Below are 114,287 nucleotides of genomic sequence, written 5' to 3' on the forward strand. Positions count from 1 at the left end.
TCCCGCCGAACTTGCTGCGCCACAGGTAGTAGGAGGCCTCGCTGAAGCCATGGCGCCGGCACAGGTCCTTGATCGCCACGCCGCTTTCGGCTTCGTGCAGAAAGCCGATGACCTGCTCGTCAGTAAAACGCTTCTTCACGTCCAATCTCCTTCGGGGTAGGGAATTGGACTCCAAACTGAGGCGCTACTCAAAATCGGGGGGACGTCGTACTGGCACCCACGGATGGGTGCCAGTACTCGCAAATTAACTCACGCCAGATCGAAACGATCCAGCTGCATCACCTTGGTCCAGGCCGCGACGAAGTCGTGGACGAACTTCTCCTGTGCGTCGGCGCTTGCATAGACCTCGGCAACGGCGCGCAGGATCGAGTTGGAGCCGAACACCAGGTCCACACGCGTGCCGGTCCACTTCTGTTCGCCGGTGCTGCGGTCGCGGCCTTCGTAAAGATCCTTCGCTTCGGAAGTGGCCTTCCACTCGGTGCGCATGTCGAGCAGGTTGGCGAAGAAGTCGTTGCTCAGCACGCCGGGGCGGGTGGTGAACACGCCATGCGTGGAGTCGCCGACATTGGCGCCGAGCACGCGCAGGCCGCCGACCAGTACGGTCAGCTCCGGTGCGGTCAAGGTCAGCAGCTGCGCTTTGTCGATCAACAAGGCTTCCGCTGGCACGGCGTAGCGGCGCTTGGCGAAGTTGCGGAAGCCGTCGGCCACCGGTTCGAGCACGGCGAAGGAGTCGACATCGGTCTGTTCCTGCGAGGCATCGGTGCGGCCTGGCGCGAACGGCACGGTCACGCTGTGGCCGGCGGCGTGTGCAGCCTGTTCGACCGCGGCATTGCCGGCCAGCACGATCAGGTCGGCGAGCGAGACCTTCTTGCCGCCGGATTGGCTGCCGTTGAAATCGGCCTGGATGCGTTCCAACGCGGCCAGCACCTTGGCGAGCTGCTCGGGCTGGTTGGCCTGCCAATCCTTTTGCGGTGCCAGGCGGATGCGTGCCCCATTGGCACCGCCGCGCTTGTCCGAGCCACGGAAGGTGGACGCCGAGGCCCATGCAGTGGACACCAATTGCGCCACGCTCAGGCCAGAGGCGAGGATGGCCTGCTTGAGTGCGGCTGCGTCCTGCGCATCGATCAGAGCGTGGTCGACGGCCGGCACTGGGTCCTGCCACAACAGTTCTTCGCTCGGCACATCCGCGCCCAGATAACGTGAGCGCGGGCCCATGTCGCGGTGAGTGAGCTTGAACCAGGCGCGGGCGAAGGCATCGGCGAACTGGTCGGGGTGTTGGTGGAAGCGACGCGAGATCGCCTCGTAGGCGGGATCGAAACGCAGCGCCAGATCGGTGGTCAGCATGGTCGGGCGATGCTTCTTCGACGCGTCGTGCGCATCGGGAATGATGGCGTCGGCGTTCTTGGCCACCCACTGGTGCGCGCCGGCCGGGCTCTTGCTCAGCTCCCACTCGAACTTGAACAGGTGGTCGAAGAAGTCGTTGCTCCACTGCGCGGGCGTGGTGGTCCAGGTGACTTCCAGACCGCTGGTGATGGTGTCGGCGCCCTTGCCGCTGCCGTAGCGGTTGTGCCAGCCCAGGCCCTGGCTTTCCAGCTCGCCGGCTTCCGGTTCGGCGCCGACGTTGTCGGCCGGGCCGGCGCCGTGGGTCTTGCCGAAGGTGTGGCCGCCGGCGATCAGCGCCACGGTCTCTTCGTCGTTCATCGCCATGCGCGCGAAGGTGTCACGGATGTCGCGCGCGGCCGCGATCGGGTCCGGCTTGCCGTCCGGGCCTTCCGGATTGACGTAGATCAGGCCCATCTGCACGGCGGCCAGCGGGTTTTCCAGATCGCGGGTGTGCGGCACTTCGCTGTCGTCGTCCTTCACCAGCACGCCATGCGCTTCGTCCACACCGGGCGAGCCGTGCGCGTAGCGATCGTCGCCGCCCAACCACTTGGTTTCGCGGCCCCAGTACAGGTCCTGATCCGGTTCCCAGGTGTCTTCGCGGCCGCCGGCAAAGCCGAAGGTCTTGAAGCCCATGCTTTCCAGTGCGACGTTGCCGGTGAGGATCATCAGGTCGGCCCAGGAAATCGCCTGGCCGTATTTCTGCTTGATCGGCCACAGCAGGCGGCGCGCCTTGTCCAGGCTGACGTTGTCCGGCCAGCTGTTGAGCGGCGCGAAACGCTGCTGGCCGCGACCGCCACCGCCACGCCCGTCGCCGATGCGGTAGGTGCCGGCGCTATGCCAGGCCATGCGCACGAACAGCGGGCCGTAATGCCCGAAGTCGGCCGGCCACCAGTCCTGCGAGTCGGTCATCAGCGCACGCAGTTCCTGCTTGAGTGCTGCCAGATCGATGCGCTTGAACGCTTCGGCGTAGTTGAAGGTTTGGCCCAGCGGGTTGGACTTGCTCGAATGCTGGCTGAGCAGGTCCACGCGCAGCTGCTTGGGCCACCAATCGCGGTTGGTGGTGCCGGTGCCGACGACGGCGTGGTTGAAGGGGCACTTTGCTTCGGTGGTCATGGCGGTTACCTGTGTGCGTGTGCACTTGGGGAGTGGCGCGCCGAGGCGGCTGGCGCATGCGGGCGAAGAGAGCGCTGGACGAATGGATCGAGATCAGCGGCGATGTGGGAAGACGGGAAGGGCAGCGATCGGGCGGGTTGGCGCATCTGGCGGGCTCTTCTAGTCCATCTGGTCACCATAAAACGTCGCCTCGATTTGCGGAATTAGAATGATATTACTGCTTCGATAGTTTCTAGCTATGGATCTGCCTGCTTGGCGCGGCGCATTCGCAGCATCGACGTTGCATATTGCAGCACGTCGATTTGGTTCGATCCACTGCATGCCTTCACGAATCCGCACACCGGCGACGATCTGCAGCAAGGAATGGGCCTCTCCCTTCAGGGCGGCTGCGTGATGGAGCATGGCGCCGGTTCGGTGGGAAAGCTGTCTGGCGCGTCGCAAAGGCGGGGATAGAACGAGTGCGGCCGAGACGACACGGTTCCTCGCATCGCGCTCACGTCAAATTGTTATAATGTAACAATTGTGTCCGGCAACTGCCGGCCGCCCCTGCCCTTGCTGCGAAAGGAACCACCGATGACCACCGATGCCGCCGTTGCCGACTTCCAACCCGCCGTTGCCGCACGCACTGCCGCCTTTTGCCTGACCGAGGCCGGAAAGGTGCTGCTGCGTTGGGCGGAAACCGTGGGCAGACGCGATATCGATGCATTGCTCGCGCTCTACGCGGACGACGCCATCCTGGTCCCGACGCTGTCCGACGATATCCGCGGTCGTTACGAGGACCGCCGCGCCTATTTCGAATCCTTCCTGGCCGTCGATGGCTTGAGCTGTGGCATTACCGTGCAGAAGAAGCGGGTCAGCGCCAGATTGGGCACGGTGGTGATCGGCGGCCTGTATACCTTCGTGTTCGAACGCAATGGCGTGTCCGAACCGGTCAATGCCCGCTTTCTGTTTACCTTCGAGGAGATCGATGGCCAGTGGCTGATCACCGGTCACCACTCGTCGCGTGCGTCCGAAGGCGTCTAGTCAGTTCCCTTGCTGTCCCCGACGATCGTTCGGGGCAGTGGATGACCGCCGCTGTGCACACAAACGCAGCCTTTTGCAGGCCAGCACGATGCCGGTGATGCTCAGGCACCAGCCGATTGCCAGCAACGTGAGTTGCAACGCCAGGCGCAAGCGTGGATAGGCGACCAGTCCGGGTACCCGGGTGGTGTGCAGCGCGAAGTACAGCCATGCATACGCCTTGCGGCTTGCGTCCAGTTGCAGCAGCGGTCGGCCGGTCTGCGAATCGAAGTACAGCGCGGCGCCCTGCGGCGAGGCCAGTGCCACACGCACGGCATCGTCAGCAATGGCATCGGCCTCCCGATAGAGCGTCTCGTTGGGCCGTGGCTGCCCGCCGCCTGGATCGGCCGTCAGCGGCCATGTTTGGGCCGCTGCGGCAACAATCGCCGCGCGCCGTGCCTGCGACGACAGGCGGTACGTGGCCGCCGGGGCAGAGGCGAGTCCCAGGGTGGCGTTGTCGCCGGCTCCACCACGGCCGCTTGCCCATGCATGCCCGCCGACGACGCTGAAAGCGATCTCGCCGCTGCCGTCCAGCGGTTGCAGTGCGTCAAGCGCGACGCCGGCCAGTGCGTGTTGCAACGAGTCGGCCGCATAGCGCCTCACTGCTTGCGGTGACGGTTGACCGCGCGAGAACAGCCTGCCGTGGTCCATCGACAGCCAGCCGCTGAAGATCCACACCAGCACGATCGCCGCACCGCCCAGGCCGAGGCCGTGGTGCCAGCGCAGCACGCCACCGAAGGCCGACCAGCCCGCGCGCCGCCGCATCCGGATCTGCCAGGTCCGGTACAGGCCGAGCAGCGTGCCGGACGCCGCGCCGATCAGTGCGGCCAATGCCACCCACCAGACCGTGCGATCCCAGGCACCGAAGTCGTGGCGCAGCACGGTGAAATACAGCCAGTGCGGAATGGCGCCCAGCCAGTTCCAGCGACGTTCGCTGGCGCGGGTACGCTGCATTACCTCGCCGCTGCGTGCGGACACGTACAGCTCGGTGCCTGCGGCATCGTCCAGTTCTGCGCGGTAGAACGGACGCCAGGCATCGAAATGCTGGTGCACGCTCCATTGATCCACTTGCAGCGGGCCGACCAGCCGGCGGACCCGCGCATGGGCGAAGCGCGCGGCCACGGTGCGTGCCTGCGCGCTGTCCAGCATGCCGAGCAGGGCGCCGCTGCGCGCATCGATGCTGCGCACCAGTGTGGCCTGATCGATTACATAGCGCGGCCGTCCGGCGACCGAGATCAAGCGCATGCCGTCGCCACCGCCTCCGATGGCCAGGGCCGTGGCCGGCGCGATATGCACCCGGGCCAGCGCCAATGGGTCGCTGCCGGCGCGACGGGCGCTATCGGGCAGGGCGGGGAACGGCACGAACAGCATCACGATGCCGCTGCTGAACCACACCGCAAACGCCAGGCACAGTGCGACGCCGAACCAACGGTGCAGCCATGCCAGCCACGCCCACAGGCGCCGGCTAGAACGTGCCACGCAGGCTGAGCGCGTAACTGCGCGGCTGGCCCAGCATCACCTGCTGCGGATAGGAGATGTCGGCCCACTGCACGTAGCGCTTGTCGAACAGATTGTCCGCTCGCAGGCTCAGCGCCAGCGCTGGCGTCAGCCGGTAGGTGGCGTAAACATCGGTCAGTACGTAGCGCTCCAACTGCAATGTATTGGCGTTATCGCCATAGCGTGTGCCCACGCCATGCAGGCCCAGCCCGAGTTCCAGCGGCAACGCGCCGACCGCGTCCAGATGGGTCCACAGGTTGAACACGGTGCGTGGGACATTGGGCGGACGATTGCCGGAGACGTCGGTGCCGGTACTGCTGTCGATGAAGTCGCGGTAGCGGGCATCGGTATAGGCAACGTTGGCGTCCACTGCCCATTGCTCAGTGAGTTTGGCCGACGCCGAAAGCTCCACGCCGCGCGAGGTCTGGCTGCCGATGTTGCTGAGCACGTCCTGGGCGGTCAGGCTCAGGATGTTGTCGCGGCGAATGTCGTACAGCGCCAGGGTGGCGCTGGCGCGTTGATCGCTGCGCGCGGCCTTGACGCCGGCTTCGTATTGGCGCGAGGTGCTGAGTCCGAAATCTTCGCCGGCATTGACCAGCAGGATATTGGAACCGGGCGGATCGCTGCCGGTGGTGTAGGAGAGGTAGGGGGTCAACGCCGGGGTCAGCGCGTACACCAGCCCGACGCGGGCATTGTTGGGGCGGTAGCGCCGCGAAAAGCTGGTGGCGGCCTGGAATTGACCGTCGGCGGTGAAGTTGCGACGGTCCAGATCCAGCGATTCCCAACGTCCGCCCAGCACCAGTTTCAGCTGGGCGTCCAGGTCCAGCGCGTCCTCCACGAACAGCGCGGTGTTGGTCCAGCGGGTCGGACTGCGCCGCGGCTGGCGCTCGCCGAAGAGACCGCTCGGCCGCAGCGTATCGGCATCGACGCTGTCGCCATCGGGAAAGCCGCGCTCGCGGACGAAGTGCATGCGGTTGTAGTCCAGCCCGACCACCAGGCGATTGGCGTGACCGCCCACCGGCTGGTCGATGGTCGCGCTGGTCTGGTTGCCCCACAGGTGTTGGCGATGGAAGACGAAGAAGCGGTCGCGGTCGATCCGCCCGCTGCTGGCGTTGTAGGCATAGTTTTCCGCGTTGATCCAACGGCGCGAGGCGTCGAAGGCATAGAGCAGGCTGCGTACGCGGATGGCCTGGCTCGGCGACCATTCCAGCCAGGCCTGCGGCCAGAGTTGGCGCGAGGCGATGTCGGCATCCACGACGTTGTAGTTGTTGCGGCGCAGGGCTGCGTCCACGACCCGGCCGTCGGCGCTGCGCAGCGCATCGTGCAGCGGTGCGCGCGCAGCATCGGCGGGCAGCAATGGCGTTCCGAAATAGGTGCTGGGATGGTCGTTGGCGTAATCCACCGACAGCTGCGCGCGCAGCGTGGCGCTGGGCCGCCAAAGCAGTGCGGCGCTGAGATCGAGCGTGTCCGAGCCGGCGGCGTGCACGAAGCCGTCCGAGGACACCCGGCTGATATCGGCGCGATAGGCCAATGTATCGTCGAGCCGGCCGCCGCCGCCAAGGCCGGCCTCGCGGCCACCGAAGCGCGAGATGCCGGCGAGCAGATCGTAGCGGGGCGTATCGAAGACCGGTTGCTTGTCGATCACGTTGACCGCACCACCGATCGCGCCCTGGCCGTAGATCACCGACGCCGGCCCCTTGAGCACTTCCACGCTTTGCAGGTTGAAACTGTTCTGCGGGCGCGTGGTCATGCTCGATGGTCCCAGGTACAGGCCGTTGTGCAGCATCGTGATCTGGCCGCCGCTGAAGCCACGCATCGACAGGCTGGACAGGTTGCCGGGCGAACCGCCGCTGGTGATGCCGGGCAGGGTGGTCACGGCCTGTTCGACGCTTTGCAGTCCGCGCGCCTGCATCGCCTCGGCATCGATCGCGTCGAGTGTGGCCGGCGTCTGCGCAGGCGAAAGGCCGAGTCGCCCGGCCGTGGGCAAAAACGGCATGGCTGGAGCATCGGCCTGCACCGTGATCGCATCCAGCGTACGCGCAGTGGTATCCGGCCCCTGTGCCGCGATGGCAGTGCAGGGCGGCAGGGCGATTGCAACGGCGAAGCAGACAATCCAGGCGGCGGGCAGCGCCGAGGCGTGTGCGCGGCGGGAACGGGGCGTCATAGGGGAGCTAGGCATGGGAGCGAGGGGATGAGTGGGCCAGGCGATTGCGCGGCGCCAAGGCGGAGCGAGCGGGAAGGCGTGCCATGGCACCGTGGATCTGCAGATGGCGCTCATGGCGGCAGCAAGGGCATCCACAGCACCGAGCCGTCGGCGTGTACAGCCAGCAGCCAGTACGGCTGCGGGAGGACCGCCAGCAGCGCCAGCGCGGTGCCGCCGGCATGGCGGAGCACATGCCATTGCTGCGGTGTGGTCGCCTCGCCGATCAGTACGCTGCCGTCGCTCTTGCCGGCGAGCACCGTGGGCCGGCCTGGGAGCGTGCACAAGGCGCTCACCAGGGCCTGGCCGTCGTCCTGGAACAGCGCCAGGGGCGTGCGCTGCAGCGGCCCGTGCTTGCCGTCGAAGGGCCACAGCAAGGCGGCGGTTGCGCTGCCGCTGGCCAACCATGGTGCTGGCTCGACCCAACTCCACTGCCTGACCTTGCCGGGGTAGCCGGCGATATGCAGCTGCATCCGATCTGCGACGCGCCACCCATGCACGGCCTGCTCCTGCATGCTGCTCAGCACGTACCTGTCGTCCGGCGACCAGATCACTCCGAGGTGGCTGCCACGGCACGGCAACGACGATGCGCTCCAGCCGGTGGCATTGCGCGTCCACAGCGTGAGCCCACCGTAATGGGCGACCGCCAGGCGTCGGCCGCTGCGATCGAAGGCCATGCCGCCTACCGTGGAGGGATGCTCCAGCACCTGAGTGTCGCCGGCGGCGTCCCACAGATGCACGCGGCGACCGACCGCGCACGCATGCCCGCCATCGGCGCTGGTGCCGACATGCTCGACCCACTGGCCGGGAAAACGCGCCAGCACCTGCATGCCGGCGGCATCCGTGCGTGCGAACACGCCATCGTCGCCACCGCTCAGCAGGCCACCCGCGTCGTCTGCGGCCAAGGCCAGGATCGCGCCGTCGTGCACCTGCACGCAGTCCGGTGCCTGCTGCCTGGCGAAGCTGCGGATGCAGCCGTCACCCCAGGCCGTCGCCAGGCGTCCACCGCTGACGGCAACGGCAACCGGGACCGCGGAGATGCGCAGGGACAGACCGGACGCCGATGTCCGTGGTGCCTGATCGGCGACCTGCGGTTGCAGCGGCGCGCTCATGCCGCCACGCAGGCGCTGAATCCTTCGCGCAGGCGCATGCGTTCCAGGTCACGGCCGATGAACACGAGCCTGGACACGCGCGCTTGTCCCGGCGGCCAGGCATCGAGAAAGTCGCCATCGGTCAGCATGTGCACACCCTGGATGACGTAGCGGCGCGGCTCGCCGGCCAGATCCAGGATGCCCTTGGAGCGCAGGATATCGGTGCCGTGGTCGCGCAGCAGGGCACCGAACCATTGCTGGAAACGCATCGGGTCCAGCGGTTGCTGTAGTTGCAGCGAAACCGAGCCGATGTCGTCTTCGTGCGCGTGGGTCTTCGCTTCGTCGAGAAAATCCGGTTCGATCTCCAGTACGCGTTCGAGGGTGAACGCGGCCAGCCCGAGCACCTCGTCCAGCGGGACGTCGCAGCGCTGGCTGCGCACGATGCGCGCATAGGGATTGATGCCGCGGATGCGCGCCTCGACCGTCTCCAGTTGCGCGGGCTGGACCAGATCGATCTTGTTGAGCAATACGACATCGGCGAAGGCGATCTGCTCGGCGGTCTCGTGCGCCTCGTCCAGGTGGGTGGCGAGATTGACCGCATCGACGACCGTCACGATTGCGTCCAGTCGGGTCCTGGCAGCGACGTCCGGGTCGACGTAGAAGGTCTGCGCCACCGGCGCGGGATCGGCCATGCCGGTGGTTTCGATCAGGATCGCATCGAAGTCGCGGCGCTTCATCAATCCATCGAGAATGCGGATCAGGTCGCCGCGCACGGTGCAGCAGATGCAACCGTTGTTCATTTCGAAGATTTCTTCGTCGGCATTGACCACCAGATCGTTGTCGATGCCGGTCTCGCCGAATTCGTTGATGATGACCGCGTAGCGGTGGCCGTGCGGCTCGGTGAGGATGCGGTTCAACAACGTGGTCTTGCCGGCGCCGAGGAAGCCGGTCAGCACGGTGACGGGAATCTGCGGGGCAGTCATGGCGAACTCCTGGAAGGATCGAGCGCTTGCAGTAGCGCAGTGAGGTTGTGATGCATCAAGTCCAGATAGGTGCTCGCCGGCCCGCCCGGATGCGATAGCGCATCCGAATACAAGGTGCCGCCGATACGGATGCCGGTTTCGCGCGCGATCTGCTGCAAGAGCCGTGGATCGGTGATGTCTTCGACGAACAAGGCCGCCGCGCCGTCGCGCCGAATCTGCGTGATCAATCGAGCCACGTCGTGGGCGGACGCCTCGGCCTCGGTGGACACGCCCTGCGGTGCCTCGAAACGCAGTCCGTAGGTGGCAGCGAAATAGCCGAAGGCATCGTGCGAGGTGACGATGGTGCGCCGCTGCGGCGGCAGCGCCGCGATGCTGCGCAGGATCTGCGCATGCAGTGCACGCAGGCGCAGCTGGTAGGCGGCAGCATTGGCGCGGTAAATCCGGGCGCCGCCGGGGTCGGCCCTGGACAGTGCGTCGGCGATGTTGGTCACGTAGCGCTCCACGTTGGGCACGCTCTGCCAGGCGTGCGGGTCGAGCGCGGAATGCGCATGACCGGCGTGCGCGCCCCTGGTGTCGAGCCGGCGCGGCGTCACGCCGTCGCTGGCCACCACAATGGTGCCGTGGTAACCGGAGGCGTGGACCAGCCGGTCCAGCCACCCTTCGAAGCCGAGCCCGTTGACGAAGACCAGGTCGCTGGTTCCCAGCGCGCGCGCATCGGCCGGGGTGGGCTGGTAGACATGTGCATCGCCTTCCGGGCCGACCAGCGTGGTCAGCGCGACGCGTGGGCCGCCGACCTGACGGACCAGGTCGCCCAGGATCGAAAAGCTGGCCACCACGCGCAGCGGTTGCGCGCCATGCGGCTGCGCGGTCGGTTCCCCGCGATTGGACAACGCGACGATTGCCGCCAGTACCAGCAGCACGCCGATGCCGAGCAAGGCATGCAGGCGCCGGCTCATGGCGCGCCTCCCGCGACAGCACGGCGCCCGCGCGGTCGCGCATTGGCGGCCAGACTGTCCTCCGGGCCGAGTAACAAGGACAGCAAATACAAGGTGCCTGCGGCCAGGATGATGGTGGGACCGGAGGGCAGGTCGAAGCGGTACGACAGCAGCAACCCGACCACCGAGGCCAGCAGTGCCACCGCCAGGGCGATCAACAGCATCGGCGCCAGACGCCGGGCCCAGAAGCGCGCGGTGGCTGCGGGCAGGATCATGATGCCGACCGCCATCAAGGTGCCCAGCGCCTGGAAGCCGGCCACCAGATTCAGCACCACCAGTGCCAGGAACAGCAGATGCGTGAGCAGACTGCTGCGGCCCACGGTGCGCAGGAACTGCGGGTCCACGCATTCGAGCACCAGCGGGCGATACAGCATGGCCAGCACGATCAAGGTGAGCGTGGCGATCGTGCACAGCAGGACCAGCGCAGGGTCGTCCAGCGCCAGCACGCTGCCGAACAGCACGTGCATCAAGTCCACGTTGGAGCCCTTGAGCGAGACCAGCAGCACGCCCAGCGCCAGCGAGATCAGATAGAACGCTGCCAGCGAGGCGTCCTCCTGCAGCCGCGTGGCCCGTGACACCGCACCGGTCAGCACCGCTACCAGCAGGCCGGCCACGATACCGCCCAGCGTCATCGCGCCCAGCGACAACCCGGACACCACGAAGCCCACCGCCGCGCCGGGCAGAATCGCATGCGCCATTGCATCGCCGATCAGGCTCATGCGACGCGCGATCAGGAACACGCCGATCGGGGTGGCGCCGAGCGCGATGGCCGTGCATCCCAGCAGCGCGCGCTGCATGAACACATAGTCCAGGAACGGTTGCCAGGGCAGGCTCACAGCGCGGTCCTGTGTGGCTGCAACGGCGCTGGCGGTGCCCAGCACCCGGTCAAGGCGTCGGCGGCGCTACGCGCCTGCTCCAGGGTGTGTGCGCTCAGCGCGGTGGCGGTGGGGCCGTGCGCGATCTGGCGACCGGCGATCAACAAGGTCTCGGGAAAATGCCGCCGCACCATCTCCAGGTCGTGCAGCACCGCCAGCACGGTGCGCCCCTCGTGGTGCCAGCGATGCACCACTGCCAGCAGGTCGGCGGTGGTGTGGTTGTCGATCGCGGTGAACGGCTCGTCCAGCAGGATCAGCTCCGCGTCCTGCAGCAACAGTCGCGCGAACAGGGCGCGTTGCAGCTGACCGCCGGACAAGGTGCCGATCGGGCGGCTGCCAAGCGCGCCCAGACCCAGGACCGACAACGCCTGGTCCAGTTGCGCGGCGTCGGCCACTGTCAGTCCGCGCAGGGCGCCGATGCGTTGCCATAAGCCCATCGCGACGAAGCCGCGCACATCGATCGGGAACTGCGTATCCACTGCGGTGCGTTGTGGCAGCCAGGACATGCGACCGGCTGCGCGTTCGATGCGCCCGGCCAGCGGAGCCAGTTCCCCGGCGATGGCGCGCAGCAACGTCGTCTTGCCGGCGCCGTTGGGCCCGACCAGCGCCGTCAGGCTGCCGCGCGCGATGCGCGTGTTCAGGGCCTGCAGGGTGACCTGAGAGCCGTAGCCGAGACTGAGCGCGTGCAGGGCCAGCATCTCAGCAGGTCACCCAGGCATAGCCCAGCCACAACAACGCCGCGGCCAGCAGCGCACAGCCCAGCCGCGTGGCCGCGCCGACCAGCAGCGGATCGGCGCAAGGCTTCATCGGCACGGGAAGAGCATGGCGGTTGCGTTGCACTGGAGCGAACGGAGCGGTTCGAAGACGGCGGAAATGGATGGGACAGGCATATGTAACGATATAACATAACTATCAACGCGTGTGGACGAACGCTGCCGACCGTTGGGTGTACCAAGGTCGGGCACCGCGAGCGTGCGGTGTTGCTGGTTGCTGTCTGGTGGTGCGCAGCGTGGGCTAGAGCAATGCCTTGAGGCGGTACAGCGCTTCCAGTGCCTGCTTGGGTGTGAGCTCGTCCGGGTCCAGCGCCTGCAGCGCTTCCTGCGCGGCGGAGGAAGGCGCGGTGAACAGGCCGAACTGCTGCGGCGCATCCAGTGCGGTCGGCGCCATCTGTGCGACATGGCTTTCGCCGCCGCGTTGTTCCAGTTCGGCCAGACGGTGGCGCGCCTGCGTTACGGCAGCCTTGGGCAAGCCGGCGAGCGCGGCGACCTGCAGGCCGAAGCTGCGATTGGCCGGGCCGTCCTTGACCGCGTGCATGAACACCAGGCGCTCGCCGTGTTCGACCGCATCCAGGTGCACGTTCGCAATGCCGCTGCTACCGCCGGCATGCGATTCGTCGGCCAGGGCGGTGAGCTCGAAATAATGCGTGGCGAACAGCGTGTAGCAGCGATTGGTATGCGCCAGATGGCGTGCGACCGCATCGGCCAGCGCCAGGCCGTCGTAAGTGGAGGTGCCACGGCCGATCTCGTCCATCAGCACCAGCGAGTGTGGTGTGGCGTGATGCAGGATGTAGCTGGTTTCGGCCATCTCCACCATGAAGGTGGATTGCCCGCGCGCCAGGTCGTCGCCGGCGCCGATGCGAGTGAGGATGCGGTCGATCGGCCCGATCACCGCGCGGCTGGCCGGCACGTAGCTGCCGATATGCGCCAGCAACACGATCAACGCGTTCTGGCGCATGTAGGTCGATTTACCGCCCATGTTCGGGCCGGTGATGACCAGCATGCGGCGGTCGGCGTGCAACTCCAGATCGTTGGGTTCGAATGGCTGGTCGCGCACCGCTTCCACCACCGGGTGGCGGCCGCGTTCGATGCGCAGGCACGCCGCGCTGTCCAGTTCCGGCTGCGACCAGTCCAGCACCTGCGCGCGTTCTGCGAAGGCGGCCAGCACGTCGAGTTCGCTCAATGCACTGGCGCAGCGCTTGAGGCCTTCCAGCTCGCCGCCGAGTGCGTCGAGCAGGCCTTCGTACAACAGTTTTTCGCGCGACAACGAGCGTTCGCGCGCCGACAGCACCTTGTCCTCGAAGCTCTTGAGTTCTTCGGTGATGTAGCGCTCGGCGTTGGTCAGCGTCTGCCGGCGACTGTAGTGCAGTGGCGCTTTCTCGGCCTGGCCCTTGCTGATCTCGATGTAATAGCCATGCACACGGTTGTAGCCGACCTTGAGCGTGGCGATGCCGCTGCTGGCACGTTCGCGTTGTTCCAGGTCGATCAGGAATTGATCGGCGTTGGTGGACAGGCGGCGCAACTCGTCCAGATCGGCGTCGTAACCGGTGGCGATGACGCCACCGTCGCTGAGTTTGAGCGGCGGTTGTTCGGCCACAGCGCTGAGCAACAGATGCGCGGTAGCATCGTGTTCGCCGAGTTCGGCATGCAGCGTCTGCAGGCGCGGCGAATCCAGTGGCGCGAGGAGTGTGCGCACTTTCGGCAACAACGCCAGACCGTCGCGCAAGGTGGAAAAATCGCGTGGGCGCGCCGAGCGCAGCGCCACGCGGGTGAGGATGCGTTCCAGATCGCCGAGCGCGCGGAAGGCCTCGCGCACATCGACGTCGGCGCCGCTGTCGATCAGGCTGCCGACCGCATGGTGACGTTGCACCAGCACCTCGCGCAGCCGCAGCGGGCGGTGCAGCCAGCGCCGCAGCAGGCGTCCGCCCATCGGCGTCACCGTGCTGTCCAGCACTCCGAGCAAGGTGTTGCGGGTGTCGCCGTCGACCCGCGTGTCCAGCTCCAGATGGCGGCGCGTGGCCGCGTTCATCGAGATCGCCTCGCTGGCCACTTCCATCGCGATGGAGGTCAGATGCGGCAGGCGCTGTTTCTGGGTTTCTTCGACATAGCCGAGCAGCGCGCCGGCCGCCGCAGTGGCGCAGGGCTTGTCGTCGATGCCGAAGCCGGACAGGTCATGCAACTTGAAGAACGCCAGCAGTTGACGCCGGCCGCTGTCGGCATCGAACAACCACGGTGGCCGCCGCCGCATGCCGACGCGGCTGCGCAGGAACTCCGGCCAGTTGTCTTCGTCGGGCACCAATAACTCGGCCGGTTCCAGGCGCGCGATTTCCGCTTCCAGCGCGTCCACGCTGTCCACTTCATTGACCAGAAAACGTCCGCCGGCCAGATCGGCCCAGGCCAGGCCGTAGCCTTGCTTGCTGCGCGAGATCGCCATCAACAAGGTGTCGCGGCGTTCGTCCAGCAGCGCCTCGTCGGTGACCGTCCCCGGGGTGACGATGCGCACCACCTTGCGCTCGACCAGTCCCTTGGCCAACGCCGGGTCGCCGATCTGCTCGCAGATCGCCACCGACTCGCCCAGCGCCACCAGCCGCGCCAGGTAGCCTTCGTAGGCGTGCACCGGCACGCCGGCCATCGGAATCGGCGCACCACCGGAACTGCCGCGCTGGGTCAGCGTGATATCGAGCAGCCGCGCGGCCTTGCGCGCATCGTCGTAGAACAGCTCGTAGAAGTCGCCCATGCGGAAGAACAGCAGCAGGTCGGGGTAGTCCGACTTGGCGGCGAAGAATTGCTTCATCAGCGGGGTGTGCTCGACAGCCCCACCGGAGTTCTTGGTTTTTTCTTTTGGATCAGTGCTTTGCAAGAAATGTTCTTCCGGGATGTGGCGGTCAATCATGGGCGGTAGCGTCGAGAGCGGTGATTTTTGTTGCGACGACCCTCGAAACGGGATGAATCAATGTCGCCATGAAACGGGCGAGTGGCTGACATGACGGAACCACGAGCCGCCCCACGTTGGCGCGGGCTCCAAGTTTAAGCCCACCCACCGAAAAATCCCTGAGCTATGGGTCGAGCTGCTGCCGGTCATGGGGCCCGGCGGGCGATTGACGATCGTGCCAAGCCCTCTGGGCGAAGCGAAATCCCTACCGAATGCTGTCCTGCGATCAGCAGGCGCTCACTGGGAGGGGGCTTGATGTGGGAAAGCCGAGCATGACCGACGCAGTGATTTGGCGTGGCAGCAAGGTGTGCGTCGCTTCTCGCGGGGCAACGAAGGCTCAGTGACCTCACGGGCATCGCCCTGGTGGACCTGTGTGCGGTGCCTTGCCCAACCGTCTATTGCTTCGGCGTTAGGACTCTTCGACTTTGGAAAAGCTAAGATCGAAACTTGTGCAGAGTCGGAGGCGCTAATGATCGATCGTCGTAGTTTTCTTGCCACGGGTGTGGTAGCCGCTGCCGCCAGCTTCACTGCATCGGCAGCTCGGATCACACCTGCGCCGCGCGCCAGCGGGCCGGCACCGTGGGGCGCGGTGCCCAGCGCGCGACAACTGCGCTGGCATCGGTGGGAGCAATATGCGTTCGTGCATTTTGCGATGAACACCTTCACCGACAAGGAATGGGGCTACGGCGACGAGGATCCGCGCAAATTCGATCCCAGTGATTTTTCAGCCGATCAAATTGTTGCTGCTGCCAAGGCCGGCAATCTGAAAGGGCTTATTTTCACCGCCAAGCACCACGATGGGTTCTGTCTCTGGCCGACGCGCTTGACCGAGCATTGCATTCGCAACTCGCCCTACAAGAACGGCAAGGGCGACATCGTCGGGGAAATGGCCGCGGCGTGTCGACGCGCCGGCCTGGCGTTCGGCATCTACCTCTCGCCCTGGGATCGCAACCATGCCGAGTACGGTCGCCCCGGCTATCTCGACTATTTCCGCAAGCAGATCGTCGAACTCTGCACGGGCTACGGCGACCTGTTCGAGTTCTGGTTCGACGGCGCCAATGGCGGCGACGGCTACTACGGTGGAGCGCGCGAATCGCGCAAGATCGATGCGCCCGCGTACTACAACTGGCCACGGATGATCGAGCTGGTGCATCAGCATCAGCCGATGGCCTGCACCTTCGACCCGCTTGGCGCCGATATCCGCTGGGGCGGCAACGAGGACGGTATCGCCGGCGATCCCTCCTGGCCGACCATGCCCAATGCGCCGTATACCCAGGAAAACGGCAATTCCGGCGTGCGCGGGGCGGCGCTGTGGTGGCCGGCCGAAACCAACACCTCGATCCGCCCGGGCTGGTTCTACCATGCCGATGAAGACGGCAAGGTGCGTAGCCCGGAGAACCTGGTGCGCTATTTCGACACCTCGGTCGCGCGCGGCACCAACATGAACCTCAATCTTCCGCCCGACCGACGCGGCCGCATCCCCGACCACGACGTGGCGGTGCTGACGAGTTTTGGCGATGCGATCCGCGCCAGCTTCGCCATCGATCTGGCCAAGGGTGCCAAGGCCAGCGCCAGCGCGTCGCGTGGGCCTGGGTTCGAGCCGGCGCGCGTGCTCGACCGCCAGCCGGACAGCTACTGGTCCTCGCCGGACGATGTCACCACGCCGACGCTGACGCTGGAGCTGTCGGCGGCGCACAGTTTCGATTTGATCCGGCTGCGCGAATACCTGCCGCTGGGCGTGCGCGTCACCCGCTTCGCGGTCGAAGCCGAGGTCGATGGGCAATGGCGGCGGCTGGCCGAAGCGCAGTGCATCGGTGCACAGCGCATCGTGCGGCTGGATCGCCCGGTCGCCGCACGCCGGGTGCGCCTGGTCGTGCTTGAGGCGCCGGTGTGCCCGGCGATCAGCGAATTCGCGCTGTTCCGCGCCGTTGCGCCAGTGCCGGTCGCGCGGCCGACGGCGAACGCGCCGGATGTGTTGTCCTCCGCCGGCTGGCGCATCGTCGAGGCCAGCGCGCCAGGGGCGGACAAGTTGCTCGACGACGATGCCAGCACGGTCTGGATCACGCCCGCGCCCACCCCCGGCCACCCCGCGCAGGCGACCATCGACCTCGGCGCGCTGCGTCAGGTTGCCGGTTTCAGCCTGACGCCTTCGCGCACGGTGATGAACGGTGCGGCGCCACCGAAGGGTTATCGCGCCGAAACCAGCGAAGATGGCCAGCGCTGGCAGCCGGCTGGTGCCGGCGAGTTGTCCAATATCGCCTATGCGCTCTCGACCCAGCGGCTGAATTTCCCCGAGGTCCGCCAGATCCGCTACCTGCGGCTGTCGTTCGCGGAAACGGCGGTGCCCGCCGAGCGGCTGGCGATTGCCGGTATCGGTGCATTCTCGCGCTTGCGATGAACTTGCGATCCCACGCGGCCATGCGCCGCGTGGGGGCATCTTGGGTGACGGAGTGTCGCGGGCTTGAGACGCGTCAAGCGAAGCGACACAGGCAGAGTTCGCTGCATTCACATCACGTGGCGAAGCTGAGTCTTGAACCGTTTGCACACCGCCGTTCCGGATCACGCGCTATGGTGTGCGGCGCATCATGCAGGCGACCTGGTTGGGTATGGAACAGAAACAGCACGAGTGGATGCAGTCCGTGACCGAGGCGCTTAGCGATCTGCTGGCCGCACGCGTGGCCCAGGCCACGTTATTGGAGGCGATGCTGGTTTCGCATCCAGATCCGGTCACGCTCAGAAAGGCGTGGGATGAGCTGTCGTCCCAGCGCATCGCCTTTGTGGCCCAGAAGAAAGCGCTGGCCGACGACCCGCGCCCGATGGACGCCTACACATTGGAGCAATTCCAGGCGTGGGAAGAAAAACTCAATCGCTATTTTCCGCGCGATTCGGCTGCGGGGCATACAGAGATGTAGGGTTGCCGAACGGGCGAGCGCAAGCGCTGGCCTGGTCGGCAATGCCGAGCCTGTGCTGGCCACGGTTCAAGCCCTGCCCGCGATCTTCGGGTGGGATGATCTACTCGGTGATGCAAGGGCGTTAGCACAATGCCGACCGATGGCCTTCGACTGGCGTTTGGCAGCACGACAGCACGACAGTGCCGAGGCCAGTGCTGGCCCCGGCAATGCCGTCGTTCCATCGCATCGCGCAGCGACTACCGCTTCCTCAAGCAACCGACGCGCGCGATGTGGTGGCGTCTGCGTGCAGGCGCAGCGTGGACGAGGTCAGTCCAGGCGCGGTCGCCTGCAGCACGATGTCGCCGCTGCTGCGCGTGGTCTGCAACAGCGCCGCACACAGGCCGTTGAATGCCTTGCGCTGTGGTGCTTTGTCGTCCTCGTGACTGCTGGGGTCGCCGTTGCCGACGCCGATCAGCCGCGCAGGGCCGCGCAGCGCGAACTGCACCTGATTGTCTGCAGTTGGTACCAGACGGCCTTGCGCGTCGACGATTTCCACCTTCACCACTGCCACATCCTCCGCATCGGCGCGCATCTTGTTGCGGTCGCAGCTGAGGCGGATCACGGCCGGCTTGCCTGTGGTTTCACGGCGTTCGCTGAGCAGCAGCTTGCCGCCGCGATAACCGCGTGCTTCGATCACCCCGGGTGCGTAGGCCACGCGCCATTCCACATGGCCGTAGGCCGGCACCTGTTGCAGGCCCTGGCTGACGCCGTTGACCAGCAGTTCCACCGCGTCGAGATTGGTATGGCACCAGACGGCGACGCGGCCCTTGTCATCGGGCTGCAGCAGGCCGTCCCAGTTCCAGTGCGGGAACAGATGCAGCACCGGTTCGCTGGTCCATTGCGCGCGGTAGTACCAGTAGTTGTCCTTGGGAAAGCCGCAGCTGTCGAGCACGCCGAACTGCGAAGCGACATTCGGCCAGCGGTTATAGGGCGTGGGTTCGCCGCGGTAATCGAAGCCGGTCCAGATAAAGCCGCCTGCGATGTACGGGCGCTGCGCGACATAGCTCCACCAGGCTTCGGCGGTGCTCGCCCACCACGGGTGGTCCAGGTCGTAGGCGCGGGTATAGCCGCGTGCATCGTCGCGCTGGTAGTTGCCGCGCACCGACACGGTGCTGCCGGTTTCGCTGCCGTAGATGGGGATGTCGGGATATTGCGCGTGGAAGCCATCCATCTGGCTGGTGCGGTAGTTGAAACCGACCACATCGACCACTTGGCCGACGCCATCGCCAAAGCCCTTGTCCATGGCGAAGGTGGTTGGGCGGGTGGGGTCGAGTTGGCGCACGCGTTGCTGCATGCGGCTGACGATGCGCGCGCCGCGCTCGGTGACCTGCTGCGGTTCCTCGTTGCCGAGCGACCACAGGATCACGCTGGGATGATTGCGCCCACGGCGGACCATGGTTTCCAGTTCGCCCATCGCTTCGGGGTCTGTAGACATGCGCCGGGTTTCTTCGATCACCAACATGCCAAGGCGATCGCATAAGGCCAGCAATGCGGGCGTGGCCGGATTGTGCGAGCTGCGATACGCGTTGCAACCCATCGACTTGAGCTGGCGCAGACGCCACTCGTGCAAGGCGTCCGGAATGGCGGCGCCGACGCCGGCATGGTCCTGGTGGTTGTTGGTGCCGTGCAGCTTGAGCGGCGTGCCGTTCAACAGGAAGCCGCGCTGCGCATCAAAGGCGATGCTGCGCACGCCAAACGGGGTGGCGACCGCATCGGTTGCCTTGCCGTCGCTGTGCACGCTGGTGGTGAGGGTGTAGAGCTGCGGGGTGTCGATCGACCACAGCGCGGCCTGGCCGAGCGGCAGGGTCTGTTCGACGAGGTGTACCTGGCCGGGTGCAACCGTGACGACGGCGCTGGCCGCTTGTGCGACCACGCGTCCATCCGGTGCGGTGACGTGCGCCTGCACGGTGCACTGGCGCGGGGCGGTGCCGTCGTTACGCACTTCGGTGGACAGCTGCGCGGTTGCGTTTTCGCCTTGCACGGTGCTGCGCACGAACACGCCATCCTGCGGCAGATGCAGCGTGTCGGTTTTTTGCAGCCACAGATGCCGATAGATGCCGGCGCCTTCGTAGAACCAGCCTTCGCCCAATGTGGCATCCACGCGCACGGCGATGAGGTTGGGCTTGCCGTAGTCGAGCACTTCGCTGAGGTCGACCTCGAACCCGCAATAGCCGCTGGCGTTGCGCCCGACGATGTGGCCGTTGCAGAACACGATGCAATCGCGGAAGACGCCGTCGAACACCAGGCCGATGCGCTTGCCCAGATCGCTTGCGGGAATCTGCAGCGTGCGGCGATACCAGCCCACGCTGTTCTCCGGAAAGCTCGGTCCCAGCGGTTTGTAGCCGTGCGAAGCGGCGGGGTCTTCTTCGGTGATGGTGGCCGAGGTGGGTTCCTGGCGGAAGGGCAGGGTGACGGCCCAGTCGTGCGGAAGATCGACCTGCTGCCAGCTGCTGTCGTCGAACACCAGTTGCGCGGCGGTGGCGGTGTCCTTGCCAGCCTTGGCGAAGGTGCGCTGGAAGGTGCCGAAGGCGAAGTCGCGCGACGGGTCGCTGGCGTGGCCGAGATGGAAGCGCCAGCCAAAGTCGAACAGCAACCGTTCGCGTGGGGCCAAGGCAGCATCGCCCAGCGTGGCGAGTGGCGTGGCGTTCTTGCCTGCAGCCGGTGCCGCAGCGGCGATGGCAGGCAGCAACGCACCGGCCGTACCGACCGGAAGTGCGGCGCTCACGCCACTGGCGAGCATGCCGCGCAGCAGCTCGCGGCGATTGATGCCGGTCATGGCTGCGTCCTCTTGCGGGTGCCCGCAGCGTTGCCTTGCGTGCCTACGGCAGGTTTGCCTGCATCGGCCTGATGCGGCGCAGGCACGCCGGTGTATGGGTGACGCATGAAGTCGATCGCCGGCAGCACCTCATTGGCGTGCTTGAAGTCGAAGAAGCTGGCGTTTTCCCATGACGAGCCGGTGCCCCAGCGCGTCTTGCAGCTGCTGCTGGTCCATGCCGGCTCCCAGTACACGACGCCGGCGCCGCCGGTGTCGATGACCAGCTGGGTGAGATCGATCATGTACTTGGACTGGCCCTGCGGCGTGGCCGGGTAGCCGGCAATCAGCGAGTCTTCGCCGAGCAGGTTGTGTGAGCTGTCGCCGGCCTCCAGCGTCCACGGGTAGGCGGTTTCCACCACCACCACGTCTGCATCGTAGCGGCCGCGCAGGCGCTTGATGGTCTTGCCCAGCTGCGCCATCGATTGGGTCGACCACTTGCGGTAATAGCTGATGCCGATCAGGTCGAAGTCGGTGACGCCGGCCTTGGTGGCGGCGGCGAACCACGGTTCCACATTTTCCGGCTGGGCGATGTGCAGCATGACGCGCGGCTTGATGGTGGAGCGTGCGCTGATATCGCGCACCGCCTTGATGCCGGCATTGAACAGCTTGGCATTGCGTTGCCAGTCGATGGGGCGTTTCTTGTCCCAGGGAATGCTGTCCATCAGATCGGAATTGCTTTCGTTGCCCACCTGCACCAGCTCTGGCATCAGGCCGGCACGGTCGAGCGCGCTGAGCGTGTCGTAGGTGAAGCCGTAGAGCGTGCGCGCCAGTTCGTCGGTGTCGGTGATGCTGGCCCAGGCCTTGGGAATCAGCTGTTTTTCGCCATCGGCCCAATCGTCGGAATAGTGCAGGTCCAGCAGCACCTGCATGCCTTGCGCCCGCGCACGCGCGATGGTCTTCTTGACGTCGGACAGGTCGCTATAGCGCGTCCAGCGGGCGTCGTTCCACAATCGCACGCGCACCAGATTGGCACCGTGCGCGTGGAAGAGTTCGAACGGATCGGTGACCACGCCGTTCTCGCGGTATTGCACACCGCACTCTTCCATCTCGTTGACGTAGGACAGGTCCGCACCGAGATACAACGTGGCGGGGGCCGGGGCGGCGTGTGCGAAGGTGGAGATGGCCAGCGCAAGCAGCGCGGGCGTCCAGAGACGGCGTGTGGAGCGCATGCAATTCCTCGACAGATGAGACGTGGAGCGGGTGACAGCCTGGTGGTGGCGCTGTCGTGCGGCGGATGTGCGCAATCGAAACGTCGATGCAGGATTCGATTGCGCATGCCCACCGCACCTGTGGAGCGGTCGTGCAGCAGCGGTGTCAGCCGCCGTTAGAACTTGTACGTGGCCTCCAGCGAGTAACGGCGGCCGAACACCTGATAGCCGCCATCGTCCTGGTTGGCCAGACGGTTGGGCTTGTTGTCGGTGTAGGCACGCAGTGGTTCGTTGGTGAGGTTCCCCGCCTGGAAGCGGAAGCCGAGCTGCTTGCTGTACTGCCAGTTCAAGCTCAGGTCCACCGTGCCTTCGCTCTGCAACCGTGCCAGACGCGCCGCATTCCAGCCGTACACCACCGTGTAGGGGCTGTGGTACTTGTAGCCCACACGTGCTTCGAAGGTGCCATTGCTGTACCACAGGTCGAAGGTGCCGGTCTTGCGCGCCAGGCCGCTCAGCGGCAGCGGGTTGTCTTCCGGCGAGAATTCCTTGAGGTTGGAATCCACCAGCGAATAGTTCGAATAGACACCGAAGTTTTCCATGTGCGGGATGAAATAGAACGGCGTCTGGAAGGTGAGCTCCACCCCGTTGATATACCCGCCGCCGCCGTTGAACGGTGCGCTGACCAGATAATCCAGACCGTTGATGACTTCGCGATCGGTGCGGTAGCCGATGCTGGAATCGACTTCCTTGCGATACACCGCCAGCGCGGCCAGCGCTTCCTTGTGGAAATACCACTCGTAGGACAGATCGACCTGGGTGGCCTTGAACGGATCCAGTTGCGGGTTGCCGCCGCTGCCGGTGAGCTGGCCGACGGTGACATTGGGGTCGTCCAGGCGACGGCCAGTGCGCAACTCGTCCAGCGGTGGCCGCGCAATGACCTTGGCCACCGCAAGGCGCAGGATGCGTTGCTCGTCGATCAGGAAATTGAGGGTGGCACTGGGCAATACGTCGGTGTATTCCTTGCTGGCGCTGCTCGCCTGCACGGTGCCGCCGACCGAATCGAAGCCATCGCTGGTGGTCTTGGTGTTGACCAGGCGCACGCCGACGTTGCCGGTGACATCGGTGCCGAACAGCTGCGAGCTGAACACCGCCTTGGCGAAGGCTTCGCGCACGTCTTCCTTGACGTTCCAGTGGTCGAGCAGTTGCTCGTTGAGCGTGGCCGGGTCGAAACCGCCGAAGCCGATGTCGGCGATGGCATCCATGTTGCCGCCGGTCAGCGTGGGCACGTTCAAGTCCGGCATGCTGACCGGGTAGATCAGATCCTGATACGCCGAGATCGGCTGGTCGTAGCCGGATTGATTGCTGACGAAGTGGCGGTTCTGTTTTTCGCGGCGTGCCGCGCGTGCGCCGAATTCGAGCGAGGTGAAGGCTGCCGCATCGATCGAGCGGCTGGCGTTGAGCGCCAGCGCAGCGATCTTGTCGCGCAGCGCCTGCGGCTCGGTCTGGCCGGCAATGCCCCATTCGGGCGTGTCCGAACTGGTGCTGATGGTGGGGGTAACGCTGCGGCGGAAATCGAACGAGACGGTGTCCGGGTTGCTGCCGAAGCGCACCGCCTGCCAGGTGTTGTCGCGCTTGGCCTGCGAGAACGACAGGTCGCTGGCCAGCGTCCACACATCGCCGCTCCACTTGGCGTTCAAGCCGCCAGCGGTGAGCGTCTTGACCTCGTTGTAGTGGCTGATGACGTGATCGACCTGCAGATTCGAATTGGCCAGCGTGCCAGCCACCACATCGCCATCGACGATGGTGTAGGACGAGCCCGGCGTGGTGTACGGATTGGCGCCGGTCGAAAAGCTGCTGTAGGCCAGGCCATTGAACCAGTTCTGCAACTGGTCTTCGTCGATCTCGATACGCGAATACAGGCCGTCGAACTTCAACTCGAAGTTGCCCGAGCGCCATTGCACCGTGCCCATCGCACCGGTACGGGTCTGCTCGGTCAGCTTGAGCTGGTCGGCCGCGCCGAACGGGGTCGGGTCCACGCTGCCGTCGCCATCCACATCGCGCGAGGTGGTGGCGTCGGTATAGCCCCAGCTGCCGATCGATGAGTTTGAGTTCTTCTGCTTCTGGTAGGTGGCACCCAGTGCTACCGCCAGGTTGTCGTTGATCTTGTGTACCCAGCTGGCGCCGAAGCGGCTGCCCCACGGGCTGTAGCCGTCCACGTCCTTAGCGTGGTCGTAGAACACCGGGCCGGCGGTGCCGACGAAGCCGGGTCCGGTGTAGTCCAGCGGGCTGATGGTGGAGATGTCCACGGTCGCGGCAAGACCGCCGGCCACCAGGTCCGCCGACTGGGTCTTGTAGACCTTGACGGTGGAGACGATCTCGGTGGGAAACACTTCCCAGCGCACCGCGCGATTGGGCTCGGAGGAGGCGATTTCGCGCCCGTTGACGGTGCCCATGGTCATGCGCGGGCCAAGCCCACGCACGGTGGCCAGGCTTTCGTTGCCACGGTCGCGGGTGCCGTTGACACCGGGCAGGCGCACCAGCGCCTCGGCCACGGTGACGTTGGGCATCTGGCCCATGTTGTCTGCAGAGATCACTTCCATGACGTGATCGGACATCTGCTTGGCCTGCACGGCCTGATTCAGGCTGGCGCGCTGGCCGATCACGGTGATGTTGTCGAGCGTGACCGGTGGCGGCGCGGCGGTGGTGCTGGCGTCGCCGGCCCGCGGTGCGGCAGGTGCAGGCGCGGTGTCCTGTGCGTGCGCACTGAACGCGCTGGCCAGCACGCAGGCGATGGTGATGCAGAGCACGTCGCGGACAGGCAGGCGCAGGCGCCGGCTGGCCGGGCGGCCGGTGTGGTGAACGGGCATCGTTTGATCCCTCCCAGGACAAAAGTTACCGAATGGAGTGGTGGCCGTTGCGACGGCCGTCCGGCGCAGGCGCGGATCAGGCGCGTCTGCGCAGGGGTGGCGAGTGATGCGGTCTTGCGTTATTCAAGCGTCCGTATGCCTTTGCATGACGCTGCGACGATCGGCGATCGGCGATCGGCGATCGCGTTGGCGTCCCCCTGTCTTGCATGTGTCTGCTTAGGGTAGAAGCGCAAGCCATTCCATTCCAATGAAGCATTTTGCGTGAGCTATCTCGCGTTGGAATGCTGCAATGCAGCGTCAATCAGTGTCGCGACGGTTGCCGGGTTGTTGTCTGCCTGAAGCGAAAGATTGCCCTGCGCCGCATCCCGTGCCGCTCTTGCGGCTAGCGCGCGCTGACGGGCAAACGTGGCAGTGCAGGAAACGCGCGCTGCACGCAATCGCTGCGTTCGCAGGTCAGGCAGCCCGGGCCGATCGGCACGGCATCATCCACCGCGTTCAAGTCCCAGCCGCGCGCGTACACCAGTTGATCGGCGTGGCGCAGGTCGCAGCCCAGCGCCAGTGCAAAGGTTTTGCGCGGGCGGCCGTAGCCCGGCGCGCCGTTGCTGACCTGGCGGGCCAGCCAGAAATAGCGGCGCCCATCGGGCATGCGCGCGATTTGGGTCAGGATGCGGTCGGGCTGATTGAAGGCTTCGTACACGATCCACAGCGGGCAGGCGCCGCCGACATGCGAAAAGTGGAAGTCGGTGGCCGAGTGGCGTTTGGATACGTTGCCGGCGCGATCCACGCGCATGAAGAAGATCGGCAGCCCGGCTGCGCCGCGCCGTTGCAGGGTGCTGAGCCGGTGGCAGACCGCTTCGAAGCCCACCCCGAAGCGGTCGGCCAGCCATTCGATGTCGTAGCGCGAGGCCTGCGCGCTGTGCAGAAACGCGCCGTACGGCATCACCAGCGCGCCAGCGAAATAATTCGACAGACCAATGCGCGACAACGCGATGCGCTCGGCATCTTCGAATCCGGCATCGGCGATGCGCGCCTCCAGCAATGGCGCGCATTCCAGCAACGCCAGCTGCGCGGCCATCTGGAACGCCTGCTGGCCGGGGCGCAGGTGGGCAGGCAACCACAGCACGCGCGCCTGCGCATCCACGTTGCGTTTGTCGCTATGCAGCTCCGGCGCGTCCTGCACCAGCAGGCCGTGGCGATCGGCCAGGCGCTGGCGCAGCCGCAGCGCAAGGGTGTCCGGGGTCAAGCCGAGTTCGGCGTACAGCGCTTCGGCGCGCTCATCCAGTTCCGGCAAATAGTTGTGTGCGCGGTTGAAGTAGTCGCGCACCTGTTCGCCCGGCGACAGCGAGGGCATGGCCGCATGGTCGGCGCCGATCTGCAGCTCCAGTACGGCGTTGCGTTCGCGCAGACGCAGGTGGGCGCGGTGCAGATCCAGCAGCGCCTGGGCTACCTGCGGCAGGTTGCCGGTGAGCGCGCGCAGCTCGGCCGCCGACAGGTTGTGGCCCAGGCTGCGCAACGATTCGTCCAGCGGTTCCACCAATGCGGCCGGATCGTCCAGATCGAGCAGGCCGTCCAGATCGCCGAGGGTGGCCTTGAGCCGTTGCTGGATCGCCAGGGTCAACGGGCGCTGGTTGCGCTCGATCTGGTTGAGGTAGCTCGGCGACAGCCCGAGCCGGCGCGCCAACTCGGCCTGGGTCAAGCCGTGGCGCAGCCGTAGCCGCTGCAGGCGCAGGCCGAGTTGGTGGCGGAGCGACGGAGTGGACTGGGGCATTTGCAAGATTCGCAAGATTCTGCCGCCAGCTTAGCGCGATTAAGCAGTTGAAGGCTGGGAATGCCGGCCGGCGATGCAAACAATGCGAAGCATCTGCATCGACCTTCTGTGAGCGAGTCTGCAATGCCTGAATCCGTCCCCCGCGTTTCCCTGTTGATCGACGGTCAGTTCGTGACCTCCGCCAGTACGCACTGGCAGGACGTGGTCAACCCGGCCGATCAGTCCGTGCTGGCACAGGTGCCGTTCGCCACCACCAACGAGGTGGACGCGGCCGTGGCTGCGGCCAGCCAGGCCTTCGTGAGCTGGCGCAAGACGCCGATCGGCACCCGTGCGCGCGTCTTCCTCAAGTACCAGCAGCTGATCCGCGAACACATGCCCGAGCTGGCCGCGCTGCTCAGCGCCGAACAGGGCAAGACCCTGGCCGATGCCGAAGGCGATGTGTTTCGCGGGCTGGAAGTGGTGGAACACGCCGCCGCGATCGGTAATCTGCAACTGGGCGAGCTGGCCAACAACGTCGCCAACGGTGTGGATACCTACAGCCTGCTGCAGCCGCTGGGCGTGTGCGCGGGCATCACCCCGTTCAACTTCCCGGCGATGATTCCGCTGTGGATGTTTCCGATGGCGATCGCCACCGGCAACACCTTCGTGCTCAAGCCCTCCGAGCAGGATCCGATGGTGACCATGCGGCTGGTGGAACTGGCCCTGGAAGCCGGCATTCCCAAGGGAGTGCTCAACGTGGTGCACGGCGGCGAGGACGTGGTCAACGCGTTGTGCGACCACCCGGAGATCAAGGCGCTGTCGTTCGTGGGGTCGACCAAGGTCGGCACGCACGTCTATCAGCGCGCCAGCCTGGCCGGAAAACGCGTGCAATGCATGATGGGCGCCAAGAATCATGCGGTGGTGTTGCCCGACGCCAATCAGGAGCAGACCCTCAACGCGATGGTCGGCGCGGCGTTCGGCGCCGCCGGCCAGCGCTGCATGGCCGCATCCACGCTGGTGTTGGTGGGCGCGGCGCGGCAGTGGATTCCGCAGCTGGTGGCCAAAGCCAAGACATTGAAACTGGGTGCCGGCAACGTGGCGGGCACCGACGTTGGGCCGCTGATTTCCTGCGCGGCGCGCGAGCGCGTGGAGGCGCTGATCGCCTCCGGCGTGGAGCAGGGCGCCACGCTGGAACTGGATGGCCGCACCCCGAGCGTGCCGGGCTTCGAGCAGGGCAACTTTGTCGGCCCGACGATCTTTTCCGGTGTCCGTCCCGGCATGCGCATCTACGACGAAGAAATCTTCGGACCGGTGCTGGTGATTCTTGAGGCGGCCACGCTGGACGAGGCCATCGCTCTGGTCAACGCCAACCCCAATGGCAACGGCACCGCGTTGTTCACCCAATCCGGTGCCGCGGCGCGGCGTTTCCAGGAAGACATCGATGTGGGCCAGGTCGGCATCAACGTGCCGATCCCGGTGCCGGTGCCGCTGTTTTCGTTCACCGGCTCGCGCGCCTCCAAGCTCGGCGACCTGGGCCCGTACGGCAAGCAGGTGGTGATGTTCTACACCCAGACCAAGACCGTGACCGCGCGCTGGTTCGATGACGAGACGCTGGGGCACGGCGTCAACACCACCATCTCTCTCAAGTGACCCGATCGCCATGAATGCAGCCATCCAGTTACACGCCAATACGGCCGATTTGAATGACGAGCAGGAGGCGTTTCGTGCTGCCGCACGCGACTTTGCCGACAAGGAACTTGCACCGCACGCCGCGCGCTGGGATGCGGAAGGCCACTTCCCGCGCGAAGCGATCGCCAAAGGCGCGGAGCTGGGCTTTTGCGGGCTGTATACCGATGAAGGCGTGGGCGGGCTGGGCATGCGTCGGCTCGATGCGGCGGTGGTGTTCGAAGAACTCGCCACGGTCGATCCGTCCACGTCGGCCTTCATCAGCATCCACAACATGGCCACCTGGTTGATCGCCAGTTATGGCAATGACACCGTGCGTGCGCAGTGGGGCGAGGCGATGACCAGCGGCGCCAAGCTGGGCTCGTATTGCCTGACCGAGCCGGGAGCCGGTTCGGACGCGGCGTCGCTCAAGACCCGCGCGCAGCGCGACGGCGACAGCTATGTGCTCAACGGCACCAAGGCGTTTATTTCCGGTGCCGGCGCAACCGATGTGCTGGTGGTGATGGCACGCACCGGCGAAGAGGGCGCACGCGGGATCAGTGCGTTCGCAGTGCCGGCCGACGCGCCCGGCATCAGCTACGGGCGCAAGGAAGAAAAGATGGGCTGGAACAGCCAGCCCACACGCGGGGTGACCTTCGAGAACGTACGCATCCCCGCGAGCAATCTGCTTGGCAAGGAGGGCGAAGGTTTCAAGATGGCGATGAAGGCGCTGGATGGCGGCCGCATCAATATCGCGGCATGCTCGCTAGGCGCGGCGCAAGGTGCATTGGACGCCGCCCGTCGCTATATGGGCGAGCGCCGTCAATTCGGTAAGAAGCTTGCCGAATTCCAGGCACTGCAGTTCAAGCTCGCCGACATGGCCACGCAACTGGTGGCCGCGCGGCAGATGGTGCATACCGCTGCGCGCAAGCTCGATGCCGGCAGCCACGACGCCACCGTGTGGTGTGCGATGGCCAAGCGCTTTGCGACCGATGCCGGCTTTGCGATCTGCGATGAAGCGCTGCAGATCCACGGTGGCTATGGCTATATCCGCGAGTACCCGATCGAACGCCTGCTGCGCGACAGCCGTGTGCATCGCATCCTGGAAGGCACCAACGAAGTGATGCGCATGATCATTGCGCGTCACCTGCTCAACGGCGAGGAGGAACTGCGATGAGCGATTGGGAAGGGCGCGCGCATACCGGCCTGCAGGTCGAGCGCGATGGGCATGTGGCCATCGTCACCTTGAGCAACCCGCCGGCCAATACCTGGACGGTGCAGAGTCTGGCCGCCTTGCGCGACCTGGTGCATGCATTGGATGCCGATCGCAGCGTGTATGCGCTGGTGATCACCGGCGAAGGCGAAAAGTTCTTCAGCGCCGGCGCCGACCTCAAGCAGTTTGCCGACGGCGACAAGGCCGCCGCACGCGAGGCAGCGCGTCGCTTCGGCGAAGCGTTCGAGGCGTTGAGCGCGTTTCGTGGCGTGTCGATCGCTGCGATCAACGGCTATGCCATGGGCGGCGGCCTGGAATGCGCGCTGGCCTGCGACCTGCGCATTGCCGAACAGCAGGCGAACCTGGCGCTGCCGGAAGCCAGCGTCGGTTTGCTGCCGTGCGCGGGTGGCACCCAGAATCTGCCGCGCCTGGTCGGCGAGGGCTGGGCCAAGCGCATGATCCTGCTGGGCGAGCGTGTCGATGCCGCCACCGCGCACCGGATCGGCCTGGTGGAAGAGGTGGTGGGCAAGGGCGAGTCGCGCGCGCTGGCAGTTGCATGGGCGCAGCGTGCCGGCAAGCAGAGCCCGGTGAGCGTGGCGGCCTGCAAACGCCTGGTGCAATCGACCCGGAACGGCACCCACGCTGCGGCGCTGATTGCCGAGCGCGAAGCCTTCGTCGACCTGTTCGAGCAGGCCGATCAGGCCGAAGGTGTTGCTGCGTTCCTGGAAAAGCGTGCGCCGCAATGGAGCGATCGCTGATGGTGGACGAAAGCGCAATCGCAGCCGAAGAAGCGCCGGTCTTGTTCGAGCGACGTGAGTGCGCCGACGGACATCGGATCGGCATCGCGACCTTGAATGCGCCAAAAGCGCTCAATGGATTGTCGTTGCAGATGACGCGTCTGCTGGATGCGCAGTTGCGTGCCTGGGCCGACGACGCGCAGATTGCCTGCGTGGTGCTGCGTGGCGCCGGTGACAAGGCGTTCTGTGCCGGCGGCGACCTGCATGGGCTGTACCAGAGCATGCGCGCGCACCGCGATGCGGTCCCCGATGCGGAACAGCGCCGCGCCCAACCCGCTGGCAATGCGCATGCTGCAGCGTTTTTCGAAGAAGAATATCGGCTGGACTACCGCATTCACAGCTATCCCAAGCCACTGCTGTGTTGGGGCCACGGCATCGTGATGGGCGGTGGCATCGGTTTGATGGCCGGTGCCAGCCACCGCGTGGTGACCGAGCGTTCGCGCCTGGCGATGCCTGAGATCAGTGTCGGTCTGTTTCCCGATGTCGGCGGTAGCTGGTTGCTGCGTCGTGTCCCGCACGCTGCAGGGCTGTTCCTGGCACTTACCGGTGCGCCGCTCAACGCCAGCGATGCGATCTATGCGGGGTTTGCCGACGTGCAGCTGGAGCATGCGCAATATCCAGCCGTGCTGGATGCATTGAGCGCACACGCGTGGACAGGCAGTGCGAAAAACGATCGCAATCAGCTCAGCGCATTCCTGCAGGGCATCGCGCAACCGCTGGAGCCTGGTCCGCTGCAGCTGCATGCGGGCTTGATCGAACAGCTGGTCGCCGGCGAGTCGGTCGAGCAGGTGGTTGCCGCAATCCTGGCGCTGCAGAGCGAGGATGGTTGGCTGCAGACGGCGCGTGCCACGCTTGCCGCCGGCTCTCCTGGTTCGGCACGGCTTGCCTGGGAGTTGCAGCGCCACGCCGGCACTCGCACGCTGGCCGACGCCTTCCGCACCGAATACGCGGTGGCGCTGCATGCCGCCGCACACGGCGATTTTGCCGAAGGCATCCGTGCGCTGCTGATCGACAAGGATCGCCAGCCGCGCTGGCAGCCTGCCGTGCTGGAAGACGCTGACGCGCAATGGGCAGCCACCTTCCTTACCGACGCCTGGCCGGCAGCGCAGCATCCCCTCGCCGATCTTGGTGCGCGCGAACCACGCTCAGCGCATGCCGGCAATGCATCGCCGATGGCCGGTTAGCGGTCAGTACGCGCGTACTGCACGGCGACCTCATGCAGCTAGTACCAGCCTTGCATGAACGTGTCTGCTCGATCGGGGGAGTCGTATTGCCGGTAAAAAACTTCGTATCGACATGAGGAAAGGCATTGCAGTCGACACGGCTGGCGACCTTCAGGTGCAGGAAGAACAGGTGGAACTCAAACAGTGAGGTCTGCATGCGATTGTCGTATCTGATTCTTCTTCTGGCGTCGGCGTTGGGTTTTTCAACGGCCAAAGCGGCTGAGGTTGCATGTCCGCCGGATGTTTATTCGGCTGAGTATGAGGACTCTCTGCGTGAATTCATCAGTGCACGGGGGGTTGCGATTGAGCCCCGGGTGTATGGACGGGCTGAAGACATCACTCGCCTTTCATCCAAATTTTCCGACTTGTCCATAGGGCCGGGAGTCGTGTTTGTGTTGTCCGATTTGAGCCTCAGCACGTTTTACGTCGCTGATTGCGACACATGTGGCCCGGCCTCCTATCAAGCGCTTATGGCGCAATGCGCGGCAAAGTTGGGAACGCGTTGCATCGAATTTGCCGTGGTGATTGATGGGACGGCGCAGTGTCTGCTCATTCCAAGGCCGGAGATCTGACTACGATTCGATTCCCCCTGCGGAGCCAATCCAGGCGAAGCTGATGTGTTTCTGGCGCTTTCTTTCCTGGTCCAAGCACCTTTGATCGTTCCACCTCGGAGATTCACCGCATGAGCAAGATCGCTTTTATCGGCCTGGGCAACATGGGCGGCCCGATGGCCGCCAATCTGATCAAGGCCGGGCACCAGCTGCGCGTCTTCGATCTGGTGCCCGCCGCGCTGGACGCCGCGTCCGCCGCCGGCGCGCATGCCGCCAGCTCCGCGCACGACACCCTGACCGATGCCGAGATCGTGATCTCGATGCTGCCGGCCAGCCGGCACGTGGAAGGCTTGTATCTGGGCGAGGCCGGCATCCTGGCGAAGATTCCTGCCGGTGCCCTGGTCATCGATTGCAGCACCATCGCGCCGGTCACCGCACGCAAGGTCGCCTCTGCAGCGCAGGCGCGTGGCTTGGCGATGCTGGATGCACCGGTCTCCGGCGGCACCGCAGGTGCGGCGGCCGGCACGTTGACCTTTATCGTCGGTGGCGACGTTGATGTGCTGGAGCGCGCGCGGCCGGCACTGCAGGCGATGGGCAAGAATATTTTCCACGTGGGCGACAACGGCGCCGGCCAGGTCGCCAAGCTGTGCAACAACATGGCGCTGGGCGTGATCATGGCCGCCACCGGCGAAGCGCTTGCGCTTGGCGTTGCGCAAGGTCTGGACCCGGCCGTGCTCTCGCAGATGATGGCGGTGAGCACCGGGCGCAGCTGGGCGACCGAGGTCTGCAATCCGTGGCCCGGTGTGCTGCCGAACGCACCGGCATCGCGCGGCTACAGCGGCGGCTTCGGCAACGATTTGATGCTCAAGGATCTGGGGTTGGTTGCCGAATCCGCCGTGCAGGCCGGCGTGTCGATCCCGCTCGGTGAGCTGGCACGCAACCTGTATGCGATGAACAGCCAGGCCGGCAATGGCGCCCTGGATTTTTCCAGTGTGGTCAAGTTGGTGGCCAAGGTATAAGCGGCGACCAGAATGGCCGCGCCCGTCGACAGGCGGGCGTGGCAGGTGCACTGGCTGTGCTCCACATCTAACGTCCTGCTCGTTCTACGTCGACGCCAGTCTGTGCAGTGCTCGGCAGCTGTTGCCGGCAAGGCTCAGAGGCGGTGCATCCAAGTCCCGACGTTATAGGGCGTACTGGCGTACAGCAGGGTGATCGGCGCGCGATGGCATGCTCGGGCCTGTAAGTGCGTAATGTGATCTCATCACGCACAGGTGTAATAGTCTCCGCCATCGCGTGCGCCTAAGGTGCGCGCATTGCACGAGGCCACCACATCCATGGGACACGACCACAACCACGCACCCAGCGAAATCCGCCACGAGACACCGCTATGGTGGGCGCTGGGACTCACCGCCACCTTTCTGCTGGCGGAAGTCGTCGGTGCGTTCATCACCAACAGCCTGGCGCTGCTGTCCGACGCCGCGCATATGGCCACCGATACCGTGGGCCTGATGATCGCGCTGCTTGCCGTGCGCCTGAGCCGTCGCCCCGCCGATGCGCGGCGCACCTATGGCTATGTACGTCTGGAAGCGCTCGGCGCGCTGGCCAATGGTGCGCTGTTGTTTGCAGTCGGCGCTTATATCCTGTGGGAAGCGGCGCAACGCTTTCGCGCGCCGCAGGATATTTCTTCCAGCGGCATGCTGCTGATCGCCGGTTTCGGGCTGGTGATCAACCTGATCGCGATGAAGCTGTTGCATGCCGGCAGCGGTGAGAGCCTCAACGTCAAGGGCGCCTATCTAGAAGTGTGGAGCGACATGCTCGGCTCGGTGGCGGTGATCATCGGCGCGCTGCTGATCCGCTGGACTGGCTGGCAATGGATCGACGCGGTGCTGGCCGTACTGATCGGCCTGTGGGTGCTGCCACGCACCTGGGTGCTGCTGCGCGAAGCGATCAACGTGCTGCTGGAAGGCGTGCCCAAAGGCATCGCCCTGGCCCAGGTGCAGCAAGCGCTGACCAGCTATCCCGGCGTCGAAGACGTCCACGACCTGCATGTCTGGGCATTGGCGTCCAGCACGCCCGCGCTTACCGCGCACGTGGTGGTCAGCGAGGCCACCGACCGCGACCGCCTGCGCGATGCCCTCGCCGAGCTGTTGCACGCGCGCTTCGAGATCAACCACGTCACCTTGCAGGTGGAAAGCGGCGACTGCGGTACCGAGCCCTGTGGCACGGCACCGGCCGCGCAAGCCTCTGCGAATGACGATCATCGTGGTCACGCGCATTCGCATGGGCACCATCATCCGTAATGACGCAGCGACGCACATCAAAAAGGCCGCAGTAGCGGCCTTTTTGATAGTCGGAGAGTCGTCTGACTACACCACCGGCTCCCGCAACAACGGCGAATCCCAACCCGGACGCGGGGCAAAACGTTCGCCGTATCGTGCGTGCAGGGTCTGCAGGCGCTCCAGCAGTGCGTCGGCGCCGACACTGCGGATGTGCTGGATCGGGCCGCCGCGGAACGGGGCAAAGCCGGTGCCGAAGATCACGCCCGCATCGAGCAGATCCGCATCGGCCACCACGCCATCGTGCAGGCAGGCCACCGCTTCGTTGAGCAGCGGCAGGATCAGGCGGTCTTCCAGGTCCGCCGGCAGCGCATAGCCGCTGGCGACCTCGGGTTTGACCGCGCGCCCGTTTTCCCACTTGTACAGGCCCTGGCCGTCCTTCTTGCCGCGCTTGCCCGGCTCCACGGTGGCCAGCGCGGCAGGAATCGGCAGATGTAGGAAGGGGGCGAGCTCCGCGCCGACGCCTGCAGCGACATCCAGTCCCACGGTGTCGATCAGTTCGATCGGCCCCATCGGCATACCGAATTTGACTGCAGTCTTGTCCAGCACCGGGCCCGGTACGCCTTCGGCATAGGCGGTGGCCGCTTCGAGCAGATACGGGAACAGCACGCGATTGACCAGGAACCCGGGCGTGCCGGCCACCGGCACCGGGAACTTGTCCAGCGCCTTGCAGAACGCCGCCAGGCGCGCGACGTTGGCCGCATCCAGCCCGTCGTGCTGCACGATTTCCACCAGCGGCATCATCGCCACCGGGTTGAAATAGTGCAGGCCGGCGAACTGCGCGGGGCGCTGGATGTGACCACGCAGCTCGGTCAACGGAATCGACGAGGTATTGGTGGTCAGCAACGCGTCGGGCTTGAGCTGCGGCTCGATCGACTGATACAGGTCGCGCTTGGCCTGCGGGTTCTCGACGATCGCTTCGATCACCAGATCCGCCTGCGCCACGCCCGCACCGGCCAGATCGCCCCGCAGGCGCGCGGCCACCGCCGGCCGCTTGGCCTCGTCCTTGACGCGCTTGTCGAACAGCTCGCCACCACGCGCCAGTGCGGTATCGATGAAGCGCTGCTCGCGGTCCTGCAGCGTGACCTCGAAGCCCTTGTAGGCCGACCAGGCGGCGATATCGCCACCCATCACGCCGGCGCCGATCACGTGCACATGGCGGATCGGAGCCAGCGCCGCAGCGCCAGCGTCCTTGCCGCCCAGCGCTTTCAACCGCTCGGTGAGGAAGAAGATGCGGATCAGGTTGCGCGCGGTCGGCGTACTGGCAAGTTTGACCACCGCCTTGCGCTCGGCCGCCAGGCGCGCCTGGATGCCGCTGCCGCCGGCGCGTTCCCATACGTCGATCAAGGCGTAGGGCGCCGGGTAATGCTCCTTGCGCGCCTTGCGTGCCACCTGCTTGCGCATCTGCGGCGCCAGCAGCTTGCGCGCGAGCACGGTGTTGGTGGCCCATGCGGTGGCGCGTTGCTTGAACGGGCGCTTGGTGCCCGTCAATGCCAATGCCGCAGCGACATCGACCAGCACCGCAGGCGCTGCGATCTTGTCGATCAGGCCCATCGCGCGTGCGGCCTTGGCCGACACCGTGCGGCCGGTCAGCATCAGATCCATCGCTGCCGGCGCGCCGATCAGGCGCGGCAAGCGGGCGCTGCCGCCCCAGCCGGGAAAGATGCCCAGCTTGGTTTCCGGCAGGCCGATGCGCGTGCTGCCATCGTCGGAGGCCACGCGGTACCGGCAGGCCAGCGCGATCTCGGTGCCGCCGCCCATGCAGAAGCCGTGGATCGCCGCGACCGTGGGGCAGGGCAGCTCGGCCAGCTTCTGAAAGACGCTCTGGCCACGATGGATCGCATCGTTGACCGTGCCCTTGCGGTCGAAGTCCTGGAATTCCTTCAGGTCGGCGCCGGCAATGAAGCCGTTGGCCTTGGCCGAGCGCAGCACCACGCCCTTGGGCGGGTCCAGCGCCAGGCGCTCGACCAGTGCGCCCAGTTCGAGCAGCACCTCCTGCGAAAACGCGTTGACCGGTGCGCCCTGGCGATCAAGGCTGAGCACGACCACGCCGTCCTCGCGCAGGTCGGCCTGCCAATGGCTGAATCGGAGCCCGTCGAAACCTGGAAGCATGCGTCTGGCCGTCCGGAGATATAAGGAAAGATCGTTATCATCCAGAGGTTGTTTCCTTCACGTCAAATACCCATACCTGTCGGCAAGGCGGCGTGTGCGTCGTGCAAGGCGTCGCCAGCGGCCTCGCGGTACCGCTAGCTTGATGTGTGACGGCCGTGCGGATCGGTATGAACTTTTCTTTTCATTGGTGGTCTTATTGCCCGACTTCGGTGGGCTGACAGGAGTGCGGCCCGACATGGCCGAAGTCGATACACCTCAGGAGCTGGACCTGGAACTGGTCCGGCGCGTGCAGCGCGGCGAAAGCGCAGCGTTCGATGTGCTGGTGCGCAAATACCAGCATCGGATCGTTGCGTTGATCGGGCGCTACATCGCCGACTGGAGCGAATGCCAGGACGTGGCCCAGGACACTTTTGTACGTGCGTATCGTGCGATCAACAGTTTCCGCGGCGACTCCCAGTTCTATACGTGGCTGCACCGCATTGCCGTGAACACTGCCAAGAACCATCTGGTTGCGCACAACCGCAGGCCGCCCACCGACGACATCGAGATCAGCGATGCCGAGCAGTTCGAGGGTGCGACCCGGTTGCGCGACACCGATACACCGGAGCGTGAACTGATGCGACAGGAGCTGGAACAAACGGTGATGCGTGCGGTCCAAGCGCTACCGGAAGAACTTCGGTCGGCCATCACCCTGCGCGAGGTGGAAGGGCTGAGCTATGAGGACATCGCGCGAAAGATGGATTGCCCGATCGGAACGGTGCGCTCGCGCATCTTCCGGGCGCGCGAGGCCATCGACATCGAGCTGCGGCCTCTGCTGGAGACCGAAAGCGCTACCCGTGAGCGACACCGTGTATGAGCGATAACCCTGTCATGTCCACCACCGACAAGTTCGAACGTCATTACCGGCAGCAGTTGTCTGCGCTGGTGGATGGCGAATTGAACGCCGACGAATCGCGTTTTTTGCTGCGTCGTCTGGCCCACGACGAAGAATTGGCCGGGTGCCACGAGCGCTGGCAGTTGTGCGGCGATGTGTTGCGCGGCGCAGCCAGTGCGCCGGCACCTCTGGATTTCGCCGCGCGCGTGCGCAGCGCCATCGCCGATGAGCCAGCGCCGCAGGCACAGCCGGCACCGCGCTCGGCCGCACGCTGGCGTTGGGGCGGCGGCGCGGCGATTGCCGCGTCGGTCGCCGCAATCGCCCTGTTCATGGCGCGCGAGCGCTTGCCCGACGCCGCGTCGCCTGTCTCCGAAACGCCGGTGTACGCAACCGCAGCGCAACTGCCTTCGGCGGCGCAGACAGCAGCACCGGCGGCGCCGAAGGGTCCAGTTGCGCCCGGCCCGGCGTCGCCCGATGAGGCTGTCGCGCTCGCTGCGGCAGTGCCGGCTGCAGCGCTGGCATCCACCCGCCGTGGCGCGGCGACGCGCAATCAGCAGATGGCGCGCAGTGCGGCGTCGCGTCAGCAGCAGGCCCCGACCCGCATGGTGGCGTCGGCTGCTCCAGCGGCGGAGGCCTCCAGGCCGGCGACGCCATCTAATCCGTTCACGCACCCGGACGCCACGCTGCAGGCACGGCCCTGGCCGCGCGCTGCCTTGTCCGGAGCTGCCGACAGTCCGCTCAACGCCAGTTTCCGGCAGGGTGGCCAAGGCCCGGCGTTCTACCCGTTCGAGCCCGCACCCCAGGCGGTCGCCCGCCCGGCGCCCAATGCATCGCTGCCAGTGCAGCCGCCGCAAGACTGATCCCGACGCCGGTCTTCATCCGTTCGGCGTCCTTCCTCCCGTTATCGTGCCGGACCCCTGCAGTGGCAGGGGCTTGGCTCCTGTCGCCCTGCCATCGGAGGCAACCTGATGAACCAACGCATCCGCACCCAGATGTTCGGCCTGATCGCCATGACCCTGCCGTTGGCCGCCTGCGCGCAGCAGCCCGCGCCCGCCGCCAAGGACGCCGCGCCGATCGCCGCCAATCGCAGCGCCACGCCGGCACCACAACTGGTGGCGGGCCTGCCGGATTTCACCAATCTGGTCGAACAGGTCGGCCCGGGCGTGGTCAATATCGAAACCACCATCACCCGCAAGGATGCGATGGCGCGTTCGGCGCGTGGCGGGCGCGGCGGCCAGGGGGGCATGCCCGGTCAGGGCGGCATGCCGGACGACGAGCAGATGCCGGAGTTCTTCAAGCGCTTCTTCGGCCCGGATTTCCAGATGCCGGGCGGCCCGCGGCAGGGGCCGGGACAGGGAGGTGGCGATGACGATGGCGGCATCGCCGGCAAGTCGATGGGCTCGGGCTTCATCATTTCCGCCGACGGCTATGTGCTGACCAATCACCACGTGGTCGATGGCGCCAGCGAGGTCACCGTGAAGTTGACCGACCGCCGCGAATTCAAGGCCAAGGTGGTCGGCAGCGACGAGCAGTTCGACGTGGCGCTGCTGAAGATCGACGCCAAGGGCCTGCCGACGGTGCGGATCGGCGATTCCAACACGCTCAAGCCGGGCCAGTGGGTGGTGGCGATCGGTTCGCCGTTCGGGCTGGATCACTCGGTCACCGCCGGCATCGTCAGCGCCACCGGGCGCAGCAATCCGTATGCGGACCAGCGCTACGTGCCGTTCATCCAGACCGACGTGGCGATCAACCAGGGCAACTCCGGCGGCCCCTTGCTCAACACGCGCGGCGAGGTGGTCGGCATCAATTCGCAGATCTTTTCCGCCTCGGGCGGCTACATGGGGATCAGCTTTGCGATCCCGATCGACCTGGCCTTCAGCGCGGCCGAGCAGATCAAGGCAACCGGCCATGTGAGTCGCGGCATGCTGGGCGTGCAGGTCGGCCCGATCGATGCGCTCAAGGCGCAGGGCCTGGGGCTGCCGGATACGCGCGGCGCGCTGGTCAACGACATCCCTGCCGGTAGCCCGGCGGGCAAGGCCGGGATCGAGGTGGGCGATGTGATCCGCGCGGTCAACGGCAAGCCGATCGATGTCGCCAGCGATCTGCCGCCGATGATCGGGCTGATGGCGCCGGGTACCAAGGTCAATCTGGACGTCCTGCGCGAGGGCAAGCCACGCAAGGTGGCAGTCACCCTGGCACCGCTGGACAACCCGGCCGGCAACGCCGCGCCGCGCACCGCTGCCGACGACAGCAAGCCCGGCGCGCCGGCCAGCGTGGCACTGCTCGGTCTGCAGGTGGCCGATCTCACCGCTGCCGAGCGCAGTCGCCTGGGCCTGGAAGCAGGCGAGGGCGTGCGCATCGCCGCGGTCACCGGTGCAGCGGCACGCAGCACCCAACCGCCATTGTCGCCCGGCCTGATCATCGCCCGCGTCGGTCGCACCAAGGTCGGCAGCGTCGCCGAACTCAACCGCGCCTTGTCCAGCTACAAGCAGGGCGACGTGGTCATGCTGCTGGTCACCGACGGCAAGGCGACCAGTTATGTGGCGCTGAAGGCCGGCGGCTAATTGAGGGAATCGGGAATCGGGAATCGGGAATGGCGAGAGCGGCCCCGCGAGGTGATAGATCGCTGGCTTTTGCGATTCCCCAATCCCGATTCCCCAATCCCCGGCCCCAAAGGGGCCGACCGTGCGATAATGCTGCGTTACCCTGACGACGGCACCGCCGGCGCCCACCTCAATGTCCTCTGATTCAATGCGGAACATCCGCAACTTCTCCATCATTGCCCACGTCGATCACGGGAAATCCACCCTGGCCGACCGGATCATCCAGCTGTGCGGCGGCCTTCAGGCGCGCGAGATGGAGGCCCAGGTGCTCGACTCCAATCCGATCGAGCGCGAACGCGGCATCACCATCAAGGCGCAGTCGGTGTCCCTGCCGTATACGGCCAAGGACGGGCAGGTCTACCAGCTGAACTTCATCGACACCCCCGGGCATGTGGACTTCTCCTACGAAGTCAGCCGCTCGCTGGCCGCGTGCGAAGGCGCGCTGCTGGTGGTGGATGCCGCCCAGGGCGTGGAAGCGCAATCGGTCGCCAACTGCTACACCGCCGTCGAGCAAGGCCTGGAAGTGGTACCGGTGCTCAACAAGATCGACCTGCCTACCGCCGACATCGAGCGCGCCAAGGCCGAGATCGAGGCGGTGATCGGCATCGATGCCGAAGACGCGGTGGCGGTCAGCGCCAAGACCGGCTTCAACGTCGATCTGGTGCTGGAAGCGATCGTGCAACGGATTCCGCCGCCGAAGCCGCGCGACACCGACAAGCTGCAGGCGCTGATCATCGATTCCTGGTTCGACAACTACCTGGGCGTGGTGTCGCTGGTGCGCGTGATGCAGGGCGAGATCAAGCCGGGCAGCAAGATCCTGGTGATGTCCACCGGTCGCACCCATCTGGTCGACAAGGTTGGCGTGTTCACGCCCAAGCGCAAGGAACTTGCTGCGCTGGGCGCGGGTGAAGTGGGCTGGATCAACGCCTCGATCAAGGACGTGCACGGCGCGCCGGTCGGCGACACGCTGACCCTGGCCGCCGACCCGGCGCCGCATGCGCTGCCCGGTTTCCAGGAAATGCAGCCGCGCGTGTTCGCCGGCCTGTTCCCGGTCGATGCCGAGGATTACCCGGACCTGCGCGAAGCGCTGGACAAGCTGCGCCTGAACGATGCGGCGCTGCGTTTCGAGCCGGAAAGTTCCGAGGCGATGGGCTTCGGCTTCCGCTGCGGCTTCCTGGGCATGTTGCACATGGAAATCGTGCAGGAGCGTCTGGAGCGCGAGTACAACCTCAACCTGATCTCGACCGCACCGACCGTGGTCTACGAGGTGCTCAAGACCGACGGCAGCATCATCCCGATGGACAACCCGTCCAAGCTGCCGCCGCTCAACAACGTGGAAGAGATCCGCGAGCCGATCATCCGCGCCAATATCCTCACCCCGCCGGATTACGTCGGCAACATCATCACCTTGTGCGAAGAAAAGCGCGGCAGCCAGATCGGCATCAACTACCTGGGTAGCCAGGTGCAGATCAGCTACGAGTTGCCGATGGCCGAGGTGGTGCTGGATTTCTTCGACAAGCTCAAGTCGGTCTCGCGCGGCTACGCTTCGCTGGACTATCACTTCCTGCGTTTCGATGCCGGCCCGTTCGTGCGTGTGGACACGCTGATCAACGGCGACAAGGTCGATGCACTGAGCATCATCGTGCACCGCAGCTATGCCGACCGGCGTGGCCGCGAACTGTGCGAGAAGATGAAGGAACTGATCCCGCGGCAGATGTTCGACGTGGCGATCCAGGCCGCCGTGGGCTCGCAGATCATCTCGCGCTCCACGGTCAAGGCGATGCGCAAGAACGTGTTGGCCAAATGCTATGGTGGCGACGTTTCGCGCAAGAAAAAGCTGCTGGAAAAGCAGAAAGAGGGCAAGAAGCGCATGAAGCAGGTCGGCCGCGTGGAGATTCCGCAGGAAGCCTTCCTGGCGGTCTTGCAGATGGATAAGTAGCTGGGAATGGTAAATCGGGAATCGGGAATTGTAAGGGCGCAAGCGCTCCTGCTGTTCCGATTCCCCATTCTCGATTCCCGATTCCCTTTCCGAAGGAACATCAATGAAATGGTTTGAAATCGTCCTGGTTGTCTTGACCCTGGGCACCGGCTTCATCTGGCTGCTGGACAAGCTGTTTCTGGCCAAGCGCCGCGCGGCACGCGCCGGGCTGCTGGACAGCGAGCCGGCGATCATCGATTACTCGCGTGCGTTCTTTCCGGTGCTGGCGGTGGTGTTGATCCTGCGCAGTTTCGTGGCCGAGCCGTACAAGATTCCGTCCAGTTCGATGATGCCCAATCTGTTGATCGGCGATTTCATCCTGGTCAACAAGTTCGCGTACGGCTTCCGTCTGCCGATCACCAATACCAAGTTCATTGCGACCAGCGAGCCCAAGCGTGGCGACGTGGTGGTGTTCAAGCCGCCGCATGCGCCGGATCAGAACTGGATCAAGCGCGTGGTGGGCCTGCCGGGCGACAAGATCGGTTTCCACGGCGATACGCTGTACATCAACGACAAGCCGATGCGGTATACGGTCAAGGGCGAGTACATCGGCAAGGGCAAGGGGTCGGAGATGACCGGCACCACCTTGCTGGTCGAGGATCTGCCGGGCCGTACCCACACCGTGCTGGAATGGATCGACCGCAACATGCCGGCCGGACAGGGCGACTGGACCGTGCCGGCGGACAGCTATTTCGTGATGGGGGATAATCGCGACAATAGCGAAGACAGCCGTTTCTGGACCCAGACGCACTTCCTGCCGGAGGCCAACCTGCGCGGCAAGGCGTTCCTGATCTGGCTCAATTGCGAAGGGTGGTTCTGCAAGGGGAGTTTCGATCCGTCGCGGATCGGGACCGGAATCCAGTAATGCACGCACGGCGTGCCGGGGGAAGCACAATGAAGCGCAAGCAAAGCGGCATGACGTTGACGTCGTTCGTGGTGGTGCTGGCGGTGGTGGGGTTCGGCCTGTACATCGGGATGAAGCTGTTTCCGATGTATCAGGAATACTATTCAGTGCGCACGGCCATGAAAGGCCTGGCCAAGGAACCCGATAGCGCCAACATGGATCCGTCCAAGTTGCAGGATCTGTTCTTTCGTCGGCTGTACATCAACTACTCGGAAAACGTCAAAAAAGAAGACGTCAAGTTCGAGCGCGTTGACGGTGGTTGGCGCATGAAGGTCAATTACGAAGTGCGCCGCGAGTTGATCGGCAATCTGGATATTGTCGGTAAGTTCGAGACCTCTCAGGACATGACGGGGCGTGGTGGGCAATAGAACCTTCCAGCGTGGCGATCCGATCGGGCATGCGTTCGCCGATCCGGGTCTGCTCGCCCAGGCGCTGCGACATCGCAGCGCCGGGACACCGCATAACGAACGACTGGAATTCCTTGGCGACGGCATCGTCAATCTGCTGATCGCCGAGGCGCTGTATCAGCGCTGGCCCAAGGCCGACGAAGGCGCACTGACCCGCGCGCGCGCCGAGTTGGTGCGCGAAGGCGCGCTGGCCGTCATCGGCCGCACGCTGAATCTGGGCGAGCGGCTGACGCTCGGTCCGGGCGAATTGAAATCCGGTGGCCACCGCCGCGATTCGATCCTGGCCGATGCCGTCGAGGCGATCGTCGCGGCGATCTATCTGGACTGCGGTTTCGAGCGCTGCCGCGCGGTGGTGCTGCCGTGGTTCGAGCCCTCGCTGGCCGCGCTGCCGGTGGGCAAGGCAGAAAAAGACCCCAAGACCCGGCTGCAGGAATGGCTGCAGGCGCGGCAACTGCCGCTGCCCAATTACGCGCTGATCAGTGAGAGCGGCGACGAACATGCCAAGCAGTTCCATGTCGCCTGCATTCTGGAGCAGCCTGTCGCCCGCGCCGAAGGTCAGGGCACCTCGCGTCGCCTCGCCGAACAACAGGCAGCGACTCTTGTCATCGCACAACTGGATTCAACTACGTGAGCGAAACCTCTTCCCCCCATCGCAGCGGCAGCATTGCCGTGATCGGACGGCCCAACGTGGGCAAGTCCACCTTGACCAATGCCCTGGTCGGCGCAAAGGTCAGCATCGTGTCCAACCGGCCGCAGACCACGCGCCATCGTTTGTTGGGCATTGCCACCTTCCCGGAAGGCCAACTGGCGCTGGTCGATACGCCCGGACTGCACCGCGAGCAGAAGCGCGCGATGAACCGGGTGATGAATCGCGCCGCACGCGGCTCGCTGGAAGGCGTGGATGCGGCGGTGCTGGTGATCGAGGCCGGCCGTTGGGACGAGGAAGACACCCTGGCCTTCAAGGTCCTGAGCGACGCCAAGGTGCCGGTAGTGCTGGTGGTCAACAAGGTCGACCGGCTCAAGGACAAGACCGCGCTGTTTCCGTTCCTGGCCCAGGTCAGCGAGGGGCGCGCGTTCGCGGCGGTGCATCCGGTGTCCGCGCTCAAGCGCAAGGGCCTGGAGGCGCTGGTCGGCGACCTGCTCAAGCTGGTGCCCGAGGCCGAGGCGATGTTCGGCGAGGACGAGATCACCGATCGCAGTCAGCGCTTTCTGGCCGGCGAGTTGGTGCGTGAGCAGCTCATGCGCCAGCTGGGCGAGGAACTGCCGTATGCCACCACCGTGGAGATCGAGCGCTTTGCCGAAGATGGCGCGCTGCTGCGCATCGGCGCGGTGATCTGGGTCGAGCGCGAAGGCCAGAAGGCGATCGTGATCGGCAAGGGCGGCACGCGTTTGAAGGACATCGGCGGCAAGGCGCGCCTGCAGATGGAGCGGCTGTTCGGCGCCAAGGTGTTCCTGGAAACCTGGGTGCGCGTGCGCGAAGGCTGGTCCGACGACGAGGCCGCGCTGAAGGCGTTCGGGTACGAGTAAGGCGCCCTGGCCGTTGCTGGGCTCAGCATAGGGCTGATGACGTGCCGGCAGCCTGCGGATGCGATCGCGTAAGCCAGCAATGGCGTGGAGCTGCGATGCAAGCGATGTCTCGATGGACCGTCTCCCGTCTCGGCAGTGCGGTCGGCGTTGTTAGCGACTGCAATCGTGCGCTGCGTCGACAGCCACGCGCAGCGGCCGTTGCCGGCATCGCGTCCGCTGTCCTGCCACTGCGTGTCTTGTCGCACGCCAGATCATGCTGATCGAACACGCGCGCGGTTTCGTGTTGCATGTGCGTGCCTGGCGTGAAACTAGCCTGCTGGTGGAAGTGCTGACCGAAGAGCATGGACGCGTCGGGCTGCTGGCGCGCGGTGTGCACGGGCCACGCAAGCAGGCCTTGCGCGCTGCATTGCAGCCGTTGCAACTGATCCAGTTCACTGCGGTGCAGCGTGGCGAATTGGCTCAGTTGCGCCAGGCCGAGGCGTTGGATACCGCGCCGCGCCTGGCTGGCGAATCCATGTTGGCCGGCTTCTACATCAGCGAACTGCTGCTGCGCCTGGCCCCGCGTAACGATCCGGTCCCCGAGCTCTATGCATGCTATGCGCAGGCGCGCGCGCATCTGGCCTCCGGCTTGCCGCTGGCGTGGGGGCTGCGCCAGTTCGAGCGCGATGTGCTGGACGGCCTCGGCGTTGCCTTCGATCTGCAACACGACGGCGATGGTCAGCCGATCGATCCGGCAGCGCGGTATCGGCTCGATCCGCAGGAAGGCGCCATGCGGGTGTTGAGCGAGCGGGTGGCGCAGGACCGGCGCGAAACCGTGACCGGCGCGGCGCTGTTGGCCCTGAGCGAAGATACGATGCCGGCAACCGAGGACATGCCCGGCCTGCGTCGCAGCATGCGCAGCGTGCTGTTGCATCATTTGAACGGGCGCGGGCTGAAATCCTGGGAAATGCTCGAGGATCTGGCGCGACGTCGCTGAAGCACGCGTTCCGATGCTACGCCGCGCTTGGGCGCAGCGACGTGCGCATCCGTCAATGCAACAGCGCGGCCACCGCTGCATGAAATTGGGTCTGCGCCGTTCTCGACTGCGGATCGCCGCGCAGCAGACGCACCGCACCGGCCAGCCGCGCGGCGCCGACAAATCCGCAACTGGCCTGCAGCCGATGCAGATGGTTGCGCAGTGCCTGGTCGTCGCTGATCTGCAACGCAGAATCCACCGCATCGCGCGTGCCCGGCAATTCCGCCAGAAACAGTTCGCGTAACGCGTTGAGATGATGTTGCTGGCCGTTGAGCGCGCTAAGCGCGGCAGCCTCGTCCCAGTCGCTGCCGGCGATATCGAGCACACCCACCGGTGCCACGCTGTAGCGGCCGCGCGCCAGACCGCGACGGACCGCCTGCAGCAGGCGGTCGGAGGTCAGCGGTTTGACCAGCATTTCCAGAAAACCATCCGACAGCAGGCTGCTCTGCATCGCCATGTTGCTGTCGGCGGTGTGGGCTAGTGCGGGCACGTCCGGGTGCAACAGGCGCAGTGCACGCAGCAAGCCGCTGCCGGTGCCATCTGGAAGATTGACGTCGATCAACCACAGATCGTGGCGACGTTCGCGCGCGCGATCCAGCGCCGAAGACAACGAGTCGGCGCAATCCACATGGGCCGGGAGATCTTCCAGGACGGCCTGCAGGAAGCCGCGGCTGATCGGGTCGTCTTCCACCAACAACAGTCGTGGATAGGGTTTCTGGCGTGTGGCCATGTTCATGCTGCCTCCTTGTCAGCCGATGCGGGATCCTGGATACCGCGCGCATGCGGAGTTTGCCTGTGTTTGTGGGCCGCGACAATTGTTGCGCAGGCTTGGCATCCTCCGGTGATCGCATCTGCGACAATACGCACCCTTTTTGCCCGCAGCTTGTCGCCACGTGGCCAGAACCAGAAACCGCTTCGACCGTACTCCGTTCCAGACTGCGATCACCGACCTCAGCCACGACGGGCGCGGTGTGGCCCGCCGCGACGGCGAGGGCGGCAAGGTCACCTTCATCAGCGGCGCCTTGCCCGGTGAAGTGGTGCGTGCCGAACCCACCGCGCGCAGCCGCCATTTCGACGAAGCCAGGACGGTGGAGGTGCTGGAGGCATCGCCGCAGCGGGTGGCCCCGCGCTGCCCGCACTTCGGCGTCTGCGCCGGCTGCGTGTTGCAGCATCTGGAAGAGTCGCAGCAGATCGTGGCCAAGCAGCGCATATTGACGGACAACCTCGAGCGCATCGGCCACGTCACCCCGCAGGCGGTGTTGCCGGCCCTGGTCGGCGACAACTGGGGCTATCGGCGCAAGGGCCGTTTTTCGGTGCGGCGGGTGGAGAAGAAGGACAAGACCCTGGTGGGGTTTCGCGAACTCGATCCGCGCTTCGTGGCCGATCTGTCGGTCTGTTACACGGTGATCCCGCAGATCGGCGAAAAGATTCCGTTGCTGGCCGCGCTGGTCGAAGGCCTGGACGGCAACCGCGACATCCCGCAGATCGAATTCATTGCCGGTGACGATGCGGTGGTGTTGACCATCCGCCACATGCAGCCGCTGAGCGAGCGCGATCTGCAGGCGCTGACCGCGTTCGCCCAGGCGCAGGAGTTTGCGATCTTCCTGCAGCCAGGTGGCGTGGAGAGCGTGCATCCACTCTGGCCGCAGGACGTGCCGCTGTCGTTCCGCTTGCCGCAATGGGATGTGGAGCTGGCGTTCCGGCCGCTGGACTTCATCCAGGTCAACGCCTCGCTCAACCAGAAGATGATCGCGCATGCGCTGGCGCTGCTCGACGCCAGGCCCGACGACCGTGTACTGGATCTGTTCTGTGGCCTGGGCAACTTCACCCTGCCGCTGGCGCGCGGGGTGCGCGAAGTGGTCGGCGTGGAAGGCGATGCCGGGCTGGTGGCGCGTGCGCGCGAGAATGCCCAGCGTAACGGTCTGGATAACGCGCAGTTCTACGCGGCCGATCTGACCCAGGATCAACGCAATGCGGTGTGGATGCGGCAGGGCTTCGACAAGCTGCTGCTCGACCCGCCGCGCTCGGGCGCGCTGGAAGTGCTGCAGCAGCTGCCGCTGAAAAAGTTCGAGCGCATCGTCTACGTGAGCTGTCACCCCGGCTCACTGGCGCGCGATGCCGGCTACCTGGTCAACGAACAGGGCTTCACGCTCAAGGCGGCCGGGGCGATGGATATGTTTCCGCATACCGCGCATGTGGAGAGCATTGCGGTGTTTGAGCGGCGGTGAATGGTGAATAGGGAATCGGGAATGGGGAGGGCGGTTCGCCGTATGCTGTTGCGATTCCCGATTCCCGATTCCCGATTCCCGATTCCCATGCCCATCGAAATCGAACGCAAATTCCTGGTGACCGGCGATGGCTGGCGCGATGCCGCGCATGCGGTGATCCCGATGGCGCAGGGGTATATCAACGACCAGGCGGCGCTGCGCAGTGGTGCGCAACATGCGTCGGTGCGGGTGCGCATCCAGGGCGAGAGCGCGTTTCTCAATCTCAAGTCGCGTGAGGTGGGGCATACCCGGCAGGAATTCGAGTATCCAATTCCGGTGGTCGATGCGCGTGCGTTGCTGGCGCTGTGTGTCGGCGGTCTGATCGACAAGCGCCGGCATCTGGTCGAGTACCAGGGGCATGTATGGGAAGTGGACGAATTCCTTGGCGACAACGCCGGACTGGTCGTGGCCGAGATCGAACTGGAACATGCCGACGAAGCCTTCGCCAAGCCGGAGTGGATCGGCGCGGAAGTCACCGACGATGTGCGTTATTACAACCTGGCGCTGGCCTCGCACCCGTTCAAGCATTGGAGCGGGGATTTGTAGTTCGGGATTCGGGATTGGGCATTCGGGATTCGTGAAGGCTAAAGTGATGCGTCGGACGTGGGCTGATTGCGTTGCGACTCCGCAATCCCTGCCTTGGTGTTGGGTTTATGCTTTGCGAATCCCCAATGACGAATCTCCAATCCCCGCTCATGCGCATCGATATCTGGTCCGACGTGGTCTGTCCCTGGTGCTGGATCGGCAAGCGCCGTTTCGAACAGGCGGTGGCGGCGCTTGGTGCGCAGGCACCGGCGCTGGACATCCACTACCACGCGTTTCAGCTCGATCCCGATGCCGGCCTGGAGCCGACGCCGTTGCGGGATGCGCTGGCGCAAAAGTTCGGCGGTGCCGCGCGCGTGGAGCAGATGCTGGCGCAGACCCAGGCCACCGCACGCGCGGAAGGCTTGCCGTTCGATTTCGGGCGCGGCCAGGTGCAGGTCAGCACGCTGCGCGCGCATCGGTTGATCTGGCTGGCCAGCCGCGAGGGCGATGTCGAGGCGGTGATCGAAGCGCTGTTCCATGCGCATTTTGCCGAGGGCCAAAACGTCGGTGCGACCGACACGCTGGTGGCTGCCGGGGCCGCTGGCGGTCTTGATGAGGCGCGCGTGCGCGCACTGCTGGACTCGGATGAAGGCGTGGTTGCCGTCGAGGCGCAACTGGCGCAGGCCAATGCGCTGGGAATCCGCGCGGTGCCCAGCTTCGTCATCGATGGACGCAGCCTGATCCAGGGCGCGCAGCCGCCGGAGAGCTTCGCGCAGGCGTTGTTACAGCTGGCGGCCGAATCGACGCCAATCGGTGGTCCCGATGCCTGCGGGCCGGACGGCTGCACGGTGTGAACGGCCGGCGGCGTGTTGCAACTGCCCGCAACTGACGAGATGACGCGGCCCACCCGATCGAAGATGGTTGCGGTGATCGGCGCCGGGTTGGCCGGGCTGGCCTGTGCGCAACGGCTGCAGGCGGCGGGAGCGGCCGTGACGTTGTTCGAGCAGGCCGATACGCCCGGCGGACGCATGCGCAGCTGTGTCGGCGATGGCTGGCAGTGCGATCACGGCGCGCAGTATTTCACCGCACGCGACCCGGGGTTTGCCGCAGTGGTGGATGCGTGGATCGCGGACGGCCTTGCGGCGGCCTGGCCTGCGCGCGTCGCCAGCTGGGATGGCACCGACATGCGTGTTTCGCGCAGCGCGCTGAGGCGCTTTGTCGGTGTGCCTGACATGGCTGCACCGGCACGTGCGCTTGCGGCCGATCTCAATGTCCGGTCAGGCAGCTCTGTGCGATCGCTGCAGCGCAATGGCGACACATGGCAGCTGGAAGTGTCGGGAGACGCGACCACACACGCCTTCGACACCGTGTTGCTGGCGGTGCCGGCACCGCTTGCAGCTGCATTGCTGGCGGACCTCGCATCCACGCTTGCGACGCTTGCCGCCAATGCACGGATGCAGCCGGCCTGGGCGGTGGTGCTGCGTTTCGACAGGCCGGTCGATCCCGGCTACGACGCCTTGTTCGTCAATGCCGGCCCATTGCGCTGGGTGGCACGCAACTCCAGCAAACCGGGGAGGGTGGGCGCCGAAACCTGGCTGCTGCATGCCACAGCCGATTGGAGTCAGGCGCATCTCGACGCAACGCCTGAAGCCGTGATTGCCAGTGTGTTGCCCGCGCTGGCCGCGCTTGGTCTGCCGTTGCCGTCGTCCTGCAATGCGTATCGCTGGACGGTGGCCAGCACCGATCCTCCGTTGCAGATCGGCTGTGCCTGGGATGCGCGGCTGAGCATTGGCATCTGCGGCGACTGGTTGGCCGGCGGCAAGGTCGAAGGGGCCTGGCAAAGCGGTGTGGCGTTGGCGGCGCGTATCTGCACTGGCGATGCCACCTGCAGCGGTCAGGAGTGATGCTGTGGCACGCGCAGGCGACTCCAATCCGCAGGCAGCCGCGCACACGTTGCGGCTGATCCTGGGCGATCAACTCAACCCGCAACACAGCTGGTTCGATGCGACCAATGCAGGCGTGGTCTACGTGCTGATGGAAGTGCGCGAAGAAACCGACTACGTGCTGCACCACGCACAGAAAATTCTGGCCATCTTCGCGGCGATGCGCGCGTTCGCAACCCGCTTGCGGCAGGCCGGTCACCGGGTGCGTTATGTGGCCATCGACAACCCCAGCAATCGGCAATCGATTCCCGCCAATCTGGACGCGCTGATGGCGCATTACCGCGCCAGCCAGCTGGAGTATCAGGCGCCGGACGAATGGCGGCTGGACGAAGCATTGCAGCATTGGTGCGCACGCCAGCCGTTCGCCACGCGCATGGTCGATAGCGAGCATTTCTTGGCCGAACGCGGTGAGGTGGCCGGGTGTTTTCGTGCCGGCGACCAATGGCGCATGGAAGTGTTCTATCGAAAGATGCGCCGTCGCCACCGGATCCTGCTCGATGCCGCGGGCGAGCCGGAAGGTGGGCGCTGGAATTTCGATCACGACAACCGCGCGCCGTGGCCGGGCGATCCGCCCGCGCCGCAGGAGTGGCGCGCAGCGCACGACCATCGCGCGCTGTGGCACTGCATCGAGGCGGCCGGCGTACGCAGCTTCGGCGCGCCGAATGCCGACGCGCTGCCATGGCCGCTGGACCGTGACGCAGCCTTGCAGCATCTGGATGCCTTCATCACGCATGCGTTGCCGCACTTCGGTCGCTACGAGGATGCAATGAGCACGCGCAGCCCGCGGCTGTTCCATTCGCTGCTGTCGTTCGCGCTCAACGTCAAGCTGCTGCATCCGCGCGAGGTGATCGCGCGCGCGGAGGCGGCATGGCATGACGGGCATGCGCCGCTGGCATCGGTGGAAGGCTTCATCCGCCAGATTCTGGGCTGGCGCGAATACGTGCGCGGCGTGTACTGGTCGCAGATGCCCGGTTACGCGCAGTCCAATCGACTCGACCAGCATGCGCCGCTACCGCACTGGTTCTGGGACGGTCAGGTCGGCATGCGCTGCCTGGCCGATGCCATTGGCAATTCGCTGGCCAACGCGCATGCGCACCATATCCAGCGGCTGATGGTGATCGGCAATTTCGCGCTGCTGGCGGGGGTGGAGCCGCAGGCGCTGCATCGCTGGTACCTGGGCGTCTATATCGATGCGTTCGAGTGGGTGGAACTGCCCAATACGGTCGGCATGAGCCAGTTCGCCGACGGCGGCCTGCTCGGCAGCAAGCCGTACATCAGCGGCGCGGCCTATATCGACCGCATGAGCGATTACTGCGGCGGCTGCCGGTACCAGCGCAAGCTGCGGATCGGCGCGCAGGCATGCCCGTACAACGCGCTGTACTGGGATTTCCTGGCGCGGCAGCGCACGCTACTGGGTGCCAACGCGCGCCTGGCGCTGCCGTACCGGCAGCTCGACGACATGGCACCGGAAGTGCTGCAACAGGTGCAGGCCCAGGCCGCGCACTGGCGGGCGAATCTGGAGGTGCTCTGAGGGCGGACGTATGGCAGAACTCAAATTCCGCGGGACGGGGCTGGTGGGGCCAGGAATGCCGGCTAGCCTGAATGCGCGATCTGACGCTGCAACGCGCATCTGCGACAATGCCGCGCTGCGCCAACGTGGCGCTTGGCCCGGGAGTCCCCCAACATGCTTCTGATCGGCGTTGCCGGTACCGAACTCAGTGCGCAAGAAAGCGACTGGCTGCAGCACGACGCGGTTGCCGGCGTGGTGCTGTTCAAGCGCAACTTCGCCTCGCGCACGCAAGTAGCCGAGCTGTCCGCCTCCATCCGTGCCGCCGCACCGCGCCCGGTGTTGATCTGCGTGGACCAGGAAGGCGGGCGCGTGCAGCGGTTTCGCGACGGTTACAGCGCCCTGGCGCCGCTGCAGAGCTTCGGCGCGCAGTATGCGCAAGACCCCGAGGCCGCGCTCGCTGCGGCACGCGCGCATGCGCAGCTGATGGCCAGCGAAGTACGTGCCAGCGGTGTGGATCTGAGCTTTGCGCCGGTGGTGGATCTGGGCCGTGGCAACCGCGCCATCGGCGATCGCGCTTTCAGCGACGACCCGCAGATCGTGGCCACCTTCACCCGCGCCTATGTGCAGGCGCTGCACGGCGCCGGCATGGCCGCTACGCTCAAGCATTTCCCCGGCCACGGCACGGTGCTGGAAGACACCCACGTGGACCATGCCAGTGACCCACGGCCGCTGGAGGTGCTGCAGGCCGAAGATCTGCTGCCATTCGTGGCCGGCATCGAGGCCGGCGCCGATGCGGTGATGATGGCGCACGTGGTCTACCCGCAGGTTGCGCCGGAACCGGCTGGCTACTCGCAGCGCTGGATCGAGCAGATCCTGCGTGGCCAGATGGGCTTTCGCGGCGTGGTGTTTTCCGACGACATCGGCATGGCTGCCTCGTTCAGTGCCGGTGGCGTGGCGGGCCGGGTGCACGCGCACCTGGATGCCGGCTGCGACGTGGTGCTGGTCTGTCACCCGGAACTGGTCGCCGAATCCTTGCACGCCGTCGAAGGCCGCAGCCTCAATACCGCAGCATTGATCGGCCTGATCGGTCGCGGCGCGCTGGGCTGGGATGGCCTGCTCGCCGGTTCGGATGGCGCATTCATTCCCTCCCTTTCTGCCCCTTTTGGAACAACTGCCTGATGTCCACGCTCACCATTTCCCAGGCCCTGGCCCAGGCCGATCTGCTGGTCGACCGCCCTGCCATCGACGCTGCCGTCGGCACCATCGCCGACGCGATCGCACGCGACTATGCCGGCGAAGTGCCGGTGTATCTCACCATCATGCACGGTGCGCTGCCGTTCTCCGGCCAGCTGGCGCTGGAGCTGGGCGCACGTGGCCAGGACCTGCAGTTCGATTACCTGCACGCCACCCGCTATCGCGGCGAAACCACCGGCGGCGAACTGGTGTGGAAGCATCGCCCGGCCACCGCGCTGTTCGGCCGCCGGGTGATCCTGGTCGACGACATCCTCGATGAGGGCTACACGCTGCAGGGCGTGCGCCAGTGGTGCCTGGAGCAGGGCGCCACCGACGTGCGCGTGGCGGTGTTGACCATCAAGCGCCACGACCGTTGCGTGCCGGGTGTCGCCGCCGACTACGTGGGCGTGGAAGTGGCCGACCGTTACGTATTCGGCTTCGGTATGGACGTCAATGAGCAATTGCGCGGTATTCCTGCCATCTACGCGATGAAGCAGTAAGCCTTTTCGGCCCGTGTTGCTGCGGGCCACCGCACGCGTGGTTGCACGCGCGCGGCATGTCTCCTTGTTGCAGAGGTCGGTTGTGTCCCTGAATTCCATCGCATTGGCCGTCATCGGCGGCACCGGTGTCTACAAGCTCGCGCAGCTGGACGATGTGCAGACGCACGCGATCGAAACGCCCTACGGCGCGCCGTCCGGGCCGATCCGCGTCGGCATGTTGCTCGGCCATCGCGTGGCGTTTCTGGCGCGGCATGGTGAGGGCCATTCGCTGCCGCCGCACAAGGTCAACTACCGCGCAAATATCGCTGCGCTGCAGCAAATTGGCGCTGCGCGGGTGCTGGCGCTCAATACCGTTGGCGGTATTACCGAGCAGTTCGGCCCGCGCGTGCTGGCCTGCCCGGATCAACTGATCGACTACACCTGGGGCCGGGTGTCCACCTTCTGCGAAGAGCCGGGCAGCGAGGTGCAGCACGTGGATTTCGGCCACCCGTATTCGCCGATGTTTCGCAGCAAGGTCATTGCCGCGGCCAAAGTGACCGGCGTCACGATGGTGGCCGGTGGCTGCTACGGCGCCACGCAAGGGCCACGACTGGAAACGATTGCAGAGATCGCGCGCATGCGCCGCGACGGCTGCGATCTGGTCGGCATGACCGGCATGCCCGAAGCCGGTCTTGCACGCGAAAAAGGCCTGGAATATGCGTGTTTGGCGATCGTGGCGAACTGGGCGGCCGGCTGTGGCGACGCGCAGGAAATCACCATGGCCGAGGTGTTGGCCAATGTCGATGCCGCCTCGTCCGGGTTGCCGGAGCTGATCGGCGAACTTGCACGCGGGTGATTGTCATTGGGGAATAAGCTTTGCATACTCGGCGCGTACGCATCGCCGTACACCACCCATTAATTATTGCAAAGGTCTCGCATCACCATGCCGAACGGTACCGTCAAGTGGTTCAACGACGCCAAGGGATTTGGCTTCATCTCACCGGAGGACGGCAGCGCCGATGTCTTCGCGCACTTCTCCGCGATCAACTCCAAGGGCTTCCGCAGCCTGCAGGAAGGCCAGCGCGTCAGTTATGACGTGACCCAGGGCCCCAAGGGCGCCCAGGCTTCGAACATCACGCCGGTCGAGTAATTGACTCGATTGTGCGGTTGAAGAACCCCGCCACGGCGGGGTTTTTTTTGCACCGATCCATGCCGGATCGGCAAAGGCGAAACAGAGCAGGGACGATGCAACGAGCATTGCGTATTGCAGTGGTGGGCTATGGAACGGCGGGGCAGGCACTGGCCGTGCTGCTCGGCGCCGACGGGCATCGACTGGACGTGTTCGAGCGCGCCGCCGCGCCCGGGCCGGTGGGCGCAGGCTTTCTGCTGCAGCCCAGCGGTTTGCAGGTGCTATGGAAGATGGGCTTGCTGCCGCAGGCGCTCGCGCATGGCGCGCCGGTGCGCCGGCTGTATGGCGAGACGCCGTGCGGCCGCGCGGTGATGGACATGCAGTATCGCGATCTGGATGCGCGGCTGATGGGCCTGGGGATGCAGCGCGGCGCCTTGTTTACGCTGTTGCGCGAGGCCTGGCCGGAGCATGCGCAGCTGCATGTGGATACCCAGATCACCGAGATCGACCACGACGGCGCGCGCGTGCAGGATCAACGCGGGCAATGGCATGGCCCTTACGATCTGATCATCGCCGCCGATGGCGCTGCATCGACCTTGCGGGCGCAGGCGCAGGGCACGCGGCTGGATCGGGTGTATCCGTGGGGCGCACTGTGGTGTCTGTTGCCGCGCGACGACTGGCCGTTTGTCGATGAGTTGCGGCAGCGCTATATCGGCGCGCGCAAGATGATCGGCCTGCTGCCGGTGGGCACGCGTCCGGGCGACGACACGCCGCGATTGAGTTTTTTCTGGAGCCTGCCGTGCAGCGATTTTGTTGCGTGGGAGCAGCGCGGCATCACGGCGTGGCGTGAGGAGATTGCGCAGATGTGGCCGGATGCGCATGCGCGTCTGGACACCGTGCGAGTGCATGGCGCATTGGCGCGTGCAAGTTATCGCGATGCGGTGGTGACGCGCTGGCATCGCGGCCGTTTCGTGCTGGCCGGCGATGCGGCGCATGCGATGAGTCCGCAGCTGGGGCAGGGCGTGAACATGGCGCTGCTGGATGCGCTGGCGATGCGCGATGCCTTGCGCGTCGGCGCCGACCTGGATGCGGCCCTGCAGCACTATCAGCGTGAGCGCCAGGCGCATGTGGCGATCTATCACCGCTGGAGCCGTTGGCTGACGCCGCTGTTCCAGTCCGAACGCGATCTGTGGGCGCACGGACGCGATCTGCTGCTGCGCCCGATGGGACGCGTTCCCGGTGGGCGCGGACATATGTTGCGCGTGCTCAGTGGCACCCAGCACGGTTGGTTCGGCAAGCTGGCATTGGCGCCGGAGTTTGTGGAGGCGTTAGCGCAACCGCTGCCCCGGGTGGTGGCTGGCAAGGTCGAATCCACGGCGTAGTCGGCGCGTTGATCGGCGCTTGCCGTGAGTTGCTAGCGCACAGGCAACGCCAGCGCGTCGCTTTCCACACAGGCGACCAGGCGCTCGCCTGCGATCAACGTTGGCACGATGCCGGCAGTGAAATGCGAGAACGCCGGCAGGATGGTGACGCGCTCGCGCAACCAGAACGCCGGCCAGCGGCGCGACATGCCCGGCAGCGCGGCCAGCGGGTGCAGATGCCCGCACAGCACATGCCCGGTCGGATGCGGCAGCGGATCGTGGCGCAGCACGAAGGGGCCATCTTCGACCTGTTCGCCGGCCGCTTCGATATGCAGATCGGCCCCGGCCAAGGCGCGGTCGTGGTTGCCGCGGATGGCGATCACGCGCAATGCGCAATGACGCTCGCGCCATGCGCTCCAGCGGCGATGCCAGGCCGCGCGCGGGGCGGGTCCGTGCAGCAGGTCGCCGAGTATCCATAGCGCATCCACCGCGCGTTGTTCCAGCAGCACATCCAGCCGCTCCAGATCGTGCGCGGTACCGCCGGCCGGCATCCCGATGCCGGCGCGACGGAACACATCGGCCTTGCCCAGATGCAGGTCGGCGATCAACAAGGCGCGTTGTGCCGGCCGATAGAGTGCGCGTTCGCCCAGCAATTCCACGGTTTCGCCGGCCAGCTGCAGCTGCACGCTATCGCCCATGGTTGCGCTCCAGTTGTTCGGCAGCACGCAACACGCGGGCCTTCCAGTCTTCGGTACTCAGTTGGCCGCGTACGCGTTCGGCCCATAACGGAAACGACAACGGAGTGAGGCTGCGCGGTGTGCACAGGCGTAGTTCGCGCCGTGCGCAGTCTTCCAGCGCGTGCGCAAGCCGCGCCAGTTCGAGCTGGCCTTCGAACACTTCGCGCTCGGCCTGGGCCAGCAGCAGATGCTCGGGATCGAAACGCTGCAACACGTCGTACAGCAATCCGCTGGAGGCCTGCAGCTGACGCAGGCTGCGTGGTGCACGGCCGGGCAGCGAGGGCGACAGCAATCCGGCGACGCGCGCGATCTCGCGGAACTGGCGGCGCGCCAGTTCGCCCAGGTTGAGGCTGTCGCGCAGATCCGCGAACAAGCCCTGCGGCGACAGCAAGGCCTGCAAGACGCCCGCATCGAGTTCCACGTCCTGCGCCGGCGACAGCACAAAGCCGTAATCGTTGGCAGCAAAACTAAATGTGTTGCGCTGCCGACGGCCCCAGCGCGCCGCCAGCAACGCCGCCAGCCCTTCGTTGACCTGGCGGCCGGCGAACGGATACACGAACACGTGCCGGCCATCGCGCGCCTTGATGCTTTCCACCAATAAATGGTCCGGGCCGGGCAGCGAGGATAGCGACGCTTGCAGGCGCAGCAATGGGGCCAGCGCCTGCATTTCCGGCGCATCGCCGGGATCGGCAAACACCGCTTCGACCTCGCGGCCCAAGGCCGACGACAGCGGCATGCGTCCGCCCATCCACTTGGGCACCACGCCGCTGCCGCCCTTGGCCACGCGCACGTAGGCGGTCATGTCTTCCAGCCGCACCAGCTCCAGCAAACGCCCGGCGAATTGAAATCTGTCTCCACGGCGCAGACGTCCGATAAATTGTTCTTCCACTGCGCCCAGGCGGCCGCCGCGCAGGAACTGCACGCGCACGCTGCCGTCGCTGGTGATCGTGCCGATGGACAGGCGATGCCGCAGCGCGACGCGCCGATCGATGACGCGATACACGCCTTCTTCGTCGCGGACGACCTTGTGGAAATCCGGGTAGTGCGCCAGCGCGCTGCCGCCTTGCACGATGAAGTCCAGCACCGCCTGCCAGGTGGCGTGGTCCAGCGCTGCGAATGCATCGGTGCCGCGTACTTGCTCAAACAACGCATCGGCCTGAAAACCGCCGCCGAGCGCGAGAGTGACGCAGTGCTGCGCCAACACGTCCAGCGACAGGCGCGGCGGCGGTCGCGCTTCGATCTGCCCCTGCACGATGGCGCGGCGCGCTGCGGCGTATTCAACCAGTTCCAGCGCATGCGAGGGCACGCACACCACATGCCCGGATTCGCCCGGACGGTGGCGCGCGCGGCCGGCACGTTGCAGCAGGCGCGCAATGCCCTTCGGGCTGCCGACCTGCAGCACCTGATCGACCGCCGGGAAATCCACGCCCAGGTCCAGGCTGGAGGTGGCGACCACGCACCGCAGGCTGCCGTCGCGCAAGCCTTGTTCGGCCGCCGCACGCAGGGACGGATCCAGCGAGCCGTGATGCAACGCGAGCGTGGCCGGATCGTCCGGCCACACCGCACTCAAGGCCTGATGCCACAACTCGGCCTGCGCGCGCGTGTTGGTGAACACCAGGCTGGTGCGTTGCTGCATGATCTTCTGCAGCACGCGCGCCAGCTGCGCCAGGCCCAGATGCCCGGCCCACGGAAAGCGTTCGCCGCTGTCGGGCAGCAGCGTCTCCAGGGTCATTGCGCGCGGTTTGACGCCCGAGACCAGCGCAGCATCCGGGCGATGCGGCAACAGCACGTCGCGCGCCTGCGCCAGATTGCCCAGCGTTGCCGACAGGCCCCAGATGCGCAGTTCCGGCACCCAACCGCGCAGGCGCGCCAGGCACAGCTGCAGCAGCACGCCGCGCTTGTTGCCGAGCAGCTCATGCCATTCGTCGACGATCACGCAGCGCAGCGCCGACAACTGCAGCGCGGTGTCGGGGTACGACAACAGCAAGGCCAACGATTCGGGCGTGGTGACCAGCACATCGAGCTTGCCGCTGCGTGCCAGCCGCTTGTCGCGCGAGCTGGCATCGCCGGTACGCAGGCCCACCTGCCAATCCAGCCCCAAGGCCTCCACTGGCTCGCGCAAGGCGCGTGCGGTGTCGGCGGCGAGTGCACGCAAGGGCGTGATCCACAGCACCTGCAGCGTGCGTTGCTGTTGGCGGCGCGCGGTCGTGGCGGGTTTGACCGCCGGCTTTCGTCCGCGCGAAGCCAGCGCTTCCAGCAGCGGCCCACCGAAGGCCGCCAGCGTCTTGCCGCTGCCGGTCGGTGTATGCAGCAAGCCGGACTCGCCGGCGAGATAGCGCTTCCACACATCGCGTTGAAACGGCAACGGCGTCCAGCCGCGCTGCGCGAACCAGCCACGCCATTGCTGCAAGGGCGTGCCGCGTGTCTGTTGTGCAGCACTCACCGTGCCAGCGCCTGCAAGCTGCTCAGGTGATCGGCCTCGCTCATCGGCTTGTCCTGCCGCCAGCGCAGAATGCGCGGGAAACGTACCGCAATGCCGGACTTGTGCCGCGCGCTGCGGTTGACCACTTCGAATCCCAGCTCGAACACATGATGCGCGGTCACTGCGCGTACCGGACCGAAGCGTTCGGTGGTATTGGCGCGGATCCAGCGATCCAGTTGCAGGATCTGCGTGTCGTCCAGGCCCGAGTAGGCCTTGGCGATCGGCACCAGCTGGCCCTCGTGCCACAGCCCGAAGGTGTAGTCGGTGTACAGCGTGCTGCGGCGGCCATGGCCGGCTTGCGCGTACAGCAGCACCGCATCGATGGTGAGCGGGTCGATCTTCCATTTCCACCAGTCGCCGCGTCGGCGGCCGGACTGGTAGGTCGAGTTGGCACGCTTGAGCATCAGCCCTTCCACACCGCGCTCGCGGACATCCAGGCGCAGTTGCGCCGCCGCCTGCCAATCGCCGACCTGCACCAGTGGCGAGGCGACGATACGCGGATCGGCGAGCGTGGTCAGCACGCCTTCCAGCAACGCGCGACGCTCGCGCAATGGACGCTCGCGCAAGTCCTCGCCACCGAGCTCAAGCAGATCGTAGGCGACCACGCGCGCTGGCGCCGCCGCCAATGTCTTTGGCCCGGGCTTGAGCCGCTGGATGCGCGTCTGCAATGCGGTGAACGGCATCGGCAAGGCGTGCTCCGGTTGCCAGGCCAGCAGCTCGCCATCGATGACCGTGCCATCGGGCAACTGCAGCGCGGCCTGTTCGATTTCCGGAAACCGGCCATCCAGGCGTTCCTCGCCACGCGACCACAACGCCGTTTCGCCGGCACGTCGGATCAGCTGCAGCCGAATGCCGTCCCACTTCCATTCCAGCAACCAGTCATCGACCGTGCCCAGCGTTTCAACCTCGGCTTCGAGTGGCGATGCGAGAAAGAACGGGTAGGGCTGTTGACGATCGCTCGGCAATTCTTCGGCGGTCAGCAGGTTGGCCAGATAGGCCGGATGCGGCCGCCAGTTGCCGAGCATGCGCTGTGCAATGCGCGCGATCTCTATCCCGGACATCTCCGCCAGCGCCTGCTGCACCAGTCGCTGCGACACGCCAACGCGCAAGGCGCCGGTCAGCAGCTTGTTGAACACCAGGCGCTCGTCGAAGGCCAGGCTGCGCCACGCCAGCACGATGCAGGCCTTGCGCACCTCGATGTCCTGATTGGCGATCGGCAGCAGCCGCTGTTCGATCCAGTCGGCCAACGGCAGATCGGCCGCTTCGGTGATCGGGTCGTCCAGCAACAAGGCCAAGGTTTCGGCCAGGTCGCCGACATGGTCGTAGCTGTCGGCCACCAGCCAGTCGGCGATGCCGGCGGTTTCGGTGATCCACTCGCGCAATTCGCCGCTGCTGGCGATGCGCATGCGCGTGCCGGCCACCTTGCCGCCGGCCAGCAGGTACAGCGCCCACGCCGCATCCAACGGCGGCGCGCTGCTGAAATAACTGACCAATGCCGCACGCTTGTCGAGCGTGCCGGTGCTGCGATCCAGGGTGCGATACAGCGCGGCAAATCGCTTCACGGCAGGCCCTGCGATGCGGCGCGTTTGTCGGCGGCACGCAGCTCCAGTGCGCGTCGCGTAAACACGCTCAGGCAGCGCGGACGCAGGTAGGGCCGTGGCGGCCCGATCACCGCTGCCGGCCGTGCGCGATGCACGCGAAATGCCAATGCATGCCGATGAAACGCAAGCGCGCCGGTCAAACGGAGACGTGGGCGTGCGCGCGCATAAGGTCGTGCGGGCAAGGGGTTCACTCCTCGGCTCCGAAATCGGTGCGGAAAGCTTCGGCGGCGACGCCGCGTTCCAGCAGATGCTGGATCAACGCATCGGTATTGCCGTGGGTGGCGATCACCCGCCGTGCACCGGTGTCCTCGATGGTGCGCAGCAGGTCAGGCCAATCGGCATGATCGGACACCACAAAACCGCGGTCGTAATTGCGCCGGCGGCGATTGCCGCGAATGCGCATCCAGCCCGATGCGAAGCCCTGTTGCGCATGCCGGAAGCGACGGATCCAGGCACTGCCGGCCGCCGATGGCGGCGCCAGCACCAGTTGCCCGGCATAGTCGGCGCCACGCGCGTGTTCGCTGACCGGTTGGGTGTCCAGCATCGGGATGCCGGCCTGGCGATACACCTCCACGCCCACCGCGATCGCGCCATGCAGCAACGCCGGTTGCGTGTCCCAGGCGCGCAACTCGGCCAGCACGCGTTGCGCCTTGCCCAAGGCATAGCAATACAGAATGGCCGCCTCGCCACGCTCGGCGCATTCGCGGCGCCAGGCGACGATATCGGCCGCGACATCGGAGGTGTCCGGCCAGCGATACACCGGCAACCCGAAGGTCGCTTCGGTGATGAAGGTGTCGCAGGTCACCACTTCGAACGGCTTGCAGGTGGGATCGTGCTGGCGCTTGTAGTCGCCCGAGGCGACCCAGACCTCGCCATCCACTTCGATGCGCACCTGCGCCGAGCCGAGCACGTGGCCTGCCGGATGCAGCGACACCCGCGCACGGCCCAACGTAAACGCTTCACCATCGGCGTGCGTGTGATAGACCTGTTCGCCCAGGCGCCACTGCAGGATCGGCAAGCTCTCGTGCGTGCAGTGGTATTCGCCCATGCCGCTACGCGCGTGGTCGCCGTGTCCGTGGGTGATCACCGCACGCGGCACCGGCCGCCAGGGATCGATGTGGAAGTCGCCCTGCGGGCAATACAGGCCTTCGGGCCCGAGCACCACCAGATCGCCGTGTTTTTCGTCGCCGTTGCGCATGCGGCAACTCTGGCCAAGCCGGTGTGCAGATCCTGAGAATGAGAATGGCGTGCAGCCAGGCGTCTATGCGTGCGTGCGCTCTGCAATACGCACGGTAGGCAAGAGGTCACCGCATCGCGTGCGATTTGTGGTGAGGCGCCACAGTTTCCGTGCGGATTGGCCGCCAGCGGCACGCAGCGATCCGCCGCGCTTGCCCTGGCAGCAGGCAGCAGGCAGGCAGCATGCAGCGCACGCTCCGCACCGCAGACGACCAACGCATCTCATCGCACCTGCATCGCACGCGCTAATGCCGCGTACGTCGTCCAGGCGTACGCACTGCAGTGGCCTCCACCGCCAAGGTAAAGCCGCGTTCTTCGCCGCCCAGCATCGCGCCGACATCCACGACCTGGCGACGGATCTCTTCGCCCTTGCCGTTCCGTACGATCACCACCACGGTGTATTCCAACGGATCGCCGTCGGCGGGATGACGGATGGTGCCATCGACCTTCAGTGGCACGATCGGCGCCGGCTGTGCGTGTTGCACAGCCGCCGAATCGAAGCGCAGGTGGTGCTTGCAGGCAGGGCAGACGCTGGCGCTTTCCAGAATCGTCGCCTTGCAATGCGGGCAGCTGCGCGTGGCACCGGGCGTGCCCGGGCGGGGCGCACTCATGTGGCGTCGTTGTCTCCGCCGACAGTCGCTTTGCTGGCACTGGCCGGCTTGCCGGTGTCATCGCCCCAACCGAAGTCGGCCTGGCCGCGCATGCGCGCGCCCGAGGCCACGGTCAGGCTGCCGGCCTTGACGTCGCCGACCAGCACGCCGGAGGTCTGCAATTCCACTTGCGCTGCCGACTCGATATTGCCCTCCAGCTCGCCGGCGATGATCACCTTGTTGGCACGCACGCCGCCGTTGAGCTTGGCGCCGCGCTCGATGGTGAGATCGCCCTTGACGTTGACGTCGCCCTTGAAGCGACCGGCCAGACGAACATGGCCGGCACCTTCAATCTTGCCTTCGATGCTGATGTCGGCGGCGATCAGCGATTCCTTCGCCTCGCCCTGGCGCTGCGGTGTCGCAGCGGCGGGCGCAACAGCGGCAGGCGCCGCGGCCGGCATCGGCGGAGCCGGGCTGGCCTCTGCATTGAATAGCCGCCCATCGGCGGCGGGGACGTCGGCTGCTGCCGGAATACCGTCTTTCCTGTTGGGACCTTGATCGCGCCACATCGACATCGGACTGCCTCGCTGGGGGTCAAGGCCCGACTATCGCTGCGTCGATCGATATTTTATGTGACAGCCTGCGCAATCCGACACCGACAGCGCGTCGACTCAGTCCGATATATCGGTCTGGCCACGGTGGCGCTCGATCCGGTTGCGACCGCGATGCTTGGCTGCATAGAGCGCGGCATCGGCCTTCTTGATCAGGTTCGCTCCCAGTTCGCCGTCGGCCGGAAAGCTCGCCACGCCGATCGAGGCGGTCACGCGCGGCAATGAGCGCGCACCATCGCTGACCGCCAGTACTGCGATGTCGCTACGAATCTGTTCGGCCACGCGCATGGCCTCGTCGCCCTCGGTTTCGGGCAGGATCACGGTGAACTCCTCGCCGCCGTAGCGGCAGGCCACATCTTCGGCGCGCAGGCGGGTCAGCAGCATCTCGCCGACCGCAGCCAGCAACAGATCGCCGCCGGCATGCCCCTGGCTGTCGTTGAATTGCTTGAAGTGATCGATATCGAGCATCAATACCGACAACGGCAGACCGCGTCGCGCGCAGCGCGCCAACTCGTGACTGAGCGATTCTTCCAGATAGCGTCGGTTGTACAGCCCGGTCAGCGCGTCGCGGATCGATTGCCGGCGCAGCGATTCGCGCAGGTGCAGATTGCTCAAAGCCAACGACAGCTGCTCGGCGGCCGCTTCGGCGATCTCCAGCCGTGGCATCGGGCCTGGCCCGGGGCAGGACAGGAACAGAAAACCGAGTTGGGTGCCTTGCGCGGACATCGGCAGGCAGGCGGTGGTGATCGATGCATCCATTTTTGGCGCATCGATATGCGCGCACAGTGCATCGCGGCGCAGGTCTTCGATGACGTGCGGCTGGCCGCGTCGCAATGCCCAGCACTCTTCCGGCATCAGGTGCGGCGCGCTGTGGACAAGGGGCTCGCCCCAATGGCTGATCGCTTCGGCACGATCCTGCGAGGCGCGCAGCAGATAGACGCTTCCGGCCACACCCGGCAGCAGACTGGCCAGGGTGCGGCTGGTCACCACCAGCGCCTCTTCTGCGCTGATGCAGCTTTGCAATAAACCGGTGTAACGGCTGAGCAGATTGAGGTCTGCCGTACTGCGCTGCAGCGCGCCGATGCTGTCGCCCAACTCGCGATTGGCCTGCGCTGCCAGCTGTTCGGCCTGCGCCCGGTTGCGCAGTTCGCGCATCAGCAGCGCATACACCGTGCCCACCACCGCCAGGCCGAACGGGATGCCGGCCAGGGCCAGCACCAGCAACAGGCTGGCGCTGGCATCGCTGCTGTGTGCACGTTGCGTCAGCAGTTGCTGTTCGCGCTGCACCATGGTCAACGCCTGTTCGCGGATGGCGCTGGTGGTGCGGAATGCGGTTTGCCGGATGCTGGTGCGAGCCGGCTCCAATCCGCCTTGCGCATACGCATCGAGCACTTGCTGGATCTGCTCAAGGCGCGTCTCCACCAGGCGCTGCAAGGTGGCCAGGTGGGCGACCTGGGACGGATTGTCGGCAATCAGGCGACGCAGGTTGTCGAACAGGATCGGCAGACGATCGACACTGGTTTGGTAATCCAGCAGATAGGCATCGTTGCCGGTGAGCAGGAAGCCGCGTTGCGCCGATTCGGCATCCAGCGCGCGCGCCTGGATCTCGTCGACCCGGCCGATGACTTCATGGGTATGCGACACCAGTGCGGCATCGGCCAACGAGCGCCGCGCACCGATGAAAATACCGATGCCGATGGCAATGAAGATGAGCGCAGAGAACACCAGCGCAACTTGGTTGCGGTAGCGCGAGACGAGGGAAGAGTGCATCCGCCAATGCTAGCCTGCCAGGCTCAACAACACGAGTTCACTATTGCCCGAAGATGGACGCGCCGGCATGTTGGATGCCGGCGCGTCTGCAACATCATGCGGTCAGGCGTTGCGCTCAGTGATCCGTATGCTCGGCGTCGTGCTTGTCGGCATTCTGTTCGGCCTTGTTGGCCATCTCACGGGTCTTGTCGGCGGTGGCGTCTGCGGCGTTTGCAGTGGCGCGGCTGGCGTCGGCAGCCATCTCGCGCGCGGCAACGCGTGCGTCGGCAGTGGCTGCCTTGGCCTGCACGGCGGCGCGATCGGCGGCTTGTTCGGTTGCAGCAGCGGCGTGTTTGGCTGCGGATGCAGCATCGCGTTGTGCCTGCTCTGCGTCAGGGCCCTGGCAGGCGGCGAGAGTGAGGGCGGCAATGGCGCTCAACGACAGCATGCGGATCGTCTTCATGGGTGGTCCTGTTCCTGTTCCGGTGTTGGAAGGCGGAGCTTATGCACGAGCCGATGCAGCCTGCGTCAATGCGCGGCCTGCCATTCAGCCCCCGGGCGGCATGCGGTGCCTACCCGACGCAACAGATCCGGTTGAATCGCGCCAGATGCCCCCACCCAACGCGCAGGCAAAGAAAAAGCCGCTGGAAACCAGCGGCTTTTTCCGAACTCGCTTGGAGCTAAGAAGTGATTACTTCTTGGCTTCCTGAGCGGTGTCCTTAGCAGCTTCGGCGGTGTTTTCAGCCGTCTTGGCAGCGTCGGCAGCCTGGTCGGCAGCAGCGTCGGTCGCGGCGCCGGAAGCAGCCTGAGCAGCGTCAGCGGCGGTGTCGGCCGAAGCAGCAGCGGTGTTGGCGGCAGACTGAGCGGCGTCAGCCGACTGCGAGCCCGAGGCAGCAGCCTGGTCAGCAGCGGTCTGTGCGTCGGTAGCAGCTTCGTTAGCCGAAGCAGCAGCGTCCTGAGCCTGTTCCGGCTTCGAGCAAGCGGTCAGGGCCAGGCCCAGAGCCATTGCGATCAGCAGCTTGTTAATGGTCATTGTTTCAATCCTCGTCGTTAGATTAGGCAACGCGCTATTGCGCGCCCCCGACATGATGACGGCCACAAGACCAGTGTCAAGCGCACGCGCATTCAGTTTTGCAAAATCGCCGTTAAAAACAATTAAATCAATTCGATAGCGATGGCTGTCGCCTCGCCACCGCCGATGCAAAGCGTCGCGATTCCGCGCTTGCCCCCGTGTCTGCGCAACGCGTTCACCAATGTCACCACCAGGCGCGCGCCCGATGCACCGATCGGATGACCCAATGCGCAGGCACCGCCGTGCACGTTGACCTTGTCGTGCGCGATGCCGAGTTCGGCGATCGGCGCCATCGCCACCACCGCGAACGCTTCGTTGATTTCGAACAGATCCACCTGGTCCAGTTGCCAACCGATCTTGCCGATCAACGAGGTGATCGCCGCGACCGGCGCAGTGGTGAACCACTCAGGTGCCTGCGAGTGGGTGACATGCCCAACGATGCGCGCAAGCGCTGTCACGCCACGACGTTGCGCCTCGTCGGCGCTCATCAACACGGTAATCGCCGCGCCGTCGGAAATGCTGGAGGAACTGGCTGCGGTGACGGTGCCGTCCTTCTTGAACGCCGGTTTCAGCGTTGGAATCTTGGCGGTATCGGATTTGCCCGGCTGCTCATCGGTGTCGACAATCACCTCGCCCTTGCGCGTAGCGACCGTGACCGCAACGATTTCGTCAGCGAATGCACCGCTGCGCTGCGCGGCCTGCGCACGTTCGACCGAGGCGATTGCAAAGGCATCCTGGTCGGCGCGGCTGAAGCCGAACTTTTCGGCAGTGGCTTCGCCGAACACGCCCATGGCCTGGCCGTCGTAGGGATTGGTCAGGCCATCCCACGCCATGTGATCGATCGCCTGGAAATTGCCGTAGCGGTTGCCGGTGCGCGAGTTGGGCAACAGATGCGGCGCGTTGCTCATCGACTCCATGCCGCCGGCCACCACGATGCTGGCCGAGCCGGCTTTGATCAGATCGTGTCCGAACATGATCGCCTTCATGCCCGAGCCGCACACCTTGTTGATGGTGGTGGCACCGGTCGAAGTGGGAATGCCTGCGGCGATGGCGGCCTGGCGGGCCGGTGCCTGGCCGAGGTTGGCCGGCAACACGCAGCCGACGATGACTTCTGAAACGTCGGCCGGCGCGATCCCCGATTGCGCCAGCGCGCCCTGGATCGCAGTGGCGGCGAGCGTCGGTGCCGGCACTCCGTTGAATTGACCGAGGAACGATCCGATGGCAGTGCGTTTGGCAGCAACGATGACGATGTCGGACATGAGTGGATACCGTTTAAAGTGAAACGATTATCTGCCTCGTGGCCGATTCGCGCCAGCACACGACAGGGCTGCGACAGCGGCGCGCCGATGCAGTATAAAGACGGCGTTCGGGCCCGGGGTTGGGCCCTATCCATGGAATGGGTTCGGGGAGAACGCTTCAAATGAACAAAACACACGTCGCCAGGACCGTCCTGGCCTCGGCGTTGGCTGTTGCCTTGACCGCGTGTGGCGGTGGCGGCGGCGGAAACGGTGGTGGCATTCGTCCCACCACACCGACCGCACCGCCTCCGACCTCGCCGCCGCCGCCGCCGTCGACCTCACCACCGCCGCCACCGCCGGCTCCGACGACGCCAGAGCCTGCAATCGACGCGCATCTGGCGTTGACCAATGCACGTGCCGCACAGGCATTGGGTTTCACCGGCGCCGGTTATCGCATCGGCGTGATCGACACCGGCATCAACGCCATGCATCCGGCGCTGCAGGGAAAGGTCAGCGACAGCTTCATCTACGTCGATCCGCGCGAGAACAACATCGCGGTGGGCGATGTGGTGGGGCACGGCACGGTGGTCGCCGAACTTGCGGCCGGGCGTGCCGTGGGCCAGTGGCCGGGTGGCATCGCCAGCGGCGCAGGACTGGTGTCCGCACGCATCATCAGCGACGAGCCTCCGGACGATGACGGCAGCGGCAACGGCAATGAAATCGATGGGCCGCTCGGCCTGGCCGCAGTGCATGCCGACCTGATCGGCGCAGGCGTGCGCATCATGAACAATTCGTGGGGCGGTCTTTACTGGACCAATCCGACGGTGACCGACCAGATCGCACAGGAATACCGGTCGTTCGTGATCGATAACGATGGCTTGGTGGTGTTCGCCTCCGGCAATGAATCCAGGATGCAACCGTCGGACACGGCCGCGTTGCCGAGCCAGCCCGGCCCCAATGGCACGCTGCCGGCCGCCGATCTGGAGCGCGGCTGGCTGGTGGTCGGCGCGCTGGATACCGCCAATCCCACGCAGCTGGCGTCGTATTCCAATGCCTGCGGCGTGGCGATGCGTTACTGCCTGGTGGCGCCTGGGACCTCGATATTCATCGATCCCGATGCCACCGCCAGCAACATCCGTTACTTGTACGGCAGCGGCACCTCGTTTGCCGCGCCACTGGTCTCTGGCGCAGCGGCATTGGTGTGGCAGGCATTTCCGTACTTCAACAACGATCTGGTTCGACAGACGTTGTTGGGCACCGCCACCGATCTGGGCGCGGCTGGCGTCGATCCGACGTTCGGTTACGGCCTGCTCAACGTGGGCAAGGCGGTACTGGGGCCGGCACGTTTCGATTGGGGCACGGTGGATGTCACGGTCAACAGCTTGCGCTCGACCTGGGCCAACGACGTCAGCGGCGCCGGTGGCCTGACCAAACGCGGCACCGGCACGCTGGTGTTGAGCAGCGACGCCAATACCTTTACCGGCGACACCCAGGTCCTCGGCGGCACCTTGCAGACCGCCAGTCTGCAGAGTGCGCGCGTCGGCATCGCCAATGGCGCGACGCTGATCGGTGCAGGCACGATCGGTGGCAGGGTGGATAACGCCGGCACGCTGCAGGTCAACAGTGCGACGCTGTCTGTCAATGGCAATTACACCCAGACCGGCAATGGCCGCCTGGCGTTGAACGTGGGCGATCGTATGAACGTCATGGGCACCGCGACGATTGCCGGCGATCTGCAAGTGCTCGGCCGGCGGGACTACGTGATCGACAACAACAGCTATACCTTGCTGCAAGCGAGCGACGGCCTGCAGGGCAGATTCGATTCGCTGAGTAGTGGGCCGGCTGTCACCTTCCTCGATGCCAATCTGACGTACGACAGCAACAATGCGTATCTGTCGTTGCGGCGTATGGACGTCACTGCCGTGGCCAACACGCTAGGCATGACCGGCACTGCGGCGATGGAGTCGGCAGTGCGCGTGGAGCAGGCGTTTCAGCAAGTGGATGCGCAGCAGCTGAAGGGCAATGGCGCCATCAGCAGTGGCTTCATTCGGGCTGCGGCCGCCTTGCAGCAATCGCCCACCGCCAAGGCGGCGGCCGATTCGCTGCGCAGCCTGTCCGGTCGTGCGCATGCCGAGTCGGCTGCGATGACCTTCGACACCATCGATCTGGGACGGCGTGCATTGGCCGCGCATTTCGATGCGCTGTCGCAGCAGCCGCGTGTGTTGGGTGTGTGGCAGCGTGCGCTGGGCGGGCCTGGCGAGGGCGGGGTGACCACGGCGGGATTTGCGACCTCCGGCTGGATGATGGGCAACGATCTGCACCTGGCATCCGGCGCGGTCACCGGCTTTGCCTTCGGCGAAACGCGCTCCAACAGCCTGGGCGATCTGGATGGCGCGCGCGGCCGCGATCGTCAGGTGCAAGGTCAGCTGTATTGGGGCACCACGCTGGGCTCGGCCTATACGCTGGGCCAGTTGGGGTTTGGCAATGTCGATCGTCAGATCGAGCGCAGCCTGCAGTTCGGCGAGGAGCGCAGTAGCGCGTTCAGCGACTACAGCGGCAGTTATCTCAGCGGCAATCTGGAAACCGGGTATCGCTGGGGCGGTGCGCGCGCAAGCCTGACCCCGTACATGGGCCTGGATTACGTGCGTCTGCGTAGCGAAGGTTTCCGCGAAAGCGGTGGTGAAGGCTTCGGGCTGCGCGCCGATGCAAGCACCTCCTCGCGTACCCAGGTTCTGGCCGGCGTGCGTTCGGCGTATCGCTGGCGTGGCATCCAGTTGGGTGGTTATGCCGAGTGGCAACAGGCGTTGAGCAGCGAAGGCTTGATGCTCGATGCCAGCTTCATCGGTGTGGATGCCTGGGCACCGCTGCGCGGCATGCAGCCGGCACGGTCGGGCGGCTTGTTCGGCATCGCGGCCTCTGCGCCCTTCGGCAATCAGAGCCAGCTGCGTTTCGGTTATGACCAGCGTGTGGGCGAGCGCGGCGACGATCGCGCGCTGAGCCTGAAGTACAGCGCCGATTTCTGATCGGTGTGCCTGACGCCCGGGTGCAATGCCCGGGCGTCAGGTGTGCGTCGGCGATTGCGTCATCGCACGTGTTCTCGAACGCGGCCCGCCTATTGGCGTGCTTATTCGCCGCGCAATTTATGCAGAAAGCGCGGTGCGGTGCGGCCCAGCGGCAGTTTGAGCTTGCTGATGGCCTCGATGCGCGCCTCGGCGATCTGATCGGCCGCCTGCTGCGGCGACACGTTCAGGTGAGTGGACAGGTCGAAGACCTTTTCCAGGTTGTGATAGATGCTGCGGATCAACCGCATCGCACGTTCGCGGTTGTAGCCGTCGATCTCCAGCGACACATTCATCACGCCACCAGCGTTGACCACGTAGTCGGGCGCGTAGAGGATACCGCGCCTGTGCAGTTCGTCGCCGATGGCGGCACTGGCGAGCTGGTTGTTGGCGGTGCCGCAAATGATCTTGGCCTTGAGCCGCGGCAGCGTGTCTTCGTTGATCGCACCTTCCAGCGCGCACGGCGCGAACACGTCGGCCGGCACCTGGTAGATCTCGTCGATGCTCACCGCTTCGGCGCCGTACTCGGACACCGCGCGGTCCACCAGCGCAGGGTTCAGATCGGCCACATAGAGCTTGGCGCCGCGCTCCTTGAGCAGTTTCACCAGTTCCATGCCGATATGGCCCAGGCCCTGGATCGCAATACTGGCCTTGCCGACTTCTTCGTGTCCGAGTTTGCGATTGAGCGATGCCATCAGCGCCTGCAGCGCGCCATAGGCGGTGAACGGAGCCGGGTCGCCGGAGCCGCGATGCACCTGGTGCACGCCGGTGACGTACTCGCTCTCCAGGTAGATCTGCTCCATGTCGTTGACATCGGTACCGACGTCCTCGGAGGTGATGTAGCGCCCGCCCAGGGTGTCGACAAAACGGCCGAATGCGCGGAACAGCGCCTCGCTCTTGTCGGTCTTGGGGTCGCCGATGATCACCGCCTTGCCGCCGCCGACGTTCAATCCCGCCAGTGCGTTCTTGTAGGTCATGGTGCGGCTGAGCCGCAGCGCGTCGTTGAGCGCGTCTTCGCTATTGGCGTATGGGCGCATCCGCACGCCGCCCAACGCTGGCCCGAGGCGGGTGCTGTGCAGCGCGATGATCGCCTTGAGGCCGGCATCGCGGTTGTGACAGAAAATCACCTGCTCGTGGCCGGTGGTGTCGAGGGTTTCGAAAAGCATCGAAGGCTCCGCGGGGCTGCGTGATGTGCCTTCCCTGAGGCCGGGCCGGAGCCCGTGCAATGGGAAACAAAAAACGCGACGTCTGCAGACCCTGTCCGATCACGTCGCGCTGCAACATTTTAAACCACGTCGGCAGGGGCTTGTGTATGAATCTGTTCACCAATGCCGATGGCGTTGCGGTCGAAACCACGCGGTTCCCAGCCATGTGCTCCCTGCGACGACTGGCAGGCCGCGTGCAGTGCGTCGGGATCGGGCCGGCCATCGGCATGCAGGGTGTCGAAGCACATTGCCGACCCGGCGCGATCAACGGTTCGCCGACAGCGCCAGGTGGGTCAGATACAGGCGCAGGTCGAACTCCAGCTGGTGGTAATCCGGCGTCATGTGGTTGCACAGCTGATAAAACGCCTTGTTGTGATCTGCCTCCTTCAGATGCGCCAGCTCGTGCGCAACGATCATCTGCAGAAACGGCTCCGGCGCATCGCGGAACACCGAGGCGATACGGATCTCGCGGCTGGCCTTCAAGCGGCCGCCGTGTATGCGCGAAATTGCAGTGTGTGTGCCCAGGGCGTGCTTCACCACCTGTAGATGGTTGTCGTACATCGCCTTGTGCAAGGTGGGCGATGAGCGCATGTAGCGCTCCTTCATGGCCTTGACGTAGTCGTACAGATGACGATCGGTGCGGATCGCGTGTCGGTCCGGGTAGCGCCGCGCCAACACCGCTGCAAGTTTGTCCTGCGCAATCAGCTCGCGGACCTGATCCAGGACGTTGGGCGGATAGCCGGCGAGGTAACGAAGAGTGTCCATGGCGATCGGCTGTTGCGATGCACGCATGATCGCTTATGCGTGTGCTGGATGCGAATCGATGCTGGTCGGCGGGACGCCGTCAGCAGGTGCGCCGCGCATCGCCTGCGCTCCACGGTGCGAGCGCCAGTGAGGGGGATGGATTGCGTGCAAGCGAACGGCGGTCAGGCGATGCATGTTGTGGCGAGGCTCGGCCTGTTGCGCGCCACTGGCGTATCGGTTGCTCTGAACCAAGCGCGCGTATGTCGGCGTGTGTCATGCGTATTCACGAATGCGGCACATCGCGATGGGTAGCGTGCAGCGCATGTTTTGCGGCTGCGTGCCGCGAACAACCGACTGAACACCGGCAACGTGCCGCATGAGGAGACAGCAACATGATCAAGTGGGCCATTATCTTCGCCATCATCGGACTGATTGCCGGTGCGCTCGGATTCGGCGGCATGGCGGGCGCTGCGATGGGAATCGCCAAGTTCCTGTTCTGGGCCGGCATCATCATCGCCATCGTGCTGTTCGTGCTGGGTGTGACGATCGCCAAGAAGGTGACCTGAGATCGGAGCGCATGGCCGGCGGTTCGCTGCCGGCCGCGCAACCCGAAAACAACGAAGGAGCGGCCCGTGGCCGCTCCTTTTTCGTCGCAAGTGTCGGAAGCCGATGTGGGCGCGTCGTGAGGCGATCCCGACGGTACAGACGGCTGATCCCCTCAGACGCCTGTGTTCTCTGCGGTGGTATGCAGGGCGATATTGAGCTGGTCGATGGTCACGATCCAGTCGGCATCGTCGAGGCGCTCTTCACGTAGAAGTTGTGCCTGCGCCGGCGTCCAGAATTCAGCTTCTTCCAGCCGTATGTCACCCGGTAGCGGAGAGTGCTCGGCAATAAAATCACGAATGCTGGCCTCATCGGACGGCAAGCCAAGCTGGGCGAACAATTCGGAGAACGGGTGGACGGGTTGTTCCATTGCAGATTCCTCGGGAGTGCGAATGACTGAGAGCGGCCAATAGAGGTCGCAAGCGACCGTTGGCAGGAGCGAACAAGCCGGGGCACCACGATGTACACGCGGTACTTGCCGATTCCAGCTTGCGGCTGCGCCCGCTAGACAGTGAGCGCAGCAACCGTTGGCCGCTCTGAATGCTAGAGCACCGGACTTGAGCGCGCTGTGCACGTGCGGCTTGGATTTTCCTGCGCCGATGACCATATTTGTCCTCTCACCAGCGAGGTAAGGCGATCATGGCGACCGGATGGGCGGGTGATGGAGCAGTGCAGGATCAGATCGATGCCACTGTGGACGATGCGATCAAGCGCGCGCGAAGCCAGTTGCACCAGGGCCCGAGTCTGACCCAGTGCGAAGAGTGCGACGCTGCGATTCCCGAGGCACGTCGCAAGGCCGTGTCAGGGGTGCGCCTGTGTGTGAACTGCCAGGAAGCGCACGACATCGAACAGGCTGCGCAGGGCGGCTATAACCGGCGCGGCAGCAAGGACAGTCAGCTGCGTTGATGCCTTGGCTGCGTGTCGTCAGTTGGCGTTGAAGCTGCTGGTTTCGCGCCAACGGCGCGTGGTGCGCTGGAAAAACAGGCTATTGGGAACTTGCAGCACACTGCCGGCGTGATCGCCGGTCTCTTCCAGCGTCGTGTAGATCACGTTGATGTCGATCACGCGGCCTTTCAAGCCCGGCTTGTCGCCACCTTCGAGCAATTCGATGTGATCGTGCAACCGGAACGGCCGGGTGGTGATGATCAGGAAGGTGCAGAAGATATTGGACAGCACGCTCCACGCCGCGAAAAACGCCACCGCACCGACCGCAGCGAAGCCGGTGAACGCGGTCCACAAAGTGCCGCTCGACACGCCGAGCACGTGCAGCACCATCAAGACCGCAGTGACCGAAATGACGAAGCTGCCCACGCGACGGATGCCGATGGTCATTTCTGCCGGTAGCTTGTAATGCGTGCACAGGCGGCGCAGCAGCTGCCGCAGCAGTAAGCGCGCCAGTGCGGCAACAGCGAGTATCAAGACGATCTTGACCGTTGGCACCGCGACCGCCAGCCATCCCGGATTCCAGTGCGGCAACAGGCTGCGGATTATTGCGGGCAAGGCATCGGACATCTCATCAAGGCAGGTTCACAGGGGGCGCCCATTGTAACGGGGCCGCCGAAGGGCTGTAGCTGCGCGGGGTGAATGCAGTGTCGTTTGATCGCGGTGGTTGTGGGCGTCGCGTTCGCTCGGCGACCGGGTGTCTGGCGGTCATCACGCCCGAGCGCTGCCCGGGCATCGCTGCGCCTCGATCAAGCAGCGTGCGTCGGGTTTAAACCTTTTTGCTGCCTGGCGCATCGAACTGGATATGCTCGAGACCTCCATGCCCAGCGATGCTCCAGGTTGCGCCAGCTCTGCCGACCGCGACGACGCGGTGCTGGCACGTGCGGCTGCGGCCGGAGATCGGGCTGCGTACGAGGCAATTTACCGCCGCCACTCGCCGCGCCTCTATGCGGTGGTCTGGCGGTTATGCGGTGGCAATGCGGCGCGTGCCGACGATGCGCTGCAGGACACCTTCATCGCCGCATGGAAGGCGTTGCCGCACTTCCGCTTTCAGAGCGCGCTCGGCACGTGGCTGCATCGTCTGGCGGTCAATACCGCGTTGATGGAGCTGCGTGCGCGGTCGGCGTCGAGCGACCATCTGGTGGACGATGCCGATGGCGAGATCCTCGCGGCGATTGCAGGCGCCACGCGCTGCCAATCGACCGGGATGGATCTGGAGCGTGCGCTGGCAACACTTCCGCCGCGCGCACGTGCCGTGTTGGTGTTGCACGATCTCGAAGGCTGGAAACACCAGGAAATTGCCGACGAACTGCAGATGGCGGTCGGCAGTTCCAAGGCGCAACTGCATCGCGCGCGCGGCTTGCTGCGTGCGCGGCTGGGAGAACACACGTGAATCACGATCTGCATGCTCCGTACGATGCCGACGACGCTGCGCTGGTCGCGCGTTTGCAGGCATTGCCGCAACAGCGCCAGCCACCGGTGCAGATGTGGGACCGCATCGCGCCGGCATTGACGCCGCGCGTCGACGGAATCGCAGTGGCCCCGCGCCGTCGTGCGTGGGCCTGGCCTGCGCTGGGCGTGGCGCTTGCCGCTGCGCTGGCATGGGTGGTCATCGTGCCTGGGCTCGATCGGCATGCGCAGGCGCTACGCCCTGCGCAGCCGGCATTGGTTGCGCAAGCGCAAGCGCTGTCCGGGCAATACCTGCAGGCGATCGCCGCATACCCGGTGCAGCAGGTGCCAGCCGATTTGCGCCCGGCGCTCGACGAGCTGGACCACAGCGCGCAGGTCATCCACGCAGCCATCGCAAAGGACCCGCGTTCTGCATTTTTGTTGTCGCAACTGCAACGCACCTATGCGAAGCGGCTGCAATTGACCCGTCTTGCCGCGCAGGGCGAGACGTCTTTCCCCAGCTGAGGAGCCTGCCCATGCGTTACGCCCGTCTTTCCCTGTTGCTTCTGGCCGCGCTGTGCATGGCCCCGGCCGCCGCGCAGACTGCGGTCAAACAGTCCCATCCATTGGCACGCGGTGGACGCGTGGAGCTGGAGAACATCGCCGGGCAGATCCGCGTACGCGGCTGGGACCGCGACGAGGTTGCATTGACCGGCAGCCTGGGCCAGGGGCAGCGCCTGGAGGTCGACGAAAGCGCGGATCGCCTGCAATTCGAAGTGGTCTATCCGCGCAACAGTCGCAATAGCAAGGGCGCCGAGTTGGAATTGCGGGTGCCGCGCGATGCCTTGCTGCAGGTGGATGCGGTCAGCGCCTCGGTGGATGTGGCGCAGGTGGATCTGGCCCGGTTGCAGCTCAAGTCGGTCAGTGGCGATGTGGTCGCTGGTGGACGCGCCCGGGAAGCGCAACTGGAAACCGTCAGCGGCGCATTGCGCAGTACGGTGGCCAGCGGGCGGCTGACCCTGGGGACGGTCAGCGGGCAGGTCGAGGCGCCCTCTGGCGCAAGCGGTGTGGTGTCGGTGGAGTCCGTTTCCGGTCAGATCCAGGTCGGTGCAGGCCAGGTGTCGCAATTGCGCGCGCAAAGCGTGTCCGGCGGTACCGCGTTGACGGTCGCCGGATTGGCGCCGGGGGGCAGTATTTCCGCAGAGAGCGTCAGCGGCAAGGTCACGCTGGGGGTGCCGCGCAACGTGTCGGCAGCGCTGGACGTGGAGGTTTTCAGCGGCGATATCCGCTCGGTGGTCGGGCAGGTGACGCAACCGGAGTACGGCCCCGGCAAGCGCCTGAAGGCAAGGCTGGGGGCGGGCAATGGCGACATCCACCTGCAGTCGCATTCGGGCTCGGTGCGCATCGATTACAGCAACTGAGGCCAGAAACACACGTGCCACCTTGCGGTGGCACGTGGGCACGACTTCTACTTCGGGGTAACGCTTAAGCGATCTTGTCGCCGTCGTTACGCGCCGGGCCGAAGTTGGTGGTGAGCACTTCGATCCGGCCGCCGGTCTTGCGGAACGCGGCGATGTCGGCAGCAATGCGCTCACGGCTGAGCGGCTGCGACTTACCTTCGCTGCGAGCGATACTGGGCTGGGATTTCTGCTTGGTCGCGGGACGTGCCATGTGGCCTCCTGTAGCGGGGAAGTGCGGTGACACCGCGTGCGGCTAGGGTGGCGCGCGCGTGAAGCGGTGTCGAGAGAAGCGATCGCGTTCGGTGCGCAATCGCGGCGGCACGGCGGGCGTGCCTTGCAGACAAGACGGTGGGCCGTCTAGCAACAACCACTAATTATAGGGGCTGGGGCGTCGGCGTGTGTTAACCGTCCGACGGACGGGCCGCATGCGCCGTTGCCCAGGCCAGACCCTGCACCACACCGAAGGACGGATCGCCCTGCACCATGCGCGATTCCGGGAAGGCCGCCGCCACGGTGTCGCGGAGATAGCCGGCGCGCGACATGCCGCCGGTCAGGAACAAGGTTGCCGGCGGCGCAGCCATGTCGGCACGCACCTGCGCCAGCAACCCCTGCAGCTCGGCCACATAGTTGGAAGCGGCCGCGACCAGCGCGCTGGCCTGCACGTCCACCTCCAGCCCGCGTTCGATGAAGTCCAGCGCCGTCTGCTGCCGCTCGCGTTCGCTGAGCGCGATCTTGCAGCTCTCCACGCCGCGATACAGGCGCGCGGTATTGCCGGTGTCCTGCAGGGCCTGCAGACGCTTGTCGAACGGAGCGGGGACGTCCTGATAGGTGTGCAGGCGGAATTCGCGCTGGCGGGTCATGTCCTGCACCATCGCCGCTTCCACATAGTGATGGGTCGGCACGCGGGTGATGCCACGGCCGAACAGCGGCATGTAGGCGGCCAGACTCAGTGCCAGATCGATATCGGTACCGCCGCGCGCGATGCCCCAGGCACGATGCACCTGGGGCGCAGCGCTGCCGCCGACGCTGGCATGGGCGATGTCGGTGGTGCCGCCGCCGATATCCACCACCACGGTGTCGTGGCGGGTGTCGTGACTGACGTGGTAGTGCATCGCGGCTGCAGCGGGTTCTTCGAGAAAATCCACGCTGTCGAAACCGGCGGCGATGGCTGCTGTCTGCAGGATTTCCAGTGCCTGCGCGTTGCCGGCCTCGCCGATCGAACTGCGGAACTGCACCGGGCGGCCCAAGGTCGCGCTGCGGATATTGATGTCGAACTGGCGCGATGCGGTGAGCCGGATGTGCTCCAGTACATGCGTGGCGATCCCGGTGATGGTCTGGCGTGCGCGCGGATGCAGGTTGTAGCCGAGCATCGATTTGGGGCTCTGCACCAGACTGCCCTCGCCTTCGAGGAAGTAGGCATCCAGCGCCTCGTCGCCATACACCGCGTTCTGCAGCAGGGCGGCGGAACTGCGCGGCTCGCGTACCTGTTCTTCCATCCACTGCCGACGCACGATGCGGAGCGCATCGCGGCGCAGACTGTCGTTATTGGAGGTGCGGCCGGCAGCGGTAGCGTCGCGGCGTGCCGAGTCGATCAGGCGCTCCACCTCGTATTCCAGTGCCGGGGTGAGGCTGAAGTTCTCCGGGTCGCGCATGGTGTCTGGAAAGTACACCGTGGTACGGAACTGTAGGGCGTCGCCGAAGCGCACCGGCACCACCTGTCCGTCGACGATCGCGGCGGCGGCGGAATTGCTGGTACCGAAGTCGATGCCGAGTTTCATGCAGGCAAGCCATGTGAGCGGGCCGCGCACTTTACTACGCCTGCCGCATCCTCCGTCGAGACCGGCAGGCGCCCAACGTGCGGCCGTTGCGCCGCGCACCCACAGGGCACGCAGCGCAGGGGATCAGGCCGCGATGTCGTCGACGTGGCCCTGGTTCAGTTCGTCGGTGGTGGCCTCGCGCACCTGTACCACTTCCACCGCAAAATGCAGCGTCTGCCCTGCCAGCGGGTGGTTGCCGTCGACCGTGACCTTGTCCGTGCCTACCTCGGTCACGGTGACCAGCACCGGTCCTTGCTGGGTACGGGCTTCGAACTGCACGCCCGGCACGACCTCGACATCGGTCGGAAATGCCTCGCGCGGGACATGCTGGATCAGCTGTTCATGGCGCGGACCATAGCCCTGCTCGGGCGCCACATCGGCGTTCAGCGTGTCGCCGACGCGCTTGCCGTCCAGCGCCTGCTCCAGGCCAGGCACGATATTGCCGGCGCCGTGCAGATAGCTCAGTGGCGTGTCCGGAGTCGAACGGTCGAGCACCTGGCCGGTGTCGTCGGAAAGGGTGTAATGAATGGTCGCGACGCGACCCTGGCTGATTTCCATTGGAAACCTCCATGAAGTGAAAAAAGGGAGATGCGTCGGCTGAGTCACGACGCCAGGAGATGATGCCCGCACACGGTAGGCAATCGGTTTGGATGATGCAACCGCAGCGGCGTGCGCGGTTATGCCGATGATCAGCTTGGTCGCGGCGCTGTCAGCCTGTTGTGCACGCAGTGCGTGCACGACGGCATGTAACGCCAACGTGCGCGCCTGCACCTGCGCCCGCCTGGGATCACACGACACACCCGCACCATCCGCGCACGCTATTGCCCGTGCGCGCCGCGCTCGATCTGGGTGCGCCGCGCGTGCCAGGTTTCCGGTGTTTGCGGTTTGATGAACAGCGCGGTGAGCTCAGGGTGTTTGCGTTTGGCAGCCGCTTCGATACGGCCGACGCAGGCTTCGATCTGCGGCGTGGTGCGGCTGTCCTCGAACTCGGCGCTCAGTGCGGCCACCACTTGGTTCGGGCCCATCTGCATGGTGAGCACACCGTTGGCGGCGCGCACATCCGGGTCGCTGGCGGCGATGCACAGCAGCGATTCGGAGACGTGCGCATGTGCGGGCTCGCCGATCAGCAGGCCCTTGGTTTCGCGCGCCAGCAGGAACGCGGTGAAGGCGAGCACACCGGCAATGCCGATCGAGGCGATGCCATCGAGCGCGGGCATGTCCAGTAACTGGGCGCCGGCCAGGCCCAGCACGGCCATCAACAGGCCGATCAGTGCTGCGCTGTCTTCCAGCAACACGGTGAACGTACTGGGATCCTTGCTTTGCCGAAACGCCTGGAAATAGCCCATGCGTCCCTTTTTGGCGCGGAATTCGCGCAATGCCACTCCCCAGGAAATGCCTTCGAACACGATCGACACGCCAAGCACGATGTAGGCGATCAGATGGCTCTTGGCCGGCTCGGGATTGCGCAGATGCACGATGCCTTCGTACAGCGACACGCCTGCGCCCATCGCAAAGACCAGTAGCGCGACGATGAAACTCCAGAAGTACAGTTCGCGCCCGTAGCCGAACGGGTGGGTCGGAGAGGGCGACCGCGCAGCACGCCGCAGGCCGTACAGCAGCAGCACTTCGTTGATGGTGTCCACCAGCGAATGCACGCCTTCGCTGAGCATTGCCGAACTGCCGGAAATGCCGGCGGCAATGAACTTGGCCACCGCGATCGCCAGGTTGCCGGCCAGTGCGACGTAGACGACCAGGTGCGAGCCCTTGGCCTTTGCGGCAGCGGGAGGCGTGGGGTTGGCAGGACCGGGGCGCTGGTCGATGGTGCCTGACTCGGCGCCGGGAGGGGGTGCTGATGGGGTGGACACACGCGGCCTGCAGGACATTCTTCAAGCCGCGCACTATCGCGCCGTGGCCGTCCCCGGTGCGTGAGCACCTGGGCGGAAGGCTACAATCCACGCCCCTCTACGCTCAAGGAATCGCATGTCTTCCGTTCCCGCCTGTCCGCAATGCGGTCTGGACAACACCTATGCAGACGGCGCGCTGTCGATCTGTGCGGACTGCGGTTTCGAATGGACTGCAGGCGAGGCTGCGGCGAATACGACGGTAGTGCGCGACAGCAACGGCAATGTGCTGCAGGCCGGCGACACGGTGACGGTGATCAAGGATCTGAAGGTCAAGGGGTCGTCGATTCCGCTCAAGCAGGGCACGGTCATCCGGAATATCCGCCTGGTCGAAGACGATGCCGAGCACATCGAGGGCAACTCGGAAAAGATCAAGGGATTGGTGTTGAAGAGCTGTTTTCTGCGCAAGGCATAGGCGTCGATGATCCTGGCCGGCCTTCGCTGACATAGGCTGACGCGCCATTGCAGCCGCAGCTTTGCGCGGCCAGCACGTTGGCATCCGTGTGCGCGGCTCGCTGCGGACAGTCCCGTGCCAGCCGCCGCCATTGTTTTCCGCACGGGCCAGGGTGCGTGCATCGCGCTGATGCAATGCAGGAGAGAGTGCGCACATCCAGACACGTGGCATTCGGAGCCGGCGGGCGCAGCACCGGCCCGCCATAACGCCCGATGTGCGGCCCAATCGCGCGCTGCCTGGCAACGCTGCTGCGAATCGATGCATCACGCACATCGAGGCAACGTGTCTGCTGTAGCGAGTGCAAGGGCGGTGAGCAACGCACGCTAGATAACGCGCTAGATAATCAGCGACATTCAGTGGCATCGCAAATCCCGATGACCAGCGCATCGCGATGGTCATCGGGCATGCGCGCGTCCTGCACGCGCTTCAAGCGGGCAGGCGCGACAGCGTGCGCAAACCAGGGTGCATGCAGAGGGGGTGCACGCATGACACGCTGGTCTGCAGCATCCACCGCGCCCGCTTGGTGCCGAGCGCGGCAGGTATATCCGTCAGGCGCGTTCCGGCAGTGCGGGGTAGTCGGTATAGCCCTTGGCTCCGCCGCCGTACATGGTGGCCTGGTCGAATTCTGCCAGCGGCGCATTTTCGCGCAGGCGGCGTACCAGATCCGGGTTGGAGATGAAGGCGCGGCCGAACGCGATTGCATCGGCATAGCCGCTGCTGATCGCCTTTTCGGACAACGCCCGGTCGTAGCCGTTGTTGCCGATCCACGCGCCATCGAACTTCGCGCGCAACGCGGCGTAGTCGAAGGCGACGTCGTCGCGCGGGCCGCCGGTTGCGCCTTCGATCACGTGCACGAAGGCCAGGCCGCCGATCAGGTTGAGACGTTCGACTGCCCGCTCGAACAACGGCTGCGGATCGGAGTCGTGCATGCCGTATACCGGAGTGACCGGCGACAGGCGTACGCCGGTGCGCCCGGCGCCGATTTCGTCGGCGATGGCCTGCACCACTTCGGTCAGCAAACGGGTGCGGTTTTCGATATCGCCGCCGTAGGCATCGGTGCGCTGGTTGGAGCCGTCGCGCAGGAATTGGTCGAGCAGGTAACCGTTGGCCGCATGCACTTCCACTCCATCGAAGCCGGCATCGATCGCGTTGCGCGCGGCGATGCGGTAGTCCTCGATCAAGCCGGGAATTTCGTCCAGGCCCAGTGCGCGGGGTTCGGATACATCCTGAAAGCCGTCCTTCGTATAGGTCTTGCCTTCGGCCCGGATGGCGCTGGGCGCGACCGGCAGTTCGCCCGGCGGCAGCACGCTGGTATGCGAGACGCGGCCCACATGCCACAGCTGCAGCACGATCTTGCCGCCGTGGCGATGCACCTGCTCGGTCACCGCACGCCAGCCGTCGATCTGCGCCTTGGTGTGGATGCCGGGGGTGTCCAGATAGCCCTGGCCGAGCGGGCTGATCTGCGTGCCTTCGGCCACGATCAGACCGGCAGTGGCGCGCTGGCCGTAATACTCCGGCGCGAGCGGCGAGGGCACTTGGCCGGCGACGGCGCGGTTGCGCGTCAGCGGGGCCATGATCACGCGGTTGGCAAGATCCAGCGCGCCCAGGCGCACCGGGGAAAACAACGGAGATTCAGTGGATTTGGACATCGGCAACCAATCGAGTTAGCTCACGCGCCAGGCGCGACACCACGGCAATCGCGGCGCCCCCTAGCGATGGTGGCGGACTGAACCTGTTTCGAGCGATGTCGATAGGACACAGCGTCTCCTGACGGCCGCCAACCCGGCTGCGGCTGGGCGCAGCGGGCCCCGGCGCTGAATCGTCTCGATCACTGGTCTTTCGTCCGGTGCTGCATTGCACAATAATGGGTCGCCCCGCCATTACGGAGTCGGGCATGTCCGATACCGCTCTCTCAACGCCGCGTGTGCCCCGACGCGATTACGTGCTGATCCTGTTTGCGTTGGCGATGGGCGGCTTTGCGATCGGCATCAGCGAATTTTCGACCATGGGGCTGATGACCCAGATCGCGCAGGGGCTGCAGATCAGCGAGCCGCAGGTCGGTCATGTGATCAGTGCCTATGCGTTGGGTGTGGTGGTCGGCGCGCCGTTGCTGGCGATCCTGGGCGCGCGTTGGCCGCGACGGACCCTGCTGTTGCTGCTGATGGTGTTCTATGCATTGGGCAATCTCGCCAGCGCGCTGGCGCCGAGCTATCACACGATGCTGCTGTGCCGCTTCATTGCCGGTTTGCCGCATGGCGCGTATTTCGGCGTCGCCTCGCTGGTGGCCGCCTCGATCAGCCCGCCCAATCAACGCGCCACCGCAGTGGGGCGCGTGTTGTTGGGGTTGAGCATTGCCTTGTTGGTCGGTAACCCGCTGGCGACCTGGCTTGGTCAGGTTGTCAGCTGGCGCTGGACGTATGCGGCGGTGTCGGTGATTGCGCTCGGCACGGTCGCCGCCGTTGCCGTGTTGCTGCCACCGGCGCCCGATGAGCTGCGTCAGCAGCCGCTGCGCGAGCTGCGTGCGTTCAATCAACCGCAGGTGTGGCTGGCGTTGGCGATCGGTGCGGTGGGTTTTTCCGGCATGTTCTGCGTCTTCAGTTATCTCTCGCCGACCCTGATTGCCGTGACCGGTGTGGAACCGGCGCGCATTCCCCTGGCCATGGTCGCATTTGGCGTCGGCGGCGTGCTCGGCAGCATCCTGGGCGGTTGGTTGTTCGATCGTATGCAGTTCCGCGCGGTGCCGGTGCTGCTGGTGTGGTCGCTGCTGGTACTGCTGACGTTTCCGTTGGCTGCGCACTCGGGGCTGTGGGTGTTCGTGTCCATCGTGGCGGTCGGCACCATGGGTGCGTTGGCGCCCGCACTGCAAACCCGGCTGATGGATGTGGCGGCCGAAGCGCAGACGCTGGCGGCGGCATCCAACCATGCGGCCTTCAACACCGCCAACGCGCTCGGGCCATGGCTGGGCGGCATGGCGATCACCGCCGGCTGGGGCTGGACCTCTACCGGCTACGTGGGTGCGTCGATGGCGCTGGGTGGTCTGCTGGTGTATGCCTTGGCGGTGTGGCAGGAGCGTCGGCAGCGCGCATCGTTCGCCAATTGCTGAGCGAGCGAGGGTCGACGCTGCAGTCGGCGGTTGCGCTCGTTGAAGCAGCAAGGTGCTTGGTTGCGCGAGCAGCGTGCGACGTAAGGCGATGCACGCCATCCACGGCAAGCTCACAAGCGCATGTCGAGACTGCTTGCTCTTGTGCCCAGAAGCGGACCGAGCAGTGCCATGAGTGAATTCACTCCACCGCCGTGGAAGCGCCCCAATCCCAAGGGTCGCTCCGCCTCCACGCCGTTAACCGATGCGCAGAAGCGCGCAGCCAGGCAGCGTGCCGAAGCCGCAGGGCGCCCGTATCCGAATCTGGTCGACAACATGTGGGCGAGCCGCCAACCCAAGTGAGGGCGATGCGCACCGGTATCGATGAATCGCGATTCATCGCCTGCAAGGTGGCGTGACGACGAGGCCCGGATAACTCACATGCGGATTATGGTCGCCGCGCCAAGCTAAGGCCGTACACAACGTAAGGCATGCAGTCGAGAGATCGATTGCCTTATCCCGAAAGCCGATGTGAGCGCATTGCACGCCGCGCAGCATTGGCCCATCGCAACAAGGAGCAACACATGAGCATTCAGAGCAAAACCGAGCATAGCCTCAACGACCTCATCGCCATTTCCCGCGACGGCAAGGACTTCTACGACGAAGCCGCTGCCAAGGTGGGCGATGCCGAACTGGCGACGTTGTTCCGCCGCATCGCCGGGGTCAAGAGCGATATCGTGAGCAGCTTGAGCAGTGTGGTCGCTTCGGTTGGCGGCAAGCCGGAAACCAGCGGCACCATGGTCGGCAGCATGCAGCAGTTCTACGGCAAGGTGCGTGCAACGTTGGGCGATACCAAGTACGGCTACGTCGCCGAGCTGGAAGAGTCCGAAGATCGCCTGCTGAAGGCGTTCGACGAGACCATCGCCCATCAGGACACCCCGGCTGCGGCCCGCGACGCCGCACTGCGTCTGCTGCCGGAAGTGCGCGCTTGCCATGATGTAATGCGCAACCGCAAGCATGCGATGAAAAGCGCTGCGTAAGTTGATGGCGTGACCGAAGTGCATCGCCTACCGATGCGATGCAGCTCCGGGGTAAAACGATAGAGGCAGAAACGGGCAGCGCGAGCTGCCCGTTTCTTTTTGTGTGCAGTGACCGTACACCTGCATTGTTGCGATTCCACACTGATTTGGCGTTCCGGCGCGCCGGGCAGATCGTGCGCGTATTCGATGTGCGCTGTGTCTGCTAGTATCCGCCGCCCCTCTTCAGGCAAGGCCGCATGGCGCGGTCGTGGCACACCCATGAAGCAGCAGTTTCTCTATCTGTCATCGGCCGACGCGCAGTTGTCGCTGGGCCTGGGTGAAGAGAAGACCACCGAGCGGCTGTTCTTTGCGGTGATGGCCGACGCGCACGCTGCCGAGGGCGCGTCGCGGATTGCCGACGGGTTGCTGCAGAGCGGGCAGGTGGTTGGCCGGCCGCTCGGGCGCGAACGGTTGCATGTAACCCTGCATCACCTGGGCGATTACGCCGGTGGCTTGCCGCCATCGCTGCTGAGCCGTGCCAGCCAGGCCGCCGCACGGGTGACGCTGGATGCGTTCGAGATCGAGTTCGATCGTGTCGGTACGTTCGGCGGACGGCGTTCGCAGCTGCCGTGTGTGTTGCGCGGCGAAGAGCGGGTGCGCGGGCTGTACGAGTTGCAAGGTGCGCTGGGCCGCCAGCTGGCGCATGTCGGCATTGCCGGCGATGCGCAATACACGCCGCACATGACGCTGCTGTACTGCGCTCAGGCGTTACCGCAACGGCGGTGCGATGCGCTTGCCTGGACGGTGCGCGAGTTTGCGCTGGTGCGCAGCTTTCTCGGGCAATCGCGCTACCAGATCGAAGGGTGTTGGTCGCTGGGTTGATGCGCCGCCTTGGTGTGCACGCGCACGCGCACGCGGTAGCCTGCGTGCATGGACCTCACCACACCGCTTCCGCTGCCTCCCCAGCACCTGGCCGCGCTCGAACAGGCGTATGCGACGCCGCCGCGCGCCTACCATCACTTCGGCCATGTGCGTGCCTTACTGGAGCATTACGCCGAGGTTGCCGCCGGGCCGGGGTGGCAGCAGCCGACCGAGGTCTGGTTTGCAGTGCTGTTTCACGACGCGGTGTATCAGCCCGGCCGTCGCGATAACGAGGCGCAGTCTGCGCTGTGGGCGGCGGACTGCATCCCGCGCTGGTGGCCGCAGGCGCAGGTGGACCTGCAGCGCGTGCAGGACTTGATCCTGCTCACCGCGCGCCACGGGCAACTGCAGCCGCAGGACGTGGACGAAGAGGCGGCGCTATTCCTGGATTGCGATATGGCGATCCTGGCGGCGCCCGCAGCGGTGTTCGACGCCTACGACCGTGCAATCGCCGAGGAATATCGCGGGCACGTGCCGGGTGTGTTGTTCCGGCTCAACCGCAGGCGGTTTCTGGCCGGCTTGCTCAAGCGACCGCGCATCTTTCTGAGCGAGCACTTCCATCAGCGCCACGATGCTGCCGCGCGTGTCAATCTGCAGCGGCGGCTGGAGCGCTGATCCTCACGAGCGCGTCATGTACGCCGAGGCGAGTGCCAGGCTGGCTGCGGCACGTCGAGACAAGGCGCGCGCTGCGGCCCAGTCCGGCGGCTTCGTCAAAGCGCGCAGGACGGCCCAAGCGCGCCGCAGGCCGCGCTGCGGATGGGGTGGCCGTCGCGGCACGGGGCGGGTGCGCCGCGGTTTGCCTCGGCACGCGTGCCTAGCCGGCGCCCGCTCCGCACGGCGGGCCAGTAAACACCTCCCATCTCAACCTGCATCACGTGCTCCAGGCGTCAGGCAGTTCATCCAGGTGCCGCGGATGCGCACGCTACAATGGGCGCATGCACGAGCGCGCCGCCTCCCCTGCCGATCCACGTCCGCAACCGCCGCAACCGCCAGCCCCCAATGCGTGCTGCGAGAGCGGCTGCCCGCTGTGCGTGCTCGATCTGTATGCCGACGAACTGGCCAGCTACCGCCAGGCGTTGGCGGCATGGGAAGCGCGTCAGCAGGCGCCTGCGCAATGAGCGAAGCACTGCGCTTCGCGCCGCGGCCCGGAACGATTATCTTTGAACCACTTTTCCCGATGGTGCGACATGCGACGACTTGAGATGTGGAGCGCGCTCTGCGGCGCGGCGATGTTGACGCTGTCGGGGATGGCGTTGGCGCAGACAGCGCAACCGGTGACGCACGGCCGTTTCGAGCAGGTGCCGGTGCTGATGCCCGAGGGCCAACCGCAGCGCGTGGTGATCTGGCTGGCCGGTGCCGGCAACGCCGTCAAGCGGCAGGCACAGGCCGAAGCGTTGCGTGCCGATGGCGCAATGGTGGCGATGGTGGATACCGCGCATCTGTACGCGGTGCTGCGCAAGGCCGGCGGCACCTGTGCGTTCTCGGTCGGCGACGTGGAGAACTTCTCGCGCTACGTGCAGGCTTTCTACCACATCCCCACCTACCGCCTGCCGCTGCTGGTCGGCGATGGCGAAGGTGCTGCGCTGGCCTATGCGATCGGGGCGCAAGCCAAGCCGCATGTGCTGGCCGGCGTGCTGACCGATGGGGTGTGCCCGGCCACGGTGTCCGACCAGGCGATCTGCCAGCCGGGCGTGCGTCCGGGCAGCAACACGCTGCTGCCGGTGCCGTTGCAGATTCCGTGGGTGCTTGCCGGCAGCCAGGACAAGCGTTGCCCGGCTGCGGCCGAAACCGGGTTCCTCAAGCAGGTGCCGCAGGCGCGTACCTTCACCCGTTCGGCCAAGGGCGACATCCTGCCGGGTCTGCGCGCGGCCGCGCGCTCGCTGGGCGAGCAGAAGGGCGTGGCGTTGCCGCCGCCGCCAGGCGGTCTGGCAGATCTGCCGGTGGTGGAGCTGGCCGCCAACCGCGACGGCGATAACGACGACGATACCTTCGTCATCTTCGTGTCCGGCGACGGCGGCTGGGCCGGTCTGGACGAAGAAGTGGCCGATGCGCTGGCCGCGCAGGGCATTCCGGTGGTCGGCCTGGATTCATTGCGTTACTTCTGGACCGAGCGCACACCGGAAGGTTTTGCGACCGATCTGGACCGCATTGCGCGCTTCTATGCGCAGCGCTGGCAGCGTCAGCGGGTGGTGCTGATCGGCTTCTCGCAGGGCGCAGACGTATTGCCGGCGGCGATCAACAAGCTGCCCGCGCACACCAAGCAGAATCTGCGCATGACCGCGCTGTTGTCGGTGGGCAAACTGGCCGACTACGAATTCCATGTCAGCAACTGGCTGGGTTCGGACGACGAAGGTCTGCCGATCGCGCCGGAAGTGCAGCGCCTGCCTGCCGGCACCACCGTGTGCATCTACGGCCAGGACGACCAGGACGCGCTCTGCCCGAGCCTGTCGGAGCAGACCGCCAAGCGCGTTGCGCTGCCGGGCGATCACCACTTCAAGGGCGATTACGCGACCTTGGCCAGGGTGATCATGGAACAGTTGCACGCACTGTCGAAACCGTGACGGTACGGGCATCTTTTTTGACCTGATTCGCCCGGCTCGCGGCCGACGCATGGTCAATAAGCCGGCCGTCGCTGCTGCCTCAGCCGGCGACGGTAACCGGTGGTGCTTGCGCGCACGCCGGTGTGGCGTGGATGCGGCATGGCTCCCGCATCAAGCGTGCAGGGATTCCTTGCGGCGTGTTCGACGCTGACAGGCGTGCAAGCGCCTGCCGTGCGCGACGCATTCGTGCGAGTCCGGCAGACCTCGTGCGTGAAGTCGGTGGATGCGCGGCGCCCGATCCGGTGTCGGGAAACGCCGAGAATGCGTCCCTGGAGACTGACAGGATCCGAACAGATAAGGCGCCGTGGCGGCATCGATGCCGCCACAGGGTCCGGCCCCGGACGCGGCACCGCTCCCATTTTTCGCAGCTGCTGATCGGCAAGCCATGATTCCAGCTAGGCGTCATGCCTGTGGACCACGCAAAACCCCCAGGCCTTCGCAGGTCTGGGGCCGGCATCACGCCGCGCTACTCCTGCCGGCCGGGGTCCACCGAGATCAACCGGGTGACATCCAGTAACGCGGCCGGCAGATGCATGCCGCCCGGTGCGACCAGATAGCGCGGACGCCAGGTCGGTGCGAACTTCGATTTGAAGCGGCGCAAGCCGCTGAAGCCGTAGAAACGCTCGCCGTGGCGCGCGACCAGGCCGGCAAAACGATTCCAGCGGCCCGCCAGGCGATGCTCGGCCAGGCCCGACAGCGGCGCCATGCCCAGCGAGAAACGCGTATAGCCATTGGCGCTGCCCCACAGGAACAGTTCGATGAACAGGAAGTCCATCGTGCCCTTGGGCGCCTGCGCGCTATGCCGCATCAGATCCACCGACAGCTCGCCGCCAGCCGGCGCCCACCACACATTGGCGAAGGCGACGATGTCCCCGTCGGCCTCGGCCACCGCCACCGGGAAGCGGCGCAGATACGCTGCATCGAAGCTGCCCAGCGAGAAGCCTTTTTCTTCGCCGGACTTTTCTTCCAGCCATTGTTCGGACACTTCCGACAGGCGCGGCAAGACCTCGTCCACCTGCTCGGGCTGCAGCATGCGGAAGGTCAGGCCGCCGCGCTTGCCGCGGTTCCAGGCCTGGCGCAGATCGGCGCGGTCGCGGCCTTCCAGGGTGAAACCTTCCAGCGGCACGATCGCTTCCTCGCCCAGCTTGACCAGGGTCAGGCCCATGTCGAGATAGGTCTGCCAGTATTTCTCGCCCACCTGATAGAACACCGGGCGCAGGCCCATGCGGTCGGCTTCTTCGCGGAAGCGCCAGATCAGCGCGCATGCCACCTCGGGCGGGCCGACCGGGTCGCCCATCGAGATCAGCGAGCCGCCGTACCGTTGCATCATCACAAAGCCGCGGCCCTGCTCATCGAGCAGGAACGCCTTGTCGCCGGTCAATGCCAGGCAGGCCTGGGTGTCGGTGCCGCTGGCCAGGATCGGGGCCAGGGTCTGCAGGGTCTGTGCACTGGCGGCCGGCAGCGGGCGGCGCCCGCCACGCAGCAGGCGCGCCATGCCGAACACGATCACGCCCATGCTCAGGATCAGCGCAGCACGTAGCGCACGCGGCGCATTGGCCGAAGTGGCGAATTCCCACCACAGGTCGTTGCTGTATTCCACATGGCTGTAGACGAAGAACAGCAGCCAGAACGTGGCCACCAGCACCAGGCCCAGATTGCTCAGCCACCGCCACGACCAGGCTTCGTCCAGCAGCGCGCCCTGGCGATAGAACTCGCGGCGTGCCGCCCATAGCGCAACCGCCGCCAACGCCGCCGACAGCGACACCGAGATATGGCTGCCGCGCAACAGCGACAACGGCGGCAGCAGGATGCACACACCCAGTGCCAGCACCCACGCCGCATGGCTACGGCGCTGCAGGCCCTGGCCGATCAACAGCAACAACATGCCGCCCAGGCTGACCAGCAGATGCGAGGTTTCGATCAGCGGCAACGGCGCCACTTGCTGACGCGCACGCGGTGTGGGCAGCGTGCCGTCGATCACCAATGCCGCACCGACTGCGAACACGGCCAGTGCCAGGATCTGCGGCAACCACGGGCGCAAGGCCTTCCACACCGTGCGCGCGGTGCTGGCGCTGGCGCGGACCGGCGCGCCCAGGCCGGAGGCCGCCGCCATCGCCACCGAAATCAGCAGCGGCACGATGTAATAGGTGACCCGGTACGCCAACGCGGCCGCCAGCACCGCCGCAGGGGTGACATGCGGCAACAGCTTGAGCAGGCTCCATTCGAACACGCCCAGGCCGGCCGGGACCGTGGAGATCAGGCCGGCGACCACCGCCACCAGCCAGATGCCGATAAAGCCGAAGTAGCCGGTGCCCGGATCCGGCGGCAGCAGCACGTAGAACGCAGCGGCCGCCAGCCCCAGTTCGACCACGCTCAGCGCGGTGACGCCGAGCACCGTGGAGCGATCGGGCAACCAGAAGCGATGACTCCGAATGCCGAATTCGCGGCCTTGCTTGCCCACCAGCACCAGCATCGCCACATAGCCGAGCAGCAAGGCAATGCCGGCGGCGCGGATGCCGTCTGCGGTGATCGGGAGCGCGCGCGCGGCGGCGTCCGGTTCCAGCATCAGCGCCAGGCCCAGCAGCACCCAGGCGCCGAAGACGAAACCCAGCGTGCTCATCAACACCACCTGGCCGATCTCGGCCAGGGTCAGCCCGACGCTGCCATAGCCACGCAGCCGCACCGCGCCGCCGGTGAGCGCGGCAAAGCCCAGGGTCTGCCCGACCGCATGCGCCATGAAGGCGGTGATGCCCACGCGTGCCGGATGCAGGCGCTTGCCGGTGCGCTTGAGCCCCACCCAGTCGAAACCCACCAGGCAGGCGTAGCTGCTCAAGCCCAGCAGCAGGGTGAGCGCGATCTGCCCGACGCCCAGTGCACGGAACGCCTGGCGGATCTGGCGATAGCCATGGTCGGTGAACTGCGAGGACAGCGCATGCAGCGCCATCGCCAGGATCGCCAGGCTGATGATGACCGGCAGGGCGCGACGCCAACCGCTGGCAGGCGCTTCGGAAGACACGGAGGTATCCGTCATGGGGGCAACGGGATCTGCTGGAAGGGAAGGAAGGTGCATGCACGATGTGTGCCGCGGGTGCGGTGGGTCTGCATGGGCGAGGCGGGTTGAAGGTACATGCAGCGTGCTCGCGTGAGTGCCGTCGAGTGAACCGGTGGCTCGGTCGGGCCGACACAGTGCCGACACGGGACGGCCGGGCGCATCATAGGGCAAAGGCGTACACGCGTGCCGCACAGGATGGAGATGGCAGGGACCGCAGTTGCAAGGCAGACAGGGTGCTGATGCGGACTCCACACCGACGCGGCACCGTCGCGCACGCCGCACCGCCACCTTGGAGCGGCCTGGCTGCCGTGGCCGCCGTGTGGATGGGCGTGGCTTTCATCGGCCTGGTGCTGGCGTTGCAATGGCTACGCGGTGACCTGTGGTGGATCGACGCCCAACTGAGCGCGTATCTGCACGGTCCTTACGGCCTGCTGTTGCGCACGGCCTACTGCCTGTTGGCGGCAGTGATGGCATGGATGGCGCTGGGCCTGCACGACGCGCTCGCGCCGGTCGCGCGCAGCCGCACGGTGGTGGGACTGTTCTGGGCGGCGTCGGCGGGTTTGAGCGCGGTGGCGATCGGCGACAGCTGGATGCCGGAGCTGGCGCCGCACGCCGCACCCATGGTGCATGTGCTGTCGGCAGATGCGACCTTCCTGTGCGTGATCGCTGCGGTGTTGCTGCAGTCGTGGTATTTCCGCCGTGATCGTTTTTGGCGACAGCGCTTCGTGCCGGCGTTCAGCCTGGGGCTGCTCGCATTTGCGGTGTTGCTGTGCCACGTCACGGTGACCGGCGCGCCGCCCGGCATCACCCAGAAGACCGCCATCGTGCTGATCGTGGGCTGGATGGTGGCGGTGGGCGCATGGCTGGCACGGCACGTGCGTGCCGAGGCTGCACGCTCGGCGCATTCGCGGGACAATGCCGGGGTCAATCAACGGTAGGAAGTCTGAAATGGTGCAGCGATTCGATGCGGGTCCGCGGATGTCGGAAATGACCGTCCATGGTGGCGTGTGCTATCTGGCCGGCCAGATTGCCGAGGACACCAGCCAGGACATCACCGGGCAGACCCGCCAGGTGCTGGGCGAGATCGACAAACTGCTGGCGCATGCCGCCAGCGACAAGACCAAGATCCTGCGTGCGGAAATCTTCCTGGCCGACATTGCCGATTTCGACGGCATGAACAAGGCCTGGGACGAATGGGTGCCGCATGGGTTCACCCCTGCGCGCGCCACCGTCGAAGCCAAGTTGGCGCAGCCGGAGTGGAAGGTGGAAATCGTGGTCACTGCGGCAACCGGCTGATCGCATCGGCACGCGCCCAGCGCGGCGCGACCGCGCGGCATCGTGCGCATTGCACGGTGCCGGGTTGCGAAGGCTGCGGTCTGCGATCCCGGGATGGCCAACCGACAGGAGCGCGTCGCCGAGCGTGCCGTCGGCGCGCTCGGCGGTGTATCCCGCAACCTCGATGGGGGAATGCCATCGCAGCCAACCGATTACGAGGTAGCGGTTGGCGTTGCTGGTGCGTGGTCGATCAGCGTTTGACGAAGCGATAGTGCGCCACGCCCCATTCGCGGCCCTGGTCGTAACCGAACAACTCCGCGCATGCCAGCCAGAACATCCGCCAGCGCTGCCACCAGCGCTGCGCATCGTCGCCGTAGGTCTGCTTCAACAGCGGCATGATCTGTTCGCGGTGGCGGTCCTGATTTTCCAGCCAGGCATTGGCGGTTTTTTCGTAATGCTCGCCCGACAGCACCCAACGCTGTTCGATGACCACGTCCTGCTGAAAATGCAGCAAGGTATCGGCCGCCGGCATCAGCCCGCCGGTGAAGAAGTGCCGCCCCATCCAGTTGTCTTCGCCGGCCACCTCGAACGGGTAGGCCAGGTCACGATGGCAGAAGATATGCACGAACAACTTGCCGCCGGGCGCCAACCAACTGCCGACGCGCGCGAGTAGCTCGCGGTAGTTGCGCATGTGCTCGAACATTTCCACCGACACCACGCGGTCGAAGTTACCCGGCGGCAGCGCCAGCGCGTTGACGTCGGCAGTGATGACCTGCACGTTGCCCAAGCCACGCACGCGGCACTGCTCCAGGATATGCGCGCGCTGCGGCCGCGAATTGGATACCGCCGTGATCGTGGCGGCGGGATAGCGCTCGGCCATCCACAACGTCAACGAGCCCCAGCCACAACCCAGTTCCAGGATGCGTTGGCCATCGGCCAGTTCGGCGCGCTCGCCGTACAGCGCCAGCATGCGTTCTTCGGCCGCGTCCAGATCCGGCGTGGTGGCGTCCCAGTAGCAGCTGCTGTACTTCAACCGCTTGCCCAGGCACAGGGTGAAGAACTGCGGCGGCAATTCGTAGTGCTGGCGGTTGGCGGCATCGGTTTCGATTGCGATGGCGCTGGCACGCAGGCTGTCGATGAAGGCGCGCTGGCGCTCGCCGTTGCCGTCGGCATCGTCGCCGCGCTCATCTCGCAGCCGCTGCGCACACAGGCGGCGGATGCCGTAGCGCAGCGCGGCGTCGGGCAGCATGCCGGACTCGGCCAGCCGGGTGGTCAAGGATTCTTCGGGCAGCGAGGAGGGCGGAACGGTAACGGTGGACATACGACTCTCCAGGCGACTCAGGACGAAGGGGGAAGCGGGAAAAAAGCGCTGGTGCTGCGTTGGTACTGCGCATAGTCCTCACCACGCGAGCGCAGCGCCTGCTGCTCGGTGTAGGGAATGCCGGTGAAGCGATACAGGAATACGAACATCACCACCGGCCCCAGCGCAGCCAGGGCAAGCGGCCATGGCCCGGCGCCGACGGCCAGCGCCAGATAGGCGAACCAGTGCACGAACTCGAAGAAATAATTGGGATGGCGCGAATACCGCCACAGCCCGCTGCGGCAGGTGACGCCGCGATTGGCCGGGTCGGCCTTGTGCGCAGACAGTTGCCGGTCGGCCAGTGCTTCGCCACCGACCGCGACTAACCACACTGCGATGGCCAGCGTGCTCCACACGCTCCAGGTCGGAGACGGGTTGCTTGCGGCGGCCAGAAACGGCACTGCAAACAGCACCACGACCGCCGCCTGCGCGAGGAAAAACCCCAGAAATTTGCGTTGGTCGCCGTTCCAGTGCTCGCGCAAGGCACGATAACGGCCATCTTCATGCGGGTCGCCGAACACGCGCACGCCCAGGTGCAGCGCCAGGCGCGCACCCCACACGCCGCCAAGCACCGCCACCAGCACGCGCGGCAGCAGTGCCCCATCGGACATCCATGCGCAATACGGCGCAGCGATCGCCAGGCAGGCAGCCCACAACACATCGACCGGGCCGGCGTTGCCGCTGCGGCGTTGCCACAGCCAACCCAGCACCATCACTCCAGTTGCGAATACGCCCACATGCAGCAGCGGCCAGGCATTCATTGCAGTTCTCCCCTCGGATGCTCGGGCGATGGTCGCGCCAGGCGGCGTGCAGACAGCGACAACACGCCGCAGGCCAAGCCCCAGCCGATACCGACCGCGATCACTGCCTGCAGCGGTGGCGACTGAAATTCCACCGCGCGCCAGCTGCGCTGCGCCAGCCAATACGAAAACGGCCCGAAGATGGCGCCCAGCAGCACTGCCAGCCACGGCCGCTGCATCACCGTCGCCAGCGAATGATTGAGCGTGAGCGCAAAGCCCAGCCACAACGCCAGAATCCACGCCGGCGCCAGCAGCGTGCCCGGCCAGGGCGCGGCGTAGCGGACCCAACCGCCAGCAGCGAGCGTGGTGTCCAGCAGCAGTCCCAACGACAACGCCGTAAGCAACAGCTGCACATCGCCTGGCGCGCGCCGCGACGGCCATAGCTGATACAGCGCAAATAGCGCCAAGACCAGCAGGGTCGGCCAGATGCGCGCCTGCGCGGCCGCGCTGACCGCCACCAGCCACAGCACCTGCAGGCCCAGATAGTTGCCGAGCTGCTTCATGCGTGATCGGCGAGGCCAGGCACGAATTGCGGCGGACGCGCGCCCGGCTTGCTCAACCACAAGTGCACATCGCCGATCGAGCGCTCCAGAAAACCGGCTTCGCAGTAGGCCAGATAGAACTCCCACATGCGGATGAAGCGCTCGTCGTAGCCCAGCGCACGCACCTGCGGCAGTTGCGCCATGAAGCGCTGCCGCCAGGCGCGCAGCGTCAACGCATAGCTCGGCCCGATGTCTTCCAGATGGAACAGGCGCAGATCGCTGGCGCGTGCGATCGCGCCGGTCATCGCCGCCACCGAGGGAATGAAGCTGCCAGGAAAGATGTGGCGCTTGATGAAGTCCACCGAGCGCAAGGCTTGCGCATAACGATGGTCTTCGATGGTGATGGCCTGGATCAGCGCCTCGCCATCGTCAGTGAGCAGGCTGCCGACCTTGGCGAAATAGGTGTCCAGATACTGATGGCCGATCGCTTCGATCATCTCGATCGACACCACCCGATCGTAGTGGCCTTCCAGGTCGCGGTAGTCGCGCAACAGCACGCTGACCCGGTCGCTCAGGCCGGCCGCAGCGATGCGCTGCGTCGCCAGCTCGAACTGCTCGCGCGAGATGGTGGTGGTGGTGACGCGGCAGCCGTGCTCGCGTGCGGCATGCAGGGCGAAGCCGCCCCAGCCGGTGCCGATCTCCACGACATGGTGCTGCGGGCCCAGCCGCAGTTTCTGGCAGATGCGTTCGAGCTTGCGGGTGGCCGCGCGCTCCAGTGCCGCTTCGCCCTGCGCCTCCTCTTCCTCGACGAAGATCGCCGACGAATACATCAGGTTTTCGTCGAGAAACAGGCGAAACAACGGATTGCCCAGGTCATAGTGCGCGGCGATATTGCGTCGGCTGCCGCTGCGGGTATTGCGGGCCAGTGCATGCAGGCTGCGCATCGCCCAACCGCCCAGGCGTGCGGTGCCGGTTTCCATCGCGTCCAGTCGATCGCGGTTGCGCAACAGCAGGCGCATCAGCGCGACCAGGTCGTCGCATTGCCACTGTCCGTCCATGTACGACTCGCCAGCACCAACGCTGCCGTTGAGCGCGGCCTGGCGATAGAACCCTGGGTCGATGACGCGCAATTGCATCTGCAGGGCATGCGCACCACTGGCGTTGCCGAGGGTGGTGACGCCGTCGGCTTCATGCAATTCGAGTTGCCCGTCGCGCAGTTCGCCGAGCGTGGCCAGCAGGCGCTTGCGCAACAGGCGATCCGTCCAGGTCGCCGCACGCGGCGCAGCGGTATCGGGCAGGGACGTGGCGTTCATCGGGGTTCTCGCACAGGCGGATGGGGGTTGTCGTGGACCGGGTTGCCGCGCAGCCACAGGCGCAAGGCCTGCCAGTGGATGGCGACCACCACCTGCACGGTCATCAACGGATAGGCCAGCAGCGTGCGCGCCAGGGTGCGCGCGTTGAGCGGGCGGCGTTGCAGCACCAAGGTCGCATCGAAGCGGCGCGCGCCGCGATCGGCGTTCGCCGCATCGGCATCGTGGCTGCCATCAAGCGTGTGGTCGCCGGCCGCATCCAGCACCTCCATATGCACGCGCAGTTGCGCATCCGGCACGCTGAAGCGCCAGTCGTACTGATGCTGCATGCCCATGAAGGGCGAGACGTGGAAGCGCTTGTCGAAGCGCCAGGCATGCACGTCGCGATGCGTACGTGCCTGCGCAACCGGCAGCACGTAGGTGTGGCGTTGCTGCCAGGGGATATTGGTGATTTCCGCCACGACCCAGCGCAGGCCGTCGTGGCGATCGAAGCAGTAGTAGAAGCTGACCGGATTGAACACATGGCCGAAGTAGCGCAGGTGCGTGAGCAACCGGATCGCGCCCTCGGGGCGTTCGCCGGTGTGGGCCTGCACGCACGCACGCACGGCTTCGTCCAGGGGAGTGTTCGGGTCGCCCAGATAATCGCTGCGACGGAACTGCGCCAGATTGCTGCGTCCCACCGACCACAGCCAGCGTTGCGCAAACACCCGGTCCAGTTCGGACAGGTCCAGGTACATCAAAAACAGCCGATAGCGAAAATCCAGCGGCCTGGGCGCGAAACGACGGTGGCGCACCCAGCCGGTGTAGATCGCGCTGCGCAACGCGCCGGCCACGCGACCGGTGCCGCTGTGTTCGCCGGCAGGCAGCGGTATCGCGTCGGTGTCGGCCTTGCGCAGCAACTGCGTCACCAGTCCACTCCCAGGCCGCGCGCCACGTCCACGCCGCTGCGCAGGCCGTCTTCGTGGAAGCCGAAGCCCCACGCCGCACCGGCAAACCAGGTGTGCTGCACGCCCTGGATGTCGGCCTTGCGCGTCTGCGCGGCGAGGGCTGCGGCGTTCTGCACCGGGTGGCGATAGCGCATGCGTCGTAGCACCTTGTTCGGGTCGATATCGTGGTCGCGGTTGAGGCTGACGACGAATGGCTGCGGCGCATCGATCGACTGCAGCGCGTTCATCCAGTAACTCACCGTGCACGGCGCCCGCGGGTCGGCCGGAACATGCGCATTCCACGCCGCCCACGCGCGGCGGTTGCGCGGCAACACGCTGGCGTCGGTGTGCAGCACGGTGTCGTTGTCCTGATAGGTGATGCCGCCCAGGACCTGCAGTTCGGCCTCGCTGGCATCGCTGAGCAACGCCAGTGCGTCGTCGGCGTGGCAGGCCAGGACCACGTCGTCGAAGTGCTCCTCGCCACACAGGGAGCTGAGTATCACGCCATTGGGGGCGCGTCGGATCGCATGCACGGGTGTGGACAACCGCTCCAGCACCTGCCAGCGGCGACGCAGCGCACGCACGTAGCTGGTGGATCCGCCACGCACCACCTGCCACTGCGGACGGCCGCTGAGTTGCAGCATGTGGTGATTGGCCATGAAGCCGATCAGCTGGCCCATCGGGAAGTCAAGGATGCGCCGCGAGGGCGAAGACCACAGCGCCGAGGCCATTGGCACCAGATGCTGGTCGCGGAACGCATCCGAATACCCATGCCGCTGCAGATACTCTCCCAGCGTGCTGAATTGCTCCTCGTTGCGCAGCACGTCCGGTGCCTGGCGATAAAAGCGGCGCAGGTCCGCCAGCATGCCCCAAAAGCGCGGGCTTAGCAGGTTGCGGCGCTGGCAGAACAGCCCATCCAGGCTGCCGGCGTTGTATTCGAGCCCGCTGCGCGCATCGTGCACGGAAAAGCTCATCGTGGTCGGCTGCGCGGCCACGTCGAGCTCGGCAAACATGCGTGTGAGCAGCGGATAGTGCTGCGGGTTGAACACGATGAAGCCGCTGTCCACGGCATAGCGTTGACCGTCCAGCTGGATATCGTGGGTGTGCGTGTGACCGCCCAGATAATCGGCCGCCTCGAACAAGGTGACTTCGTAGCGGCGCGACAACAGCCACGCTGCGCCCAGGCCGGCGATGCCACTGCCGACCACCGCAACCCTTCCCGTACTCATCGCCGCACCCGCTCGGCGCGTTGGGTAAGCATCGCCGGCATCGGCTTGAGGTCCCACACCAGCCCGACCCATGACATCGCGGTGAGCCCGTACCAGGTGACGTCGTACTCCCACCAGCGCAATCCCTGACGTGCCGAGCCGGGAAAGAAGTGGTGATTGTTGTGCCAGCCTTCGCCAAAGGTGAGCAGTGCCAGCAGCCAGTTGTTGCGGCTGTCGTCGCGGGTATCGAAGCGGCGGCTACCGAAGCGATGCGCCAGCGAGTTGATGGTGAAGGTGGCATGGAACAACGCCACGGTGGAAATCACAAAGCCCCATACCAGCAACTGCGCGCCACTGGTTTTCAACGCGGGCGCGGCAACCGCCAGCCAGTCGCCGAGCAGGTACAGCCCCACCGCCAGCAGCACCGGCATCACGATGTCGAAGCGGTCCAGGAAGCGCAGCTCGGCGAAGCGACGCAGATCGGGTATCACCTCCCAATCGGTACGGAAATTACGCGGGGTCAGGAACCAGCCGGTGTGGCTCCACCAGAAACCGTGTTGCGCCGGCGAGTGGGGATCGCGGCCGGTGTCGGTGTGCCGATGATGATTGCGATGATGCGCGGCCCACCACAGCGGCCCGCGCTGCACGCAGGTCGCACCGATGGCCGCAAACACGAACTGCAGCACGCGCGAGGTCTTGAAGGCGCGGTGCGAGAAATAGCGGTGATAGAACCCGGTCAGCGCGAACATGCGCAGTGCGTACAACCCCACCGCCACGCCCACCGCAAACCAGGAGATGCCCACCCAGATTACCGACAGGCAGGCCAGGTGCAGCGCGATGAAGGGCAGGGCGCGCAGCCAGTCGATGCGATCGGCGCGCGCTTCGTCCAGCGGCTCGTCGGTCTGCGAATCCACCCAGCGGCGCAGGCTGCCGACGCGCGCTGTCAGCCATCCACGGTGGCGTGCGGCAGCGGGCTGAGGCGATGCGGCATTTGGGTCCAGGCCAGTACTCGGCACGCGTGGTTCTCCGTGATTAGTCGTGACCCTTTACGGACGCTGCCGGCAAACGGATGCACCAGGCTGCTTGATGGTCGCATGCGCGCGTGTGCGATTGGGGAATTTGCGCGACAAAATCGCGCACGCGCACACATTGCCAACGCCGCAAGACGTTCGCGCGGATGAGGTTGTTTGTCGGGATTGGTCGTGCGCGGCGACGCCTGCGAGCAGCTCGCAGGCGTCGTCAGGTGCCCTGCGTCAGGGCGCCATTGCCAGTGTGCTGATGCCGCCCTTGGCCACCACGGTACCGGTGGCAACGCCGCCCGGTGCGCCACCCGGTGGCTCCAGCGTGACCGCCAGAATGGCCTCGTTGCTGAGCATGGGCATCAACTGGTCGGGAATCTGCGCGCGACGTGCGCGTTGATCGTCGAAGGTGCCCATCGAATGCGCCTTGCCATCCGGAGTGATCAGCCACACCTCGGGCACCTTGTCGGCGGTCGCGGTGCGATCCAGCGGCGTCACCGTGATGGTGTGCTTGTCGGCATCCATCAAGGCCACGTAGCCGGGGCGGCCGTCTTCGGTGGCCAGCGTGGAGGTCATTGCGATACCGGTCGCCGCTGGTGGTGGCGTGACGGCAGGTGGCGTGACCGGGGTCTGCACCACGGGCCCTGCAACCGGCGGCTGCTCGGGTGCCGGCTGCGTGCGCAGGTTCAATAGCGCCAGCACGCACACTGCTGCGGTGGCCAGGCCACCGGCACTGGCCCAACGCCAGAAGCGCACGCTGTTCCACAACGGCGCCGATGGCGTGCTTGCAGACGATGCCGGCGGCGCAGACGTCACCGCATGCAGCGGCGTATCGAAGCCCAGCGTCTGGCGGACGCGTGCCCAGACCTGCCCTGGCGGCGTGACAGCGGCGATTTCTTCCAGCAACGGCGCCAGGTGTTCCTGCCATTGCGCAACGGCCTGGGCGAATTGACTATCGGTGGCGACGCGTTGTTCGGCTACCAGGCGCTCCTCTGCGCCCAGCAGGCCCAACACGTATTCGCCCGCCAACACATCGCGCGGTGGTTCCTGGTCGATGGGAAAGGGCGTGCTCATCGTTCCAGACATGCCTTGAGTTTGGCCAGGCCGCGACGGATCCAGCTCTTGACCGTGCCAATCGGTGTGTCGGTACGCGCGGCGAGTTCTTCGTAGGTGATGCCATCGAAAAACGCGGTGCGGATCAATTCGCTACGCGGCGGCTCCAGTTCGGCCAGGCAATGGTCGATGCGGTGGCGGGTGCTGGCACGCTCGGTGCGTTCCAGTGGCGAGGCATCGCCGCTGCGCAATTCGCCGGCATCGTCCAGCGCCACGTTACGGCGTTGCGGCGCGTTGGCGCGCAGATGATCGATCGCCTTGTTGCGCGCGATCATCGCCAGCCAGGTGAGCCCGCGCGCACGGGCGGGATCGAACTGACCGGCCTTGTGCCAGATCAGCGTGAACACGTCCTGCAGCACCTCTTCGGCCTCGGCGCGTTGCGGGATCATGCGCAGGCACACCCCGAACAGCTTGGGCGAGGTCTGCCGGTACAGCGCTTCGAAAGCATGCCGGTCACCGCCCGCGGTCGCGGTCAGCAGTCGTCCGGTCTCATCATCGTCGTGGCCAGGAATGGCACTCATGCGGTCGGGCGTTTTCAGGGGTGGGAGCGATGCTACCGGACTGAGCCCGCGGTGTCCTTCACTTACGCTGAAACCACAGCAGCACGGCAGCGAGCAGCAGCAGGATTTCGACGCCTGCCAGCGCAACGGTGGGTGCGGAGACCGGCCACAGGCGCGAGAGCGAAACGCTGCGGAACAGCACGATCGGGACGTAGAACGCCAGTGCGACCACCAGCCCGGTGCGTGGCTGATTGATCCAGGCGAAATAGCCGAACAGGAACGCCATACCCAACTGCAGGCCGCCATAGATGACCAGGTATTCCGATTGCCCGGCCGGCGATAGCTGGGTGTAGCCCACCGCATTTGCGGTCTTGGCCGGCGAGAGCGTGCACCAGATCGCCAACACGACGTAGAGCACTGCATTGATCCAGAGGTAGGCTTTGGCCACGGCGATGCTCCTGTAGGGGAAATGGGTGACCGGGCCGTTGTACGCAACCGCGCGTGGTCGAATGTGAAGGAGCTGCAGGTCGTGCTCACGGTGCGCTACAGCGCTTGATCAATGGCTGCTCGCGTGCCTGACGCAGGTCATCTGCACCGGCGGCCTGCGCAGCGCTGTCCGGAAAAACGATGCGCACATGCGGGTAGCGGCCGCCGTCGTCGCGCAGGTTGCTCACGCCACGGAACTCGAGCAGGCGCTTGTCGGCGAGCGAATAACGGACTTCCAGCGACGGCACCGCCGCGCCGTACCAGGCGTCCAGGCGCAGCCGAAACCGACGCTGGCCGTCTGCATCGCCGATGCGCTCGACACGAAACGCCAGTTGCCGTTGCAGGCTCGGCAGCACGAAGTCCACGCGTTGCGGCGAGGTGGCGAGCGCCTCCCAATTGCTGCGCAGGTATGCATCGAACCCGGCATCGATCACGCGCGGGCCTGCATCGGCGGCCAGCGGCGTGTGTTGTTCGGCCTTGCCGGGCTCCTGCTGAAACATTTCACGCATGCCACCCCGTTGACGCACGCCCTGGCGATAGCCGTCGCGCCCATCGATCAGGCTGAAGTTGGGCGAGCTGCCGCCGCCATCGACCTGTTTGCGCGCAAACGGGCGTCCGTCCGGGCAGCGGTACAGCACCAGGCGTCCGCCATCGTCGAGCAGCCAATGCGACTCGCGATAGCGCAATGCGCCGCTATCGGCATCGAAGGCATCGGCATCCACACGGGTGACCGCTGCGGCACCGAGCGGCACGCCGCCCAGCACCAGCAGCAACAATGGCGGGATCGGCCGGCACACGGTGGTGAACGCGGCAATGGCGGCGGCAAGTGGGCGCATCGGCGGCTTCCTCAATGGGAGTGCCTACCAATACGAGCGCATCCGCAGCACGGATGCGCTCGCCGTGTCAGGACGTTCCTGACTGCATCCAGGATGGCTGGTCAGGCGCTGGCGGCTGAGGGGGGGCATGGCACCCACGGCGCCATCCCTTGCGACCGGATCAGTCGATCGGGTGCAGCACGATGCAATCCACCGGGCACGCCGGCAGGCACAGCTCGCAGCCGGTGCACAGCGGTGCGATCACCGTATGCATGTGCTTGGCGCCGCCGACGATGGCATCCACCGGGCAGGCCTGGATGCATTTGGTGCAACCGATACAGTCGGCTTCCACGATCCAGGCCACCTGCGGTGGCATGTGAGTGCCACGCGTGCGGTCGTAGGGGCGTGCCGGCACGTGCAGCACCTGCGCCAATGCACGTGCGCCGGCATCGCCACCGGGCGGGCAATGATCGACGTCGGCTTGTCCGTTCGCCATCGCTTGCGCGTACGGGCGACAGCCGTCGTAACCGCACTGGCCGCATTGGGTCTGCGGCAGTAGGCGGTCGAGGCGTTCGACCAGATCGGGCGTGGGGGATGACATCGTGATGGGAGTCAATGCAGCGGATCGCCGCGATACCAGCGCTGCTGCGCGAGTGCCAGCATTGGCTTGTCTTCGCGGCTGTCGCCGTAGGCATGCACGCAGTCGTACTGCGACAGTTCGTAGCGCGCATGAATGTGCGCCGCTTTGTGCGGGCCGCAATCGCCGTCGGCATACCGCCCGCTCAGGCGGCCGTCGCTGTGATCCAGCCGGTTGCAGATCAGCGACAGCCCGTGCTGCATGCACCACGGTTGCAGATACAGATCCAGCGACGCCGACACCAGCACCACCTCATGCCCTTGCGCCTGGTGCCAGTCGATGCGTTGCATCATCTCTGCACGCAACACACCCGGCAGTGCGCTGCGCGCGTAGTCCACGCCGTGCGCGGCCATCTCGTCCAGCGCACGGCCGCTGAACACCATGCGGGTCACGCGCGCGCGCAGCGCGGCGGCGGACACCAGGCCCAGCCGGTAGCCCAGCACCCACGGGCCGACCTGCCACTTTGCCGACGCCAGCTGCGCGGGCGTGGCCACCTTGCGCAGGAAGCGCGCATAGGTGTCGCAGGTGGTGATGGTGTGGTCGAAGTCGAACAGGGCCAGGTGCATGGGGGGCGGGGATTGGGGAGTCGGGATTGGGGACTGGTTGAAGGCGCAGTGACTGGTTGTTCCCCTCTCCCGACTGCGGGAGAGGGGCTGCGACAGCGTTGATCTATCTCCCTTCTCCCGCATGCGGGAGAAGGTGCCCCGCAGGGGCGGATGAGGGGGGGCGCCAAGCACTCGTGTCAGATCTCGCTCAACAATCAGCTCTGGCTTTTACGAATCCCGACTCCCCACTCCCGCCTCACCGCACAGGCATGCCCGGCTGCGCACCCGTATCGGCATCCAGCAGCGCCAGCGCGCCGCCGTCGAAGCCGGCCGACAGGATCATGCCTTCGCTGATGCCGAAACGCATCTTGCGTGGGGCCAGGTTGGCGATGAACACCACGCTGCGGCCGACCAGCGTTTCCGGCTCGCCATAGCTGGCGCGGATGCCCGAGAAGATCTGGCGCTTGCCCAGCTCGCCGGCATCCAGCTCGAAGCGCAACAGCTTGTCCGAGCCTTCCACGAATTCGCACACCAGCACCTTGCCGATGCGCAGGTCGAGCTTGGCGAAATCGTCGATACCAATAAGACCTGGATTCGAGACGGAGGCGGGGGAATTGGCCGGCGTAGCCGCTTTTGCATCGGTTTTGGTCGGTGCGGGCTTGGCGGTGGTTGCAGCGGGTGCCGCAGGTGCGGCCATGGTGTCTTTTGAAGCGTCGGTCATGGCGTCGATCAGTTTGGGGTCGATACGGGTGAACAGGGCGACGTAGGGCTGGATCGTATGCGCCGTGAGCGGGCGCTCCACATCTTCCCAGCTGGTCATGGGTGCCGACAAAAAGGCCTCGGCTTCGGCACAGGTGCGCGGCAGGATCGGCTTGAGGCCGGCGACCAGGATGCGGAACAGGTTCAGGCCCTGCGTGCACACCGATTGCAGCTGCGCGTCGGCGCCGTCCTGCTTGGCGATCACCCACGGCTTGGTGTCGTCGATGTACTTGTTGGCCTCGTCGGCCAGTGCCATGGTCTGGCGGATCGCGCTGGCCGCATCGTTGCGCTCATACGCGTCGCGGATCGGCGCCAAGGCGGCGACGAAGCGGTCGTACTGCGCCGGGTCGGGCAGGGTATCGGCCAGCTTGCCGTCGAAACGCTTGCCGATGAAGCCGGCGCAACGGCTGGCCAGGTTGACGAACTTGCCGACCAGATCGGCGTTTACCCGCGCGATGAAATCGCCCAGGTTGAGGTCCAGATCGTCCACGCCGCCGGAGGACTTGGCGGCGAAGTAATAGCGCAGCGCCTCCGGTTCCAGGCCCACATCCAGGAAGGTCCGCGCCATCACGAAGGTGCCGCGCGACTTGGACATCTTGGCGCCGTCCACGGTGAGGTAGCCGTTGACGTGCAGGCGCGTGGGCGCGCGGTGGCCGGTGCCGTGCAGCACCGCCGGCCAGAACAGGCCGTGGAAATTGACGATGTCCTTGCCGATGAAGTGATGCAGCTCGGTCTGCGTGCCGGCGACCAGATGCGCATCGAAATCCTCGCCCATCTGCGCGCACAGCGTCTTGAAGCTGCACAGGTAGCCGATCGGCGCGTCCAGCCACACGTAGAAATACTTGCCCGGCTGGCCGGGAATCTGGAAGCCGAAGTACGGCGCATCGCGCGAGATATCCCAGGCGCGCAGGCCGCCTTCGGTATCCAGCCATTCCTTGAGCTTGGCCTTGACGCCCGGCAGCGCCACATCGCCAGCCAGCCAGTCACGCAGGAAGCCGTCGAAATGGCCGACTTCGAAGAAGAAATGCTCCGAATCGCGCAGCTCCGGCGTGGCGCCGGAAATCACCGACTTGGGCTCTTTCAGCTCGGTTGGCGCGTAGGTGGCACCACAGACCTCGCAGTTGTCGCCGTATTGATCGGCGCTGCCGCAGTTGGGGCAGATGCCCTTGATGTAGCGATCCGGCAGGAACATGCCCTTGGCCGGGTCGTAGAACTGCGCCACCGAGCGACGGCTGATGTGGCCGGCCGCTTCGAGCTTGGTATAGAAGGCTTCGGTCAGTTCGCGGTTCACCGGCGAATTGGTCGAATCGTAGTGATCGAAGGTCACCCCGAACGCGGCGAAATCGCGCTCATGGCTGGCCTGGATGTTGGCGATGAAGGCTTCCGGGGTCACTCCGGCCTTTTCGGCGGCGAGCATGATCGGCGTGCCATGGGTGTCGTCGGCGCAGACGAACCAGGTCTTGTCGCCACGCAGGCGGCGCGCGCGCACCCAGATATCGGCCTGGATATAACCGACCAGATGGCCAAGATGCAGCGGCCCATTGGCGTAGGGCAGGGCGGTGGTGACGAGTGCAGTGCGGGTCATGGCAGGCGTGATGCGGGGGACGGGCGATTATCGCATTAGTCGGGAGCCGGGATTTGGGAATGGGGAATGGGGAATCGGTCAAAGCAGGGCCAGGTTGCCGTGTTGTTGAGGCGCGCAGGCAGTTGGCCGGTTGATGCTGCGTAGTGGCGGCCGGTGAGCGTCATTTTCCCGATCTCGATGCAGTTGCATGTCCTGAACGATACGTACAAAAAAGGCGCCCTCACGGGCGCCTGCTCTTACGATTCCCCACTCCCGATTCCCGGCTACTCACGCACCCAGGTCTGGGTCCGGCCCAGCGCCTCGATGCCCACATAGCCGCGCATCTGCAACTTCTTGCCGCCGTCGGTCAGGGTGACCTTGGCCTTGTAGGTCTTGCCCTTGGCCGGGTCGAGCACCGAGCCGCCGCTCCACACCGCCGTGCCGTCGGGCTTGAGGCCCCACAGGATGGTCATGCCCTTGATCGGCTTGCCTTTCAGTGCGCCGTCGCACTTGTCGCAGGTCGGGTTGGGCCCATGGTTGGACTGCAGGATCTCGACCACCTTGCCGCTCAGCGTGCCGTTGGCGGCCTGTTCGATCTGCACCACCGACTTGGGCTTGCCGGTCTCGTCGTCGATGGTCTTCCAGCGACCCACCGGCGAATCGGCGGCCTGGGCCAGCAGCGAAGCGGCGGCCAGCGGCAACGCCAGCATCAGGGTCTTGAAGGTCTTGCGCATGGTTCCCCTCCCAGGGATTGCTGTGGCCGCCGTCGGCGACCTGATCGCAATGTATACCGTTGGGTATGGTGGGGGAAAGGCAGGGCGTTCAGTTTGAGGAAGGACAACGGGATGCGGCTGCCGTCTGCTCTGCCATGAGGCGCGTTCGCCCGTGCTGGGTGACGATGCGAGAAATTTCCACCTCGCATTCCGGCCCACGCGACAGAATGGTCGCCACATAGTCCTGACCCGTTTCCGGGACAAAGCTGCGACTCACGGTGCATAGCGGCGTGTTCAACACGCAGCGGTTGTCCGTGCAGCCACCCGCCGACAGCGACAGGGTGATCGGCTCGCCTGACCTGACATGTGTTTCAGTGACGTATCGTCCTCCACTGACGGCAACGGGGGGAATGCCGATTTTTTGCCCCGCGCCCGCGCCGAACGGACCTGGCCGCGAGCTTGGTGCAATGCCGGCATCCCGGTTCGTTCCGCCGACGCAGGTGCGGTTTGGATAAAGCATAGGTGCGGGTCGCTCGGTGACCAGGCGAATACGTACACGCAGCCCATCGCTTGGCTCATCGAACGTCGACAAGGAAAGCGCTGCGCTGCGTGTTGCCCCACAGCCGGCCAGAAGCGCCATCATTGCCGCCAAAAGGACACGTTCAGTCCTCATGGCACTCCCCTGACATCGGAACAAATTCCAGATCCGCCGGGGCAACGCCGGTCTTCGCATCGTTGACAATCAGCCGACAGCGTTCGTTATCGTAGAGCTGGCTGGCGACGTAGTGCTCACCAGTCATCGGCGTGAATGACACAAGATTGGTACAGTTGTTGGTGGTCAGGCTTCGACGGCGTGAGTCGAGCGTTTGCACCATTCGTGCGCGCAAGAAGAGCTGCTTGTCGGGGACAACCGAATATTCCTCCCGAGGCTGATTGTTACTCAATTTGCCAAGGACGCCCTTGACCGGAGCAGTCAGCGCGCCCAGAAATCCGCCACGTCCGCCCTTTGCACAACTGGCATCTTCGAAGACATCGAAGTACTGGACTGGCTCGATAGGGATCAGGCTGGGCTTGGTGGGCTTGGCAAGCGTCAAGGTGGCGAGGGGTTCACCAGGTTTCGGCGCGTCATACCGCTTTGGGAAAAGAAAGCCGCAGCCGGCAAGAATGATCGCTACAACGACAACGATGCGCAGGATGAAGTGATACATGCGTGCAATTCCGGCATGGCGTTTATTGGTCTGTGCCGCATCCATGCCTGCGACGACGTTGCGGCGACGTTACGCCTCTCCATCGATAGCGGCCGAGCTACTCCGCGCTTGAGTCACGCGGTCGACACCGCCGCGAGGCGAAGGTCTGCTCTTTCTTGACGGGCGCGACTCTTCCACCGCAGTGGCGGTGACAGCCAGGCAGACGCGCTAGGCAATCTCGTACAACTCCAGTGGCAGCTCATCAGGGTCGGCGAAGAAGGTGAAGCGGCGGCCGGTGTATTCGTCGATGCGGATGTCCTCGGTGATTACGCCATGCGCGTTGAGATGCGCGACGGCCGCGTCCAGCGCTTCGACCCGGAAGGCAAGATGACGCAGTCCGCGCGCTTCCGGGCGGCTGGGCCGCAGTGGCGCGTCGGGGAACGAAAACAGCTCGATCTGGCCGCCGTCGGGCAGCGCCAGATCCAGCTTCCAGGAATCGCGCGGCTGTCGGTAATGCTCAGCGAGCACACGCAGGCCCAGGATGGCGCAATAGAACTGCTTGGAGCGCGCATAGTCGCCGGCGATGATTGCCACGTGGTGAATGCCGGCGAGCATCATGCGGCGTCTCGCACGCGTTGGGGGAGCTGGCGCTGCCCCGCGTCGCTAGCGGCCAGCATGGATGCGCGACACGCGGCGACAGCGGTGGCGATGGCATCTGCGATACGTGCAGGCAGCGAGGATGCATTCCAGCGCTGCATCTGCGCGTAGGTGCGTGTGTGCAAGTCGTGTGGCATGTCAGCGGTCCGGATGAGCAGTGGCGAGGATACCCCCGGGGGTGCCCGGAGCGTGTCGTGCAGACCAGGCTCGACGCGCGCTGGAGCGCATCGAGGCAGAACGCCCCACGCGGTATCGCGGCACGGCATCCCGGGTTGTTGGTGCCACGTCACGACTGGCCAACGCGTGGCTGTGCTCGCCTGCGCATGCATGGCAGGATGCTGGGCCACCGACCCGTCCTGCCGATGCCCGAACCCACCTCCACCGCCGCACCGCAATTCCAGCGCAGCATGCAGGTGCGCCATCTGGTGATGTTGTCGCTGGGCGGGGTGATCGGCACTGGGTTGTTCTTCAATACCGGCTACATCATCGCCAGCACCGGTGCGTTGGGCACGGTGATCGCGTATCTGATCGGCGCGCTGGTGGTGTACCTGGTGATGCAATGCCTGGGCGAGCTGGCGGTGGCGATGCCGCAGACCGGCGCCTTTCATGTGTATGCGGCGCGTTATCTGGGGCCGGCCACCGGGTATGTGGTGGCTTGGTTGTACTGGTTGACCTGGACGGTGGCGCTGGGATCGAGCCTGACCGCGGCGGCGTTCTGCATGCAGTACTGGTTTCCGCATAGCCCGGCGTGGCCATGGTGCCTGCTGTTCTGCGCACTGGTCTTCGGCTTGAATACGGTGTCGGCGCGCTGGTTTGCCGAAGGCGAATTCTGGTTCTCGCTGATCAAGGTGATCACGATTCTGGTGTTCATCGTGCTCGGCGGCGCGGCGGTGCTCGGCCTGTTGCCATTGGCCGATGGTTCGCCGGCACCCGGATTGCGCCACCTGCGCGCCGATGGCTGGTTCGTGCACGGCACGTTGCCGATCCTGATGACGATGGTGGCGGTGAATTTCGCATTTTCCGGTACCGAATTGATTGGCGTGGCCGCAGGCGAAACCGCGCAACCCGCGCGGGCGATTCCGCTGGCGATCCGCACCACGCTGGTACGCCTGGTGGTGTTGTTCGTCGGCACCGTGCTGGTGCTGGCCGCGCTGTTGCCCGCCGAGCAGGCGGCCGTGGACACCAGTCCGTTCGTGCGCGCCTTCGAACTGCTGGGCATTCCGTATGCGGCGGATATCTTGAATGCCGTGATCCTCACCGCGATCCTGTCGGCAGCCAATTCCGGCCTATACGCAGCCGCGCGCATGCTGTGGTCGCTGGCCAACGAAGGCACGCTGCCGGCGCGGTTGGCGCGCTTGACCCGTCGCGGCATTCCGTTGCCAGCATTGGCGTTGAGCATGCTCGGCGGCCTGTTGGCGCTACTCACCGGCGTCTATGCGGCCGATACCGTGTTCGTGGCGATCTCGGCAGTCTCGGGTTTTGCAGTGGTGGTGGTGTGGCTGAGCATCTGCGCCTCGCACTACGTTTTTCGGCGCCAGTTGCTGCGCGACGGCATCGCAGTAGAGACATTGGCCTATCGCGCGCCGTGGTATCCGTGGACGCCGATCCTAGGATTTTCGCTGTGCTTGCTGGCCTGCATCGGCTTGGCATTCGATCCGCAGCAGCGCATCGCGCTGTGGTGCGGTATTCCATTTGTGGCGCTGTGCTACGGCGCCTACGCACTCACCCAGTGGCTTGCGGCCAGGAGACTGCACGCATGACGATACTTCCCCGCCAGCCGCGCGCGGATGCGCCTTTCAGTGCGGCGCTCCAGCACGATGGCTATGTGCTGCTGGATGGCGCGCTTGCCACCGAACTGGAACAACGCGGCTGCGATCTCAACGATGCGCTGTGGTCGGCGCGCGTGCTGATGGAGCAACCGGAGCTGATCTATCAGGTGCATCGCGACTATTTCGCCGCCGGCGCACAATGCGCGATCACCGCCAGCTATCAGGCCACGCCGTTGGGCTTTGCCGCGCGCGGGCTGGACCTGGCGCAATCGCAGGCGTTGATCGCGCGCAGCGTGGCCTTGGCCGCGCTGGCGCGTGCCGATCATCTGCAGACGCAACCGCAGGCCGCGCCACTGTGGGTGGCCGGGTCGGTGGGGCCGTATGGCGCGTATCTGGCCGATGGCTCGGAATACCGCGGCGACTACGCGTTGCCGCTGGCGCAGCTGATGGACTTCCATCGCCCGCGCATCGCGGCATTGGCCGAAGCCGGGGTGGATGTACTGGCCTGCGAGACGCTGCCATCGGCCAACGAGATCGTCGCGCTGCGCCTGCTGCTGGAGGAATTTCCGCAGCTGCATGCGTGGTTCTCTTTCACCTTGCGCGATGCCGCGCACCTGAGCGATGGCACGCCGCTTGTGCACGTAATTCCGGCGCTGGATGCCTGCGTGCAGGTGGTCGCGGTGGGGATCAACTGCATCGCGCTGGATCGGGTCACTGCCGCATTGCAGAGCCTGTCGGCGCTGACCGCCTTGCCGCTGGTGGTGTATCCCAATTCCGGCGAGCACTACGATGCTGGCGACAAGCGCTGGCATGCCGGCGATGCGCCCGCCGCCAACCTGGCCGACCAGCATACGCAGTGGCTGGCCGCAGGCGCGCGGCTGATCGGCGGGTGTTGCCGCACCACACCGCGCGATATTGCCGCGTTGGCGGACGCGCGTCTGCTGCGCTGAGCGCGACCGGCAAGCGAGCGTGCTCAGGTCAGCCGGATGCGCTCTTGACGGCATGCCGCCTGTCGCGCTCGCTGTTCGCGGGGCATGTTGACCGCTGCAGGTCTGCTCACCCTTTTTGCGTGGCGATCCAGCGCTGGATCTTGTCCTGCAGGATATCCAGCGGTACCGAGCCGTCCTTGAGCACTTCGGTATGGAAGGCACGCACGTCGAAGCGCGGCCCCAGCTCGCGCTGCGCCTGCTCGCGCAGCTGCATGATCTTCATTTCGCCCACCTTGTAGGACAGCGCCTGGCCGGGAATGGCCATGTAGCGGTCTACCTCGGCTTCGGCATCGGCGCGGGTCATGGCCGAGTTGTCGAGCATGTAGGCGATCGCCTGGGTGCGGGTCCAGCCCTTGCTGTGCAGGCCGGTGTCGGTGACCAGGCGAATCGAGCGCCACAGCGCGTTCTGCAGGTAGCCGTAATAGTTGTAGGGGTCCTGGTACAGGCCCAGCTCGCGCCCGAGCGATTCGGCGTACAGGCCCCAACCCTCGATATACGCAGTCTCGCCACCCAGGCGGCGGAACTTGGGCAGATCGGTGAGCTGTTGCTGCAGCCCGAGCTGGAAGTGATGGCCGGGAATGGCCTCGTGCAGATACAGGCTCTCGGTCTCCCAGGTCTTGCGCGAGTCCAGGTCGGAGGTGTTGACGTAGAACACGCCCGGCGTGCTGCCATCGCCGCTGGGGCGCATGTACGAGCCGCTGGCGGCCGCCTGCGCGCGCTGGGGTTCCACCGCGCGCACTTCCAGCGCCGGCATGCCCTGGGTATTGAACAGGCGCGGCACTGCGCCCTGCACGCGTCCCTGCAGGCCACGGTAGTACCCCAGCAGTTCGGTCTCGCTGCGGAAGCTGAAGCGCTTGTCGGTCTGCATGAACTTGTAGAACTTGGGCAGGTTGCCGCGGAACCTGACCTGCTTGGTCAGCGCGGTCATCTCGCCCTGCAGGCGCGCGACTTCGTCCAGCCCGATCTGATGGATCTGGTCCGGGGTCAGGTCCGAGGTGGTGCTCTGGCGCACGTCGTAGGCGTACCAGGCCGCGCCGTTGGGCAGCGCCGCCAGACCATCGGTGTCGCGGCAGGCCGGCAGGTATTCGGTGGCGATGAAGCCGCGCAGCGCCCGATAGGCCGGCATGATGCGCACTTCGATCATGCGCTTGTATTCGGCGGTGATGCGTTGCTTGTCGGCGTCTGGCATGTCTGCCGGCAGGTTACGCACCGGCCCCCAGAACAGGCTGTCTTCGGCGGTGCGGGCGATGATCGCGTCCAGCTGCGGCAGCACTTTCTGCATCAGTACCTTCGGCTGCACCACGCCGGCCTGCATGCCGGCCCGCATGTTGGCGATGGCCTGGTCGAACAGCTCCGGGATGCCGAGCGCACGCCGCGACCAGTTGTCGTAGTCCTTGACCGTCTTGAACGGCTGCGCGCCGGTGCCGGAGCCCAGCACCACCGCGATGCTGGCGATGTTGTAGAACTGGTTGATCGGCAGCATCCAGCTGGGGAACTGTTCGGCGGCCAGTGCGCTGCGCGCATCGCGCACGAAGATCTGGTAGCTCAGCAGGTCCTGCCCGCTCAGGCCGTCCGGCCCCAGCGCCTCGGCCTTGCCCAGCCACAGCACGGTGAAGTCGTGCGACTGCTGCCGGAATGCCGGCGACAGGAAATTGGGCAGCTGGTCGTTGTAGCGGGTCTCGCCCTGGAAGGTGGCCTGCAGCGGGTTGAGCTTGAGCGAGGCATCCCAGTACTGGTCGTAGAGCAGGTTGAGCTGCTGCGCCTTGGTCAGCACCACCGGCGCGGCAACCGCGCGCGGCCTGACCTTGGCGGCTTTGGCACCTTTGGCAGACTTCGCGCTCTTGGCAGCCGGCTTGGCGGTCTTCTTGGCTTTGCCCGCCTTCGCGCGCGTTTGCGTGGTCTGTGTCTTGGCGGTCTTCTTCTTGGCCGCATCGGCGGGCGCTGCCAGCGACAGGCTCAACACGGCGGCAAGGGCCAACGACAGCAGGCGGGAAAAGCTAAGGGGCATTACCAGCTCCGGAAACAAGCGAGCGGGGAGCTTGCCCGATCCGCACCGTTCAGGCCACCCATCTGCTGCACGTGGCGCGCCTGCAATTCATCAAGGCCGCATCGCAGGGTGGCGAGCCCGGCCCAATGCTGCAGTGCGATAGTCTTGGCGGCATGCAGACGGATGAATCGACGTGTGGCACGCAGGTGCCCGTCCAGGGAGGCCAGGGATTCTGGCGCGACCCTGGTTTGCCCTTCGTTGAAATACGTCATGTGGTCAACAGCCGTACGCTCTGTTATGCCCCGCATACGCACGAGCAATGGTCGGTGGGCGCGATCGATCGCGGCTCGGCGCACTATCGCAATGGGCGTGTGCGCGCGCAGATCAACGCGCAGTCGCTGACCCTGATCAATCCTGGCGACGTGCACGCCTGCAACCCGGATCAGCAGCAGGACTGGTCGTTTCGCATGCTCTATCTGGACGTGGCTTGGCTGCGCGAGCAACAACACGCGCTGGGCCTGACGCCTACTGCGGATGTGCA

105 protein-coding genes, 1 tRNA gene and 2 pseudogenes (1 of these 108 running past the window's edge) are annotated in these 114,287 nt (G+C 65.7%); 49 read left to right on the forward strand and 59 right to left on the reverse strand.

Annotated elements, in window-relative coordinates; all coding sequences use genetic code 11:
* Both GGR62_RS00005 and katG read right to left on the reverse strand, forming a co-directional pair.
* Window positions 1-139, reverse strand: a 139-nt coding sequence (locus tag GGR62_RS00005) for a transposase (RefSeq protein WP_184405682.1), incomplete at its 3' end; no start/stop codon positions are given.
* 110 nt (window positions 140-249) lie between these two features.
* Complete coding sequence (katG, locus tag GGR62_RS00010; protein WP_184405684.1) at window positions 250-2,496, reverse strand: catalase/peroxidase HPI; 2,247 nt, start codon at window positions 2,494-2,496, stop codon at window positions 250-252.
* 252 nt (window positions 2,497-2,748) lie between these two features.
* Here katG and GGR62_RS00015 point away from each other — a divergent pair, with 252 nt between their 5' ends.
* Both GGR62_RS00015 and GGR62_RS00020 read left to right on the forward strand, forming a co-directional pair.
* A complete protein-coding gene (locus tag GGR62_RS00015) occupies window positions 2,749-2,949 on the forward strand; it encodes a hypothetical protein (RefSeq protein WP_184405685.1) in 201 nt (66 codons plus the stop codon).
* A 120-nt stretch (window positions 2,950-3,069) separates the two neighbouring features.
* Window positions 3,070-3,519: a nuclear transport factor 2 family protein gene (locus GGR62_RS00020; protein ID WP_184405688.1), complete on the forward strand. Its 450-nt coding sequence runs from the start codon at window positions 3,070-3,072 to the stop codon at window positions 3,517-3,519.
* Here GGR62_RS00020 and GGR62_RS00025 read toward each other — a convergent pair whose 3' ends face one another.
* The 8 genes from GGR62_RS00025 to mutS form a co-directional block, all read right to left on the reverse strand.
* Window positions 3,520-5,034: a hypothetical protein gene (locus GGR62_RS00025; protein WP_326520220.1), complete on the reverse strand. Its 1,515-nt coding sequence runs from the start codon at window positions 5,032-5,034 to the stop codon at window positions 3,520-3,522.
* On the reverse strand, window positions 5,021-7,216 hold the full coding sequence (locus tag GGR62_RS00030; protein ID WP_184405690.1) for a TonB-dependent receptor: 2,196 nt from the start codon (window positions 7,214-7,216) through the stop codon (window positions 5,021-5,023). The genes GGR62_RS00025 and GGR62_RS00030 overlap by 14 nt, the downstream gene beginning before the upstream one ends.
* 110 nt (window positions 7,217-7,326) lie before the next feature.
* Window positions 7,327-8,364, reverse strand: coding sequence for a WD40 repeat domain-containing protein (locus GGR62_RS00035; protein WP_184405691.1), 1,038 nt, complete (start codon window positions 8,362-8,364; stop codon window positions 7,327-7,329).
* On the reverse strand, window positions 8,361-9,326 hold the full coding sequence (locus GGR62_RS00040) for a GTP-binding protein (RefSeq protein ID WP_184405693.1): 966 nt from the start codon (window positions 9,324-9,326) through the stop codon (window positions 8,361-8,363). Before GGR62_RS00040 ends, GGR62_RS00035 begins: the two co-directional genes overlap by 4 nt.
* Complete coding sequence (locus GGR62_RS00045) at window positions 9,323-10,282, reverse strand: metal ABC transporter substrate-binding protein (protein ID WP_184405694.1); 960 nt, start codon at window positions 10,280-10,282, stop codon at window positions 9,323-9,325. The genes GGR62_RS00040 and GGR62_RS00045 overlap by 4 nt, the downstream gene beginning before the upstream one ends.
* Window positions 10,279-11,157 carry a metal ABC transporter permease gene (locus tag GGR62_RS00050; protein WP_221228966.1) on the reverse strand — a complete coding sequence of 293 codons (879 nt, stop codon included), beginning with the start codon at window positions 11,155-11,157 and terminating at the stop codon, window positions 10,279-10,281. Before GGR62_RS00050 ends, GGR62_RS00045 begins: the two co-directional genes overlap by 4 nt.
* Window positions 11,154-11,894, reverse strand: a complete 741-nt coding sequence (gene aztA, locus GGR62_RS00055; RefSeq protein ID WP_184405695.1) for a zinc ABC transporter ATP-binding protein AztA — start codon at window positions 11,892-11,894, stop codon at window positions 11,154-11,156. Before aztA ends, GGR62_RS00050 begins: the two co-directional genes overlap by 4 nt.
* Window positions 11,895-12,210: 316 nt before the next feature.
* On the reverse strand, window positions 12,211-14,865 hold the full coding sequence (mutS, locus tag GGR62_RS00060) for a DNA mismatch repair protein MutS (RefSeq protein ID WP_326520221.1): 2,655 nt from the start codon (window positions 14,863-14,865) through the stop codon (window positions 12,211-12,213).
* 508 nt (window positions 14,866-15,373) lie between these two features.
* On the opposite strand from mutS, the gene GGR62_RS00065 reads away from it, so the two are divergent.
* Both GGR62_RS00065 and GGR62_RS00070 read left to right on the forward strand, forming a co-directional pair.
* Window positions 15,374-17,302, forward strand: coding sequence for an alpha-L-fucosidase (locus GGR62_RS00065; RefSeq protein WP_184405697.1), 1,929 nt, complete (start codon window positions 15,374-15,376; stop codon window positions 17,300-17,302).
* A gap of 160 nt (window positions 17,303-17,462) precedes the next feature.
* A complete protein-coding gene (locus GGR62_RS00070) occupies window positions 17,463-17,816 on the forward strand; it encodes a hypothetical protein (protein ID WP_184406303.1) in 354 nt (117 codons plus the stop codon).
* 247 nt (window positions 17,817-18,063) lie between these two features.
* On the opposite strand, the gene galA is transcribed toward GGR62_RS00070, so the two are convergent.
* From galA to GGR62_RS00090, 4 genes are all read right to left on the reverse strand, one after another.
* Window positions 18,064-20,631, reverse strand: a complete 2,568-nt coding sequence (gene galA / locus GGR62_RS00075; RefSeq protein WP_184405698.1) for a beta-galactosidase GalA — start codon at window positions 20,629-20,631, stop codon at window positions 18,064-18,066.
* The gene (locus GGR62_RS00080) at window positions 20,628-21,839 is read right to left on the reverse strand and encodes an arabinogalactan endo-1,4-beta-galactosidase (RefSeq protein ID WP_184405700.1); all 1,212 of its coding nucleotides are present in this window, start codon (window positions 21,837-21,839) and stop codon (window positions 20,628-20,630) included. The genes galA and GGR62_RS00080 overlap by 4 nt, the downstream gene beginning before the upstream one ends.
* 155 nt (window positions 21,840-21,994) lie before the next feature.
* The gene (locus tag GGR62_RS00085; protein WP_184405702.1) at window positions 21,995-24,685 is read right to left on the reverse strand and encodes a TonB-dependent receptor; all 2,691 of its coding nucleotides are present in this window, start codon (window positions 24,683-24,685) and stop codon (window positions 21,995-21,997) included.
* Window positions 24,686-25,067: 382 nt separating this feature from the next.
* Window positions 25,068-26,453 (reverse strand): short-chain fatty acyl-CoA regulator family protein, encoded by a 1,386-nt coding sequence (locus GGR62_RS00090; protein ID WP_184405703.1) that lies wholly within the window; start codon window positions 26,451-26,453, stop codon window positions 25,068-25,070.
* A 123-nt stretch (window positions 26,454-26,576) separates the two neighbouring features.
* Here GGR62_RS00090 and GGR62_RS00095 point away from each other — a divergent pair, with 123 nt between their 5' ends.
* The 7 genes from GGR62_RS00095 (at window position 26,577) to GGR62_RS00125 (ending at window position 34,181) form a co-directional block, all read left to right on the forward strand.
* On the forward strand, window positions 26,577-28,082 hold the full coding sequence (locus GGR62_RS00095; RefSeq protein ID WP_184405706.1) for a CoA-acylating methylmalonate-semialdehyde dehydrogenase: 1,506 nt from the start codon (window positions 26,577-26,579) through the stop codon (window positions 28,080-28,082).
* A gap of 10 nt (window positions 28,083-28,092) precedes the next feature.
* The gene (locus tag GGR62_RS00100; protein WP_184405707.1) at window positions 28,093-29,274 is read left to right on the forward strand and encodes an acyl-CoA dehydrogenase family protein; all 1,182 of its coding nucleotides are present in this window, start codon (window positions 28,093-28,095) and stop codon (window positions 29,272-29,274) included.
* Complete coding sequence (locus GGR62_RS00105; RefSeq protein WP_184405709.1) at window positions 29,271-30,068, forward strand: enoyl-CoA hydratase; 798 nt, start codon at window positions 29,271-29,273, stop codon at window positions 30,066-30,068. The genes GGR62_RS00100 and GGR62_RS00105 overlap by 4 nt, the downstream gene beginning before the upstream one ends.
* Window positions 30,068-31,291, forward strand: a complete 1,224-nt coding sequence (locus GGR62_RS00110) for an enoyl-CoA hydratase/isomerase family protein (protein WP_184405710.1) — start codon at window positions 30,068-30,070, stop codon at window positions 31,289-31,291. The genes GGR62_RS00105 and GGR62_RS00110 overlap by 1 nt, the downstream gene beginning before the upstream one ends.
* Before the next feature lie 194 nt (window positions 31,292-31,485).
* Complete coding sequence (locus GGR62_RS00115; protein ID WP_184405712.1) at window positions 31,486-31,902, forward strand: hypothetical protein; 417 nt, start codon at window positions 31,486-31,488, stop codon at window positions 31,900-31,902.
* 110 nt (window positions 31,903-32,012) lie between these two features.
* A complete protein-coding gene (mmsB, locus tag GGR62_RS00120) occupies window positions 32,013-32,900 on the forward strand; it encodes a 3-hydroxyisobutyrate dehydrogenase (RefSeq protein ID WP_184405713.1) in 888 nt (295 codons plus the stop codon).
* Window positions 32,901-33,215: 315 nt separating this feature from the next.
* Entirely contained in the window at window positions 33,216-34,181 is a 966-nt protein-coding gene (locus GGR62_RS00125; RefSeq protein WP_184405715.1) for a cation diffusion facilitator family transporter, read from the forward strand.
* Window positions 34,182-34,247: 66 nt separating this feature from the next.
* On the opposite strand, the gene GGR62_RS00130 is transcribed toward GGR62_RS00125, so the two are convergent.
* A complete protein-coding gene (locus tag GGR62_RS00130) occupies window positions 34,248-36,329 on the reverse strand; it encodes a 3-hydroxyacyl-CoA dehydrogenase NAD-binding domain-containing protein (RefSeq protein WP_184405716.1) in 2,082 nt (693 codons plus the stop codon).
* A gap of 235 nt (window positions 36,330-36,564) precedes the next feature.
* On the opposite strand from GGR62_RS00130, the gene rpoE reads away from it, so the two are divergent.
* The 9 genes from rpoE (at window position 36,565) to recO (ending at window position 45,598) form a co-directional block, all read left to right on the forward strand.
* Complete coding sequence (gene rpoE, locus GGR62_RS00135; RefSeq protein WP_184406304.1) at window positions 36,565-37,185, forward strand: RNA polymerase sigma factor RpoE; 621 nt, start codon at window positions 36,565-36,567, stop codon at window positions 37,183-37,185.
* Window positions 37,182-38,063, forward strand: a complete 882-nt coding sequence (locus GGR62_RS00140) for a sigma-E factor negative regulatory protein (protein WP_184405718.1) — start codon at window positions 37,182-37,184, stop codon at window positions 38,061-38,063. Before rpoE ends, GGR62_RS00140 begins: the two co-directional genes overlap by 4 nt.
* 108 nt (window positions 38,064-38,171) lie before the next feature.
* On the forward strand, window positions 38,172-39,767 hold the full coding sequence (locus GGR62_RS00145; RefSeq protein ID WP_184405719.1) for a DegQ family serine endoprotease: 1,596 nt from the start codon (window positions 38,172-38,174) through the stop codon (window positions 39,765-39,767).
* A 187-nt stretch (window positions 39,768-39,954) separates the two neighbouring features.
* The gene (gene lepA / locus GGR62_RS00150) at window positions 39,955-41,745 is read left to right on the forward strand and encodes a translation elongation factor 4 (RefSeq protein WP_184406305.1); all 1,791 of its coding nucleotides are present in this window, start codon (window positions 39,955-39,957) and stop codon (window positions 41,743-41,745) included.
* 103 nt (window positions 41,746-41,848) lie between these two features.
* A complete protein-coding gene (gene lepB, locus GGR62_RS00155) occupies window positions 41,849-42,649 on the forward strand; it encodes a signal peptidase I (RefSeq protein WP_184405721.1) in 801 nt (266 codons plus the stop codon).
* Entirely contained in the window at window positions 42,649-43,056 is a 408-nt protein-coding gene (locus GGR62_RS00160; protein ID WP_184405724.1) for a DUF4845 domain-containing protein, read from the forward strand. Before lepB ends, GGR62_RS00160 begins: the two co-directional genes overlap by 1 nt.
* Window positions 43,046-43,726, forward strand: a complete 681-nt coding sequence (rnc, locus tag GGR62_RS00165) for a ribonuclease III (protein WP_184406306.1) — start codon at window positions 43,046-43,048, stop codon at window positions 43,724-43,726. The genes GGR62_RS00160 and rnc overlap by 11 nt, the downstream gene beginning before the upstream one ends.
* A complete protein-coding gene (gene era, locus GGR62_RS00170; RefSeq protein WP_184405726.1) occupies window positions 43,723-44,622 on the forward strand; it encodes a GTPase Era in 900 nt (299 codons plus the stop codon). The genes rnc and era overlap by 4 nt, the downstream gene beginning before the upstream one ends.
* Window positions 44,623-44,875: 253 nt before the next feature.
* On the forward strand, window positions 44,876-45,598 hold the full coding sequence (gene recO / locus GGR62_RS00175) for a DNA repair protein RecO (RefSeq protein WP_184405729.1): 723 nt from the start codon (window positions 44,876-44,878) through the stop codon (window positions 45,596-45,598).
* 52 nt (window positions 45,599-45,650) lie between these two features.
* Here the strand turns inward: recO and GGR62_RS00180 are convergent, their stop codons facing one another.
* Window positions 45,651-46,373, reverse strand: a complete 723-nt coding sequence (locus tag GGR62_RS00180; RefSeq protein WP_184405731.1) for a response regulator — start codon at window positions 46,371-46,373, stop codon at window positions 45,651-45,653.
* A 157-nt stretch (window positions 46,374-46,530) separates the two neighbouring features.
* On the opposite strand from GGR62_RS00180, the gene rlmD reads away from it, so the two are divergent.
* The 10 genes from rlmD to GGR62_RS00230 all read left to right on the forward strand — a co-directional run bounded on the left by rlmD (window position 46,531) and on the right by GGR62_RS00230 (window position 56,105).
* Complete coding sequence (gene rlmD / locus GGR62_RS00185) at window positions 46,531-47,865, forward strand: 23S rRNA (uracil(1939)-C(5))-methyltransferase RlmD (protein WP_184405734.1); 1,335 nt, start codon at window positions 46,531-46,533, stop codon at window positions 47,863-47,865.
* An 87-nt stretch (window positions 47,866-47,952) separates the two neighbouring features.
* Window positions 47,953-48,450 carry a CYTH domain-containing protein gene (locus GGR62_RS00190; RefSeq protein ID WP_184405737.1) on the forward strand — a complete coding sequence of 166 codons (498 nt, stop codon included), beginning with the start codon at window positions 47,953-47,955 and terminating at the stop codon, window positions 48,448-48,450.
* Window positions 48,451-48,599: 149 nt separating this feature from the next.
* A complete protein-coding gene (locus GGR62_RS00195; RefSeq protein WP_184406307.1) occupies window positions 48,600-49,283 on the forward strand; it encodes a DsbA family oxidoreductase in 684 nt (227 codons plus the stop codon).
* A 39-nt stretch (window positions 49,284-49,322) separates the two neighbouring features.
* Entirely contained in the window at window positions 49,323-50,333 is a 1,011-nt protein-coding gene (locus GGR62_RS00200; protein WP_184405739.1) for an FAD-dependent oxidoreductase, read from the forward strand.
* 4 nt (window positions 50,334-50,337) lie between these two features.
* The gene (locus GGR62_RS00205) at window positions 50,338-51,903 is read left to right on the forward strand and encodes a cryptochrome/photolyase family protein (RefSeq protein ID WP_326520222.1); all 1,566 of its coding nucleotides are present in this window, start codon (window positions 50,338-50,340) and stop codon (window positions 51,901-51,903) included.
* A 153-nt stretch (window positions 51,904-52,056) separates the two neighbouring features.
* On the forward strand, window positions 52,057-53,061 hold the full coding sequence (gene nagZ / locus GGR62_RS00210) for a beta-N-acetylhexosaminidase (protein ID WP_184405744.1): 1,005 nt from the start codon (window positions 52,057-52,059) through the stop codon (window positions 53,059-53,061).
* Entirely contained in the window at window positions 53,061-53,615 is a 555-nt protein-coding gene (locus tag GGR62_RS00215; protein WP_184405745.1) for a hypoxanthine-guanine phosphoribosyltransferase, read from the forward strand. Before nagZ ends, GGR62_RS00215 begins: the two co-directional genes overlap by 1 nt.
* An 82-nt stretch (window positions 53,616-53,697) precedes the next feature.
* Complete coding sequence (locus GGR62_RS00220; protein ID WP_184405747.1) at window positions 53,698-54,450, forward strand: S-methyl-5'-thioinosine phosphorylase; 753 nt, start codon at window positions 53,698-53,700, stop codon at window positions 54,448-54,450.
* Between the two features lie 87 nt (window positions 54,451-54,537).
* A complete protein-coding gene (locus tag GGR62_RS00225; protein ID WP_003488188.1) occupies window positions 54,538-54,744 on the forward strand; it encodes a cold-shock protein in 207 nt (68 codons plus the stop codon).
* 95 nt (window positions 54,745-54,839) lie between these two features.
* Window positions 54,840-56,105 carry an NAD(P)/FAD-dependent oxidoreductase gene (locus tag GGR62_RS00230; protein WP_184405749.1) on the forward strand — a complete coding sequence of 422 codons (1,266 nt, stop codon included), beginning with the start codon at window positions 54,840-54,842 and terminating at the stop codon, window positions 56,103-56,105.
* 32 nt (window positions 56,106-56,137) lie between these two features.
* Here the strand turns inward: GGR62_RS00230 and pdeM are convergent, their stop codons facing one another.
* The 12 genes from pdeM to GGR62_RS00290 form a co-directional block, all read right to left on the reverse strand.
* A complete protein-coding gene (pdeM, locus tag GGR62_RS00235) occupies window positions 56,138-56,782 on the reverse strand; it encodes a ligase-associated DNA damage response endonuclease PdeM (protein WP_184405752.1) in 645 nt (214 codons plus the stop codon).
* A complete protein-coding gene (locus GGR62_RS00240) occupies window positions 56,772-59,168 on the reverse strand; it encodes a ligase-associated DNA damage response DEXH box helicase (RefSeq protein WP_184405755.1) in 2,397 nt (798 codons plus the stop codon). Before GGR62_RS00240 ends, pdeM begins: the two co-directional genes overlap by 11 nt.
* Window positions 59,128-59,229 (reverse strand) — tRNA-OTHER (locus GGR62_RS00245). Before GGR62_RS00245 ends, GGR62_RS00240 begins: the two co-directional genes overlap by 41 nt.
* Window positions 59,230-59,260: 31 nt before the next feature.
* Complete coding sequence (locus GGR62_RS00250; protein WP_184405757.1) at window positions 59,261-60,865, reverse strand: ATP-dependent DNA ligase; 1,605 nt, start codon at window positions 60,863-60,865, stop codon at window positions 59,261-59,263.
* Complete coding sequence (locus GGR62_RS00255; protein WP_184405759.1) at window positions 60,862-61,095, reverse strand: hypothetical protein; 234 nt, start codon at window positions 61,093-61,095, stop codon at window positions 60,862-60,864. Before GGR62_RS00255 ends, GGR62_RS00250 begins: the two co-directional genes overlap by 4 nt.
* Window positions 61,092-62,102: a ligase-associated DNA damage response exonuclease gene (locus GGR62_RS00260; protein ID WP_184405760.1), complete on the reverse strand. Its 1,011-nt coding sequence runs from the start codon at window positions 62,100-62,102 to the stop codon at window positions 61,092-61,094. Before GGR62_RS00260 ends, GGR62_RS00255 begins: the two co-directional genes overlap by 4 nt.
* 283 nt (window positions 62,103-62,385) lie before the next feature.
* The gene (locus GGR62_RS00265) at window positions 62,386-62,751 is read right to left on the reverse strand and encodes a hypothetical protein (protein WP_184405762.1); all 366 of its coding nucleotides are present in this window, start codon (window positions 62,749-62,751) and stop codon (window positions 62,386-62,388) included.
* Window positions 62,748-63,305, reverse strand: coding sequence for a polymer-forming cytoskeletal protein (locus GGR62_RS00270; RefSeq protein ID WP_184405764.1), 558 nt, complete (start codon window positions 63,303-63,305; stop codon window positions 62,748-62,750). The genes GGR62_RS00265 and GGR62_RS00270 overlap by 4 nt, the downstream gene beginning before the upstream one ends.
* Window positions 63,306-63,401: 96 nt before the next feature.
* Window positions 63,402-65,111, reverse strand: a complete 1,710-nt coding sequence (locus GGR62_RS00275; RefSeq protein ID WP_184405766.1) for a diguanylate cyclase — start codon at window positions 65,109-65,111, stop codon at window positions 63,402-63,404.
* Window positions 65,112-65,226: 115 nt separating this feature from the next.
* Entirely contained in the window at window positions 65,227-65,553 is a 327-nt protein-coding gene (locus GGR62_RS00280) for a hypothetical protein (RefSeq protein WP_184405767.1), read from the reverse strand.
* Between the two features lie 228 nt (window positions 65,554-65,781).
* The gene (locus GGR62_RS00285) at window positions 65,782-66,123 is read right to left on the reverse strand and encodes a hypothetical protein (protein WP_184405768.1); all 342 of its coding nucleotides are present in this window, start codon (window positions 66,121-66,123) and stop codon (window positions 65,782-65,784) included.
* A 122-nt stretch (window positions 66,124-66,245) separates the two neighbouring features.
* A complete protein-coding gene (locus tag GGR62_RS00290) occupies window positions 66,246-67,421 on the reverse strand; it encodes a thiolase family protein (RefSeq protein ID WP_184405769.1) in 1,176 nt (391 codons plus the stop codon).
* Between the two features lie 161 nt (window positions 67,422-67,582).
* Here GGR62_RS00290 and GGR62_RS00295 point away from each other — a divergent pair, with 161 nt between their 5' ends.
* Window positions 67,583-70,423 (forward strand): autotransporter serine protease, encoded by a 2,841-nt coding sequence (locus GGR62_RS00295; protein WP_184405770.1) that lies wholly within the window; start codon window positions 67,583-67,585, stop codon window positions 70,421-70,423.
* 101 nt (window positions 70,424-70,524) lie between these two features.
* On the opposite strand, the gene GGR62_RS00300 is transcribed toward GGR62_RS00295, so the two are convergent.
* The 3 genes and pseudogenes from GGR62_RS00300 to GGR62_RS00305 all read right to left on the reverse strand — a co-directional run bounded on the left by GGR62_RS00300 (window position 70,525) and on the right by GGR62_RS00305 (window position 72,456).
* Window positions 70,525-71,625, reverse strand: coding sequence for a Glu/Leu/Phe/Val dehydrogenase (locus tag GGR62_RS00300; RefSeq protein WP_184405771.1), 1,101 nt, complete (start codon window positions 71,623-71,625; stop codon window positions 70,525-70,527).
* A gap of 156 nt (window positions 71,626-71,781) precedes the next feature.
* Window positions 71,782-71,927, reverse strand: a pseudogene (locus GGR62_RS21005) (2OG-Fe(II) oxygenase); the annotation flags it as partial.
* A 1-nt stretch (window position 71,928) separates the two neighbouring features.
* Entirely contained in the window at window positions 71,929-72,456 is a 528-nt protein-coding gene (locus tag GGR62_RS00305) for a M48 family metallopeptidase (RefSeq protein WP_184405772.1), read from the reverse strand.
* A 344-nt stretch (window positions 72,457-72,800) separates the two neighbouring features.
* Here GGR62_RS00305 and GGR62_RS00310 point away from each other — a divergent pair, with 344 nt between their 5' ends.
* Window positions 72,801-72,974, forward strand: a complete 174-nt coding sequence (locus GGR62_RS00310) for a DUF1328 domain-containing protein (RefSeq protein ID WP_006452844.1) — start codon at window positions 72,801-72,803, stop codon at window positions 72,972-72,974.
* A gap of 152 nt (window positions 72,975-73,126) precedes the next feature.
* Here the strand turns inward: GGR62_RS00310 and GGR62_RS00315 are convergent, their stop codons facing one another.
* Complete coding sequence (locus tag GGR62_RS00315; RefSeq protein ID WP_184405773.1) at window positions 73,127-73,381, reverse strand: DUF2789 domain-containing protein; 255 nt, start codon at window positions 73,379-73,381, stop codon at window positions 73,127-73,129.
* Between the two features lie 269 nt (window positions 73,382-73,650).
* On the opposite strand from GGR62_RS00315, the gene GGR62_RS00320 reads away from it, so the two are divergent.
* Complete coding sequence (locus GGR62_RS00320) at window positions 73,651-73,917, forward strand: DksA/TraR family C4-type zinc finger protein (RefSeq protein WP_184405774.1); 267 nt, start codon at window positions 73,651-73,653, stop codon at window positions 73,915-73,917.
* An 18-nt stretch (window positions 73,918-73,935) separates the two neighbouring features.
* Here GGR62_RS00320 and GGR62_RS00325 read toward each other — a convergent pair whose 3' ends face one another.
* Window positions 73,936-74,523, reverse strand: a complete 588-nt coding sequence (locus GGR62_RS00325) for a mechanosensitive ion channel domain-containing protein (protein WP_184405775.1) — start codon at window positions 74,521-74,523, stop codon at window positions 73,936-73,938.
* A 235-nt stretch (window positions 74,524-74,758) separates the two neighbouring features.
* Here GGR62_RS00325 and GGR62_RS00330 point away from each other — a divergent pair, with 235 nt between their 5' ends.
* The 3 genes from GGR62_RS00330 to GGR62_RS00340 are packed head-to-tail and all read left to right on the forward strand — an operon-like array spanning window position 74,759 to window position 76,763.
* Window positions 74,759-75,346, forward strand: a complete 588-nt coding sequence (locus tag GGR62_RS00330) for a sigma-70 family RNA polymerase sigma factor (RefSeq protein WP_184405776.1) — start codon at window positions 74,759-74,761, stop codon at window positions 75,344-75,346.
* The gene (locus GGR62_RS00335) at window positions 75,343-75,867 is read left to right on the forward strand and encodes a hypothetical protein (RefSeq protein ID WP_326520223.1); all 525 of its coding nucleotides are present in this window, start codon (window positions 75,343-75,345) and stop codon (window positions 75,865-75,867) included. The genes GGR62_RS00330 and GGR62_RS00335 overlap by 4 nt, the downstream gene beginning before the upstream one ends.
* A gap of 11 nt (window positions 75,868-75,878) precedes the next feature.
* Window positions 75,879-76,763, forward strand: coding sequence for a DUF4097 family beta strand repeat-containing protein (locus tag GGR62_RS00340; RefSeq protein ID WP_184405777.1), 885 nt, complete (start codon window positions 75,879-75,881; stop codon window positions 76,761-76,763).
* Between the two features lie 64 nt (window positions 76,764-76,827).
* Here the strand turns inward: GGR62_RS00340 and GGR62_RS00345 are convergent, their stop codons facing one another.
* The 4 genes and pseudogenes from GGR62_RS00345 to GGR62_RS00360 all read right to left on the reverse strand — a co-directional run.
* Window positions 76,828-77,013 carry a hypothetical protein gene (locus GGR62_RS00345; RefSeq protein WP_010366034.1) on the reverse strand — a complete coding sequence of 62 codons (186 nt, stop codon included), beginning with the start codon at window positions 77,011-77,013 and terminating at the stop codon, window positions 76,828-76,830.
* A gap of 190 nt (window positions 77,014-77,203) precedes the next feature.
* A complete protein-coding gene (locus GGR62_RS00350; protein ID WP_184405778.1) occupies window positions 77,204-78,580 on the reverse strand; it encodes an Hsp70 family protein in 1,377 nt (458 codons plus the stop codon).
* Window positions 78,581-78,703: 123 nt separating this feature from the next.
* A complete protein-coding gene (locus GGR62_RS00355; RefSeq protein WP_184405779.1) occupies window positions 78,704-79,177 on the reverse strand; it encodes a peptidylprolyl isomerase in 474 nt (157 codons plus the stop codon).
* A 260-nt stretch (window positions 79,178-79,437) separates the two neighbouring features.
* Window positions 79,438-80,385: pseudogene (locus tag GGR62_RS00360) on the reverse strand (cation diffusion facilitator family transporter); the annotation flags it as partial.
* 214 nt (window positions 80,386-80,599) lie between these two features.
* Here GGR62_RS00360 and GGR62_RS00365 point away from each other — a divergent pair.
* A complete protein-coding gene (locus GGR62_RS00365; RefSeq protein ID WP_184405781.1) occupies window positions 80,600-80,935 on the forward strand; it encodes a zinc ribbon domain-containing protein YjdM in 336 nt (111 codons plus the stop codon).
* 587 nt (window positions 80,936-81,522) lie between these two features.
* Here GGR62_RS00365 and GGR62_RS00370 read toward each other — a convergent pair.
* On the reverse strand, window positions 81,523-82,623 hold the full coding sequence (locus GGR62_RS00370; protein ID WP_184405782.1) for an alkene reductase: 1,101 nt from the start codon (window positions 82,621-82,623) through the stop codon (window positions 81,523-81,525).
* Between the two features lie 245 nt (window positions 82,624-82,868).
* On the opposite strand from GGR62_RS00370, the gene GGR62_RS00375 reads away from it, so the two are divergent.
* From GGR62_RS00375 to GGR62_RS00405, 7 genes are all read left to right on the forward strand, one after another.
* Window positions 82,869-84,077 (forward strand): MFS transporter, encoded by a 1,209-nt coding sequence (locus GGR62_RS00375; protein ID WP_184405784.1) that lies wholly within the window; start codon window positions 82,869-82,871, stop codon window positions 84,075-84,077.
* Between the two features lie 168 nt (window positions 84,078-84,245).
* Window positions 84,246-84,416, forward strand: a complete 171-nt coding sequence (locus GGR62_RS00380) for a hypothetical protein (RefSeq protein ID WP_184405785.1) — start codon at window positions 84,246-84,248, stop codon at window positions 84,414-84,416.
* A 221-nt stretch (window positions 84,417-84,637) separates the two neighbouring features.
* Window positions 84,638-85,093, forward strand: coding sequence for a PA2169 family four-helix-bundle protein (locus GGR62_RS00385; protein WP_184405787.1), 456 nt, complete (start codon window positions 84,638-84,640; stop codon window positions 85,091-85,093).
* A 258-nt stretch (window positions 85,094-85,351) separates the two neighbouring features.
* Window positions 85,352-85,954, forward strand: coding sequence for a 2'-5' RNA ligase family protein (locus GGR62_RS00390; protein ID WP_184405790.1), 603 nt, complete (start codon window positions 85,352-85,354; stop codon window positions 85,952-85,954).
* A 48-nt stretch (window positions 85,955-86,002) separates the two neighbouring features.
* The gene (locus tag GGR62_RS00395; RefSeq protein ID WP_184405793.1) at window positions 86,003-86,608 is read left to right on the forward strand and encodes a hypothetical protein; all 606 of its coding nucleotides are present in this window, start codon (window positions 86,003-86,005) and stop codon (window positions 86,606-86,608) included.
* 320 nt (window positions 86,609-86,928) lie between these two features.
* The gene (locus tag GGR62_RS00400; protein WP_184405795.1) at window positions 86,929-87,111 is read left to right on the forward strand and encodes an oxidoreductase-like domain-containing protein; all 183 of its coding nucleotides are present in this window, start codon (window positions 86,929-86,931) and stop codon (window positions 87,109-87,111) included.
* 69 nt (window positions 87,112-87,180) lie between these two features.
* Window positions 87,181-88,554 carry a virulence factor family protein gene (locus tag GGR62_RS00405; RefSeq protein ID WP_184405798.1) on the forward strand — a complete coding sequence of 458 codons (1,374 nt, stop codon included), beginning with the start codon at window positions 87,181-87,183 and terminating at the stop codon, window positions 88,552-88,554.
* Between the two features lie 505 nt (window positions 88,555-89,059).
* Here the strand turns inward: GGR62_RS00405 and mprF are convergent.
* The gene (gene mprF, locus GGR62_RS00410) at window positions 89,060-91,624 is read right to left on the reverse strand and encodes a bifunctional lysylphosphatidylglycerol flippase/synthetase MprF (RefSeq protein ID WP_184405800.1); all 2,565 of its coding nucleotides are present in this window, start codon (window positions 91,622-91,624) and stop codon (window positions 89,060-89,062) included.
* Window positions 91,625-91,692: 68 nt separating this feature from the next.
* Here mprF and GGR62_RS00415 point away from each other — a divergent pair, with 68 nt between their 5' ends.
* Window positions 91,693-92,583 carry a DUF998 domain-containing protein gene (locus GGR62_RS00415; protein ID WP_260305328.1) on the forward strand — a complete coding sequence of 297 codons (891 nt, stop codon included), beginning with the start codon at window positions 91,693-91,695 and terminating at the stop codon, window positions 92,581-92,583.
* A gap of 10 nt (window positions 92,584-92,593) precedes the next feature.
* Window positions 92,594-92,941, forward strand: coding sequence for a RidA family protein (locus GGR62_RS00420; protein ID WP_184405805.1), 348 nt, complete (start codon window positions 92,594-92,596; stop codon window positions 92,939-92,941).
* A gap of 229 nt (window positions 92,942-93,170) precedes the next feature.
* On the opposite strand, the gene GGR62_RS00425 is transcribed toward GGR62_RS00420, so the two are convergent.
* The 18 genes from GGR62_RS00425 to GGR62_RS00510 all read right to left on the reverse strand — a co-directional run bounded on the left by GGR62_RS00425 (window position 93,171) and on the right by GGR62_RS00510 (window position 108,962).
* Window positions 93,171-94,241: a cyclopropane-fatty-acyl-phospholipid synthase family protein gene (locus GGR62_RS00425; RefSeq protein WP_184405807.1), complete on the reverse strand. Its 1,071-nt coding sequence runs from the start codon at window positions 94,239-94,241 to the stop codon at window positions 93,171-93,173.
* Window positions 94,242-94,258: 17 nt separating this feature from the next.
* Window positions 94,259-95,041 (reverse strand): DUF1295 domain-containing protein, encoded by a 783-nt coding sequence (locus tag GGR62_RS00430; protein WP_184405810.1) that lies wholly within the window; start codon window positions 95,039-95,041, stop codon window positions 94,259-94,261.
* On the reverse strand, window positions 95,038-95,583 hold the full coding sequence (locus GGR62_RS00435; RefSeq protein WP_184405813.1) for a DUF2878 domain-containing protein: 546 nt from the start codon (window positions 95,581-95,583) through the stop codon (window positions 95,038-95,040). Before GGR62_RS00435 ends, GGR62_RS00430 begins: the two co-directional genes overlap by 4 nt.
* Window positions 95,580-96,875 carry a cyclopropane-fatty-acyl-phospholipid synthase family protein gene (locus GGR62_RS00440; RefSeq protein WP_184405816.1) on the reverse strand — a complete coding sequence of 432 codons (1,296 nt, stop codon included), beginning with the start codon at window positions 96,873-96,875 and terminating at the stop codon, window positions 95,580-95,582. The genes GGR62_RS00435 and GGR62_RS00440 overlap by 4 nt, the downstream gene beginning before the upstream one ends.
* The gene (locus tag GGR62_RS00445) at window positions 96,872-97,783 is read right to left on the reverse strand and encodes a DUF1365 domain-containing protein (RefSeq protein ID WP_184406309.1); all 912 of its coding nucleotides are present in this window, start codon (window positions 97,781-97,783) and stop codon (window positions 96,872-96,874) included. The genes GGR62_RS00440 and GGR62_RS00445 overlap by 4 nt, the downstream gene beginning before the upstream one ends.
* On the reverse strand, window positions 97,777-99,027 hold the full coding sequence (locus GGR62_RS00450) for an FAD-dependent oxidoreductase (RefSeq protein WP_184405818.1): 1,251 nt from the start codon (window positions 99,025-99,027) through the stop codon (window positions 97,777-97,779). Before GGR62_RS00450 ends, GGR62_RS00445 begins: the two co-directional genes overlap by 7 nt.
* A complete protein-coding gene (locus GGR62_RS00455) occupies window positions 99,024-100,022 on the reverse strand; it encodes a fatty acid desaturase (protein WP_184405821.1) in 999 nt (332 codons plus the stop codon). The genes GGR62_RS00450 and GGR62_RS00455 overlap by 4 nt, the downstream gene beginning before the upstream one ends.
* A gap of 237 nt (window positions 100,023-100,259) precedes the next feature.
* On the reverse strand, window positions 100,260-101,099 hold the full coding sequence (locus GGR62_RS00460) for an anti-sigma factor (protein WP_184405823.1): 840 nt from the start codon (window positions 101,097-101,099) through the stop codon (window positions 100,260-100,262).
* Window positions 101,096-101,659, reverse strand: coding sequence for a sigma-70 family RNA polymerase sigma factor (locus tag GGR62_RS00465; protein ID WP_184405826.1), 564 nt, complete (start codon window positions 101,657-101,659; stop codon window positions 101,096-101,098). The genes GGR62_RS00460 and GGR62_RS00465 overlap by 4 nt, the downstream gene beginning before the upstream one ends.
* Window positions 101,660-101,717: 58 nt before the next feature.
* On the reverse strand, window positions 101,718-102,086 hold the full coding sequence (locus GGR62_RS00470) for a DUF4345 family protein (protein ID WP_184405828.1): 369 nt from the start codon (window positions 102,084-102,086) through the stop codon (window positions 101,718-101,720).
* Window positions 102,087-102,171: 85 nt separating this feature from the next.
* Window positions 102,172-102,960, reverse strand: coding sequence for a hypothetical protein (locus GGR62_RS00475; RefSeq protein WP_184405830.1), 789 nt, complete (start codon window positions 102,958-102,960; stop codon window positions 102,172-102,174).
* A gap of 160 nt (window positions 102,961-103,120) precedes the next feature.
* Entirely contained in the window at window positions 103,121-103,540 is a 420-nt protein-coding gene (rnfB, locus tag GGR62_RS00480) for an Rnf electron transport complex subunit RnfB (RefSeq protein WP_184405833.1), read from the reverse strand.
* Between the two features lie 11 nt (window positions 103,541-103,551).
* Window positions 103,552-104,142, reverse strand: coding sequence for an HAD family hydrolase (locus tag GGR62_RS00485; RefSeq protein ID WP_184405835.1), 591 nt, complete (start codon window positions 104,140-104,142; stop codon window positions 103,552-103,554).
* Window positions 104,143-104,377: 235 nt separating this feature from the next.
* Window positions 104,378-106,465: a methionine--tRNA ligase gene (gene metG / locus GGR62_RS00490; protein ID WP_184405837.1), complete on the reverse strand. Its 2,088-nt coding sequence runs from the start codon at window positions 106,463-106,465 to the stop codon at window positions 104,378-104,380.
* 263 nt (window positions 106,466-106,728) lie between these two features.
* A complete protein-coding gene (locus GGR62_RS00495; RefSeq protein WP_184405839.1) occupies window positions 106,729-107,178 on the reverse strand; it encodes a DUF2147 domain-containing protein in 450 nt (149 codons plus the stop codon).
* Between the two features lie 88 nt (window positions 107,179-107,266).
* Window positions 107,267-107,830, reverse strand: coding sequence for a hypothetical protein (locus GGR62_RS00500; RefSeq protein WP_184405841.1), 564 nt, complete (start codon window positions 107,828-107,830; stop codon window positions 107,267-107,269).
* Window positions 107,820-108,365 (reverse strand): hypothetical protein, encoded by a 546-nt coding sequence (locus GGR62_RS00505; RefSeq protein WP_184406310.1) that lies wholly within the window; start codon window positions 108,363-108,365, stop codon window positions 107,820-107,822. The genes GGR62_RS00500 and GGR62_RS00505 overlap by 11 nt, the downstream gene beginning before the upstream one ends.
* Before the next feature lie 207 nt (window positions 108,366-108,572).
* Window positions 108,573-108,962: a VOC family protein gene (locus GGR62_RS00510; protein ID WP_184405843.1), complete on the reverse strand. Its 390-nt coding sequence runs from the start codon at window positions 108,960-108,962 to the stop codon at window positions 108,573-108,575.
* 401 nt (window positions 108,963-109,363) lie between these two features.
* Here GGR62_RS00510 and mmuP point away from each other — a divergent pair, with 401 nt between their 5' ends.
* A complete protein-coding gene (mmuP, locus tag GGR62_RS00515) occupies window positions 109,364-110,761 on the forward strand; it encodes an S-methylmethionine permease (protein WP_184405845.1) in 1,398 nt (465 codons plus the stop codon).
* Complete coding sequence (gene mmuM, locus GGR62_RS00520) at window positions 110,758-111,720, forward strand: homocysteine S-methyltransferase (RefSeq protein ID WP_184405847.1); 963 nt, start codon at window positions 110,758-110,760, stop codon at window positions 111,718-111,720. Before mmuP ends, mmuM begins: the two co-directional genes overlap by 4 nt.
* 106 nt (window positions 111,721-111,826) lie before the next feature.
* Here mmuM and GGR62_RS00525 read toward each other — a convergent pair whose 3' ends face one another.
* Window positions 111,827-113,767, reverse strand: a complete 1,941-nt coding sequence (locus GGR62_RS00525; protein ID WP_184405849.1) for a DUF885 family protein — start codon at window positions 113,765-113,767, stop codon at window positions 111,827-111,829.
* The gene (locus tag GGR62_RS00530) at window positions 113,767-114,018 is read right to left on the reverse strand and encodes a hypothetical protein (RefSeq protein ID WP_184405851.1); all 252 of its coding nucleotides are present in this window, start codon (window positions 114,016-114,018) and stop codon (window positions 113,767-113,769) included. Before GGR62_RS00530 ends, GGR62_RS00525 begins: the two co-directional genes overlap by 1 nt.
* Between GGR62_RS00530 and GGR62_RS00535 the strand changes: the two genes are divergently transcribed.
* Window positions 114,019-114,287, forward strand: partial view of an AraC family transcriptional regulator gene (locus tag GGR62_RS00535; protein ID WP_184405853.1) — the 5' portion only. Its footprint extends 505 nt past the window's final position; 269 of the gene's 774 nt are visible here — the first part of the coding sequence; it begins with the start codon at window positions 114,019-114,021; its stop codon lies off the right edge, out of view. It abuts the gene before it with no gap.

Source organism: Xanthomonas sp. 3075 (assembly GCF_014197275.1).
GTDB classification, from domain to species: domain Bacteria; phylum Pseudomonadota; class Gammaproteobacteria; order Xanthomonadales; family Xanthomonadaceae; genus Xanthomonas; species Xanthomonas campestris_B.

Bases quoted from the DNA above. Each gene is read 5' to 3' on its own strand.
- GGR62_RS00090 (WP_184405703.1), bottom strand. From the start codon at position 26,453: ATGCCCCAGTCCACTCCGTCGCTCCGCCACCAACTCGGCCTGCGCCTG.
- GGR62_RS00500 (WP_184405841.1), bottom strand. From the start codon at position 107,830: ATGAGGACTGAACGTGTCCTTTTGGCGGCAATGATGGCGCTTCTGGCC.
- GGR62_RS00370 (WP_184405782.1), bottom strand. From the start codon at position 82,623: ATGTCCAAATCCACTGAATCTCCGTTGTTTTCCCCGGTGCGCCTGGGC.
- GGR62_RS00265 (WP_184405762.1), bottom strand. From the start codon at position 62,751: ATGAGTGCGCCCCGCCCGGGCACGCCCGGTGCCACGCGCAGCTGCCCG.
- GGR62_RS00260 (WP_184405760.1), bottom strand. From the start codon at position 62,102: ATGCGCAACGGCGACGAAAAACACGGCGATCTGGTGGTGCTCGGGCCC.
- GGR62_RS00375 (WP_184405784.1), top strand. From the start codon at position 82,869: ATGTCCGATACCGCTCTCTCAACGCCGCGTGTGCCCCGACGCGATTAC.
- GGR62_RS00365 (WP_184405781.1), top strand. From the start codon at position 80,600: ATGTCTTCCGTTCCCGCCTGTCCGCAATGCGGTCTGGACAACACCTAT.
- GGR62_RS00145 (WP_184405719.1), top strand. From the start codon at position 38,172: ATGAACCAACGCATCCGCACCCAGATGTTCGGCCTGATCGCCATGACC.
- GGR62_RS00285 (WP_184405768.1), bottom strand. From the start codon at position 66,123: ATGACCATTAACAAGCTGCTGATCGCAATGGCTCTGGGCCTGGCCCTG.
- GGR62_RS00405 (WP_184405798.1), top strand. From the start codon at position 87,181: ATGCGACGACTTGAGATGTGGAGCGCGCTCTGCGGCGCGGCGATGTTG.
- GGR62_RS00040 (WP_184405693.1), bottom strand. From the start codon at position 9,326: ATGACTGCCCCGCAGATTCCCGTCACCGTGCTGACCGGCTTCCTCGGC.
- GGR62_RS00200 (WP_184405739.1), top strand. From the start codon at position 49,323: ATGACGCGGCCCACCCGATCGAAGATGGTTGCGGTGATCGGCGCCGGG.
- mutS (WP_326520221.1), bottom strand. From the start codon at position 14,865: ATGATTGACCGCCACATCCCGGAAGAACATTTCTTGCAAAGCACTGAT.
- mmsB (WP_184405713.1), top strand. From the start codon at position 32,013: ATGAGCAAGATCGCTTTTATCGGCCTGGGCAACATGGGCGGCCCGATG.
- pdeM (WP_184405752.1), bottom strand. From the start codon at position 56,782: ATGGGCGATAGCGTGCAGCTGCAGCTGGCCGGCGAAACCGTGGAATTG.
- GGR62_RS00340 (WP_184405777.1), top strand. From the start codon at position 75,879: ATGCGTTACGCCCGTCTTTCCCTGTTGCTTCTGGCCGCGCTGTGCATG.
- GGR62_RS00065 (WP_184405697.1), top strand. From the start codon at position 15,374: ATGATCGATCGTCGTAGTTTTCTTGCCACGGGTGTGGTAGCCGCTGCC.
- lepB (WP_184405721.1), top strand. From the start codon at position 41,849: ATGAAATGGTTTGAAATCGTCCTGGTTGTCTTGACCCTGGGCACCGGC.
- GGR62_RS00345 (WP_010366034.1), bottom strand. From the start codon at position 77,013: ATGGCACGTCCCGCGACCAAGCAGAAATCCCAGCCCAGTATCGCTCGC.
- GGR62_RS00325 (WP_184405775.1), bottom strand. From the start codon at position 74,523: ATGTCCGATGCCTTGCCCGCAATAATCCGCAGCCTGTTGCCGCACTGG.
- GGR62_RS00475 (WP_184405830.1), bottom strand. From the start codon at position 102,960: ATGCGCCCACTTGCCGCCGCCATTGCCGCGTTCACCACCGTGTGCCGG.
- GGR62_RS00390 (WP_184405790.1), top strand. From the start codon at position 85,352: ATGAAGCAGCAGTTTCTCTATCTGTCATCGGCCGACGCGCAGTTGTCG.
- metG (WP_184405837.1), bottom strand. From the start codon at position 106,465: ATGACCCGCACTGCACTCGTCACCACCGCCCTGCCCTACGCCAATGGG.
- GGR62_RS00400 (WP_184405795.1), top strand. From the start codon at position 86,929: ATGCACGAGCGCGCCGCCTCCCCTGCCGATCCACGTCCGCAACCGCCG.
- katG (WP_184405684.1), bottom strand. From the start codon at position 2,496: ATGACCACCGAAGCAAAGTGCCCCTTCAACCACGCCGTCGTCGGCACC.
- GGR62_RS00160 (WP_184405724.1), top strand. From the start codon at position 42,649: ATGCACGCACGGCGTGCCGGGGGAAGCACAATGAAGCGCAAGCAAAGC.
- GGR62_RS00195 (WP_184406307.1), top strand. From the start codon at position 48,600: ATGCGCATCGATATCTGGTCCGACGTGGTCTGTCCCTGGTGCTGGATC.
- GGR62_RS00080 (WP_184405700.1), bottom strand. From the start codon at position 21,839: ATGCGCTCCACACGCCGTCTCTGGACGCCCGCGCTGCTTGCGCTGGCC.
- nagZ (WP_184405744.1), top strand. From the start codon at position 52,057: ATGCTTCTGATCGGCGTTGCCGGTACCGAACTCAGTGCGCAAGAAAGC.
- GGR62_RS00130 (WP_184405716.1), bottom strand. From the start codon at position 36,329: ATGCTTCCAGGTTTCGACGGGCTCCGATTCAGCCATTGGCAGGCCGAC.
- GGR62_RS00270 (WP_184405764.1), bottom strand. From the start codon at position 63,305: ATGTCGATGTGGCGCGATCAAGGTCCCAACAGGAAAGACGGTATTCCG.
- aztA (WP_184405695.1), bottom strand. From the start codon at position 11,894: ATGCTGGCCCTGCACGCGCTCAGTCTCGGCTACGGCTCTCAGGTCACC.
- GGR62_RS00305 (WP_184405772.1), bottom strand. From the start codon at position 72,456: ATGCGTGCATCGCAACAGCCGATCGCCATGGACACTCTTCGTTACCTC.
- GGR62_RS00510 (WP_184405843.1), bottom strand. From the start codon at position 108,962: ATGATGCTCGCCGGCATTCACCACGTGGCAATCATCGCCGGCGACTAT.
- recO (WP_184405729.1), top strand. From the start codon at position 44,876: ATGCTGATCGAACACGCGCGCGGTTTCGTGTTGCATGTGCGTGCCTGG.
- GGR62_RS00440 (WP_184405816.1), bottom strand. From the start codon at position 96,875: ATGAACGCCACGTCCCTGCCCGATACCGCTGCGCCGCGTGCGGCGACC.
- GGR62_RS00435 (WP_184405813.1), bottom strand. From the start codon at position 95,583: ATGAAGCAGCTCGGCAACTATCTGGGCCTGCAGGTGCTGTGGCTGGTG.
- GGR62_RS00095 (WP_184405706.1), top strand. From the start codon at position 26,577: ATGCCTGAATCCGTCCCCCGCGTTTCCCTGTTGATCGACGGTCAGTTC.
- rnfB (WP_184405833.1), bottom strand. From the start codon at position 103,540: ATGTCATCCCCCACGCCCGATCTGGTCGAACGCCTCGACCGCCTACTG.
- GGR62_RS00450 (WP_184405818.1), bottom strand. From the start codon at position 99,027: ATGAGTACGGGAAGGGTTGCGGTGGTCGGCAGTGGCATCGCCGGCCTG.
- GGR62_RS00030 (WP_184405690.1), bottom strand. From the start codon at position 7,216: ATGACGCCCCGTTCCCGCCGCGCACACGCCTCGGCGCTGCCCGCCGCC.
- GGR62_RS00230 (WP_184405749.1), top strand. From the start codon at position 54,840: ATGCAACGAGCATTGCGTATTGCAGTGGTGGGCTATGGAACGGCGGGG.
- GGR62_RS00275 (WP_184405766.1), bottom strand. From the start codon at position 65,111: ATGCACTCTTCCCTCGTCTCGCGCTACCGCAACCAAGTTGCGCTGGTG.
- rpoE (WP_184406304.1), top strand. From the start codon at position 36,565: ATGGCCGAAGTCGATACACCTCAGGAGCTGGACCTGGAACTGGTCCGG.
- GGR62_RS00225 (WP_003488188.1), top strand. From the start codon at position 54,538: ATGCCGAACGGTACCGTCAAGTGGTTCAACGACGCCAAGGGATTTGGC.
- mmuP (WP_184405845.1), top strand. From the start codon at position 109,364: ATGCCCGAACCCACCTCCACCGCCGCACCGCAATTCCAGCGCAGCATG.
- galA (WP_184405698.1), bottom strand. From the start codon at position 20,631: ATGACCGGCATCAATCGCCGCGAGCTGCTGCGCGGCATGCTCGCCAGT.
- GGR62_RS00315 (WP_184405773.1), bottom strand. From the start codon at position 73,381: ATGGAACAACCCGTCCACCCGTTCTCCGAATTGTTCGCCCAGCTTGGC.
- GGR62_RS00355 (WP_184405779.1), bottom strand. From the start codon at position 79,177: ATGGAAATCAGCCAGGGTCGCGTCGCGACCATTCATTACACCCTTTCC.
- GGR62_RS00085 (WP_184405702.1), bottom strand. From the start codon at position 24,685: ATGCCCGTTCACCACACCGGCCGCCCGGCCAGCCGGCGCCTGCGCCTG.
- mprF (WP_184405800.1), bottom strand. From the start codon at position 91,624: ATGACGGATACCTCCGTGTCTTCCGAAGCGCCTGCCAGCGGTTGGCGT.
- GGR62_RS00460 (WP_184405823.1), bottom strand. From the start codon at position 101,099: ATGAGCACGCCCTTTCCCATCGACCAGGAACCACCGCGCGATGTGTTG.
- GGR62_RS00530 (WP_184405851.1), bottom strand. From the start codon at position 114,018: ATGACGTATTTCAACGAAGGGCAAACCAGGGTCGCGCCAGAATCCCTG.
- GGR62_RS00420 (WP_184405805.1), top strand. From the start codon at position 92,594: ATGGTGCAGCGATTCGATGCGGGTCCGCGGATGTCGGAAATGACCGTC.
- GGR62_RS00395 (WP_184405793.1), top strand. From the start codon at position 86,003: ATGGACCTCACCACACCGCTTCCGCTGCCTCCCCAGCACCTGGCCGCG.
- GGR62_RS00190 (WP_184405737.1), top strand. From the start codon at position 47,953: ATGCCCATCGAAATCGAACGCAAATTCCTGGTGACCGGCGATGGCTGG.
- GGR62_RS00020 (WP_184405688.1), top strand. From the start codon at position 3,070: ATGACCACCGATGCCGCCGTTGCCGACTTCCAACCCGCCGTTGCCGCA.
- GGR62_RS00330 (WP_184405776.1), top strand. From the start codon at position 74,759: ATGCTCGAGACCTCCATGCCCAGCGATGCTCCAGGTTGCGCCAGCTCT.
- GGR62_RS00105 (WP_184405709.1), top strand. From the start codon at position 29,271: ATGAGCGATTGGGAAGGGCGCGCGCATACCGGCCTGCAGGTCGAGCGC.
- GGR62_RS00505 (WP_184406310.1), bottom strand. From the start codon at position 108,365: ATGTATCACTTCATCCTGCGCATCGTTGTCGTTGTAGCGATCATTCTT.
- GGR62_RS00045 (WP_184405694.1), bottom strand. From the start codon at position 10,282: ATGAGCCGGCGCCTGCATGCCTTGCTCGGCATCGGCGTGCTGCTGGTA.
- GGR62_RS00465 (WP_184405826.1), bottom strand. From the start codon at position 101,659: ATGAGTGCCATTCCTGGCCACGACGATGATGAGACCGGACGACTGCTG.
- GGR62_RS00385 (WP_184405787.1), top strand. From the start codon at position 84,638: ATGAGCATTCAGAGCAAAACCGAGCATAGCCTCAACGACCTCATCGCC.
- mmuM (WP_184405847.1), top strand. From the start codon at position 110,758: ATGACGATACTTCCCCGCCAGCCGCGCGCGGATGCGCCTTTCAGTGCG.
- GGR62_RS00035 (WP_184405691.1), bottom strand. From the start codon at position 8,364: ATGAGCGCGCCGCTGCAACCGCAGGTCGCCGATCAGGCACCACGGACA.
- GGR62_RS00425 (WP_184405807.1), bottom strand. From the start codon at position 94,241: ATGTCCACCGTTACCGTTCCGCCCTCCTCGCTGCCCGAAGAATCCTTG.
- GGR62_RS00485 (WP_184405835.1), bottom strand. From the start codon at position 104,142: ATGCACCTGGCCCTGTTCGACTTCGACCACACCATCACCACCTGCGAC.
- GGR62_RS00115 (WP_184405712.1), top strand. From the start codon at position 31,486: ATGCGATTGTCGTATCTGATTCTTCTTCTGGCGTCGGCGTTGGGTTTT.
- GGR62_RS00300 (WP_184405771.1), bottom strand. From the start codon at position 71,625: ATGCTTTTCGAAACCCTCGACACCACCGGCCACGAGCAGGTGATTTTC.
- GGR62_RS00290 (WP_184405769.1), bottom strand. From the start codon at position 67,421: ATGTCCGACATCGTCATCGTTGCTGCCAAACGCACTGCCATCGGATCG.
- GGR62_RS00430 (WP_184405810.1), bottom strand. From the start codon at position 95,041: ATGAATGCCTGGCCGCTGCTGCATGTGGGCGTATTCGCAACTGGAGTG.
- GGR62_RS00125 (WP_184405715.1), top strand. From the start codon at position 33,216: ATGGGACACGACCACAACCACGCACCCAGCGAAATCCGCCACGAGACA.
- GGR62_RS00110 (WP_184405710.1), top strand. From the start codon at position 30,068: ATGGTGGACGAAAGCGCAATCGCAGCCGAAGAAGCGCCGGTCTTGTTC.
- lepA (WP_184406305.1), top strand. From the start codon at position 39,955: ATGCGGAACATCCGCAACTTCTCCATCATTGCCCACGTCGATCACGGG.
- GGR62_RS00140 (WP_184405718.1), top strand. From the start codon at position 37,182: ATGAGCGATAACCCTGTCATGTCCACCACCGACAAGTTCGAACGTCAT.
- GGR62_RS00180 (WP_184405731.1), bottom strand. From the start codon at position 46,373: ATGAACATGGCCACACGCCAGAAACCCTATCCACGACTGTTGTTGGTG.
- GGR62_RS00525 (WP_184405849.1), bottom strand. From the start codon at position 113,767: ATGCCCCTTAGCTTTTCCCGCCTGCTGTCGTTGGCCCTTGCCGCCGTG.
- GGR62_RS00215 (WP_184405745.1), top strand. From the start codon at position 53,061: ATGTCCACGCTCACCATTTCCCAGGCCCTGGCCCAGGCCGATCTGCTG.
- GGR62_RS00100 (WP_184405707.1), top strand. From the start codon at position 28,093: ATGAATGCAGCCATCCAGTTACACGCCAATACGGCCGATTTGAATGAC.
- GGR62_RS00295 (WP_184405770.1), top strand. From the start codon at position 67,583: ATGAACAAAACACACGTCGCCAGGACCGTCCTGGCCTCGGCGTTGGCT.
- GGR62_RS00350 (WP_184405778.1), bottom strand. From the start codon at position 78,580: ATGAAACTCGGCATCGACTTCGGTACCAGCAATTCCGCCGCCGCCGCG.
- GGR62_RS00380 (WP_184405785.1), top strand. From the start codon at position 84,246: ATGAGTGAATTCACTCCACCGCCGTGGAAGCGCCCCAATCCCAAGGGT.
- GGR62_RS00320 (WP_184405774.1), top strand. From the start codon at position 73,651: ATGGCGACCGGATGGGCGGGTGATGGAGCAGTGCAGGATCAGATCGAT.
- GGR62_RS00495 (WP_184405839.1), bottom strand. From the start codon at position 107,178: ATGCGCAAGACCTTCAAGACCCTGATGCTGGCGTTGCCGCTGGCCGCC.
- GGR62_RS00280 (WP_184405767.1), bottom strand. From the start codon at position 65,553: ATGAAGACGATCCGCATGCTGTCGTTGAGCGCCATTGCCGCCCTCACT.
- GGR62_RS00310 (WP_006452844.1), top strand. From the start codon at position 72,801: ATGATCAAGTGGGCCATTATCTTCGCCATCATCGGACTGATTGCCGGT.